This window comes from Rhodovulum sp. ES.010 (genome assembly GCF_900142935.1).
Classification (GTDB): Bacteria; Pseudomonadota; Alphaproteobacteria; order Rhodobacterales; family Rhodobacteraceae; genus Rhodovulum.
On the sequence record NZ_FSRS01000001.1, the window covers coordinates 174,315 to 285,857 of the forward strand.

A 111,543-nucleotide genomic window follows, 5' to 3' on the forward strand; every position below is an offset into this window, starting at 1 on the left:
CGGCCTGGTCGAGCGGGAAGTCGCGGCCGCGGGCATGGATGGCGATCGCGAAGTTCGAGGGCAAGAGGATGAACCGCCCGAAGCGCCGGCGCAGGTCGGCGGCCGCGTCCTCGTGGATCGCGTTGAGCGGCGGGCGCCAGAGATCGATCCGCGGGGAGCCGGTAACGCGGAACTTGGCGGCGCTTGCCGGGAACCCCCCGGCAAGGATTTCGCGCTGTTGCTCGCCCCAGACGTAGTAGGCCTCGGTCATCGCGAGGGTGCGGTCGTCGAGACGGGTGGCCAGAAACCGGCCGGGCCGCGTGTAGACCGACTGCGATTCCTCGTCGCTCACGACAAGCACATGACCCAGGCGGTGAAGGCGTTCCAGTTTGGGCGTCTTGACGTGGTCGATGCTCTTTTCGAAGACGATGGCACGGGGCAGGCGATGGGCGCGCCGGCGCAGCGCGTTCTGACGGCCCAGCAGCACCTCGAACCCGCGCTCGGCGGCGCAGCAGGCCAGAAACAGCCGCGCGTCCAGTTCGCGGGGCTTCGTCTCGATATAGACATGCAGCCAGCCGCGTCCCCGGCCGGCGCAGGCTGAGGTCATTCTCCGTTCTCCCGGGCCGTGATACCGCCTGCGACCTAGCCCATCGGAATTCGCAGGACTAGCGGAATCGCACGGCCGCGGCGCGCCGCCCGCGCGCCTTGCGACCGATCGCCTCGCGCAGCGGTGCCGACACCGGCCTGTCACGTTCGAGGTGCAGGCTCCTGCCGTCGGGGACCATGGAGGAGGTATGGCGGGGCAGACGGGCTGGGGCAAGCGGGGGCGCGCGGTGGCTCTGATGGCGGCGGTGGCGCTGTCCGGCCCGGCGCCCGCCGCGCCCCTTCCAAAGGGCGAGGGGCTTGCGACCGTCCGCCGGGAATGCACCCGCTGCCACTCGCTGAGGAACATCCGCGACAGCGACGGCTTCACCCGCGAGGAATGGCGCGACTTCGTCTTGCAGATGACCGACCTTGAACGGCGCCCGGCCGATCTGGAGGCTGTGGTCGATTACCTCGCCGAGCATTTCCCACCCTTTGAATGACCGGCGGCGCACTGCGACGTTCTGTGCATCAGGGTGAAATGGAACTGTCACAATTCCATTGAACGCATTGGTTACGGTCATGAACGTGCGCCCCGAACGGGGCGGCGCGCGGCGCCGCGATGGCGCTGCATCTCAAGGCAATGAACAACCCAGAGGTTTCCCCTATGACCCGCAAGACACTGCTTCTGGCGAGCACCGCGCTCCTCGCGGCGCCCGCCTTTGCCGACGACGTGGAGTTCGCCCCGGTACCCTTCCCGAATACCGACGAGTTGAAGCGTGCCGTGCTGGCCTCCGAAAGCGTCACCATCGGCGGCGAGACCCACGAGATCGGCTATCGCGTGATCGCGCGCGGCGGGGACAAGATCGGCGACACCAACTTCGCGCTGATGGTCGACGAAAACGGCGACCCGATCCGGGCCGAGGACGGCTCGGAATACGTTTCGGTCTCGGCCGACTTCTCGTCGCTTCTGACCGTCGGCGACAAGATCTTCAACGTTACCCATTTCGAATCGCGTCCCGGCGGCATGTACCTGACCGAACTGCAGCAGGACGCCGAGACGGGCGAGTTGTCCCCGGTGTGGACAAAGCCCATCGACTTCTCCGACTGGGGCGGCCTCTGGGTGCCGTGTGCCGGTTCGGTGACCCCGTGGGGCACCCATCTGGGCTCGGAGGAATACGAACCGAACGCGCGCGAGGTCCACGAGGCCGAGGCGCTGGAAGATATCGACGACTACTTCTACCCGATGGCGCGCTATTTCGGCGTGCAGCCCTCGGAGATGTCGCTCGACGAGTTCCGCGAGGCGTTCAACCCCTACGCCTACGGCTACCCGACCGAGGTCGCGGTGTCGGAGGACGGCGAGGCCAGCGTCACCAAGCACTACGCGATGGGCCGCATGGCGATCGAACTGGCCTACGTGATGCCCGACGAGAAAACCGCCTACATCTCGGATGACGGCACCAATGTCGGCCTGTTCATGTTCGTCGCCGACGAGCCCAGCAATCTCCAGGCCGGCACGCTCTACGCCACCAAGCTGACCCAGACCTCGGGCGAGGGTGCTGGTGAGTTCGACATGGAGTGGGTCAGCCTCGGCCACGCCACCAGCGACCAGATCAAGGATGTGATCGACCAGAAGCCCGCGTTTGCGGACATCTTCGAGACCGGCGAGGCGGGCGAGAACGGCACCTGCGGCGAAGGCTTCACCTCGATCAACACGACCAACGGCCATGAGTGCCTGGCGGTGAAGGACGGCATGGACGTCGCCGCCTCGCGGCTGGAAACCCGCCGCTACGCCGCGATGATGGGTGCCACCACCGAGTTGCGCAAGGAAGAGGGCATCACCTTCGACCGCGAGAGCGGCAACCTCTTCGTCGCCATGTCGGAAATCGGCAAGGGCATGGGCGCCAGCACGAAGCAGGACGTCGGCGGCCCCGACCACATCCAGCTTGCCGACAATCCCTGCGGCGCGGTCTACGCCCTGCCGGTCGGCGGAAATGCAGAGATCGGCTCGGGCTACGTTGCCCATTCGATGGCGGCCCTCGTCGCCGGAACGCCGACGGAATATGCCGAGGACAGCGAATTCGCGGGCAACACCTGCGACGTGGACGGCATCGCCAACCCCGACAACATCACCTTCATGACGGGCCACAATACGCTGATCATCGGCGAGGATACCGGCTCGGGCCACCAGAACGACGCGATCTGGGCCTATGACATGGACGAGGGGGCGCTGACGCGCATCCAGACCACGCCCTACGGGTCCGAGACGACCTCGCCCTACTGGTATCCGAACATCAACGGCTGGGGCTATTTGATGAGCGTGATCCAGCATCCCTACGGCGAGTCCGATCAGGACAAGCTGGCCGACCCGGCCGACGCGATGGCCTATGTCGGCTATGTCGGGCCGTTCCCGGCCAAGTGAGGTCCGGCAAAAGAGACACATCGGGGGGGGCGCCGCCGGCGCCCCCCCCCTGGCCATCCGACACGAGGGGAAGACCACCCATGCGCCGCATCACGACCGCCCTTGCCCTGACCCTGGCCGCGGCGCCCGCCGCCGCGTTCGACCTGAAGGACAAGACGCTGACGAATCCGACCGCCTACATCCCGTCGCAATGCTACACCGCGACGATCGATGCCGAGGGCGAGGCGCATAACCCCTGCTCGACCTGCCATGTGCGCTCGCGCGCGCCGAACTACATCATCGGCGATGCCGGTCTGCAACTGGAATACGCGTTCCCGAAACCGGCGCTGACGAACCCCTGGAGCAACCTCTTCGTCGATCGGACCGAGGCGATTGCCGCCGTGCCGGACGCCGAGATCGACGCCTACGTGGCGCAAGGCAACTATTTCGATCCCGACGGCACGATCACGCTGGCCCGCGTGCTGAACGACCTGCCGCCCGAATGGGACGAGGACGGCGACGGGGAATGGGCGGGCTATGTGCCCGACTGCCATTTCAACTTCGATGCCGAGGGGTTCGATCATGCCCCCGACGGCACGCCGACCGGCTGGCGCGCCTTTGCCTATGTGCCGCTGCCGGGGGGCTTCTGGCCCACCAACGGCTCCACCGACGACGTTCTGATCCGGCTGGCCGACCCGTTCCGAACCACCGAGGACGGCACCTATGATCGCGAGATCTACAAGGTCAACCTAGCCATCACCGAGGCGCTGATCTTGCGCGCCGACGTGACGATCGACCCGGCCGACGAAACCCGCCTGGGCGTCGATCTCGACAAGGACGGCACGCTCGGCACCGCCGAGAGGGTCGCCTACGACTGGGCGCCGCTCGAGGGCCGGATCATGTCCTGGGTGGGTGCGGCGAAGGGCGAGGGGTTGGCCGCGGGGCTGTTCCCCCTGGGCACAGAGTTTTTGCACACGGTGCGCTATATCGACGTGTCCTCCGGCGAGGTCGCTATGGCGCCGCGCATCAAGGAGGTGCGCTACGGCGTCAAGACGCTGTGGCAGAGCTATGCGGATCTCGAGGTTGGCGGGCTGCTCGAAGCCAAGGAGCGCGCCGATTTCCCCGACCGGATCGCGATGTTCGAGGGCTCGCTCGAAGAGGGTATCTATAACGGTATGGGCTGGCGCTATCAGGCCTTCATCGAGGATGCCGAGGGCGACCTGCGCCCGCAGAGCTTTGAGGAAACGGTGTTCTGCATGGGCTGCCATGGCGGGGTTGGGGTGACGGATGACGCCGCCTTCGCCTTTCCGCGCAAGTTGCCCGCCGACAGCGCCCATGCCCGAGGCTGGTATCACTGGACGCAGAAGTCGCTGGCGGGCACGCCGGAGCCGTTCCGGGCCGATGGGCGCCGCGAACTCCTGACCTATCTGGAGGAGAACGGGGCGGGAGACGAGTTCCGCAACAATTCCGAGGTGATCCAGCGCTTTCTCGATGCGCGCGGCGAGGTGCGTCCCGAGGCCGCCGCGGCGCTCAAGGACGACATCTCGGTGCTGCTCTTCCCGTCGGCAGAGCGCGCCCGGACGCTGAACAAGGCCTATCGCGAGATCGTCCGCGAGCAGAGCTATATCAAGGGGCGCGATGCGGTGGCGGCGCCGGCGCAGAACGTGCATCGCGAAGTGGAGCCGAACCAGCCCACCGGGGTCGAGCAACCGACGCCCGCGTCGCTCTGGTAGCGGGCGCAGGCGTCGGCGAAATCATGCCGCATGGGGCGTTAACCCATGGGCAGGGTGATTGCGTCATCTTGTCCGTAAGGAAACTTGCGGATACGTCCCCAAGCAATGACCGAGGATCGCCAGAACGGCCCCGGCGCGGTCACCGCCGAGCAACGCGCCGACGAAATCGCCCGCGCCTTCGACCGGTTCGCGCCCGACAGCCAGCCCGCGTTCTGGCGCGGCCCGGTTGTGGTCACGCTCGGGCTTGCGCTGGCGCTGACGGGCGGCGCCTTTATCGGGCGTGATCTTCTGACACGCCCCGCGGCGCCCAGCACGCAAGTGATGCAGGCCCCGACCGCAGCGCCGCAGCCGCCCGCGGACGCGGCCCCCCGAAACGCAGCTGCCGCCGAGGCGCCGGTCGCCCGGCCGCCGGTCGCGGCACGCCCGGTGCGCGCCGTCGCGCCCCGGCCGGCCGCCCCGGTGGTGGCCGATGCACCCGCGCCTGCGGCGCCCTCCGCGATCCGCCCGCGTCCCCGGCCGGACAGGGCGCCTGTCGCGCTGGCCGCGGCCGCGATGCCGGCCAAGTTGCGCCCGCATCCGCGGCCCGCCGCCATGCCCGCCACCCGCCTTGCCACCTTTCCCGCAAGCCTGGCTGCGACCGGGCCCGTCGAATCCTGCCCTGTGCGCCTGGCCGCCGGGATGCCGCGCCGCCCGGCCGGCGCCGCGTCAGGCAGCGCGCTCGCGGCCCGCATGTCCGGGCTGGGCGGCAGCGACCGCGACCGCCTGATCGCGCGCGAACTGCTCGCCGGCAACATGCCGGACTTCCTGCGCCGACTCACTCCGGTCACGATCGCCGGGCCGTTGCCGAACGGCCGCCGCGCCGAGGTGACGATCTGCGTCACCCCGGACTACCTCGCGCTCGGGTCCGACGGCGATTTCCTGCGCGTCCCGATGGGCTTGCCCGCCGCGGCCCGGATCGCCGACCGGTTCGGCTTCCTGCTGCCGACGACGCGGATGGTCGACGCGATCTATGCCGAGGCGCCGCGGCGGCTGGCGCCCCGGCCGATGACGCCGGGCGCCCAGATGACCTCGACTCGCTATTTCTGGCAGCACAACCGCACCGTCGAGGGCCAGACCGGCGGGCGCGCCGGGCTGCTGACGGCGGGGCAGAAGAAGGACCTGGTGCTGACCAACCGGCTGCGGCGGGCTCCGGGCCGCGTGGCGATCTACGGGTGGCACCGGCCGAATGGCGAGCCGATCCAGCCGCTCTCGACGGTGCACGGTGCGGCCTATGCCGATTACAGCCACGGGGTGCGGCTGGTGAGCCGGACGGCCTTCGTGAACGGGCGCGCGGTGCCGTTGGAGGATCTTCTGGCCGACCGGGCCTATGGAGAACTGATCAGCGGCGAGGGGCCGATCGACGCGCCGGTCCGGCTCCTGGCCTCGCTCTACCGCTAGCGGCCGCGCGCCGGGATCCCTGCAAGCATTCCACCAGGGATTTCGCCCCGAAAACCCTGTCGCGCCAAGACGCTAGCGCAGGCTCTTGCAGCAGCGGAATCCCAGGTGGTAATTGGCGTGGCTCGCCTGGCTCATCACCCGGTCGCCGTGCCAGTAGGGCGCGCGCCAGCGGCACCAGTCGGGATGCGCGCGGTAGCTGTCCCAGATGAACCACGATCCCTTCATCTCGGTCACGCCCAGCGTCCGGCTGCCGCGGCTGGCCATCTGGTCGGGCGCGAGCGGCAGGTTCATGTGTTCTGCCGCGTTGCCGTTCACGTCCAGCACGCCGAGCGGGCTTTCGCAGTCGGGAAAGCTGCCGGCGGGATAGGTGTTCGATCCGCAATTCCGCCAGCCGCCGCCCGCGCAGCTCGCGCTCTTGGCGCTGGCCTGGGCGCAGACGCCCGCGCGGAAGCCGGGGCCATAGCTCCAGCGCTTGCCCCCTGCATATTGCGCGTTATGCGCCGCGCGCATGCGTTTCACCGCCGCCGAGGCCGAGACCCCGCGGGCGAGGTCGAACCGATAGTCGGCCGGGCCGAGCGTTCCCTGGCAAGCGCCCTCCCATTCATGGGCGTCGCAGAGCCGCTTGCCCTCGGCCGCGCAGATCTCGGCCGCTTCCTTCGCTTTCACCCAGACGACGGGGTAAGCGCAGGGGATATTGGGATACTCGAACCGGTCGATGCAGGCGGTCGCGTCCTCGGGCCGCTGGGTTGCCGGGTCGTAGAGCGGCGCCATGTACTTCGCCCCGCAGATCCGCTCGAAGCGGGGATTGGCGTAATAGGCCAGCGCATCGCCGCCCGCGCGTGCGTGGCAGGCCGCGCGGCTCATCGCGTGACGGGTGATTGCCGGGTTACCCTGTCCGATGAAGCCCGAGCGCGCGAAGATTGCCTTGACGCGGTCCAACCGCGCGCCGGTGACGCCCCGCACCGTGCCGAGTTCGCGGAACAGCGCGGCGTTGGTCTCGGCCATGCTTTGTGCGGCGCCGGGCTGGCCGGCGCCGGCCAGCAGGACCGCCAGAACAACAAGGGTGCGCGTCATTCGCGGGTCTCCTTGCGCAGAAGGTAGAAGAAATCCCGGTTGTCTGCGGCGCCGATGAAGCGAGGCACCCGGCGGCCGTCGCGGCTGGGCGGGTCGATCTGGGCCATACCGGCGACAAGGTGCCGTGTGTCGATGCGGCCTTCCCCATCGGGGGTGTAGACCGCCACATAGGTGTGCTCGATCGCGTTCATGTCGAGCAGCATCGCGTAGTCGCAGCCATAGGCCTGGAACACGCGGGCCATGGCCGAGGGCGTCGCGGTCGAAAACCAGGCATAGACGAGGAACGGCCCGTTCGGCCCGGGCCGGAGACAGGCCCCGGCCCTGAGCGTGCGCAGCTCCGCCTCGGCCGAGCCGGACCAGTTGCCTTCCAGCCAGTTGGCGACCAGCGGGCCCGGCACGCCCTTGCCGGTGGCGGAGTCGGGGGCGACCAGAGGCACGCCGTTTTGCCGGGCAAAGCGGATGCGCGGCAGCAGCCGGTCGTCCTCGCGCGCCCATGTCTTCATGCCCACCGTGCCGTCGGTCAGCACGTAAAAGGTGGCGAGGTCCGGCTGGAGCCGGCTCAGCACCGTGCCGTGGACGACGAAGCCGTAATGGTATCCGTGGTTCTCGAGTGCCCGCGGTCCGAACCTGAAGGCGCCGTGGCTGCGCTTGAAGCCGCCGGTGAAGGTGGCGGCGGCGCGCCGTGCGGCGCTGGGCGGCAGCAGCCCGGTGGGCGCCAGGGGCGCGGGCGCGCCGATGCCGTCGGGGCCGGGCAGGCCGGGCGTGCGGTCGCGGGGGCGGGGCGACCAGTCGAGCCGCGGATGCTCGGTCCCGGTCTCGTAGCCGATCTCGAAAAGCGAGAGGTCGAAGCCGACCAGGTAGACATCCGCGCGTGATTCGATTCCGTCGAGAGTCCGCGGACCGTCCTTTGCGCGCAGGATCGCCGGGTCGATCATCCCGGGGTGCAGCGCCGATGCATAGACGCCCGGCGCGCCCTCGACGGCATACCAGGCGCCCATTTCCATTCGCTCGGGGTTGGCGCCGACCAGGTCGAAAGTCATCGTTGTATACATCACCGGGTCGTCGCGCAGTCGGGCGCGGCCCAGCCCTTCCGCCGCGCGACCGGCCTCCGCGGTGCCGAGGATCTCGCCGCTCGCGAGATAGCGGTCCTTGTAGAGAGTGTTCTTGACGAACCCGACCAGACTTTCACCGAAGGCCACGTTGTCGCGCAGGAATTCGGCGGTGCGTTCCAGGCTGGTGCGCGTGCCTGCCACGCGGTTGCGCAGGTACAGCCGCCCGCCGCAGAGTTCCGCAAAGGGCAGGCCGGTCGCGCGGGCCGTCGCGAGCTGCGGCGTCGCGCCGGCCCAGGGGCGGCAATGCTGGGTCGACTGCGCCCCGGTCAGCGCAATGGCGGGGTCCGGCCCGTCCGTGAGCGCGATGCCCTGCGTTCGCGGCGCGGGGTTTTCCAGGTGATAGGCCTCGGGTTCGGCGCCGGGCCAGGACACGTCCAGAAGGAACCAGCCATTCGCGGCTGGGTTCAGCGCGGTGAGTTTCAGCCGCGTGCCGTCGGCCGCGGTCGCGGTCTGCTCGGCGCGAAAGACCTGCAGGTCGACGACCCGCTTCGGACGGGGGGCGAGGGCGAGGGCGTTGCGCCGGGCCAGTTCCACCGCACTGGGCCGCTCGGGGGAGGCGCCGGGCGCCACCCCGTTCTCCGCAGGTGCCATGCCAGGCCAAAGCGCGACGCACAGCGCGGCCAGAAGGCGCCAATGCGGTCCGATGCGGTCGCAGGCGGTCATCGCTACCAGAACATGCCTTCCCCAAACGCCCGGCACCGCGCAATCGGGCCGGTCCGCTGGGTCGAAGCCTACCGATGGCCAACCCGTTCGGGCAAGTCCGGGATTCCCTCAGAACCCGTAATAGTCGCGGAACCATGCCACGAAACGGGCCACGCCGTCGCGGAAGCCGGTTTCGGGCCGGTAGCCGGTCAATCGCATCAGCAGGCCGGCATCGGCCCAGGTGGCCGGGACGTCGCCGGGCTGCATCTCCATCAGGTTGCGGATCGCGGGGCGGCCGAGCTCGGCCTCCAGCGCGTCGATGAAATCGGTCAGCTTCACGCTTTCGGAATTGCCGATATTGACGACGCGGAATGGCGCCACGGGGCTGAGGCTGTCGCCCTCGGGGACGATGCCGTCCGCGGGTCGCTCGGGCACCGCGTCCATCAGCAGACGGATTCCGCGCACGAGGTCGCTGACATAGGTGAAGTCGCGCCACATCTCGCCGTGATTGTAGACGTCGATCGGTTCGCCCCTGGCGATCTTCAGCGCGAACTTGATCGGCGCCATGTCGGGCCGGCCCCAGGGGCCGTAGACCGTGAAGAAGCGGAACATCGTGCTGGGCAGGTCGTGCAGGTGGGCATAGGCGTGGCCCATCGCCTCGGCCGCCTTCTTGGTGGCGGCGTAGATCGTCAGCGGCGTGTCGGCCTTCTGCGTTTCGGCGAACGGCATCTCGGTATTCGCGCCATAGACCGATGAGGTGGAGGCGATCAGCAGGTGGCGCACGCGGTGCCGCCGGGCGGCTTCCATCACGTTGAAGGTGCCGATGAGGTTCGCGTCGATATAGGCACGCGGGTTTTCCAGCGAGTAACGTACCCCCGCCTGGGCGGCGAGATGGACGATCATGTCCGGGGCGAACTCGTCGACGGCCGCCGCAAGCGCCGCGTCGTCCTCCAGCATCGCCTCGGTCGCGGCAAAGCCTTGCTTTTGCAGCAGCCGTTCGTTGCGGCGCCGCTTGAGGGTGATGTCATAATAGTCGGTGAACCCGTCGAAGCCATGTACCTGATGGCCTTCGTCGAGAAGTAGGTCGGCCAGATGGTAGCCGATGAAGCCGGCGGTGCCGGTGATGAAAATGCGCATGATGGGGCCTGCCTCGGGGCGTCGTGATCGCGCCCCTTATAGGGCAGGCCCCGCCGCGTCGGCCAGACCTCGCGCGACAATGGTGGCGGCGGCTACCGGGTCAGCGGATGCGGAAGTCCTCCAGCTTGGCGCCTTTCTTCAGCGCCTCGTCAAGCCAGTTCGGACGCCGGCCGCGCCCGCTCCACGTTTCCGCCGCATTGTCCGGATTGCGATACTTTGGGCTGGATTTCGCACGTCGCGACTTTTTCCCGACGATTTCATCCAGTGAAAAACCGTACTCCTTGGCCTTTTCCTCGAGCGCCGCGCGGGCCTTGGCCTTCTCGCGTTCGTGATACGAGCTAATGGCTGCCTCCACGTCCTTTCGCAGTTGTTTCAGTTCGTCCAGAGACAGTTTGTCGAGGTCTTTCGCCATGTTTTGCTCCTGCGGCTTCGGCTCGATAGGGAATTCATCTCATTACACAAGTACGCTTGTTGGACAAATGGTCATACATGCCACTTTAGACAGGTCTTTCACGGAAGCGAAGGGAATTCAAACCAGATTTGGCTTGCTCGGGCGTGGTCCATGTCCGAAAGTCGGCGAAAGACTGCCGCAAATCATTAACGGTTGCCGGTCGCCTCGGCATCTGCACCGGACGTTCAACTTTTTCGGTGGGTGAAACGGCGTTCATAGACGTTGATCGTAGTCGCCGACGGACGGCTCGGTGCGGATTACCCGGTCGAGATCGGCGAAAATGGCGCGCAGTTCAGCGTCGCTTTCCGGGCTTTCGCAGACCACCACCAGGTTCGGCGTATTCGACGACGCGCGCACAAGCCCCCAGGCGCCGTTTTCGAGCATTACCCGCGCGCCGTTGACGGTGACGATGTCCGCGATCTTCCGGCCTGCCAGCGTGCCGCCGGATGCACGCAATTCCTCCAACTTCTCGACCAGTCGCTCCAGTACGTGGTATTTCTGTGTGTCGGAGCAATGCGGCGACATCGTCGGGCTGGACCAGGTGCGGGGCAGGGCCTCGCGAAGCTGGGACAGCGAGCGGTCGGGATTGCGGTCCATCAGCTTGCAGATTTCGACCGCCACCCGCATCCCGCAATCGTAGCCGCGGCCCACCGGCCCGGCGAGGAAGTAATGCCCCGATTTCTCGAACCCGGCCAGCGCCCCGGTGGCGTGGACCCGGCGCTTCATGTGGCTGTGGCCGGTTTTCCAGTATTCGGTGGTCGCGCCGGCGGCCTGCAATTCGGGGTCGCTCTGGTAGAGCCCGGTCGATTTCACGTCGACGACGAATTTCGCCTGCGGGTAGAGTTTCGCGTAGTCGCGGGCGAGGATCACGCCCATCTTGTCGGCGAAGATTTCTTCGCCGGTATCGTCCACCACGCCGCAGCGGTCGCCGTCGCCGTCGAAGCCCAAGGCGAGGTCGGCGCCGCTTTCCCGCACCGCGCGCGCCATGTCATGCAGCATTTCCATGGCTTCGGGGTTGGGGTTGTAGTTCGGGAAGGTGTAATCGAGCTCGCAATGGAGCGGCACCACCTCGACGCCGATGCGGTCGAGGATCTCGGGGGCGAAGTCCGAGGCCGTGCCGTTACCGGTGGCGCAGACCACCTTGAGCTTGCGGGTCATCCGGAATTCCCCGACGAGGTCGTGGATATACGCCGCGCGCAGGCCGTCGGTGCGCTCCCAGGCCCCGCCCGGATGCGCCTCGCCCTCGCCGTTCAGCACGATGTCGCGCAATTCGGCCATTTCCTCGGGGCCATGGGTCAGCGGCCGCTCGAACCCCATCTTGACCCCGGTCCAGCCGTTTGGGTTGTGGCTCGCCGTGACCATGGCCACGGCCGGCACGTCGAGATGGAACTGGCTGAAATAGGCCATCGGCGACAGCGCGGTGCCGATGTCGCGGACGGTGATACCCGCCTGGATCAGCCCCAGGATCAGCGCCTGCTTGATCGCCAGCGAATAGTCGCGGTAATCGTTGCCGACCGCGATCTCCGGGCGGATGCCGCGGCGTTGCATCTGCGTGCCGAGCCCGAGCCCCAGCGCGGTCATGCCGGGCAGGTTGATGTCCTGTGGATAGCGCCAGCGCGCGTCGTATTCTCGGAACCCCGTGGGCGCGATCATCGGCTCGCGCAGGAAGTCCCAGGAATTGGGCGTCACGTGGTCGATCGGTCGGATCATCGGGCGGCTCCCTTCGCGCTTTGGCGGGCTGCGGCTTGTCTTAGAGCATGATCGCGCGCCTGCACAGAGGCGCCGGCTCATGGCCTCCGGCCCCGGGTGCGGCAGCCCGCCCGGGGCCCCGTTGCTGCGCACTCGGCTCAGGCCGCCCGGGCCGGTTCCGCCACCGGCTGCGCCTCGCGCGCATAGCGGGCAGGCATGCCCAGCACGGCGTATCGGCGGCCGTCCTCCTCGTTCCGGTAGCTCTCGCCCATCTGGCGCACGTCGTAGCCGATCTGCCGAAGCCCCCGCATCAGTGCGAGCGAGGACAGGCAGATCATCTGCGTGGCGCCGCGGGATCGGGCGATGCCCACAAGGCCGTCGACGATCAGGCGGAGGCACCCGGCGCGGTCCGCGGCGGTTTCGAGACTGTCGTCGATCACCAGTCGCGTGCATTCCCACACCCCGGGGCTTGCGATGTCCTCGGGCATGATCCGCGGGGGAATATGCGGCAGCTTGCCCTGGTAGGCATCGCGCAGCATGTAGGTGTGCGGTCCCCAGGTCGAGGTGGTCGGCATGCACCGGGCGCCGCCGACCATGCGGCCCTCGCGGATCACCACCGAGTAATGCGCCTGGGGCGTGTCGTACTGGTCCATCTCGACGGTGCCGTCATGGGGCACGTCCCAGCCCAGTTGATCGACGAACACGCGCTTTCTTAGGGCGAGGAAATCGTAGAAGGCGGTGCCGTGTTGGTGAAGGTCGGAAAAGGTGAAGGTCAGGGTTTGCATGGGGGGTCCTCCTGGTCTGTCCCGGCGCAAATGTGCGGGAAGGAGGGGCGTACTCCCAACCTTTAAGTTGAGCGATCCGATGCAGGCACATCTTTTGAGCAAGTGCCTGTTGCAGAGAGATGCACGAAAACAACCTTAGGGTGAATGGGTGCTTTTGCGAACGCCTAAAGCGGTACGCTTCTTGAAGTTTCTCTAAGAGAATCAGCGGTCAGAGAACGCCGTGGCTGCGGGCGATCGATGCCGCCTGCGAAGGGGTCTGCGCGCCGAGTTTGCGCTTGGCATTGGCCAGCCGTGCCTTGACCGCGCTCATCGAAATGTCGAGTTCGGCGGAGATTTCCTTCAGACGCATGCCATTGGCCTGCATCCGCAGGGCTTCGGTCTCGGCGCGGGTCAGCTTGCGCGGCGGGGCGCCCGCCTTGTGGAGCTGGGTCAGGATGGCGAGGAGTTCGTGCATCTCGAAGGATTTGAAAGGCCGGTCGCCGCGCGCGAAATTGCCGTAGCTGCGGCGCCCCTGTTCGTCGGGGCAGACGACGCTGGCCACCGCGCCGTAGCGCATCCCGTAACGCCGCGCATCGGCCAGCACGTTGCGGGGGTCGTCGTGCCCCAGCCGATCCCAACCCGTGACGCCGGTATGCCCGTAGACCCATTTCATGATCGGGTCGTGGACCACCAGACCGTTGACCGTGTAGTATTCCACCCAGCTTTCGGGCAGGCGGTTGAGTTCCTCTGCCGGATAAGAGAAGCCGACGCGCAGACCGACATAACAACCGGCGGGTGCAAGTTCGCTCAGTCGATCTGCATATCTCTTCATGAGGTTCATGGCGCGACCCGGCTGCTTACGGTCGTTTCAAATCAATCGGGAACGATGTATTCAGTCTTAGTAACAGGTGGCGGCACAGAAAGCCACTCAACTTTTGCGCGAATGGTGGGGTAAGTGATGGATCGGGCAACGAAGGTCGCGGAATTGTTATCCACGCTGGACGGTCGTTGCGATACGGGCTTTGCGCTGGCGATCCACATTCGTTACACGCGCCCGCTTCTCTTGTACCAGAGCTATTCCCGCGAGTGGAGCGATTTGTACAGCGAACGCGGGCTCATGCTGCTCGACCCGGTCGTACGCTGGGGCCTTGCACATAACGGCGTGCTGTTCTGGGACGATCCCGAACTCGAAGACCCGGCGGGCATCGTGGCACTGGCGCGTGCGCACGGGCTGACCAACGGCGTCACGCTGTCGGTCGGCCCGCCTGGATCGCGGACGATTTCCGGCCATACCCGCTCGCAGGGGCCGTATATGCCCGACGAAATCGAAGAGTTGCGCTGCCTTGTAGAGACCGTGCACGAGGTGACCGAGGGTCTGGACGCGCTCGATACCCCCGAGATGGACGCCTTGCGGGCGCTGGAGTTCTGCCGGACCTGAGGCTGGCCCGGACGGCATGCGCGGCCGTTACATGGCTGTCACCGGCACGCCTTACGCTGCGCGTGCAAAGATGTCCGGGCGCGGTTATGCTGCAAGTGCAAACGGGGCGTGCGTGGCGCGCGGGGTCTTTGCGATGAAGAACTTACCAGGGGAAGGGCATGTTTTCGCTCGAGGGACAGACCGCGTTGATCGTCGGGATCGCCAATGACAAGTCCATCGCCTGGGGCTGTGCCCGGGCGCTTGCCGGCCAGGGGGCGAGGCTTGCCGTGACCTATCTGAACGAGAAGGCAGAGCCCCATGTCCGCCCGCTCGCCGAAGAGCTCGGCGCCGAGATCGTGCGGCCGCTCGACGTGCGCGACGAAGCCCAGATGGACGCGCTGTTCGAGGAGATCGACACGCGATGGGGCCGGCTCGACACGCTTCTGCACTCCATCGCCTTCTGCCCGCGCGACGACCTGCACGGCCGGGTGGTGGACTGTTCGGCCGAGGGGTTCGGGCTGGCGATGGACATATCGGTGCATTCCTTTCTTCGAATGATTCGCCGCGCCGAACCGCTGATGCCCGAGGGCGGCACGTGCATGACCGTATCTTTCGCCGGCGCGACCCGCGTGGTCGAGCACTACAACGTCATGGGGCCGGTCAAGGCCGCGCTCGAATCGACGGTGCGCTACGTCGCTGCGGAACTCGGGGCGAAGGGCATCTCGGTCCACGCGCTGAGCCCCGGACCGCTGGCCACCCGCGCCGCCTCGGGCATCGCCGAATTCGACGAATTGCTGGACGAGGCCGCCACGCGTGCCCCAACCCACCACCTGGCCACCATCGCGGATGTCGGCGCCTACTGCGCCTTCCTGGCCAGCCGCGAGGCGTCGAACGTCACCGGCGGCGTCCATCCCATCGATGGCGGCTATTCGATCATCGGCTGAAGGAGCATTCCATGACCCAGCACGCCCACCGCACCACCAGCGACGACGCCGCGGAGGTGCTGAGCGCCTTTCTCGGCGGTACGGGCGCGCTGACCCAGGACCGGGTCGCGCAGGCCGGCCTGCAAGCGGCCGCGGCCTTCGAGAACGCCGACCTGCTGCGCGAGGTGGCGATGCGCCACGGCAACCGCATCTACGACAGCCACACCGACCGCGCCCGCACCCTGGTCGACGAGGTGATGCGCCTGGTCGAGATGGCGCGCGCGACGGGGGCCGATATGGGGCCCGCGCGGCTTGCGACCCAGTATGCCGAATATCTTCGCGACGCGGCCGAACGCTGGGTGTTGACCATGGACGTTCTGCGCGAGCGCGGCGACATCTTCCGGGCGCACGAGCAAGCGGGTTGCCCGCCGGTGCTGATCTACGACTACGAGGTGATCGTGGATGGCGCGGACCTCGACCACCCGTGCAACTATCAGCTGCTGCGCATCCTGCCGCCGGAGGGGGGCGAGGTGCGCGCCGACAAGCGCCCCTACATCATCATCGACCCGCGCGCGGGCCATGGTGGCGGGATCGGCGGGTTCAAGCCCGACAGTCAGGTCGGCGTGGCGCTCAAGAACGGCCACCCGGTCTACTTCGTCGCTTTCAAGCGCGACCCCGAACCGGGCCAGACGCTGGCCGACGTCACCCGCGCCGAGGCCGAATTCGTGCGCGAGGTGACCCGCCGTCACCCGGACGCCTCCAAGCCCGTGATCACCGGCAATTGCCAGGGCGGCTGGGCGACGCTGCTGCTGGCTGCCACCAATCCCGACCTGACCGGTCCGATCGTGCTGAACGGCGCGCCGGTCGCCACCTGGTCGGGCGAGGTGGGCAAGCACCCGATGCGCTACAATGGCGGGGTTCTGGGCGGGACTTGGCAGCCGATGCTGTGGTCCGACCTCGGCGGCGGCCGGTTCGACGGGGCGAACCTGGTGATGAATTTCGAGATGCTGAACCCCGGCCGCACCTGGTTCCGCAAGTATTACGGGATGTTCGCCACGGTCGATTCCGACAAGGCGATCCAGCGCTTCCTCGAATTCGAACGCTGGTGGGGCGGATACTTCACGCTCAACGAGCCGGAAATTCGCTGGATCGTGGAACAGCTCTTCGTCGGCAACCGGCTGACCAAGAACACCGCGATGCTGGAGCCCGGCCGGCTGGTGGACATCAAGCAGATCCGCGCGCCGATCATCGTGTTTGCCAGCCACGGCGACAACATCACCCCACCACAGCAGGCGCTGAACTGGATCCTAGATGCCTACGCGAACGTGGACGAAATCCGCATCCGCGGCCAGCGCATCGTTTACATGGTGCACGAGGAGGTGGGGCATCTGGGCATCTTCGTCTCGTCCAAGATCGCCAAGAAGGAGCACACCGAGGTCTCCTCGACCCTGAAGACGATCGAGGCGCTGGCCCCCGGGCTTTACGAGATGAAGATCGACGCAACCGAAGGGCGCGGCCAGGACAAGCAGTTCCTCGTCTCTTTCGCGGAGCGCACGTTCGAGGATCTCGGCAAGCTTTCGGGCGACCGGAAGGAAGAGGATGCCTTCGCCGCCGTCAGCCGCGCCAGCCGGATGCAGTCCGAGGCCTATGACACGATGATCCGGCCGGCCGTGCGTGCCGCGGTCAGCCCCCGGATCGCCGAGGCGACGCGCCGGTTCCATCCGCTGCGCGCCCAGCGCGCGGCGATGTCCTCGCTGAACCCGTGGCTCGCGCCGGTAACCGCCGCGGCCGAGCGCGTGCGCGCCGAGCGCAACAAGGCCGCCCCCGACAACCCGTTTCTCTACATGGAGAAATTCGCGGCCGACCTGACCGAGCAGTGGATCGACCTGGCCCGCGACATGCGCGATGCGTGCTACGAGATGACCTTCTTCGCGATGTGGAACAACCCTTGGGCGCGGGCCTTCGGCGCGCCTGAATCGGTGCGGCGCACGCGCAAGACGGTGGAAGAGTTGCGGGCGCTGCCGATGGTTCAGTCGGTGCTCTCCTACATGGACCAGGGCGGCTTCGTCGAGGCGGTGATCCGGATGCTGGTGCTGCTGGCCGAAAACCGCGGGTCGGTGCGCCGCGACCGGCTGGAGCGTTCGGCGCGCGTGCTGAACTGCGACGAACCCTTCGCCTCTCTGCCGATGGACTCGCGCGCGCGGATCATCCACGAACAGACGCTGATGGCGACCTACGATCCCGAGGGGGCGATCGCCACGCTGCCGCAGCTGCTGAAGGACCGGCAGGAGCGGGACCTGGCCTGCGCGGTGGTGCAATACGTGCCCGGCCCGATCGACGAGATGGCGCCGCACACGCTGGACATGCTGCAGCGCTTCCGCGAGGTGCTGGAGCTGCCGCCGCTGACCGAGGACGTGGTGGACGACCCGCTGGCCCGGGACGATGCCGGTGAGCCCGAGGCGACGGCGGAGGCGGTGGAAGAACCCGGCGCTGAGGAAAGCGTCGACGAGGCGGCGCCTAAGCCGCGCCGCCGCAGGACCCCCAGGAAGGAGACGGCCGCCGAATGAGGATCGAGGAGAACCGCACCTTCGACGAGATCGCCGTCGGCGACACGGCGCAGATCGTGCGCATCTGCACCGAGGACGATTTCTACGTCTTCGCGAGCGCCAGCGGCAACCACAACCCGATGCATCTCGCCCGCCATGACGGCGACGGTGACGGCGCGGAAGAGGCCGTGGCGCCGGCGCTCTGGGTCGGCGCGCTGATCTCGGCGGTGATCGGGAACATCCTGCCGGGGGCGGGCACGCTCTATCGCGCGCAGAGCCTGACCTTCAAGGACCGCGCCCATGCCGGCGACGAGCTGGTGGCCAGCGTGACGGTGACCGAAAAGCGCCCGCCTGACGGTATCGTGATGGAGACGACGGTGACCCGCAAATCGGACGGCGCGGTGATCCTGATCGGCGAGGCGCAGGTGCAGGCGCCGGCCCGGAAGATGGTCTTCGACGATCTCGAGATCCCCGGCCTTTTGGTCGAGCGTCACCGCCATTTCGACGCGCTGATCGCGCGGGCCGAGCCGCTGCCGCCGCTGCCCACGGCGGTGGTGTGCCCCGAAGAGCCGATGTCGCTGGGCGGCGCGCTGCTGGGCGCCCGGCACACGATCATCACGCCGATCCTCGTGGGCGACCCCGCAAGGATTCGCGCCGCCGCGGCCGAAATCGGCGCGCCGCTCGACGGGGTCGAGATCGTCGAAGCGGCGGATCACGCGACGGCCGCCCATGTCGCGGTCGATCTCGTCGCCGAGGGCCGCGCCGCGGCGCTGATGAAGGGGCATCTGCACACCGACGACCTGCTGCGTGCCGCGCTCCGCAAGGAAGACGGCCTGCGCGCCGGGCGCCGCTTCACCCATGTCTTCGTGATGGACGTGCCCGGCATGGCGCATCCGCTGCTGGTCACGGACGCGGCGATCAACATCGCGCCCGACCTGCGCACCAAGATGGACATCTGCCAGAACGCCATCGACCTCGCCCGCTCGATCGGGATCGAGGAACCCAAGGTCGGCGTCCTCTCGGCGGTCGAGACGGTGAATCCCGACATTCCCTCGTCGCTCGATGCGGCGCTTCTGTCCAAGATGGCCGAGCGCGGCCAGATCACGGGCGGTGTTGTCGACGGCCCCCTTGCGATGGACAATGCCGTCGATATCGGCGCGGCCCGGACCAAGGGGATCAAATCCAAGGTGGCAGGTCGGGCCGAGGTGCTGGTGGTGCCCGATATCGACGCGGGGAACATGCTGGCCAAGCAGCTGGCCTATATCTCCCATGCCGAGGGGGCGGGCGTAGTGATGGGGGCGAAGGTTCCGATCATCCTGAATTCGCGCTCCGACGACGACATGGCGCGGCTGGCCTCCTGCGCGGTCGCGGCATTGCACAACGCGCGCCTGACCGGGCAGAGCCCGGCCAAGCGCGCCGCGGAGTAGCGCCGCATGCCCCACGCGCTGACGCTGAACGCCGGGTCGTCCTCGCTGAAGTTCGGTTATTTCCAGTTGCGGGACGACGGCGCCGACCCCGAGGCCCGGATCGTCGGCCTCGTCGAGCGGATCGGCGCCGGGGAACGCGCCCATATCCGCGCCAGGGGGCCGGACGGCACGGTGCTGGTCGATGAGGAGTTCGGCCGCAACCACGTCCCCGACCATGCCGCCGCGCTGGGCGAGGTCGTCGCGTTCCTGCGTGCGCAGCGGCCCGACGCCCGGTTCGCCGCAGTCGGCCACCGCGTCGTGCATGGCGGCCCCGACTTCGACGCTCCGGTCGAACTAACCGACGAGGTGATGCAACGGCTCGCCGAGTTCCAGCCGCTGGCACCCTTGCACCAGCCCCACAACCTCTCGGGAGTGCGCGCGGCATTCGACCTGTTCCCCGACGCGGTGCAGGTCGCCTGTTTCGATACCGCCTTTCACCGCCACCACCCCTGGGTCAACGACACCTTCGCGATCCCGCGCAAGTATTACGACCAGGGCGTGCGGCGCTACGGCTTTCACGGGCTCAGCTACGACTATATCGCGGGGAAGCTGGCCGAGATCGCGCCGCATCTGCACATGGGCCGGACCATCGTGGCCCATCTCGGCAACGGTGCCTCGATGTGCGGGCTGATGGGCGGGCGCTCGGTCGCCTCGTCGATGGGTTTCACCGCGCTCGACGGGCTGCCGATGGGCACCCGCTGCGGCCAGCTCGACCCCGGCGTTTTGCTATACATGCTGCAGACCGAGGGGATGAGCGCGGCCGAGATCCAGGACCTGCTCTACAAGGAGTCCGGGTTGCTGGGCCTTTCGGAACTCTCGAACGACATGCGCACGCTCGAGGCCGCCGCGAAGGACAACGAACGCGCACGCGAGGCCATCGCCTATTTCGTGTTCCGCATCCGACGCGAACTCGGTGCGCTGGCCGCTGCGCTGGGCGGCCTCAGCACCCTGATCTTCACCGGCGGCATCGGCGAGAACTCGGCCCATATCCGCGAGAAGGTCTGCGCCGGGATGGACTGGATCGGCATGGAACTCGACGAAGGTCGCAACCAGCGCGGCGAACAGCTCATCTCGACCGATTTCAGCCGCGTGCGGATCCTCGTCATCCCCACCAACGAGGAACTCGTCATCGCCCGCGCGGCGCGCGACATGGTGGCCGAACGAAAGGACGCGGCGGAATGAAACGCGCGATCAAGCCCGAAGAGGCGGCCGAGATGATCCCCGAAGGGTCGGTGCTGCTGGTCGGCGGCTTCATGGGGGTGGGCTCGCCCCACCGTCTGATCGATGCCATCGCGGCGCGCGGGGTGGGCGGGCTGACCGTGGTCTGCAACGACACCTGCCGCCCGGGCGAGGGCGTGGGCAAGCTGATCGACGCAGGGCTCGTGGCGAAATGCGTCGTGAGCCATATCGGGCTGAACCCGGTCGCCCAGAAGAGGATGATGGACGGCGAGATGGAGATCGAGCTGGTGCCCCAGGGCACGCTGGTCGAACGCATCCGCGCGGCCGGCGTGGGCTTGGGCGGCGTGCTGACCCATACGGGCATCGGCACCACGGTCGAGGAGAGCAAGCAGGTGCTCGAAATCGAGGGCCGCAAATACCTGCTGGAACTGCCGATTCGCGGCGATTTCGCGCTGCTCGCGGCGCGGCAGGCCGATTACGTGGGCAATCTCGAATACACGCTGACCGCGCATAATTTCAATCCGATCATGGCGATGGGGGCCGAGACGGTGATCGCGGAACCCCACCACATCATGCCCGTGGGTGTGATTTCGCCCGATGCCGTCAAGACACCGGGCGTGCTGGTCGACCACATCCTTGAAAGGGCCGCGTGATGGACGCGAAAGAGATCATCGCCCGCCGCGTGGCGCAGGAGGTCCGGGAGGGCATGCTTGTCAATCTCGGGATCGGCCTGCCCTCGATGGTGGCGAATTACGTGCCCGACGATCTTCACGTGTTCTTCCAGGCGGAAAACGGCGTCATCGGTCTTGGTGCGCGCCCGCCCGAGGGGATGGAGGATCGTGACCTGACGGACGCGGGCGGCGGGTTCGTGACTGCGGTGCCGGGCGCCGCGTCCATAGACAGCGCGATGAGCTTCGGCCTGATCCGAGGCGGGCATCTCGACATGACGGTGCTGGGGGGCCTTCAGGTCGACGAAAAGGGGCATCTGGCGAACTGGATGGTGCCGGGCAAGATGGTTCCCGGCATGGGCGGCGCGATGGACCTTGTGGCCGGGGCCAAGCGCGTGATCGTCGCCATGGTGCACGCCGCCAAGGGCGCGCCGAAGATCGTGCCGGAATGCGACCTGCCGCTGACCGCCGACCGCCGCGTCAGCCTGATCGTGACCGAGATGGCGGTTATCGAACCTACCGAGGACGGACTCGTGCTGCGCGAGACGGGCCCCGGCGTCAGCGTCGACGACGTGCTGGCCGCCACCGCGGCGAGCCTACGCATCGAGGGCGACGTTCCCGAGATGCAGCTCTCCTGACCGCCGGGCCAGGCCGCGTAACCGCCTGTCCACAGGGCTGCCTTGACAAGGATCAACGCGGGCGCGTTCGGGCCGCCCCTACGCTCGGTCCCTGCAGCGACCGGACGGAGGAGGAGGAATCCATGGCCGGCCACGTGAGATGGTTCGAGCAGTTGCGCCGGGGCGACGTGGCGACCGTTGGCGGCAAGAACGCTTCGCTTGGCGAGATGGTGGCCGAACTGGCCGGCCGCGGCATCCGGGTGCCGGGCGGTTTCGCCACAACCGCCGACGCCTACCGCGCCTATCTTCGCCACAACGATCTGGACGCGCGCATCGCCGAGACGCTAGCGGCGCTCGCGGCGCACCGGATCGAGTTGCACGAGGCGGGCACCACGATCCGGCGGATGATCCACGAGGGGCATTGGCCGGACGACATCCTCGAGGAAGTCAAAAGCGCTTATGCCGCGCTGTCCGACCGCGCCGGGGTTGAGGACGTACCGGTGGCGGTGCGCAGCTCCGCCACCGCCGAGGACCTGCCCGATGCCAGCTTCGCCGGCCAGCAGGAGACCTATCTGAACGTCCGCGGGCCAGAGGCGCTCCTGGCCGCCTGCCGGCGCTGCTTCGCCTCGCTCTTCACCGACCGGGCGATCAGCTACCGCCAGGCCAAGGGCTTCGACCACGCTCAGGTGGCGCTTTCGGTGGGCGTGCAGCGCATGGTGCGCGCCGATACCGGGGGGCGGGGGTTATGTTCTCGCTCGACACCGAGACGGGCTATCCCGACATCGTGCTGCTCAACGCCGCCTGGGGGCTGGGCGAGAACGTGGTGCAGGGCGCGGTGACGCCCGACGAATACCAGGTCTACAAGCCCTTCCTCGACCGGCAGGATCTGACCCCGATCCTGGAAAAGGGGCTGGGCGCCAAGGAAAAGAAGATGATCTACGGCCGCGATGGCCAGGCCACGCGCAACGTGCCGACGTCCAAGGCCGAGCGCGGGGCCTTCGTGCTGTCGGATGCCGAGATCCTCGACCTCGCCCGCATGGCCGCGATCATCGAGACGCATTACGGCTGTCCGATGGACATGGAGTGGGCGCGCGACGGCGACACGGGCGAGCTTTTCATAGTGCAGGCGCGCCCCGAAACCGTGCAGTCCCGCGCCGACGCGGCGGGCTTCCGCAGCTACACGATCCATAACAAGGGCAAGACGCTGCTGACCGGGCTCTCGGTCGGGGCCGCGGTTGCCTCGGGCCATGTCTGCGTGATCGAAAGCGCCAAGGATATCGATCGTTTCGTCGACGGCGCGATCCTGGTGACCTCGATCACCGATCCCGACTGGGTGCCGATCATGAAGCGCGCGGCGGCCATCGTCACCGATCACGGCGGGCGCACCAGCCATGCCGCCATCGTGAGTCGCGAGCTTGGCCTGCCGGCCATCGTCGGCACCGGCAATGCCACCCACATCCTGCATGACGAGCAGGAGGTGACGGTGTCCTGCGCCGATGGCGAGACCGGGTATGTCTACGACGGCATCGCCGCCTATTCCGTCAAGGATATTGCGCTCTCGGACGTGCCCGAGACCAAGACCCGGGTGATGCTGAACATGGCGAACCCGGCCGCCGCGGTGCGCTGGTGGCGGCTGCCCTCGGCCGGCGTCGGGCTCGCCCGGATGGAATTCGTGGTCAACAACGCGATCAAGGCGCATCCGATGGCGCTGATCCATCCCGAAACGCTGGACGACGAGACCCGAGAGAAGATCGACGCCCTGACCGCCGGCTATGCCGACAAGCGCGAGTTCTTCATCGAGAAGCTGGCGATGGGCCTGTCGCGGATCGCCGCGCCGGTCTATCCCGAGCCGGTCATCGTGCGGATGAGCGATTTCAAGACCAACGAATATGCCGAGCTTCTGGGTGGGCAGGGCTTCGAGCCCAAGGAAGAGAACCCGATGATCGGCTTCCGCGGCGCTTCGCGCTACTACTCGGATGCCTACGCGCCCGGCTTCGCGCTGGAATGCCAGGCGATCCGGCGCCTGCGCGACGCGATGGGCTTCGACAATGTCATCGTCATGATCCCGTTCTGCCGCACGCCGGAGGAGGCCAACCGCGTGCTCGATGTGATGGCCGCGAACGGGCTGGAGCGCGGCGAGAGTGGCCTTCAGGTCTACGTGATGTGCGAGGTGCCCTCGAACGTGATCCTCGCCGAGGAGTTCGCCAAGAGGTTCGACGGCTTCTCGATCGGGTCGAACGACCTCACCCAACTCACCCTGGGCGTGGACCGGGATTCCGGCGAACTGGCCGAGCTTTTCGACGAGCGCAACGAAGCGGTCCAGTGGATGATCAAGTCGGTGATCGAGCGGGCGCATGCGGCGGGTTGCAAGGTCGGCTTCTGCGGGCAGGCGCCGTCCAACGACCCCGAGTTCGCGCGCCTTCTGGTCGGCTACGGCATCGACACGATCTCGGTCACGCCCGACAGCTTTCTCGCGGTCAAGCGCAACGTGGCGGAGGCCGAGCGATGACCTGACCCCTTGAAGCCATGGGAGGAGGAGACATGGCGTTCGAGACGATTCCGAAACCCGATGACGTCCGCGCCGGCGCCGCGCTGACCGAGGAGATCCGCGCGCGCTTCACCTGGGACGATGCGCGGGCGATGCTGGACGGGCTGCCCGGCGGCAAGCTCAACATCGCGCATGAGGCGCTGGACCGTCACGTCGCCGCCGGCCACGGGCAGGACCCCGCGATGACATGGCTCGGCAAGGACGGCGCACGGCGCGAATTGACCTACGAGGATCTTCGGGCCGAGACCGCGCGCTTTGCCAATGTGCTCCACGCCCACGGGCTGGGCGTCGGTGACCGGCTTTACGGCCTGATGGGCCGCAAGGCGGAGCTTTACATCGCCGCGCTCGGCACGCTGAAGGCGGGGCTGACCTTCTCGCCGCTCTTCTCCGCATTCGGGCCGCAACCGATCCGCACGAGAATGGAGATCGGCGCGGCCAACGCACTGGTCACTACCGCCTCGATCTACCGGCGCAAGATCGCCGGATTGCGGCAGGACATCCCCTCGCTGAAACTCGTCCTCATCGTCGGCGAGGACGCGCCCGAGGGCTGCGTCGCGCTGGGCCCCGCGATGGCCGCGGCCTCCTCCGATTTCGCCCCGGTGCCGATGGACCCCGAGGATACCGCGCTGATCCACTTCACCTCCGGCACGACCGGCAAGCCCAAGGGCGCGGTCCATGTCCACGGCGCGGTCGCCTATCACGCGATGACCGGCAGATACGCGCTCCAGATGGCGCCGGGGCGGCGCTACTGGTGCACCGCCGATCCGGGCTGGGTGACCGGCACCTCCTACGGGATCATCGCGCCGCTGGTGAACCGGGTGCACATGCTGGTCGACGAGGCGGAGTTCGACCTCGACCGCTGGTACGGCCAGCTTCAGCGCGAGCGGATCGAGATCTGGTACACCGCGCCCACCGCGATCCGGATGATGATGCGGGCGGGCGATGATGCCGCCGCGCCTTACGATTTCTCGGCGCTGCGCTTCCTCGCCAGCGTGGGCGAGCCGTTGAACCCCGAGGCGGTGGTCTGGGGCAACCGGGTCTTCGGGCGGCCGTTCCACGACAACTGGTGGCAGACCGAGACCGGCGGCATCGTCATCGCCAACACCCAGGCCATGGACATCAAGCCCGGCTCGATGGGCAAGCCGCTGCCGGGGCAGGTGGCGGGGATCGTCGCGCGCGACGGCGATGGCGTTCAGGAGTGCAAGGAGGGCGAGATCGGCGAACTGGCCCTGCGCCCCGGCTGGCCCTCGATGATGCGCGCCTATCTGCACGAGGAGACCCGCTACAAGAAGGCCTTCGTCGGCGGCTGGTACCTGACCGGCGATCTCGCGATGCGGGACGCGGACGGCTATTTCTGGTTCGTGGGCCGCGCCGACGACCTGATCAAGACCTCGGGCCACCTGATCGGCCCCTTCGAGGTGGAAAGCGCGCTGATCGAGCACGAGGCGGTGGCCGAGGCCGGCGTGATCGGCCTGCCCGACGAGACCGCCGGAGAGGTGGTGCGCGCCTATGTCTGCCTCAACCCCGGCTTCGAACCCTCCGAGGACCTCGAAAAATCCATCCGCGGCCACGCGCGCAAGCGACTCGGCGCCGCCGTCGCGCCCCGCGAGGTGGTGTTCCGCAAGTCCCTGCCCAAGACGCGGTCCGGCAAGATCATGCGTCGCCTGTTGAAGGCGCGCGAGCTGGGCCTGCCCGAGGGGGACATTTCCACGCTGGAGAGCGACGAGTCATGACCGGCGACAAACCCCATCTCACCCGCGCGCATGTCCTTGAGCTCTTGCGCCACATGATCCGCATCCGCCAGTTCGAGGACCGCTGCGCCGAAGCCTACACGCAGGAAAAGATCCGCGGATTCCTTCATCTCTACGACGGCGAGGAGGCCATCGCGGCGGGCGTGATCCCGGTGCTGGCGCCCGGCGACCGCATCGTCGCCACCTATCGCGAACACGGCCACGCGCTGGCCCGCGGCGTGCCGATGAACGCGGTGATGGCCGAGATGTTCGGCAAGGCCTCCGGCAGTTCCGGCGGGCGGGGCGGGTCGATGCACATCTTCGACGCCGCGCACAATTTCTATGGCGGGAACGCCATCGTGGGCGGCGGGTTGCCGCTGGCCGTGGGCCTCGCGCTGGCCGACCAGATGCAGGGCGCGCCGCATGTCACCGCCTGCTTCTTCGGCGAGGGCGCGATCGCCGAGGGCGAGTTCCACGAAGCGATGAACCTTGCCCAACTCTGGGGGCTGCCCGTCCTCTTCGTCTGCGAGAACAACGGCTATGCCATGGGTTCGGCGCTGGCGCGCACCGAGGCGCAGACCGAATTGACCCGGAAGGCCGAAAGCTACGGGATGGAGGCGCAGACGGTCGACGGCATGGACGTCGTCGCGGTCGAGGCCGCCGCGCGGCTGGCTTTGGCGCGTATCCGCGAGACCGGGAAGCCGGTGTTCCTGGAGGCGAAAACCTACCGCTTCCGGGCGCATTCGATGTTCGACGCCCAGCTCTACCGCGACAAGGCGGAGGTCGAGGACTGGCGCCAGAAGGGTCCCATCGTGAAATTCCGGACCTGGCTGTTGCAGAACGGCCTGATCCACGAGGCGGACGTGACGGGCATCGAGCAGCAGGTCGCGGCCGAGATCGACGCGGCCCTTTCCTTTGCCGAGCGAAGCGAACTGGAGCCGGTCGAGAGCCTGACCCGGCACGTCATGGCCGAGGACCGCCCGCCGCCTCCGCCCGCGCCCGAACCCTCGGGCGAGACCGTGACCATGACCTATCGCGAAGCGGTCAAGCAGGGCATCCGCGACGCGCTGCAGCGCGACGAGAGGGTGTTCCTGATGGGCGAGGACGTCGGCGCCTATGGCGGCTGCTACGCCGTTTCCAAGGGGCTGATGGCCGAATTCGGCGAGGACCGCATCCGCGACACGCCGCTTTCGGAATCGGGGTTCACCGGCGCGGGCATCGGGGCTGCGGCCGCCGGGATGCGCCCGATCGTCGAGGTGATGACGGTGAACTTCTCGCTGCTCGCGCTCGACCAGATCCTGAACACCGCCGCCACGCTGAGGCACATGTCGGGCGGGCAGTTCGGCTGCCCCGTCGTGATCCGCATGGCGACCGGGGCGGGCAAGCAGCTCGCCGCTCAGCATTCCCATTCGCTGGAAGGCTGGTTCGCCCATATCCCCGGCCTGCGCGTGCTGGCCCCGGCCACGCTGGAGGATGCCCGCGGCATGCTGTGGACCGCGATCGAGGATCCCGACCCGGTGCTGATCTTCGAGAACGTCATGCTCTACAACCGCGAGGGCGAGATCGACGCCGCTTCCGGCCCGGTCGAGATCGACCGCGCGGCGATCCGGCGGCCCGGCAGGGATGTCACACTCATCACCTATGGCGGTTCGCTCTGGAAGGTCATGGACGCAGCCGAGGCACTGGTGGACCAGGGAATCGAGGCCGAGGTGATCGACCTGCGGTCCCTGCGCCCGCTGAACGAGGACACCCTTGCGGAGAGCGTGAACCGCACGCGCCGGGCTGTCGTCGTGGATGAGGGCTGGCGCAGCGGGTCGCTTGCGGCCGAGATCATCGCCCGGATCAACGAGCGCTGCTTCTGGTCGCTGGATGCGCCGCTGGCGCGTGTCTGCGCCGAGGAGGTGCCGATCCCCTATCCGAAGCACCTGGAAGAGGCGGCGATCCCGCAGGTCGCCGGCATCGTTGCGGCGGCGAAGGCCACGCTGGGGAAGGGCTGAGGCGATGGGCGTCTTCACCATGCCCTCGCTCGGCGCCGACATGGAGGCCGGCACGCTTACCGAATGGCTGGTCGCACCTGGCGACACCGTGAAGCGGGGCGATATCGTCGCCGTGGTCGAGACCCAGAAGGGCGCCATCGAGATCGAGATCTTCGAAAGCGGCACGGTGGAGCGGTTGGAGGCCGAGATCGGCCAGAAGCTGCCCGTGGGTGCCCCGCTCGCGCTGATCCGCGGCGAAGGGGAACCGGCCGCCGAGCCGCCGCCAGCGCCCGCCCCGACCGCAGCAGAGCCGCAAGCGGCCCCGCCCGCCCCGGATGCGGCGACGGCGGCCTCGCCGGCCCGCCCCGCGACACCCGCGCCGTTGCCTCCCGCCGGTATCGCCGCCTCGCCGGCCGCCAGGGCGCTCGCCGCCGAACGCGGCATCGACCTTGCCGGCCTGACCGGAACCGGGCCGGGCGGGGCCATCGTCCTGGCCGATGTCGACGCCGCGGCGGCGCCGGACGCGGCGCAGGTTCCGGTGGAACCGGAAAGCGCCTCCGATCCCCGCGCCGAGATGCGCAAGGCGATCGCCGCGGCGATGGCCAAGTCCAAGCGCGAGATCCCGCATTACTACCTGTTCCATCGCATTGACCTCCAGGCCGCCACCGACTGGCTGGCCGAGACCAATGCCGCCCGCCCGCCGGAGCGCCGCCTGCTGATGGGCGCGCTGCTCGCCAAGGCGACGGCGCGTGCCGCCCATGGCGCGAAAGCCGTCAACGGGCATTACGGGCCCGAGGGTTTCCGCCCGGCCGACAGCGTGCATCTGGGCATGGCCGTCGTCCTGCGCGGCGGCGGGCTGATCGCGCCGGCGATCCGCGATGCGCAGACGCTCACCCTTGACGAGATGATGGCGGCGATGCGCGACGTGGTGGCCCGGGCGCGCGCCGGGCGGCTCCGGAGTTCCGAGCTGACCGACGGCACGCTGACGCTGTCGAGCCTGGGCGAGAAGGGCGTCGAGGCGATGGCCGGCATCATCTACCCGCCCCAGGTCGCGCTGGTCGGCTTCGGCACGCCCGCCGCCGCGCCGGCCGCCCGCGGCGGCCAGGTGGCGCTGCGCGAGACCGTCACCGCCTCGCTCGCCGCCGATCACCGCGCAAGCGACGGGCGCGTCGGCGCGAAGTTCCTCGCCGAGATCGACCAGCGCCTGCAACACCCGGAGGAGCTATGACCGAATACGAACTCCGCGCCGCCTACCTGGCCGCGCTCACCGATGTCGCGCCCGATCTGTCGGCTGACGAGATCGGCCCCGACGACCACCTGCAGGACGACCTCGAACTCGATTCGATGGACGTGCTGAACCTGGTGGCCGCGCTGCACAAGGCGACGGGCGTCGACATCCCCGAAGCCGACTATCCGCAGATCGCGACCCTGCGCCTCGCCGTCCCCTATCTCGCGGGGCGGCTCGCGGCCTGAGCCCGGGGCTGGACCCGCGTCCCGGTTTCGGCGAAAGCTTGGGCCATGCTGATTCAGGTCGTCCTCGGCACGGTCTTGATCATCCTCACGATCCTGATCGCAGCGGGTGGATTCTGGATCGCCGAGACGGTGATCACGCGAGCCAATCCCTGGCTCCTGCGCCGCTCCCACGCGCCGCGCCTCGTCATGGTGCTGATCGGCTCCGTGTTCGTGGTGCTGTCGGCGATGACGGCCTCCGTTTGGCTCTGGGCCTTCGCGTTCGTCCATCTTGGCGTGTTCGACACGCTGGAACCTGCAACGTATTTCTCCCTGGTGGCCTTTACCACGCTTGGCTTCGGGGACATCCTCCTGCCGGAGCAATGGCGTATCCTCGGCGGAATGACCGCGGCGAACGGCTTGCTGAACATCGGTCTCTATACCGCGCTCCTCGTCGAGTCGCTGCGCCGGGTCCGGTCAGAACAGGTGCGCGGCAGGGTGGACGAGCGCTGAGCGCATGCGTCCTGCAAGAATGCGGGACCTTGGCGCATAACGTCTGGCACTGCGCGCGGTCGAGCCGTGCCGCTTCCGGAGTGTGCCTTCCGTTATGTCATCTTTCCGGCGGCCCTTGCGGCCGCCGCGCGCCCCGACAGGTCCGCGCCACGCCCAAAGCCGGACAAGCGGGGCGCTGCCTCGCGCGGGACTGGGGCGGGAGCGCCTCCTATCCAAGCCGCACGACCGGCCCCCCGGCCGCCTCGGCATCGGCCGGGTCATGGGTGACGAGCAGAACCGGCAGTCCGCGCTCCGCAGCCCGGTCGAAGACCAGGCCCTGGATCTGGGCGCGCAGCGCGGCGTCGAGTCTCGAGAACGGTTCGTCGAGCAGCAGCGCCCGCGGTTCGCCAAGAAGCATCCGCATCAGCGCGACGCGCGCCTTCTGCCCGCCCGACAGAGTTGCCGGGTCGCGCCCGGCAAACCCGTCCAGCCCGATCTCGGCCAGTGTCGCCTCGACCCTGGCGCGCCGGGCGGCACGGCCGCGCAGGCTGCGGGGCAGGGCGAAGGCCAGGTTGCCGCCGACGCTGAGATGCGGGAACAGCAACTCTTCCTGGTAGAGAATGCCGATGTGCCGCGCCTCGGGCGGCAGCTTCGTGACGTCGCGCCCGTCCAGAAGGACCCGGCCGGAAAGTGTGAACCCTGGCGGCAGCGTGCCCATGATGCCCGCCAGCAGCGTCGACTTGCCGACCCCCGACGGGCCCATGACGCTGAGCACCTCTCCGGGCGCCACTGTCGCGTCCATCGCGACGAGCGCTTGGCCGTGGCGCGCGATGCGCAGCCCGTCCAGGACCAGCCCCCGTCTCATGTGGCGCGCATCTTTCGGCGGTTCGCCCAGGCGATCCGGGGTGCCGCCAGCGCCAGTGCGAAGCCGAGCACCACCACCCCGGTCTGGGCGAGGGCGGTCGCCCCGATCACCCGGCGGTCGCCCCCCGAGGCGAGCGCCACGGCCTCGGTCGTCAGTGTCTGCACCCGCCCGCCGCCGATCAGAAGCGTCGGAAGGTATTGCCCCACCGACACAGCGAACCCGACCGCCGCGGCGGTCAGGGTGGGGGCCAGAAGCATCGGCAGTCGCACCGTAGCAAAGACGCGCCAAGGCCCCGCCCCCAGCGCCGCGGCCACGGTTGCGTGGCGCGTGTCCCAGGCGCGCCAGGGGGCAGCGAGTGCGAGGAAGACATATGGAAGCACAAAGACCAGGTGACCGAAGATCACCGCGCCCATGCCCGTCTCGGCTCCTGCCATGAGCGCGAAGGTCTGCAGCCCGGGCAGGAACGCGACCTGCGGCACGAGAAGCGGGAGGTACAACAGCCAGAGGCTACGCCCTCCGGGCACGACGCCGAAGCGGTACTCGGCCTCCAGGCAGGCGAGCGTGAGGACCAGCGCCAGGGCCGTGGCTGCCGCCGCGATCAGGATCGTGTCGCGGGTGGGATCGACGAGTGCCGGGCCGTCCCGGGCCCACGTCGCGACGGAGACTGCGTCGGGAAGAGCGCCCGGAAAGGCCCAGAACCCGGCCACCGACCAGAGCGCGAGAACCCCCAACCCGGCGATCACCGCCAGCGCCGCGAGCGTGGCAAGCCCGAGGCCCAGCCCCCGTAGCGCGGCCTCGCCGTGGCGCCGCGCACCGGCCTCCGCCCAGCCCCGGCCGGCCCGCGCCGCAGCGATCTCTGCTATGTGCCAGAGCCCCAGAGCACCAAGCACCAGCGCCAGTTGCAGCACGGCCCCCGCCGCGGCCTGGAACCGGAGTGCAAGGTCCGGGTCGGCCATCCAGCGCACCACCTGCACCGCCAGCGGCGGCGGTGTGGCGGGGGCGAGGATGATCGCCACGTCCACCACCGACATCGAATACGCAAGGACCGCGTAGACCGGCAACCGAATCTGCGAATAGACCGCCGGAAACACCGCCTTCAGCCAGCCCGTCACCCGCCCGTAGCCAAGCGCGCGGGCGATGGTCACGCGGCGGGCCGGCTGCGCTTGCGGCAACGCGGCCAGCGTCATCAGAAGCAGGAAGGGCGTCTCCTTGGCGACGAGGCCGGCCACCATCGTCGCGCCCCAGGGGTCCTGCAGGATCAACAGATCCGGCGGGCGCTCCCAGCCCGTCGCCCAAGGTGACAGCGCCCGCGCGATCCAGCCCGACGGCGCGATCAGGAAGGCGAGCCCGAAGGCCGCCGCGGCATGCGGCACCGACAACAGCGGCGACAGCGCGCGCTCCAGCACCGCCATCGCCCGCGTTCCCTGCCAGCCCGCGACGAACAGGATCACTACAGCGAGCGAGAGAGCGGTGGCCCCAAGGCCGGTGCCCAGCGACAGTGCCACCGCGCCGGGCAGCCCCGGCCAGGCCGCGAGTGCCGCAAAGGGAGCGAGGCTCACCGAGGTCCCGCCCAGCGCGGGCAGGAGCCCGACCGCAGGCAAGACCGTTCCCAGCAGGCCCGCCACGATCGGACCTAGCATGGCGACAACCGTGATCAGCGGCGCGGCGCGCAACGGGCGCATCGGCTCACTCGGTCACGCCGAACCGTTCGGTCCAGTCCGCCTCGATCCGCGTCATCCAGGACGGGTGCGGCTCGGGGAGGGCCGGGCCCAGCGCGTCCGGCGGCAGCGTCGCGATGCCGAGGTTCAGCGCGTCGAACCGAGCCCGGTCCGCCGCGCTCAGCTTGTTCATCGCCAGCACCGTGCCATAGCCCAGAACGTCGGGGTCCTGCGCGCGCGCCTGCGCCTCCGGGGACAGCAGGAAGTTGGCCAGCACCATCGCGCCGGCCTTGGCCGTGGCGTTGTAGGGGATCGCCACGAAGCTGGCATTGCCGATCGTGCCGCCCTCCGGCACGTAGGTGCGCACCGTATCGGGCAATTGACCGTTGGCGATGGCCGTCGAGGCTTCGCCCGGCGAGAAGGAAATCGCAAGGTCGATCTCGCCGTCGGCCATCATCTGCAACTGGCGCGGGCCGCTTGGCGGATAGGCGCGTCCCTCCCGCCAAAGATGTGGCGTGAGCCCCTCCAGGAACGCCCAGAGCGGTGCGGTGACGTCGGTATAGTCCACTTCTCCCGCGGGCCGCTGCAACAGCGCCGGCTCCTCTGCCAGCCCGTAAAGCGCCTGTTTCAGAAAGGTGAGGCCCAGGAAATCCGGCGGTTGCGGATAGGTGAACCGGCCGGGATTGGCCTCGGCCCAGGCCAGCAGGGCGGGCATGGTCCGCGGCGGCGCGGGCAGCCGCGCCGTGTCGTGGTAGAAGACCACTTGCGCCATCGCCCATGGGCTCTCCAGGCCGTCGGTGGGTACCGTGAAGTCGTTGGTGACCGCGGGCTTTCCCTCGATATCGACATAGCGCCAGTTGGGCAGGTCTTCCGCCCAGGGGCCGAACAGAAGGGCGTTCTCCTTCAGCGCCGAGAAGTTGGGTCCGTTGACCCAGACCAGGTCGATGGCGCTGCCCGTGTCCTTGCCGGCGGTCTTCTCGGCTAGCACCCGGCTGACGGCGTCGGCGGTATCGGCCAGCTTCACATGCTCCACCCGGACGCCGAAGCGGTCTTCCACCACTTCGCCGGCCCAGCGGATGAACGCGTTGGTGGCCGTCGCCCCGCCCCAGGCGTTCCAGTAGACGGTCTGGCCCCGTGCCTCGGCCAGAACCGCGTCCCAGTCGGCGGGATCGGGGTCGGCGCGACCCGGCGTCGAAAGGACCACGGCGACCAGCGCGGCCAGTCCGAGAAGGCGATGCAGCATGACGGCTCTCCGGCAATGACTCCTACCGCCTTATGCCAAGACCGGGCGCCCGGACGAAATAGCGCGCGCACAAGAATCCGTGCACGCGGTCGTCTTCTTGGCAGAAATACTCCCGCCGGAGGCGCGCGCGGGCCTTGGCCCGCGCGCCCCGCCCAACGCCGGACAAGCGCGGCATCCGCCGCGCGCCGGCCGGGGGCGGGAGGGCTCGAAACGCGAAAGCCCCGCCGGGGCGGGGCCTTCATCCGTCATCTGTCCGTCAGGTCACGCCGCGAGCCGCGGCTGGGACTTTTTTTCCTCGACGAGCACCGCATGCAGGGCGCGAATCGCGTCGTCCATCTGGCTGCGGGGCACCACGAACTGCGCGTCGACATCGCGGGTCGTCTGCTGCACCGCGACAAGTTCGATATCGGCCGCCTCCAGCGCGGCCAGCCCGCGCGACAGCACCTTCAGGCCCGACAGCTCGCGCCCTATCGCTGCAACCACTGCGAGGTTGCGCGCCTTGAGGGTGGCGTTCGGGAACCGCTCTTCCAGGTCGCGTTCCACGCGCCGTACCGATTTCAGCGGCGCGTTGACATAGTGCGTGATCGTGTTGGCGTTCGAGGTCTTAGCAACGATCCACACCTTGTGGCGCGTCAACACATCGAGGATGCCGCTGTCATACCCCTTCACGCCGACCATGTCCTGCTCGAACAGTTCCAGCGCGTAGACGCCGAGCCCGGTCACCATCTCGACCCGCGGCTCTTCGGCCACGGCCTCGTCGATCAGGGTGCCCGGATCGTGCGGTTCGAAGGCGTTGGTCACGCGCAGCGGGATGCCGGCCTGGCGCAGCATCTTCGCGGCCTTGGGATGCACCGCCTCCATTCCCATGTTCGAGAGCTGGTCGGCCACGTCATAGTTGGTGTGGCCAAGCTTCACCACGTTTTCTTCCCCGACGATCTTGGGGTCGGCGGAGGAGAGGTGAAATTCCTTGTGGATTATGGCTTCGGCGGCACCGGTCAGCACCGCGATCTTGGAAAACGTGACCTCGGAATAGCCGCGGTCGAACTCCTGCATCAGGCCCTCGGCGCATTGCGCGTAGCCGGTGACGATGGGCATCTCGCGCGTCAGGTCGACGTCGCGCAGCCCCTCGACGATCCGGTCCTCGAGGCTGTGGTCGCCCTCGTCGCGCCAGCCCGACAGGTCGATGAAGCGCGCGTCGACCCCGCGGCGGCGCAGCAGTGTCGCGGTCACGAAGGCCGAATGCGCTTCGCCGAGGCCCGAGAGCAGTTCGCGGATCACCGTCATGTGGCTGGCCAGGCGGAAATGGCCGTAGGAGCAGAGCCGCTGCAGATCGATCAGGCAAGAGCGCGCGCCTTCGATCCGCTCGCGCACGAAATCGTCCGCGGCGGCGCGGTCGCCGGGGTGGTCGAGGATCGCCCCATGCGCCTCGCGCATCGCCTCGGCCACGCGGTTCAGCGCGTCCGACCATCCCTGGTCGTTGTCCGCGTTGCAAAACAGCGCATAGACGCCCGGTTCGTCGGTCTTCTTGTGTTCGAGCAGCAGGTTGGTGATGCCGGCGAAGGCCGACACGACGAAGATGCGGTTGTAGAGATCGGCCCCCTCGCGGTCGTCGATGAAGAGCGTGTCGCACAGCTCGTGGACACGGCTCATGGAGGTGCCGCCGATCTTCTCGACGGTATGTCTGGGATGGGTCACTGTATCTCGCGCCGCCCGGGTTGGCCCCGGGGGCGTCCTCGTTCTGGAATGGTCAGCCGGAAAGCTCGTCTGCCGAGGCGTAGGAGCCGTCTTCGCGGTGAACCTCGGTGCCTGTCACCGGCGGGTTGAAGCAGCACGCCATCACCAGGTCTTCGTCGGCGCGGATCGTGTGCTTGTCATGCTGGTCGAGCGCATACATCACGCCGGGCCGGATATTGAAGGTCTCGCCGCTGGCAAGATCGGTGATCTGACCGCGCCCCGAGATGCAGTAGACGCTCTCGAAGTGGTTCTTGTAGTGGAACGTGTGCTCGCTGCCGGCATAGAGCGTGGTGATGTGGAACGAAAACCCCATCCCGTCATCTGCCAGTAACATCCGCACGGAGGTCCACTGGGCGTCCGAGATCGCGCGGCTCGTGTCCTTGAGCTTGTGAAAGTCGCGTACAATCATTGGTTCACTCCGCCGCCACGTTAAAAGGGAGCAGCGTCTCCACAGACTGGTCGAGTATGTCGAGCCCGGCGCGGAACTCCTCCATCGGGATGGTCAGCGGCGCCAGAACCTTGACCACCTCGTCATGGGCGCCCGAGGTCTCGATGATCAGACCGCGGCGAAAGCATTCCGCGCAGATCCGGTCGGCCAGTTCGCCGCTGCCCACATCGACGCCGCGCATCATTCCGCGCCCCTTGATCCGGGCGCCTTCGATCCGGGCGGCGATGTTGTGCAGCCGTTCTTCGAGGACCTGCGACTTGAGCGCGATCTGGTTGCGCAGCGTGTCATCCGACCAGAATTTCTCCAGCGCGACCTTCGCGGTCACGAAGGCATGGGTGTTTCCGCGGAACGTGCCGTTGTGCTCGGCCGGTTTCCAGATGTCATGCTCGGGGCGCACAAGCGTGCAGGCAAAGGGCAGCCCGAAGCCCGACAGCGATTTCGCCAGCGTCACCATGTCCGGCTCGACGCCCATATGGTCGAAGCTGAAGAAGCTGCCGGTCCGGCCCATGCCAGCCTGGATGTCGTCCACGATGAGCAGCGCGCCGTGCTGTTTCGCCAGCCGGGCGATTCCCTGCACCCATTCGCAGGACGCGGCATTGAGCCCGCCTTCGCCCTGCACGAGTTCAACGATGAAGGCCGCGGGCGGCTCGATCCCGGACGAGGGGTTCGACAGCAGCGTGTCGGCCAGTTCCAGCGTGTCGACGTCGTCGCCCATGCTGTTCTCGTAGGGCAGGTGGGTCACGTCGGGCAGCGACACGCCGCCACCGCCCGCGCGCTTGCCGCGGTTGCCGGTCAGCGCCAGGGCCCCCAGCGTCATGCCGTGGAAGCCGTTGGTGAAGGCGACGACATTCTTGCGGCCCGTCACCTTGCGGGCGAGCTTGATCGCCGCCTCGACGGCGTTGGTGCCCGTCGGACCGGTCATCATCACACGGTGATCCATGCCGCGAGGCTTGAGGATCAGGTGCTCGAACGTCTCCAGGAACGCCGCCTTCTCCTCGGTATGCATGTCGAGCGCGTGCGCGATGCCGTCGCGCTGGATGTGGTCCAGCAGCGCCGCTTTCATGTCCGGGTCGTTATGCCCATAGTTCAGCGACGAGCATCCGGCAAGGAAGTCGATATAGGTGTTGCCGTCGGCATCCGTCAGCGTCGCACCCTGTGCCTTGGAAAAGCTCACGGGGAAGCTGCGGCAGTAGGAGCGCACCTCGGATTCGCGGCGGGAATAGATATTTGTTTCGGCTGTCTCGACAGTCGACATGGGGGATCCTTTTGATCTCTCTCTCGTGAAACGGGCGGGCTGCGTCGGTCGCGCGGCGCGTCACGCCGCCTTCTGCAGCGCCTCGGCAAGCCGGATGGTGACCATGTGCTCGGTCGCATGGCGGCCTTGGAAGTGATCGTCGCGGGTGTAGTGCGGTTCGTCGACCAGCGTCGCGCCCAGCCGGCGCGCGAACCCGCGGAAGAGGCCCCAAGAGGCCCGATTGTCGGGCGTGATAGTCGTCTGCAGGCGCATCACGCCATCACATGCCTCACGCTCCAGTAGTTCCAGGAGCATCTTGCGGCCAAGGCCCCGGCCCCGGGCCTTGTCGGACACGGCAACCTGCCAGACGAAGAGCGTGTCCGGGTCCGACGGCACGCGATAAGCCGAAATCCAGCCGACCACTTGCCCCTCAATCTCGGACAGGATGCAGGTGTCGCGAAAATGGTCGCACTGCAACAGGTTGCAATACATCGAGTTCTCGTCGAGCGGCTTACAATCGCGGATCAGTGACCACACTGCCGCGCCGTCCTCGTCGGTCGGTACGCGGAAAGAGATGGGGGCGTCCTTGGCAAGCGGCTTCGTGTCGATGCTCTCGGTCATCTGCTCCTGTCCTCCGTTCGTTCGCAGTGAGATATATGCTTAGCCACATGAAATTTCAACAGGCTAAGTTTTTTGGCGGGGACGCCTTGCAAACGCCGAAGTTTAAGGCAAAAAAATGTTAACAAGGCTGTTCGGAGCGGGTCTGGCGCGGTACGAATCGGCGAGTGCGGCGCTTAGGCCATCAAATCTTCGCCCTCTTGCGCAGCGGGGGCGATTGGTGGAAACGCAGCGCAGCTAGGGTGAAGGAGAGGCCGTGAAACGTTCGGATATCAGTCTGATCGCCCTGCGCCGCATCCTGCGCGCGACCGAGCTTTACGGGCGCGAACTAGCCAGGGCGGCGGGGCTGACGCCGGTGCAGATCCGGGTGCTGCAGATCGTGGCCGAAACGGGCATGAGCACGCCCAAGACCATCGCCGCGCGGATGGGCGTGGCGCAGGCCACGATGACGACGCTTATCGACCGGCTGGTCGCCAAGGGGCTCGTCGAGCGCCGGAGGTCCGAAACCGACCGGCGCCAGATGAACATCTTCATCACGCCCGCGGGCCGCGAAGTGATCGAGCGCGCGCCCGACCCGCTGCACGACCGCTATGTCGAGGCCTTCGATCGTCTGCCGGACTGGGAGCAGGCGATGCTTGTTGCCGCGCTGGAGCGCGTCGCGGCACTGCTGCACGCCGGTCACCTCGATGCGGCCCCGGTTCTGGACCTCGGCGACATCCGGAAGAACCCGCCCGCGAGTTGACGCCCGACCGTGGCTCGGCATTAACCGAGGGCGGTCCGATAATGCGCTATCCCTTGCAGGGGTCCGGGCGCGGCACTAAGACTCGCCAAGTCCCAAGGGCAGTCCCATCGCCCGAACTTCATGAGGCAGGCACATGACCGATCCGATCGAGCACTACATGAACAACCTCGTGCCCATGGTGGTCGAGCAGACCTCGCGCGGCGAGCGGGCCTACGACATCTTCTCGCGCCTTCTGAAAGAGCGGATCATCTTCATCACCGGGCCGGTGCATGACGGCATGTCGAGCCTGATCGTGGCCCAGCTGCTGCACCTGGAGGCCGAGAACCCGTCCAAGGACATCTCGATGTACATCAACAGCCCCGGAGGCGTGGTGACCTCGGGGCTGTCGATCTACGACACGATGCAGTACATCAAGCCCAAGGTCTCGACGCTCGTGGTCGGGCAGGCGGCCTCGATGGGCTCGTTGCTGCTTGCCGCGGGCGCGCCGGGCATGCGCTTCTCGCTGCCGAATTCGCGGATCATGGTCCACCAGCCCTCGGGCGGCTACCAGGGGCAGGCGACCGACATCATGATTCACGCGCAGGAAACGCAGAAGCTTAAAGACCGCCTTAACCAGATCTACGTCAAGCATACTGGCCAAGACCTGCAGACGGTGGTTGACGCGCTGGAGCGCGATAACTTCATGGATGCCGAGGCCGCCAAGGAGTGGGGCCTAATCGACGAGATCGTCGAAAGCCGCGCGGCGGTGGACGGCGCCTAGGACCGGGGCGCCTCCTCACGCGGAACGGCGTCGGGGAATTTGGCGTTGTGCCTTGAAGGGGACTGGCCTACGCTGGCCCCCGGGCATGGGGCATCCGGGCACGCGGCTCGGAAGGGCAGAGAACGGACGACCGCAGAGGACGGAAATGGCGACGACTTCAGGCAGCGACTCCAAGAACACGCTCTATTGCTCGTTCTGCGGCAAGAGCCAGCACGAAGTGCGCAAGTTGATCGCCGGGCCGACGGTGTTCATCTGCGACGAATGCGTTGAACTCTGCATGGATATCATCCGGGAGGAGACCAAGTCCTCCGGGCTGAAATCCTCCGACGGCGTCCCCTCGCCGAAGGATATCTGTGAGGTGCTGGACGATTACGTGATCGGCCAGGCCCATGCCAAGCGCGTGCTCTCGGTGGCGGTGCACAACCACTACAAGCGGCTAAACCACGCCGGGAAGTCCGAGATCGAGTTGGCGAAGTCGAACATCCTGCTGATCGGCCCCACAGGCTGTGGCAAGACGCTGCTGGCCCAGACCTTGGCCCGTATCCTCGACGTGCCCTTCACCATGGCCGACGCCACGACGCTGACCGAGGCGGGCTATGTGGGCGAGGATGTCGAGAACATCATCCTCAAGCTCCTGCAGGCGTCGGAATACAATGTCGAGCGCGCGCAGCGCGGCATTGTCTATATCGACGAGGTCGACAAGATCACGCGCAAGTCCGACAACCCCTCTATCACCCGCGACGTGTCGGGTGAGGGCGTGCAGCAGGCGCTGTTGAAAATCATGGAGGGCACCGTCGCCTCGGTACCGCCCCAAGGCGGGCGCAAGCACCCGCAGCAGGAATTCCTGCAGGTGGATACCACGAACATCCTGTTCATCTGCGGTGGCGCCTTCGCCGGGCTGGAGAAGATCATCGCCCAGCGCGGCAAGGGCTCGGCGATCGGCTTCGGCGCCGATGTCAAGGCTGACGATACCCGCGGCGTGGGCGAGATGTTCCGCGAACTGGAGCCCGAGGACCTTCTGAAGTTCGGGCTGATCCCCGAGTTCGTCGGCCGCCTCCCCGTGATCGCGACGTTGCAAGACCTTGATGAGGACGCGTTGGTTTCCATCCTGACCGAGCCCAAGAACGCGTTGGTCAAGCAGTACCAGCGACTGTTCGACCTCGAGGATGTCAAGCTCACCTTCACCGACGATGCGCTCATGGCGATCGCGAAGCGTGCCATTGCCCGGAAGACCGGGGCGCGGGGGCTGCGCTCGATCATGGAAGACATCCTGCTGGATACCATGTTCGACCTGCCGGGAATGGAAGGCGTCGAGGAGGTCGTGGTCAACGAAGAGGCGGTGTCGGTCGACGCGGCGCCTCTCATGATCTATGCCGACCAGAAGAAGGAAGGCGCGACGGCGGGCTGAGCCCAAGCCATGCCGCCCTGTGCGTCCCGAAAACGGTCATCACACGATGACCGCCACCTTTCTCCTCCAGATTCAACTCGCTCGGCGCCTAGGGGGCGCCGGGCTCTTTCACCCCGAGTGGACCGCGTCGACCGTGAGGCCCGCCGTCTCTGGGCTACCGGGTGTGCGTGGTCCGTGGTCGCGTGCGGGCCCCTCTCGATGTCAGGGCCGACACAGGCGGCCAGCAGTTCTATCACGCAGCCCATGCGATTGGGGGGCGGCGCTTGCGCGCTCCGGACGCCGGTGAGGGCGCCTCGAACGTGACGGTCGGCGACCACAAGTGACGGTTCCTCGGCGCGGCAACTCGCTGCTTGACGACTTAGGTCTAAGGTGTCCTGCAAGGGGCGGAGACGGCTGCCGGACGACAGCTTGTCACCCGTCCGCGATCGGATCGTTTGAACTCGTGCCCCATTTCGGCGGGACGAGTAATCCTACGATCCGTGTTCATCCCTCATTCGGGGCGATGCACGCCGATGCATGGCCCCGTCTGCGCATCTTGCCCTCAGAAGTCCTGCCAGTCGGCCTGTCCTTGCGCGGCGCGTTTCTGGGCGGGAAAGCTCAGACCGGCCTTCTCCGGCGCGGCGTCGGCGGCGCTGTTCTGGACGAGACGCAGCGGCGCCATCGCGCCCGGGGACTGCGCCGCCTGGGTCTTCAGCCGGAATCGTGCGACGAGGCCCTGGAGGGTTTCGGCCTCGTGGCGGAGGGTGGCCGAGGCGGCGGTGGCCTCTTCGACCATGGCGGCGTTCTGCTGGGTGACCTGGTCGAGCTGGGTGACGCCCACGTTGATCTCGCCCAGGCCCACCGACTGCTCCTGGGCGCCGGTCGCGATCTCGGAGACGAGGTCGGCGATGTTGCCCACGCGCCCGACGATGTCCGACAGCGCCTCGCCCGCGCGGTTGACCAGCGCGACGCCGGATTCCACCTGACCCGAACTCGCCGAGATCAGCTCCTTGATCTCGCGCGCCGCTTCCGACGAGCGCTGCGCCAGCGCGCGCACCTCCGAGGCGACCACGGCGAAGCCGCGGCCCGCCTCGCCCGCCCGCGCCGCCTCGACGCCCGCGTTGAGCGCCAGGAGGTTGGTCTGGAACGCGATGTCGTCGATCACGCCGATGATCTGGCTGATCTCGTCGGAGGAGCGCTTGATCTCGCCCATCGCGTCGACGGCGTCGGAGACGACGCGGCCCGAGGCCTCGGCATCGCCGCGGGCGGACCGCACGACGCCCTCGACCTCGGCCGCGCCCTCGGCCGCCGAGCGCACCGAGCCGGTGAGTTCGTCCAGCGCGGCGGCGGTTTCCTCCAGCGTCGCGGCCTGGGTCTCGGTCCGGTGCGAGAGATCGTCCGACGCCCCGGCAATCTCCTCCGCCCGGCCGCGGATCTCGGTCGCGTTCTCCACGACCGCGGCCAGCATCTCGTTCAGCGTCGACATCGTCGCGTTGAAATCGTGACGCAGCTGTTCGTACTCGGCGGCGAAGGCCGTCTCGATCGGCTGGGTCAGGTCGCCCGCAGCGAGCGCCGTGAGGCCCTTGCCCAGACGTTGCACCGCGTCGGCCTGGTCCGCCCGCGCGCGTTCCAGGGCGGCATCGGCGGCCTGGGCGTGTTGCAGCCGGTCGCGCAACGCGTCGAGGCTTCGCGCGATGACCCCGACCTCGTCGTGGCTCTCGGTCATCGGAATGGCCGCGTCGTAGTCGCCCCGCGAGACCTGGGTCATGGCGTCGCTCACGGCGTGGAGCGGCAGGCCGATCATCCGGCGCAGAAGGAAGGTGGCGAGACCGAGAAGAGCGAGGAAGGCGAGACCGGTCAGGGCCATAGCGGGCGCTGCCTTGATAAGCATCTCGGCGTAAAGGCCCGCTGGCGTCCAGACCGCGCCGACCGCGCCGGTGACCTGCCCGTCGCGGTAAATCACCGGAATGGCGAGGATCATGTCGTGGTGGTTGACCGCGATCTCGCCGGTGTCGCGCGCGTCTTGGGCAAGCCGGGCCATCTCGGCGCGCGTCGCGGCGTCCGTGGCTCCGATATCGGCGAGCTGCGTGCCGGAGGCATCCCAGGCCCCAATCGCGACGAAGTGTTCAGCGGCCTTATCGGCATGGTTCTCGAGTTCGAGCATCACAGAGTCGACCTTGCCGAACTTGATGTGGCCGCCGATGCTTCCTGCCGTGGCGTCGGTATTCGCGATCATGAGATCGACCAGGTGCTGATGCACGATCCCGTAGGCGCTGCGTTGCGCCGAAAAGAGCACCATCGCGGCCACGGCGATGGTGGTGAGCGCGACCAAGGCCGCGGCCTTGGCGAAGATGGAGGTCTGCAGGCCGCTGCGGCCGCTTGATGCCCTGGTCGCTGTCATTTTACTGCTCCTGTCGCGGTCGGTTCAGAGGAAGGCGTCACCGTCGACCGCGACGGTCATGGCGCCGATCGGGGCGCCGCTGGCCGGGTCGGTGATCGTGAACGAGATCTGCGCCTGGTAGGTCTGGGTCGACTCGTCGAACTCGATGTCGCCGAAATGCACGCCGTCGGGGCCGACCGCGTAGGTCATCGAGTGCTTTTCCTCGTCACCCTGCCAGTAATCGGAGGTCACGGCCGAGGTGGCGACGTTCAGGCCACGCGCGTCCATCAGGATGATCTCGGTCACCTGGCCGCCCATCGCGTCCATCTGGCCGCGCAGGAAGTCGGCGACCGGGCCGGTGATCACCGGGTCGATCAGCGAGGTATCGGCGCTGCCGACCTGGGCGCGCCAGGTCGTGTCGAGCTCGTCGATGCGGGCCTGGTCGTAGCCGGCGGTTTCGGCGTTCTGGGCGGTGACGGCCTTGACGATCACGGGATCGGCGGCCCAGCTGCGCACGTTGGCGTCAAGGAAGTCCGACATCTGGGTGTCGAAGTCGCCAGCCGCTGCCGGCGTGGCCAGCAGGGCGACGAGCGGGGTCAGGGTCCGGAAGGTACGGATCATGGTGGTCCTTTCGCTGCAGTCGGTGCCGGTTGGGTGACACCTGACCTAAGGCGTAGGCCGAATCGCCCTACCGAATCCTTAACTGCGCCGAAGACCGCATTCCGTCGCATGGCGAGGAGGAGCCCGTGGCGCCTATCGCGTCAGAGCCGTTCCGGCCCAGACCAGTCCGATGAGCACCGGCTGGTGAACGAGGTACAGCGCGAGGCTGTGCCGTCCCGGCCATGCGAGCGTGCGCGACAGTCGGTTGGGCCGGTCGACCGGGCGGAGCCGGGCCCAGAGGCCGGCCGCGGAGCCCAGACGCGCCAGCGCCAGTCCCGCGAGGAAGGGGGCGAGCCAGGGGAAAACCGGTTCGAAATCGACGCTGGGCCGAGGCGTCGCGGTCAGCCCCGTCCAGTCGAGCCAGGGCCGGTCGGGGCCGAGCGGGCGGGGCAGGGCGATCACGGCGGCGGCCGCGATGAGCGTTAGAAACGCGGGCAGGCGCAGGAAGGCGAGGCCGATGACGCAGGACACCGCGATGGCGTGCAGGATGCCGAAATAGACGAACCGTTCGGGAAAGACCGCGAAGGTACCGAGCGTTACCAGCCCCGCCGCGCCGCCCACCATCGCCAGCCGCCGGGCGAAGGCGCGCCAGCGCAGGCGCCGTCCGTGGGCCAGATGCAGGCTGACGCCGGCGAGGAACAGGAAGCTGCCCGCGACGAGGATGGAAAAGGTGCGCCAACCGCCCGAGACGACCGTGCCCGGCGCCAGGTGGCCGAACATTTCGAGGTCATAGGCGAAGTGAAACACGCCCATGCCGAGGAGCGCCGCCGCGCGGGCGTGATCGATGGCCGGGATGCGCCCGATCAATCTGGCTGGAACCCGGCGATAAGCCGGCGCAGCCCCAACAGCGCGCCGGCACAGATCGCGGCCAGCGTCACCGGCGCGGAATAGGCCAGGGTCGAGAAGGCGGTCGCTCCCTGGCCGACCGAACAGCCCAGCGCGACCACGCCGCCGATGCCCATCAGCGCCGCCCCCACGACCTGGCGTCCGAGTTCCCGCGGGTCCTCACAGGCCTCCCAGCGGAAGCTGCCCTTGCGCCAGGACCCGATCCAGGCGCCCGCGAGCACCCCCAGCACCGAGCCGACCGAGAAGGACAGACCGCCGGCGGACGAGGTCATCAGCCACATCAGCGTGCGGCCCAGCGGCGCGGTGAAGGTGTGCCCCTCGACATCGACGGCGCCGAAACTGGCGTGGTTCAGCCAGGTCATCCCCCAGAGCGCGCCCGAGATCGCGAGTCCCACGGCGACACCCCAGCCAATCCGGCGGGGCTCGTCCCGCAGCGGGGGGTGCGACAGGCCCCAGGCGAGGAACCCCGCCGCGATGGCCAGCGCCACGATGAGGGTGGGAATGCCCAGGTAGGCCTCGGTCAGGTGCGGAAAGCTCTGCATGCCCGAGGCGGGCAATTGCGGAAAGGCCCAGTCGCGCAAGGGCGCGAGCGGTCCCGAGAGCGTCACGAAGCCGAAGATCGAAATGACGACGACCACCACCAGCGAGCGCAGATCGCCGCCGCCAAAGCGCGACAGCGCGCCAAAGCCGCAATTCCCCGCCAGCGCCATGCCATAGCCGAAGACCGCGCCGCCGAGCACGCTGGCCAGCGGGTTCCAGGCGATCGCGTGATAGGGGGTCTTGCCGAGATCGATCCGGCCCATTGCGGCCAGCAGGTAGGTGGATGCGATCCCGGTGCCGAGGATCACCCCCCACATGCGCAGCCGGCGCTGGTCGGCGCCGTAGACTGCGCTCTCGATGGCGCCGAGGGTGCAGAACTCGCCAAGCCGCGCGGCAAGGCCCAGCACGCCCCCGGTCACGAAGCCGATCAGCGCCGCCCAGGCGCCCACGGAAATGAACTCCATCGGTCCTCCCCGGCCCGGCCCGCGATCCGCGCGGCCCGGTGCTTTATTTCGCGTCGTGTCCGCCTGCCATTTGCGGCGGCGGATTCTGTGCATTGCAGAACAGGTCGTGCATCAGCTCCAGCATACGGCGCGCCCGCTCGTCCGCCAGAGAATAGTAGATCGCCTTGCCCTCGCGCCGATAGTTGACCAGCCCCTCGAGCCGGAGCCGTGCAAGCTGCTGGCTGACCGCGGCCTGGCGCGAGGACAGCAGCGTCTCGAGCTCTGTGACCGACTTTTCGCCCGTCGAGAGATGGCACAGGATCATCAGCCGCCCCTCGTGGGACAGCGCCTTGAGAAAGCTCGAGGCCGTCTCGGCATGTTCCATCATATCGTCGGCTTCGATCCCGCCCGCTTCGGGGCGTGCGGGGCCGGTGCCGTCGGTATGGGTCGAGTCCGCTACCATCCGATGCGCAGGGTGTCAGAACCCCATCTGCTCCTCGATCGCGGCGATGCCCTCGCGGGCGCACTCGTCGTCGAGATCGGGCCCGGGCGCGCCGGAGACGCCGATCGCGCCGACGATCGAGCCGGCATGTTCGATTGTCACACCGCCGCCCAGCGCCAGCGCCTGGTCCAGGTCGCGGATCCCGGCGAACATCGTGTCGGGCGCGGTCAGCTCGCCCAGATCCATCGTCGCGGTGCGAAAGCTCGCCGCGGTCCACGCCTTGCGCCGGGCGGTCTCCTCGACATGGGCGCCGGCATAGCGGTCTCGCACGAAGGCCTGCATCGTGCCGAAGCGGTCGGTAACCGCCACGCCGACCTGGTAACCCTCGGACCGGCAGTACTCCATCGCGGCCACGGCGGCCTGAAGCGCCACCTCGGGCTTCAACGCCTTGAACTCCACGAACGCATCCTGGGCCGCCGCGCCGCCCGCGGGCAGCGTCAAGACCGCCACGAAAGCCAGTGTCCTCATCATCCCTCGGCTCCTCCCTTCGTCTTGTTTCCATTCTCCGCCCATTCGGGCTGTTCCCTCAGAAGTGCCTCGATCAGCCCCCAGAAGAAATCCTCCCCCGGATAGCCCTCCAGCCGCGCAATCTCTACCCCGTCGCGCAACAGCACGAAGGTCGGCGTGAAGTGCGGCTTGCTGTCGAGGACGATGTCCTCGGGGATCGGTTTCATCAGGTCGACGCGGCGTAGCGGCGCGACCTCTCCAGCCTTCGTCTTGGGGTAGATCGGCCCGATCTCGTTGTGCCACATGGTGCAGTAGGCACATCCGATTTCCTCGAACATCGCGAGAACGAGTTCCGCCCGCGCCACACCGGCGGAGGCCGTTGCGAGAAGCCCCGCTGAAAGCAATGCGGCAAATACTCGTTTCATTCGAGGCATTCCCGTTACATAGAAAAATCGTAATTTGTTTTCGCATCCACGGCAAGGGAGGGCCTAGATGCTGGAAATTTCCTATGGCGGCGCCGCCATTGCGGGCATCCTGTCGTTTCTCTCGCCCTGCATCCTGCCCATCGTGCCCTTCTACCTCTGCTACATGGCCGGCATCTCGATGACCGAGCTGCGCGGCGAGGACCACATTCCCGCCGGCGCAGTGCGCAGGCTTGTGATTTCCGCGGTATTCTTCGCACTGGGGGTGACCTCGATCTTCGTGTTGCTTGGCATGGGGGCGACGGCGCTGGGCCAGGGCTTCCGTGTCTGGAAGGACGAGCTGTCCTATGTCGCGGCCGCGATCCTGTTCCTGTTCGGGCTGCACTTCCTCGGCATCCTGCGAATCCCCTTCCTCTACCGCGAGGCGCGAATCGAATCCAAGGCCGAGCCCACGACGATTCTCGGCGCCTACCTTATGGGGCTGGCCTTCGGCTTCGGCTGGACGCCCTGCGTCGGGCCGGCGCTCGCGGCGATCCTGATGGTGGCCAGCGGAATGGGCGACGTCACCAAGGGGGGGCTGCTGCTTCTGGTCTACGGGTTGGCCATGACTTTCCCCTTCGTGATCGCGGCCGCCTTCGCAAAGCCGTTCCTGGCCTGGATGCAGCGTAACCGGAAATACCTGGGCCATGTGGAGAAGGCGATGGGCGCGATGCTGATCCTGTTCGCGGTTCTGATCGCCACCAACTCCATCGCCTACATCGCGCAGTTCATGATCGACAACGTGCCTTGGTTCTCGAGAATCGGCTAGGCTTTGAAACCAAAGGGAGGACGGAAATGAGACGGACCATGCTTCTTGCGGCCGGTTTCGTGGCGCTGGCGGCCCCGGTTCTGGCCGGCCCGCCGCTGGGCGATGACGGGCTGCACAAGCCCGACTGGCTGCGCGACACCTTCAAGGACGTGGGCGAGGACATTGCCGAGGCAAATGCCGAGGGCAAGCGCATGCTCATCCTCTGGGAGCAGCGGGGCTGCATCTACTGCACCAAGATGCATGAGGAAGTGTTTCCAACCCCCGAGATCGGGGCGCTGATCGAGGAGAACTACTTCGTCGTGCAGATGAATCTTTTCGGCGATGTGGAGGTGACCGATCTCGACGGCACCGCCCTGCCCGAAAAGGAGATGGCGCGCCGCTGGGGCGTGTTCTTCACGCCGACGATGATGTTCATGCCGGAAGAGGCGCCCGAGGGCGGCACCGCGGCGGAGGCGGCCGTCGCGACGATGCCCGGCGCCTTCGAAAAAGGCACGACGACCGCGCTCTTCGAATGGGTTCTGAAGAAGGGCTACGAGGGCGACGAGCACTTCCAGAAATACGTCGCGCGGAAGCTCGCCGAAGAGAGTAACTGATATCGGAAATACATAATTAAGTGACCTAAGCTGCGGATAACGTGGAATCATTCTCGTATGCAAGAAACTGTATTCGTTGTTGCATGCGATGGCACACCTCCGCTACAGTTCACATCAGGGAGAAGACACGGGAGGATTCTTGACGATGAAGAAGGTTGCACTTTGCGCCCTCTGCCTGGCCGCGGGCCTGACGATGGCCCAAGCGGCCGAGGTGGCCCCCGGAGAGGTGGAGCGTGACGAATACGGGTTCGTGCCCAAGCCGCTGACCGAGACGCCGGGCGATCCGGCGGAGGGGCGCAAGGTCGTCGGCGGCAAGAGCCTCGGCAACTGTGTCTCGTGCCACGCGATCGGCGAGATGGCGCGGGACGTGCCGTTCCACGGCGAGGTCGGACCCGAACTCGACGGCGTGGCCGGTCGCTACCCCGAAGCGATGATCCGCGGCATCGTGACGAACTCCAAGAACGTGTTCGAGGGCACGGTGATGCCAGCCTACTACAAGGTCGATGGCTTTGTCCGGCCGGGCGAAGGCTTCTCCGGCAAGCCGGTCGAGGGTGAGGTCGAGCCGCTTCTGACCGCCCAGCAGGTCGAGGACGTGGTCGCCTACCTGATGACTCTGAAGGACTGAGCGCCCCCCGCGCGGGGCTGATCTCGAAAGGAGAGAGACATGGAATTCACCAGACGAGGAGCGATCGCGATCAGCGCGGGCTTCGCCGCGATGATGATGCTGCCGCCGCGCGCCGCAAAGGCCGCCCCGGATGATCGCATCGCCGAGTTCACCGGCGGCGCGTCGGTGGGCGAGGGGGGCATTACGCTGACCACGCCCGAGATCGCCGAGAACGGCAACACCGTCCCGATCGAGGTCGATGCCCCCGGCGCCGAGCAGATCCTGGTGCTGGCCTCGGGCAACCCGACGCCGGACGTGGTCACCTTCAAGTTCGGTCCGCTCGCCGGTGCTCAGCGCGCCTCGACCCGGATCCGGCTGGCCGGCACCCAGGACGTGGTCGCCATCGCCAAGATGGGCGACGGCAGCTTCGTGCAGGCGTCGAATACCGTGAAAGTCACCATCGGCGGCTGCGGCGGCTGAGCGAACAGGAGGACAAGGACATGGCAGAAGGTGTCAAGCCCCGCGTGAAGGCCCCGAAATCGGCGGCGGCGGGCGAATCCGTGGTCATCAAGACCTTGATCAGCCACAAGATGGAAAGCGGCCAGCGCAAGGACAGCGATGGCAACACCATCCCGCGTTCGATCATCAACCGCTTCACCGTCGACTTCAACGGCCAGAACGTGATCGACGTGGCGATGGCGCCCGCGATCTCGACCAACCCGTATTTCGAGTTCGAGGCGATCATCCCGGAAGCCGGTGACATGAAGTTCACCTGGTACGACGACGACGGCTCGATCTACGAGGAGAGCAAGTCGATCGCCATCGGCTGATCCGGTTCAGACGTTTCGAGGGAGGGAAGCGCATGACAACGAGAACGCCGATCAAGGCGATGACCGCGGCGGCCGCGGCGCTGGCATTGACTGCCGGGGCCGCCGCCGCCGACCCGAATGCCGACCTGGTGGTGAACGGGGACATCCGCATGGTCACGCGGACCGACGCGCCCGAGCACATGGAGTATATCGATGAGATCCGCTCGGGCTGGACGTTCCGCACCAAGGAAACCCAGGCCCTGCAGGCCGACGACTTCGACAACCCGGGGATGATCTTCGTGGACGAGGCGCGCGAGGTCTGGGACACCGCCGAGGGCAGTGAGGGCAAGTCCTGTGCGGACTGCCACGCCACGCCCGGCGAAAGCATGACGGGCGTGCGCGCGGTCTATCCGAAATGGGTGGAAAGCGCCGGCGAGGTCCGGACCATAGAGATGATGGTGAACGACTGCCGCGAAAACCGGATGGGTGCCGAGCCCTGGAAATACGATGGCGGCGACATGCGCAACATGACCGCCCTGATCGCCTCGGTATCGCGCGGGATGCCGGTGAGTGTTGCCATCGACGGCCCGGCCCAGGAAACCTGGGAGAAGGGCAAGGAGATATACTATACCCGGTTCGGCCAACTCGAACTCTCCTGCGCGTCCTGTCACGAGGAGAACTACGACAACTACATCCGGGCCGACCATCTGAGCCAGGGACACATCAACGGCTTTCCGACCTACCGGCTCAAGAACGCCCGGCTGAACTCGGTCCATGGACGGTTCAAGGGCTGTATCCGCGATACCCGGGCGCACACGTTCAACCCTGGCTCGCCGGAGTTCGTGGCGCTGGAGCTTTACGTCGCCTCGCGCGGCAACGGCCTGTCGGTCGAAGGACCATCGGTCCGCAACTGACCTGAAGCACCCCGCGCCGGGGCGACCGGGCGCGGGGTTTCTTCGCTTTTAAATATTCAGTTTCTCGCATGTGAGACACGATCCAGAAGGGGCGCTGACACGATGATTTCGCGGAGAGATTTCCTGCAAGCGGCGGTGGCGGCCTCGGCGGTCTATGGCGCCTCTGGCGTCGGCAACTGGGCCAGGCTCGCCGCGCAGCAGGCGCTGAGTCAGGACCAGCTTCTGGAATTCGACAGCTTCGGCAACGTGACCCTGATCCATGTCACCGATATCCACGCCCAGCTCAAGCCGGTCTGGTTCCGCGAGCCGGAGATCAATCTCGGCGTGGGCGCCGTCACCGGCAAGCCGCCGCATGTGTCCGGCGAGGACTTCCTCAAGATGTTCGACATCCAGCCGGGCACGCCGCACGCCTATGCGCTGACCTATCTCGACTTCGTGTCGCTGGCGCGCGAATACGGACGCATGGGCGGGCTCGACCGCGTGGCGACCGTCATCAACGCGATCCGCGCCGACCGCCCCGAGGCGCTGCTGCTGGACGGCGGCGACACCTGGCACGGCTCCTACACCTCGCTCAAGACCGCCGGGCAGGACATGGTCAACGCGATGAACTCGCTGAAGCCCGACGCGATGACCAGCCACTGGGAGTTCACCTTCGGCATCGACCGCGTGAACGAGATCGTCGAGACGCTGCCCTTCCCCTTCCTCGGAGCCAACATCTTCGACGCCACCTGGGACGAGCCCGCCTACGAGCCCTACAAGATGTTCGAGCGCGGCGGCGCACAGATCGCGGTGATCGGCCAGGCCTTCCCCTACCTGCCCATCGCCAACCCGTCCTGGATGTTCCCCGACCTCAGCTTTGGCGTGCGCGAGGAGCGGATGGCCGAGGTGGTACAGGAGGTGCGCGACGCCGGCGCCGACCTGGTGGTGGTGCTGAGCCACAACGGCTTCGACGTCGACCGCAAGATGGCCGGCCAGGTGCCCGGCATCGACGTGATACTGACCGGCCACACCCATGACGCGCTGCCCGAGCCGGTGCTGGTGGGCGACACGCTGCTGATCGCGAGCGGGTCCAATGGCAAGTTCGTCACCCGGCTCGATCTCGACGTGCAGAACGGCCAGCTTCTGGGCTTCCGCCACAAGCTGATCCCGATCTTCTCGGACGTAATCGACCCCGACCCCGACATGGCGGCCCTGGTCGAGCGGGAGCGGGCCCCCTACGCGGCGGAGATGGAAGAGGTGCTGGGCACCACCGACAGTCTGCTCTACCGCCGCGGCAACTTCAACGGCACCTGGGACGACCTGATCTGCAACGCGCTGATCGAGGAGCGCGAGGCCGATATCGCGCTATCGCCCGGCTTCCGCTGGGGGCCCAGCCTCATTCCGGGGGCTCCGATCACCCGCGAGGATCTCTTCAACGCCACCTCGATGAGCTATCCCAACGCCTATCGCTCCGAGATGACCGGCGAAATGCTGCACATCATCCTCGAGGATGTCGCGGACAACCTGTTCAACCCCGACCCCTATTACCAGCAGGGCGGCGACATGGTGCGCGTCGGCGGCATGGGCTACCACATCGACGTGACCAAGCCGCAAGGCGAACGCATCACCAACATGACGCTCCTGAAGACGGGCGAGCTGATCGACCCGGCCAAGGCCTATGTCGTCTCGGGCTGGGCCAGCGTCAACGAGGGCACCGAGGGGCCGCCGATCTGGGACGTGGTCGAGGCGTATATCAAGCGCAAGGGCACCGTCAGCATCGATCCGAACAAGTCGGTCAAGGTGACGGGCGCCTGAGCCCCCCGGAGGAGAGCATGAGCGATATTTCCAGACGAGACGAGGAGGAGGGTGCAAGGATGACGGACCAGTCGCGTGGCGGGACCACCCGTCGTGGCTTCATCAAGGCCGGCCTCGCCACGGGCGGCGCCATTGCCGCGGGCGGCGCGGCCAACGCGGCGCAGGAGCCCGACCCGCTGATTACCGAGATCCAGCCCTGGGCGCAGGGCCTGGGCGACGGCGTCGACGCGGTGCCCTACGGGTTGCCCATCGAGTACGAGTCCGACGTGATCCGGCGCAACGTGGAATGGCTGACCGCCGACACGATCTCGTCTATCAACTTCACGCCGATCCACGCGCTCGACGGCACGATCACGCCGCAGGGCTGCGCCTTCGAGCGGCACCATTCGGGCGCGATCGAGCTGCGCAAGGAAGATTACCGCCTGATGATCAACGGGCTGGTGGATACGCCGCTCGTGTTCACCTATGCCGATCTCGAACGCTTCCCGCGCGAGAACCACGTCTATTTCTGCGAGTGCGCGGCGAATACCGGCATGGAATGGGCGGGCGCGCAACTCAACGGCGCGCAGTTCACCCACGGCATGATCCACAACATGGAGTATACCGGCGTGCCGCTGCGTACGCTCCTGGAAGAGGCGGGCGTCAAGCCCGAGGGCAAGTGGATCTTCATCGAGGGCGCGGATGCCTCGTCGAATGGCCGGTCGATCCCGCTTGAAAAGGCGCTGGACGACGTGCTGGTGGCGTTCAAGGCCAATGGCGAGGCGCTGCGCAAGGAACACGGCTATCCCGTCCGCCTCGTGGTGCCGGGCTGGGAGGGCAATCTCTGGGTCAAGTGGTTGCGACGGGTGGAGGTCACGACCCAAGCGATCCAGAGCCGCGAAGAGACCTCGAAATACACCGACACGCTGGCCGACGGCACCTCGCGCAAATGGACCTGGGTGATGGACGCGAAATCGGTCATCACCTCGCCCAGCCCGCAATCGCCGATCGCCCACGGCCCCGGACCGCTGGTCATTACCGGGCTCGCCTGGTCAGGCCGCGGCGCGATCGAGCGGGTGGACGTCTCGATCGACGGCGGCAAGTCATGGCAGACTGCGCGCCTAGCCCAGCCCGGCCAGCCGATGGCGCTCACCCGGTTCTATCTCGACATAGAGTGGGACGGCTCGGAGATGCTGCTGCAATCCCGCACGATGGACTCTGAAGGCTACGTGCAGCCGACCAAGGACGAATTGCGCGAGGTGCGCGGGCTGAACTCGATCTATCACAACAACGGCATTCAGACCTGGTGGGTCCGGGAGACCGGGGAGGCCGAAAATGTCGAAATCTCGTAAGCTTCTGATCGCCACGGCGCTGACCGCGACGCTCTCCGCCGGTCCCGCCCTGGCCGAGCGGTTCGGCCTCGGCCGGCCCGCGTTGCCCGAGGAAATCGCCGCCTGGGACCTCGACGTGGCCCCTGACGGCTCGGGCCTGCCCGAAGGCTCGGGCACGGTGGCCGAGGGCGAAGAACTCTTCTCGATGAACTGCGCGGTCTGCCACGGCGAATTCGCGGAAGGCGTCGACAACTGGCCGCAGCTCGCCGGCGGAGAAGGCACCCTTGCCGACGCCGATCCGGTCAAGACCGTAGGCTCGTACTGGCCCTATCTCTCAACCGTTTGGGATTACGTGCACCGCTCGATGCCCTTCGGCGGCGCCCAGACTCTCACCGCCGACGAGGTCTATGCGATCACCGCCTACATCCTCTACTCGAACTTCCTGGTGGATGACGATTTCGAGCTCTCGAACGAGAACTTCCTCGAGGTCGAAATGCCGAATGCAGACGGGTTCATCGTCGACGACCGCGATGAGGTCGAATTGCCGAAATTCGTCCGCGAGCCCTGCATGGGGAACTGCAAGGTCGAGGTCGAGATCACCATGCGCGCGGCCGTACTGGATGTGACGCCCGAGCAGGAGACCGAGGAGGCCGCCCGCGAGCGCGAGGAACTGTCCCGCGCCGCCGCAGAACAGGAGAAGGCGCCGATCAAGATGCCCGATCCCAAGCTCGTGGCCGCCGGTGAAAAGGTGTTCCGCGAATGCAAGGCGTGTCACCAGGTGGGCGAGAACGCACAGCACCGGGTGGGGCCGGTTCTCAACGGCGTCGTTGGCCGCGAGGTCGCCCAGGCCGACGGCTTCAAGTATTCGCCCGGCCTGTTGTCCGCCGCCGAGGAGGGGATGATCTGGGATCATGCCACGCTGGACGCCTATCTCGAAAGCCCGCGAGCGGTGATTCCGCGGGGCCGCATGTCCTTCCAGGGGTTGCGCTCCGAAGAGGATCGCGAGGCGGTCATCGCCTATCTGCGCACCTTCAACTGACGCAGGGGGCACTTCCGGCACGGATGAGCGCCCCCGGCCAGCGGGGGCGCGCTTCGCGTCAGGCCCTGTCCGGCCGGGTCACGAGGCCCGCGGCAGCGTCGTCGCGCCGCCAAGTTGAAACCGTCCCACGAGCACGCCGAGACGGTCGGTATTCTCCCTCAGCGTGACCGCCGCGCCGAGCGTTTCCTCGACCATCGCGGCGTTCTGCTGGGTCATCCGGTCCATGTCGCCGACCGCGACGTTGATCTGGTCGACGCCGCTCGCCTCTTCCTGGGCCGAAGCCGCGATCTCCCTGAGCAGATGGTCTATTTCGGCGACCTTCTGGGTGGCCTGGCCCAGCACCGTGCTGACCTCGGCAATCACTTTCTCGCCATTGCGGATATGTTCGCTGGTCGACGTGATCAGGCTGCGGATCGACTTGGCCTCGGCGGCCGAGCGATGGGCCAGCGCACGCACTTCCGACGCGACGACGGCAAAGCCCTTGCCCGCGTCGCCGGCCCGTGCCGCCTCGACCGTGGCGTTGAGCGCCAGAAGGTTGGTCTGCACCGCGATTTCGTCGATCACCGTGAGAATGCTCGCCATCTCCTCCGAACTTGTCGAGATCTCGCCCATCGCCTTCTCGGCGGTTTCCATCACCTCGCCGGAGCGCGTGACCATGCGGCTGGCGTCCGAGGCGGCCGCGGTCGCCTCGCGCGCGCCCTCGGACGTGCCCTTGACGGTCTCGGTGATCTCGCTCAGCGAAGCGGCGGTTTCTTCGAGCGACGCGGCCTGGTTCTCGGTCCGGCGCGAAAGGTCCTCGACGGAGGAGGCGATACTGCGCGTGCCGGAGCGGACCTCGCCCAATGTGGCTTCGATCTCGTGTAGCGCCCAGCGCAGCAGTTCGGCCGCCTCGTTGTAGTGTTCGCTTGCGCGGGCGATCTTCTCGGGGGCCTCGTCGCCGATGCGGTGGCTCAGATCGCCGGAGGCCAGGGCGGTCATCGCCGTGCCCAGCACTTCCATCGCGCGCGCGTCCGTGTCGGCCTCGGTGGCGAAGAAGTGGTGCATGGCCACCGCCACGTCGGCGAAGATCGAGTCCAGCAGACTCTGGAACAGGTCGGCGCGGACGGATTCGCGCTTGCCGCGTGTGGCCGCGCTCAGCGCCTTGACGAGGCCGCCGGCATACAGGCCGTAGGCCTCGAGATATTTCACGAAGCTGACCTGCTGCGCGATGTTCCGGGCGAGCGCGCTCTGGTCGCGGTAATAGGTGTCGGAGAAATCGCCGGTCGCGATCTGACGGAACTTGGTCCGCTCGCCGTCGAGCACTGTCTTGGGCAATTCCGTCATCGTCGGATCGACGACGGAGTAGGCCCTGAACAGCACGTCGGGGAGGTCGCCCGAGATCAGCCTGTGAACCTCCTGCCCGCGGGTCTTGCGTGCATCGCTCCACGGCGTGATCTGCTTTTCGGTCGTCATCGGTGTCCTCCTGTAGGTCGCAGGGGCGACCAGTTTTCCCCTGCCGTCGCGCATTTAATCGGGCGGCTAACACGGTGGGGATGAGGATTCCGTAAAGGCGGCCCATGCGCGCGGCGACGATCTTCGGACGCTCGCCAGGCCGGGCGGGCCGATGCGGCCGTTCGCTCGGGGTGGAGGCGCGCTCTGAAAGTCATTGAAACAGTGACTTTCTCCGTCCCGGAAGGTGCGACGAACGGCGGGGGCGCAGGATTCTCTTGATTGGTCCGGGCGTCCATTGCAGAGTTTGAATATGAGGGAGGTATTGGTTCTCGGCCTCGCGCTCGCCTTGGGAGGGGCGGGGCAGGCGCAGGCCCAAGGGTCCGCTGCGCCCATCGGCGATGCCGAGCGCGGCGCCGAGATCTGGGTCTTTTGCAGCGGTTGTCATGAGATCGGCCGCGACGCCGAACTCGGCATCGGCCCGCCGCTGACCGGCATCTTCGGGCGGCGGGCGGCTTCGGTCGAGGATTTTCCCTATTCGAAATCGATGCGGCGGATGGGCAATGACGGGCTGGTCTGGACGCTCAGGACTCTGGACGCCTATATCGCGCATCCCACGGCGCTGGTCTCGGGCACGCGGATGAGCTTCGACGGGCTCGAGGACCCGCAGGAACGGGCCGACCTGCTCGCCTTCCTGCGCGATTTCTCTGACCGGCCTGCGAACATTCCCGAGGCGCCGCCGACGGCGCGCGCCGCGCAGCCCGAACTGTCGGAAGAAACGCTCGCCATCGTCGGCGACAGGGCCTATGGCGAATATCTCTCCAGCGAGTGCACGACCTGCCACCAGCGCGACGGCTCGGACCAGGGCATCCCCTCGATCACGCTCTGGCCAGAAGAGAAATTCGTACTGGCCATGCATGCTTACAAGCAGAAGCTCAGGCCGCACCCGGTGATGCAGATGATGGCGAACCGGCTTACCGACGAAGAGATTGCCGCGCTCGCCGCCTATTTCGGGTCGCTGACCAACTAGCGCGAGCGGCGACACGGCACCACGAGAACGCGCGAACGACTTTTTTGGGAGGATGAACCACATGGCACTGAACAGACGGACTTTCCTCGGCACGGCCGCGGCCGCCAGCGCGGCGCTGTCCGCGCCCAGGGTGCTCGGCCAGGCGAAACCCCGCGTGGTGGTCGTCGGCGGCGGCGCCGGCGGGGCCACCGCGGCGCGCTACATCGCCAAGGACAGCCAGGGCGCGATTGACGTCACCCTGATCGAGCCCACGCGCACCTATTACACCTGCTTCTTCTCCAACCTCTATATCGGCGGCTTCCGCGACTTCGCCTCGATCGGGCACAGCTATGGTACGCTCGCCGCCGACTACGGCGTGAACGTCGTGCATGACTGGGTGACCGGCATCGACCGCGACGCGATGACGGTGACCACCGCGAACGGCGCCAGCCTGCCCTACGACAGGCTGATCGTCTCGCCGGGCATCGATTTCGTCGAGGGATCGGTCCCGGGCTGGAGCGTCGCGGCGCAGAACAAGATGCCCCATTCCTGGAAGGCCGGCAGCCAGACCCAGCTCCTCAAGGCGCAGATCGAGGCGATGCCCGAGGGCGGCACCTTCTGCATGGTCGCGCCCCCCAACCCCTATCGCTGCCCGCCTGGGCCCTACGAGCGGATTTCGATGGTGGCCCACCAGCTCAAGGCCAACAACCCCAACGCGAAGATCCTCCTGGTCGATCCCAAGCCGAAATTCTCCAAGCAGGCGCTGTTCGAAGAGGGCTGGCAGAAACATTATTCCGGCATGATCGAACGCATCGGCCCCGATTTCGGCGGCGCCAACACCTCGGTCGATCCCGACACCATGGAGGTCGATATCGACGGCACCGTCGAGACGGTGGATGTCTGCAACGTGATCCCCGCGCAGAAGGCCGGCCATATCGCCGAGGCCGCCGGGCTGACCGACGACAGCGGCTTCTGCCCGATCGACCCCGCGACCATGCAGAGCCGGGCGGATGCGAACGTCCACGTCCTCGGCGACGCCACCATCGCCGGCGACATGCCGAAATCGGCCTTCTCGGCCAACAGCCAGGCCAAGGTCGCGGCGATGCAGGTGCGCGCCGCGCTCACCGGCTCCAACGCGTTTCCGGCGAAATACTCCAACACCTGCTGGTCGCTGATCGATACCGATGACGGGGTCAAGGTCGGCGCCTCCTACCAGGCCACCGAGGAGAAGATCGCCAAGGTCGACGGGTTCGTCAGCGCGACCGGCGAAGACGCGGCCCTGCGCAAGGCGACCTACGAGGAAAGCCTCGGCTGGTATGCTGGGATCACGTCCGACATGTTCGGCTGATCGCGCCGCCCGCCGACGGGTCGCACGGCCCCGCCCGCTCGGGCGGGGCCTTCGTCTTATGGGCGAGTGCTGCAGCCGCGAAGGGATGCCGCGCCGCGGCTCGGCGACTTCTTGCCGCAGAATCGTCGCGCCCCCATGTCAAGGCGCGGTTCAAGGCGGCTATTGTGGTAATGTCGTCGGGCCGGAATTGGCCGGCGATGCCGGATCGGGGCTGCAACACACCGCTCCGGCAGGGGCCTGGTTCGGGAGGAGCCAGCACCATGTGCACCACTGAAGACCACACGTCACGGGCGATGTGCCGGACGGCGTCCGGCGCACGCAAGCTGATCCGGGGCAAGCTTGGCCCGGCGCCCGGCGCCACGCTGCAAGCCATGTCGGGCTACGGGCTCAGCGAATCTGATCTCGCGCGCTATTTCGGGGTCACGCCGTCCTCGATCCGGCGGCTCAAGCGGAGTCTCAACGTCTCCGCGCCCTGCGGCGAATAGCGGTCGCCGGGCTTACGCCTTCGTCGGACTGAAATCGCCATAGGCGCCGCTGGCGAAGACCAGCGGCGGCCCTTCGCGGCGGGCCACCGCCTCGACCCGGCCGACGACGATGGCATGGTCGCCCGCTTCGTGCACGGCGACGCGGGCGCAAACAAACCGCGCGATCCAGCCCTCGTCGATAAGCGGCGGGCCGCTCTTCGCCCATTCCATCGCCAACCCTTCGAACGCGCCGCCCGAGCGGGCGAACCTGTGCGCGAACGCCGCTTCGCCAGCACCCAGCACATGCACCGCGAACCGGTCGGCCTCGGTCATCGCCGGGAAGCGTCGAGACGCGCGGGCGGGCGACCACAGGATCAGCGGCGGGTCGAGCGAGACCGAGGCGAAACTGTTGGCCGTCATGCCCACCGGCCCGTCCGGGGCCGTCACCGTGACGACCGTCACCCCCGTTGCAAAGCATCCCAAGGCGTCGCGATAGGCGCGCTGGGTGTCGGGGCCGGGGGTGAATCGCTCCATCGGATGCGCGTCCTCTCGCTCGTTTCGGGGCGCGAGCATGCGTCAGATGCCCGGCGGCGGCAACCGTCGCGGGGTGTCATGAAAGCTTCAGCAAACTGAAACATTCGCGTCGTGGCTCCCGGGTAGAGCGCGGTCAGGGCGAGATGGGGGTCGAATGCTGCTGAGCGTGGACAACGTGACGAAGGTCTTTGGCCGCAACGTGGCCGTGGACCGTGTCAGCTTCGAGGCGGCGCGGCCCGCCTTCATAGGCATCATCGGCCGGTCCGGTGCGGGAAAATCGACGTTTCTGCGGATGGTGAACCGGCTCACCGACGCGACCGAGGGCGCGATCCGGTTCGACGGGCGCAACGTGCTGCACCTCAAGGGGAAGGCCAGGCGGGCCTGGCAATCCGACTGCGCGATGATCTTCCAGCAGTTCAACCTGGTGCCGCGGATGGACGTGGTCTCGAACGTGCTGCACGGCACGCTGAACCGCCACTCGGCGCTCGCCAGCTTCTTCAACCTCTATCCCACCGAGGACGTCCACCGTGCCATCGACATCCTCGACCGGCTGGGCATCGCCGAACAGGCCGCCAAGCGTGCCGAGGCGCTCTCGGGCGGCCAGCAGCAGCGCGTCGCCATCGCGCGTGCGCTGATGCAGGACCCGCGCATCATCCTCGCCGACGAGCCCATCGCCAGCCTCGACCCGATGAACGCGCAGGTGGTGATGGATGCACTGCGCCGCATCCACGAGGAGGACGGGCGCATGGTGATCGCCAACCTCCACACGCTGGATACCGCGCGGCGCTATTGCGACCGGGTGATCGGCATGCGCGAAGGCCGCGTCGTTTTCGACGGCACGCCCGAGCAACTGACCACCGGGGTCGCCCGCGACATCTACGGTGCGGATGCCTCGTTTTCAGAGGCGTCCACCTCCACCTCTCTAGAAACGCTCGACACGACCGCGCGGGTAATGATGGAAGAGAGCGAAGTTCTCTAATTTCAAGCCTTTCCCCGCCTTCCCGGTGTCCGGGGGGCATCCTCTAGACTGGAGTGTGCGACGATGAAGAAACTGCTTGCTGCCCTCGTGGCGACCACCGCCCTGGCCGCGCCGGCCGTGGCCGAGGAAATCACCGAGTTCCGCATCGGTATCCTCGGCGGCGACAACGTCCAGAGCCGGCTGAACAACTATGAATGCCTGGCCGAGTACACGACCGAGGCGCTGGGCGTCGAGACGAAGCTGTTCACGCCGGCTGACTATAATGGCGTGATCCAGGGCCTCTTGGGCGGCGCGCTCGACATGGCCTGGCTCGGCGCCTCGGGCTATGCCGCGACCTATCTCAAGGACCCCGAGGCGGTCGAGCCCGTCGCGGTCAAGACCAACCTCGACGGCTCCTACTCCTACCATTCCATCGGCTTCGCCCGGAAGGACAGCGGCGTTACCGAGATCGCCGACCTGGAAGGCAAGGTCTTCGGCTTCGGCGACCCGAACTCGACCAGCGGCTACCTGATCCCCTCGGTCGAGATCCCGGCCCAATACGACGTGACGATGGAGCCCGGCGCGTTCTTCGGCGACGTGGTGTTCACCGGCGGCCACGAACAGACCATCGTCGCGGTCTATAACGGCGATATCGACGCGGGCGTGACCTGGGCCGACGGCTTGGGCAACTGGGAGGACGGCTACAACTCGGGCGCGCTCCGCCGCGCCGTCGACAACGGCCTCGTCGACATGAACGAGATGGTCCGGATCTGGAAGTCGAAGCCGATCCCCGAGGGCCCCGTGGTGCTGCGCAGGGCGCTGCCCGACGATGTTAAGCAAAAGATGAGCGACCTGATCACCGGCCTTTACGACCGCGACCAGGACTGCGCCTACAACGTGGCCTTCGGCGATACCGCCGGCTTCACCCCGATCGCTCACGAGGCCTACGAGACGATCATCGAGGTCCGCCGCCAGAAGAACGCCAACTGATCCCGGCTCATCTTCACGCCTGACAATGCCGGACCCCGCTCCCGGCGGGGTCCCGTGTCCTCCAAGGTCCCTCCATGGCAGAAATATCCCTTACCTCCGGCGGCGTGACCGCGACGCGCGCGCACTACATGGCGCTGACGCGGCGGCGGCGGCTTTACAGCGGCATCACGCTGCTCATTTTCGTGCTGCTGCTGGGCTCGGGATTTTGGATCGCCAACGACCGTAACGCGGGCGGCTTCCTCGACGGGTTCAGGCAGATCCTCGACTTCCCCGCCGACGTGGTCTCGGAGGCCTGGGAAAAGCGCGCCGACATGCCTAGGCTTCTGTTGCGCTATTTCCCCGCGCTGGTCGAGACGCTGAACATCGCCGCGGTGTCGACGCTTCTGGGCTTTTTTGGCGGCATGGTGCTGTCGCTGCTCTCCAGCCGCGGGCTGGCGCGCTGGCCGCGTGCGATCCCGCTCTTCCGCCGCATAATGGACGTGTTGCGTGCCTTGCCCGAGATCGTGGTGGCGCTGGTGCTGATCTACATGCTGGGCGGCGGCCCGGTGCCCGCGATGATCGCCATCGCGATCCATTCCTCCGGCGCGCTCGGCAAGCTCTATTCCGAGGTGAACGAGAACGCCGATCTTAAACCCGTCGATGGGCTGGCCTCGGTCGGCGCGACCTGGCGGCAGAAGATGGCGCTGGGCGTGATTCCGCAGGTGGCGCCCAACTACCTCAGCTACGCGCTCCTGCGGTTCGAGATCAACATCCGCGCCTCGGCGATCCTGGGCTTCGTCGGCGCTGGCGGCATCGGCTACGAACTTCGCAACTCGATGACCTGGGGCCAGGGCCGCTTCGACGAGGCAGCCGCGATCTTCCTGTTGCTGTTCACGACAATCGTCGTGGTCGACCAGATCAGCTCGCATTTCAGGAACCGTCTGACCGAGGGCAGGGAGGCCTCCGTATGACCATGACCGCCGAAGCCCTAGGCGCCCGCAAACATGCCGCCGACCGGCTGATCCGGGGCAAGCGCCTCGTGGCCTTTGGGGGTCCGGCCGCGGTGCTGGTCTACCTCGTCTACATCTTTTTCAGCTTCGACATCCCCGGTCTGGCCGACCGGGCGCGGCCCGACAACGCGGCCACGCTGGTCCGCGATACCTACAGCTACAAGACGCATGTGACGCGCAACAACCGCTCGGGCGAAATCACCGTGGCCGCCGAGGGCGAACGCGCCGGGACCTGGCCCGAGGGCGAGACGCCCGGCTGGGTCAGCCTCGGCCCCGACCGCGTCGAGATCGACCTGCCCCACGGCCACGCGGTGGCCTTCCTGCCCGGCAACGCCGCCATCTACCGCCATCCCGAGTTCGGCGAGATCCGGGTCTGGTACGAGGACGGCGTGCGCATCGCCCCCCCGGCCCAGAGCCTGCCCGACTGGGTCAGCTATTCCGGCACCCGCGTCGATATCCGCACCGAGGCCGGCCGGCTGACCCTGACCCGCGCCCGGACCGAGACCTTCCGCTACTTCTTCGGGTGGGAGCTGTTCTGGTTCACCCTCGACAGCCCCTATCACGGCCACTCGGTCCTCGAGATCCTGTTCGGCCCGCAGATCGATCCCGCGCGCGCCAATGTCATCGGCGCGTGGGAGGATTTCTGGGGCAACAGCCTCTGGCACCACGCCAAGGTCGCCTGGGCCATCGCCGAGACCATCCTGATGGCCTTCCTCGGCACAATGGGCGCGGCGCTGGTGGCGCTGCCGCTGGCCTTCCTCGCGGCGAAGAACTTCACGCCGCTTGGGGTCATCCGCCAACTCGTCCGCCGCGCCTTCGATTTCGTGCGGGGCGTGGACGCGCTTATCTTCACGATCCTGCTCAGCCGCGCCTTCGGGCCCGGCCCGCTGACCGGATCGCTGGCGATTCTGCTCACCGACTCCGGGTCCTTCGGCAAGCTGTTCTCCGAGGCGTTGGAAAACGTCGACGGACGCCAGATCGAGGGCGTCGCCTCCACCGGCGCGGGCGCGGTCCAGCGCTACCGCTTCGGGGTGATCCCGCAGATCACGCCGGTGCTGATCAGCCAAGTGCTCTATTTCCTCGAGTCGAACACCCGCAGCGCCACGATCATCGGTGCGATCACGGGGGGCGGGATCGGCCTGATGCTGACCCAGGCGATCATCACCCAGAAGGACTGGGAGGAGGTCACCTATTACATCCTGCTGATCGTGCTGATGGTAATCTTCATGGACTGGCTGTCGGGCGTGCTCCGGCGTCGGCTGATCAAGGGCGGGGAGGGTGGCCATTGACTGATGGTCTTGCCCGTCCTGCGGACGTAAGAGAACACGCATGCCCCGCCTGAGTGCCGCGACCCCGTTCCTGCATCCCGACTGCACGGTGACGAACTGCACGTTCGGCCGCTTCGTCGAGATCGGGCAGGGCTCCCGCCTGCTGAACGCCGAGATCGGCGACTATTCATATTGCGACCGCTACGCCGATATCGCCAACACGAGCGTCGGCAAGTTCGCCAATATCGCCAGCTTTGCCCGGATCGGCCCGACCGACCATCCGATGGACAAGGCCAGCCTCCACCACTTCCTCTATCGGTCGGCCGATTACTGGAACGACGCCGAGGACGACCCGGATTTCTTCGCCCATAGGGCCATCCGCAGGGCGCGGATCGGGCACGACACCTGGATCGGGCACGGCGCCATCGTGCGGCCCGAGGTGACGGTAGGGGATGGGGCTGTGGTGGCGGCCGGCGCGGTCGTTACGCGCGATGTCGCACCCTACACTGTGGTCGCCGGTGTTCCGGCGGTGCCGCTGCGCGACCGCTATGCCCCCGGGATCTCCGAACGCATGCAGCGGCTTGCCTGGTGGGACTGGGACCATGCCCGTCTGCGACGCGCCCTGCCTGACTTTCGCGCGCTCGGGGCGGCAGCCTTCCTCGACAAATACGGTGGCTAGGCCGCGTGGGCCTGATGCGGGACAAGTGAGCAGAAATATGGGGCGGCCCGACCGGACCGCCCCGCAGATATTGTCAAACTGTCGTGTGAAATGTCCGATCGCCCTAGAGCGCAACCATCGTAACCGATGTCCCCACCGGCCTTTAATAAAACTTAATATACACGAATCAGGTGACGTGGGGGCAACTTTTTTGTGACGCGGCCGTAAACAGTGCGTTCGCGGGAGAGGGGGAGCGCCTATTCCGCGGCCATGTCGAGACCATGAATCCGGTTCGCGAGGCGATGTGCGGCTTCGCCTGCGAGATAGGTCAAACGGCCGCCGGAAATCGTCATCTCGACCGCCCGCGTGGTCTCGTTGACCACGCAGATATCGGCGCGCCGGCCGAAATCGAGTCGCCCGCGGTCAGGCAGGCGCAGGATCTCGGCCGGTTTCTCCGAGATCATCGCCCATGCCTCCGGCAGGGTCCGCAGACCGGCGTCGACCAGCCGCCAAGCGGCGTGGGCCAGGGCCGGATAGTAGTAATCCGAAACCAGCCCGTCAGACAGCCCCTGTGCGATCAGGTCCGCGGCGCAGGCATTGCCCGATTGCGATCCGCCGCGCACCACGTTCGGCGCGCCCAGCAGGACGGGGTCGTTCATCGCCTTAGCCGCGGCGGCGGCGCGGCGCGTGATCGGGAACTCGGCGATCCGCGCGCCGATCATCGAGAACCGCTCGCGGGTCTCGCCGTCCGGGTCGTCGTGGCTGCCATAGAGCACGCCCATCTCGTCGAAGGCGTCGGCCAACCGGCACAGGTGGCGCGGAACGTCCGGGGCGCGGGCCGCCGCGGCCTCGACCAGCGCCTTGTAGGACTCGGGGTCGCGGCCCGCGCTCATCGCCCATTGATGGAAACCCATCGGGTCCTCGCGGACCATCTCGGCGGCGTCGTCGAGATGGTTGTTGAACACGACATAGCCGATGCGGTGCCGCCGGATGGCCTCCAGCAGCCGGGCGCCGGTGTCGACCATATGCGTCTCGCAGCGGATCTGGATGCGCAGGTCGGTCAGCATCCGCGGCCGGTAGGCGTCGAGCGCGTTCATCAGCGCCTCGGCGTGGCCGGGGCCGCGACGCCCGCCTTCCCAGGACCAACTCTGCGCAAGCCAGGCGGTCGTCACGCCGTTCGCCGCGGCCTCGCGATCGGTCGCCGCCAGGCCCATGTCGAGGGCGAAAGGCGCCGCCGGGCGGGGCGCGACGTGACGTTCGAACGCGTCGCCATGCAGGTCGACGATGCCCGGCAGGATCAGATAGCCCGACAGGTCCACCTCCGGCAGGGGGCCCTTGGTGATCCGGCCGTCGGCGATCGCCAGGGACCGGCGCTGAAGTTCGCCGTCGCGCAGGATCGTCCCGCCGGTAAAGCGCAGGGGATGCAGAATCTGGGGCATTGCACTGCTCGCGTCCTCTCCTCGGGCTCTGTGGATAACCCGCCTCTGTATCGCGGGTATGACACGCGCGGGCGGCGTCGCGACGCAGGGATCAGTCCGGCGTGACAACCAGGCTCACGCGGTCGCCCGCAAACCAGGTGTGGCCATATTCTACGGGCTTGCCGTCGGCATCGACATTGATCGCGACGGTGCGCAGAATCGGCGCGTCGTCGCCGATGGCGAGTTGCGCGGCCTGGGTGGGCGTTGCGCGTTTCGCGGTGATGCGGGTCGAGGCGCGGGTATAGTCGGCCACGCCCCCCCGCGCCAGCGCCGCGGTGACCGAGCCGGTCTCGACGAGGTCCGACACCAGGCCGGGAAAGCGGTCGGCCGGGAACACCGATCGAAACAGCGCGAGCGGCGCGCCATCGCCGAGCGAGATGCCCTCGTATACGTGGACAGGCGCCGTCGCGGGCAGCGCGAGGGCTTCGGCCTCGCGCGCATCGGCCTGTCGCGTCCTGGTCAGAAGTATTTTCTTGTCAGGTGTCTGTCCTGCGGCCTTGAGGTTCTGGTGGAACCGCACGCGCCGCCCGAGCGGGTAGTCGGTTGGTCGTGCCGTGACGAATACGCCCGCGCCGCGGCGCGGGTGGACAAGCCCGTCATCTGACAGCGCGGCGAGCGCGCGGCGCACCGTGTGCCGGTTTACCCCGAAGCGGCGGGCGAGGTCCGCCTCGGTGGGCAGGCGCGCGCCCGGCGGATAGTGTCCCGCGCCGATTTCGTCCCTCAGCGTCGCCGTGATGGCCGTCCAGAGCGCGTTGCGTCCCATGTCACCAAATCTTCATCTCCCCCGGCTTGCGCGACACGGCCCCGGGGCGTATCAAGTTGTCTAGTTGTACAAATAACTAGACAAATCGGCAAGCTGTCTAATGGGCGATCTCAATAACCGACCGGGCTGGATGGGGCTTCTGGCGAAGGCGCCGGCGGAGACGCTGGGCGAGTTGTGGAAAAGTCTGGGACCGGAGCCCGGATTCGTCTGGCTGCGGCCGCCCGAGACCGGGGGCGTCATGGTGCGCGGCCGGATGGGCGGCACCGGCGCGCCTTTCAACCTTGGCGAGATGACCGTGACGCGCTGCGCACTGCGGCTCGAGGGCGGCGAGGCGGTCGGTCATGCCTATGTCCAGGGTCGCGACAAGGACAAGGCGCGCCGCGCTGCCCTGGCCGATGCGCTGATGCAGACCGACCGTGCGGACGACGTGCGCACCCGGCTGCTGGAGCCGCTAGCCGCCGGATTGGCCGAGGCGCGCAGGGCACGCGCAGGGCGGGCTGCGGCCACGAAGGTCGAGTTCTTCACAATGCTGCGCGGGGAGGATTGAGCGATGGAAATGTCGACGCTGACCGGCGGCTTCGCCGATACGCCGCGCGAGGCGGCAGTCGCGTTCCGGACCGCGATGGCCGCGATGGCGCGGCCCGGTCGTATTCACGATATCGCTGGTGCAACCCCGCCCGCGCCGCTGTCGCCCGCCGCCGGCACGCTGCTGCGGGCGCTGGCGGACCCGATGACGCCGGTGCACCTGGCCGGCCGGACCGACACCCGCGCGGTCCGCGACTGGCTGACCTTTCACACGGGCGCGCCGCCGGCCGCCCGTGCGGAGGCCGCCTTTGCGGTAGGTTCTTGGGCGGAGCTCCTGCCGCTCGATGCCTACCGTATCGGCGTGCCCGACTATCCCGACCGCTCGGCGACGCTGATCGTCGAGATGGAGGGGCTCGCCAGTGAGGGCGCGCGGCTGACCGGGCCGGGCATCGAGACCGAGCATCGGCTGTCTTTGCCGGACATCGAGGCCTTTCGCGCCAACCGTGCGCGTTTCCCGCTTGGGTTAGATTTCTTTTTCACCGCAGGCACGCGGATGGCCGCGTTGCCGCGCAGCACGCATGTGGAGGCCGGCTGATGTATGTCGCGGTGAAAGGTGGCGAACGGGCGATCGACAACGCCCATGACTGGCTTGCAGAGGAGCGGCGGGGAGATGCCTCCGTCGACGAGTTGAGTGTGGCACAAATCCGCGAGCAGCTTTCGCTGGCGGTCAACCGGGTGATGGCAGAAGGCTCGCTTTACGACCCCGATCTCGCCGCGCTGGCAATCAAGCAGGCGCGCGGCGACCTGATCGAGGCGATCTTCCTGATCCGCGCCTATCGCACGACGCTGCCCCGGCTCGGCGTCTCGGCGCCGGTGGGCACGGGCGCCATGGGCTGCGATCGCCGCATCTCGGCCACCTTCAAGGACGCGCCCGGCGGGCAGGTGCTGGGGCCGACCTTCGACTACACGCACCGCCTGCTGGACTTCAAGCTTGCCGCCGAGGGGGCGGTGCCCGAAGCGCCGCGTGCCGAACCAAGCGATGCGCCGATGCCGCGGATCACCGATTTCCTGGGCCGCGACGGGTTGATCCAAGACGAGCCTGCCACCGATGACACCCCCCCCGACCTGACCCGCGAACCGTTGGAATTCCCCGCCAACCGGGCGCTTCGCCTGCAGTCGCTCACCCGTGGCGATGAGGGCTTCGTTTTGGGAATGGCCTATTCCACCCAGCGCGGCTATGGCCGCAACCACCCCTTCGTGGGCGAGTTGCGCGTGGGCACCGTCGCGGTCGAGATGGAAATCCCCGAACTCGGGCTGACGGTCGATATCGGCGAGGTGCAACTGACCGAGTGCGAGACGGTCAACCAGTTTACCGGGTCAAAGACCGAACCGCCGCAGTTCACGCGCGGCTATGGGCTCACCTTCGGCCATTCCGAGCGCAAGGCGATCTCGATGGCGCTGGTGGACCGGGCGCTGAGATGGGAGGAACTGGGCGAGGACGACACGGGCGCGCCCGCGCAGGACGCGGAATTCGTGCTGGCCCATGCCGACAACATCCAGGCCTCGGGCTTTCTGGAGCATATAAAGCTGCCGCACTACGTCGATTTCCAGTCCGAACTGGAACTAGTGCGCAGGTTGCGGGCCGAGGCGCAGGCCACGGAGCGAGACGGCCAGGAGGCGGCGGAATGACCCTAGTCGCCGCCATGGCCGAGGCCGCAGCCGGACCAGTAATCCGGCCCGCCCTCAGTGTCGATGAACCAGCCGCCCGGCCCGCAGACCCGGTCCGGCGTAACCAGGATCAGCACGTAGCGCAGCAGGAAGGGCATCAGAAGGAACAGCGCCACGAGCCCCCACCAGCTGCCGACGAGCGTCTGCCAGAGCTCGCCCATCGCTCAGTCGCGCGCGGCAGTATCGATCAGCCAGCCTCCAGGGCCGGCGATCCGGTCGGGCAGGGCGAGGATCATCGCCTCGCGCAGCACGGCCACGGCCACGAGGCTGAAAGCGATCTGGTCAAAGGTGATGGTCGAGATCCAGTCGAACACGGGCCGTCTCCGTCTTTCGTCATCCCCGAGGTCTCGCTGGTAAATGAGGCGTTAACGTGACCGAAACCGCTCAATACAATTTCGCTTATCTCGACGAGCAGACAAAGCGGATGATCCGCCGGGCATTGTTGAAGGCGCTGGCCATTCCCGGCTACCAGGTGCCCTTCGCCAGCCGTGAAATGCCGATGCCCTATGGCTGGGGCACCGGCGGCGTGCAGGTATCGGCCGCGGTGCTGACGCCGGCCGATACCTTGAAAGTGATCGACCAGGGCGCGGACGATACGACGAACGCGGTCTCGATCCGCAAGTTCTTCGAAAAGACCGCCGGGGTGGCGACCACGACGCATACCGCGGAGGCCACGGTGATCCAGACCCGCCACCGAATTCCGGAAGCGCCGCTGACCGAGGAGCAGATCCTCGTTTACCAGGTGCCGATCCCCGAACCCCTGCGCTTTCTCGAACCGCGCGAGACCGAGACGCGCAAGATGCACGCGCTGGAGGAATACGGCCTGATGCATGTAAAGCTCTACGAGGACATCGCGCGGCATGGCGCGATCGCCACCGCCTATGCCTACCCTGTCCGGGTCGAGGGGCGTTACGTGATGGATCCCAGCCCGATCCCGAAATTCGACAATCCCAAGCTGTCGGGCTGTCCCGCGATCCAGCTGTTCGGCGCAGGTCGCGAGCAGCGCATCTACGCCGTGCCGCCCTATACGGAGGTCGTCAGCCTCGATTTCGAGGACCACCCGTTCGAACCGAGCAAGGCCGACCACGCCTGCGCGCTCTGCGGGGCGACGGACAGCTATCTCGACGAGGTCATTGTGGATGACGATGGCGGCCGCATGTTCGTCTGTTCCGACACGGATCATTGCGGCACACGCCGCGAGACGCAGGACGCCGCGTTCGCATCGGAGGGGCGCGCATGATCCCGCAAACGTCTGCCGAAAAGCTGTTCGGGAACGTGTTTGAGAACGCCGCGTCCACGGAGGTGCCGCTCCTCGCCGTGCGGGACCTGTCGAAAGCCTATGGCGGTCGGGTCGGCTGCGCCGATGTCGGCTTCGATCTCTTTCCGGGGGAAGTGCTGGGCATCGTCGGCGAAAGCGGGTCGGGCAAGTCGACCCTGCTGAACTGTCTTGCCGGCCATCTTGCGCCGGATACGGGCGAGGTGGTGTTCGACACCCGCGCACATGGCCCCCGCGACGTGCTGAGGATGACCGAACCCGAGCGGCGCCTGCTGGCGCGCACCGACTGGGCCTTCGTCCACCAGAACCCGCGCGACGGGCTGCGGATGGCGGTCAGCGCCGGCGGCAATGTGGGCGAACGGCTGATGGCGGTGGGCGCGCGGCACTATGGGCGCATTCGCGACAGCGCGCTCGACTGGCTGGGCCGGGTCGAGATCGCAGCCGATCGCGTCGATGACCGGCCCTCGGCGTTCTCGGGGGGCATGCAGCAGCGCCTCCAGATTGCGCGGAACCTGGTCACCGGACCTCGGCTCGTGTTCATGGACGAGCCCACCGGCGGGCTCGATGTCAGCGTGCAGGCACGCCTTTTGGACCTGGTGCGGGGCCTCGTGCGCGAGATGGGGCTGTCGGCGATCATCGTCACCCATGACCTCGCTGTCGTGCGACTTCTGGCCGACCGGTTGATGGTGATGAAGGGGGGGGACGTGGTCGAGAGCGGGCTGACCGATCAGGTGCTCGACGACCCCCAGCATGCCTACACGCAGCTCCTGGTCAGTTCGGTGCTGCAGGTCTGACGCGATGCGCGGCTGCGGCGGAGCGATGAGTATTTGGGCCAAGAAGAAGGACAGGGGATGATTCAAGTCGAGGGGCTGTCCAAGCGGTTTGCCCTGCACAACCAGGGCGGCGCGGTGATCGAGGTGCTGTCGGGGGCGCATCTGACGGTGGCGCCGGGCGAATGCGTGGCGCTGACCGGGGCCTCGGGCGCGGGGAAGTCAACGCTGATGCGGATGATCTACGGCAATTATCTGGCGGCGGAGGGACGAATCGCGGTGGGCGGCGTCGATGTCGCCTGCGCCACGCCGCGCGAGATCATCCGCCTCCGGCGCGAGACGCTGGGCTATGTCAGCCAGTTCCTGCGGGTGGTGCCGCGCGTGCCTACGCTCGATGTGGTGGCCGAGCCGCTGCTGGCCGTTGGTCGGCCGGCGACGACGGCACGGGACCGGGCGCGGGTGTTGCTGGCTCGGCTCAACATCCCCGAAACGCTCTGGACGCTCAGCCCCACGACCTTTTCGGGCGGCGAGCAACAGCGGGTCAACATCGCCCGCGGCTTCGCCCATGACTACCCGGCGCTGCTTCTGGACGAGCCCACCGCGAGCCTCGATCCCGTCAACCGCGAGGTTGTGCTTGGCCTCATCGAGACGGCCAAGGCGCGCGGGGCGGCGATCCTGGGCATCTTCCACGACGCGGAGGCGCGGACGCGCGTCTGCGACCGCGAGGTGGACGTCTCGGCCTTTACCCCGGGGCTGGCGTGATGGGGCCGGGGCGGCTTTTCGCCGTGGTGGGGCCATCGGGCGTGGGCAAGGACACGCTGATGGCGGCCGCCCAGGACCGCCGGCCCGCCCTGCACGTTGTGCGCCGGGTCGTCACCCGGGCGCCGGAGGCGGGCGGCGAGCCGTGCGAGCCCGTGACCGAGGCGGAGTTTGCCCGACGTCTGGCTGATGGCGCATTCGCACTCCATTGGCGTGCGCACGGCCTGTCCTATGGCATTCCGGCTGCGATCGACGTCTGGCTGGCCGAGGGGCGCGATGTGCTGTTCAACGGCTCGCGCGCGGTGCTGGCCGAGGCGATGGCGCGGTATCCCGACCTGCGCGTGCTGCATGTGACGGCGTGCGTCGGGACGCTGGCAGAGCGGCTCGCCGCGCGCGGCCGGGAAAGCGCGGCGCAGATCGCGGCCCGGCTCGCACGCGCGGAATATGCGCTGCCCGCCGGCCTTTCGGTGACGGAGATTCCGAATGACGGACCTCTGGATGCGGCGGTGGACGCGCTGCTCGCCGCGCTTCAGCCCGAGAGGGTGTAGCGATGCAGGTTGTGAAACCGGCCGTCCTCGGCCTCGCCGAACAGGCACAGGCTTGCGATCCGGTGCGGCCGGTCGATCATCGGGGCCAGTATCGGGGCGAGAACCGCGCGCGTGGCCTCGGCGTCGGACTCCGACAGCGGCCCGGTCAGCGTCATGTGGAACCGGAACTCCTCCATCACGTACGGATAGCCCCAGCGCTGCAACAGCTTGCGCTGCCGGGCGCTAAGCCGGTCCGGGTCGCGTCGGGCGATCTCTTCGTCGGCGGGGGCCGCGCGAAACCCGTCCAGCGCCTCGACCACGCTGCCGGCGAGTGCGTTCAGGGCCGGCGCGTCACCGCGCGGCGTCAGCGCCAGAAACCCGCCGAGCCGCGACAGTACGAACCCGTCGAGCAGCACCGGCCGAAGCTGGGCGGCCAGCGCCGCGGCCGACCGGTGCAGAAGCGTGATATCGCTGCCCTCGATCAGCCGGAAGGGCGGCTTGAGCGTGCCGTGGAACCCGTATTTGCGGGGCGTTTCGGTCAGGTCGGAGAGGCGCCGCGGCAAGCCCTGCAGCCGCAGATGCGCCCGCGTCGTGCCCGCCTCCGCGTCCCAGCCCAGCCAGGCCGCGCCGAAATCGGCCAGCGGCCCCGGTTCCGGCGCGTAGTAGATCGCGTAACGCTTGTAGCCTTCCATGCGGTGCTCCAGAACGGGTTAACGACTGCGGCCCCGATCACTCCTGCCCCAATCCGCGCGCCTCATCAAGGAGCGAGCCATGTCTGAAACAGTGCTAGCCAATGCCACCCTGGTCCTGCCGGACGAGAACGTTCGGGGCGCCGTCCGGCTGGAGGGCGGCCGGATCGCCGCGGTCGATCATGGCGGCGGGGTGCCTGCGGGCGCGATCGACTGCGCGGGCGACATGGTGATGCCGGGGCTGATCGAGCTGCACACCGACAACCTGGAACGCCACATCCAGCCGCGGCCCGTCGTCGACTGGCCGCATGCCTCGGCGATCATCGCCCATGACGCCGAACTTGCGGGCGTCGGCATCACCACCGTCTTCGACGCGCTGCGGGTGGGCTCCATACCCACCGGCAAGGCGCGCTATCAGGCCTATGCACGGCAACTGGCCAGCGAATTGCTGGACCTCCGGGCCAAGGCGGCGCTCCGGATCAGCCACTACCTGCATCTCAGGGCCGAGATTTGTTCCGAGACGCTGACCGAGGAGATGGCGGATTTCGGCCCCGAGGACCGGGTGGGCATCGTCAGCCTGATGGACCACACGCCCGGCCAGCGGCAGTTCCGCGACGTCTCCAAGCTCAAGGCCTACGTGATGGGCAAGAACAACTTCTCCGAGGCGGACTTCATCGAGCATGTCGCTAACCTGCGCGAGCTGCGCGACCGCAACGGCCCGGCGCATGAGCACGCGGCGGTGGCCGAGGCGCAGCGCTATGGTGCGATCCTGGCCAGTCACGACGACACTACGGCCGAACATGTGGCGGTTTCCGCCGGGCACGGGGTCGGGCTGGCCGAGTTTCCCACCACGGTGGAGGCCGCGGAGGCCTGCCACGCCCATGGCATCGCGGTGATGATGGGGGCGCCGAACCTGATCCGGGGCGGCTCGCATTCCGGCAACGTTGCCGCAAGCGCGCTTGCCGAACGCGATCTGCTCGACATCGTCTCGTCCGATTACGTGCCGGGCGCGCTTTTGATGGCGGGCGTCATGCTGGGCGATCTGTGGGACGACATGGCCCGCGGCATCGCCACCGTGACCCGCGCTCCGGCCGAGGCCGCGCATCTGCCCGACCGCGGCCGGCTGGAGCCGGGCGCGCGGGCCGACGTGATCAGGGTGGTCCGGATCGACGGCGCGCCGGTGGTGCGCGGCACCTGGGTGCAGGGGCGGCGCGTCGCCTGACGGGCTGGAATCGCTGCAGGATTCCCGGCGGGGCCTTTGACGCCGCGTTGCGGCGCGCCTATCTTTGCTCGGGACGCGCCGCGCCAACGATCATGGACCTGACCATGCCCATAAGTTCCGCCCGCAAGGCTCCGCCCGCGCCCGTGGAGGCGACGCTCAAGGCCCAGGCCGAGGGGCTGGGCCTGATGGCGTGGCTGGGCGCGGTGTTCCTTGACCACGCGGCGCGCGCCGCCACGGAAATGGCGAGCTTCGCCCGCGATGAGGCCCGCCGCGATCTGGAGGCCCTGGGCCGCTTGGTCACCTGCCGTGACCCCGAGGCAGCGGCCCGCCTTCAGCGCACCCACCTTGTCACGAAGCTGGCGGCCAGCAGCGACGAGGCGGGCAAGCTCGCCCGGATGACGGCAGAGACCTGCGAGGTGACCCGCAAGCGGATGTCCGACTGGCGGGGATGAGACCGCCCCGCACCGCCGCTGCGGGCGGACACGCAAGAGACGAGGCGGCCCGCACCGTCTGTCTCACCGGGGCGCCCGTTTTCACAACGGCGAGCGCCCAGGACGCCTCCGTTGCAACGGTCCGGCCGGGACTTACGGCGTGAGATAGGGCATGGGGTCGACGCTCTTGAACCCATTGCGGATTTCGAAATGCAGGAAGGCGGGCGAGCCCGCGCGTACCTTGGCCACGGACTGGCCGCGACGGACCCTGTCGCCCTTCTCGACGGCGATCCCGTCGATATTCGCATAGACCGACAAGAGGTTGTCGTCGTGGCGCACGACGAGGATCGGCACCTGGTCGGTATCGCGGGTGATCGCGGCGACCGTGCCGTCGGCGGCCGCCCGCACCGGGCTTCCGGCGCGCGCGGCGATGTCGATCCCGTCGTTCTTGCCCTTCTGGTAGCCGCGGATAATGCTGCCCCGCGCAGGCATGGCGAACCGCGCCTGCGCGGTCTGCTCGCGTTCCATGCGGGGCGAGGCGGGTTTCTCGGCCGGGGCGGGCGCCGCGTCCTGCCGTGGCAGGGGCTTCGTGGCGCTGGGCGGCGTCGGCGCGGGCGAGCCGTCGCCGGGGCGGGGTGTCCGGGGTGCGGGGGCGGCCGTCGCCTCGCGCGCGGGAACCGGGATCATCAGGTACTGGCCTTCGCGCACCGACAGATCCGCGCCAAGCCCGTTCCAGTCCGCCAGCGCCCGTGGCGTCACGTTGTAGAGCCGGGCGATGGAATAGGCGGTTTCTCCACGCGCGACCTTGTGGCGGATCGGTTCGGTCCCCGACCGGGCTGCGGAGGAGGCGCGTTCCCGGGGCGCGGCCCGCTCGATGGCGTCTCCGGCCAGTGTCTCGATGTCGATCTGGCCCTCGGAGCGGATCATCCCGTCGGAGGGCGCCGCCGCGGCGACCCGCCGGGGCAGGGCGATCACCTCGCCGTCGCGCAGACGCGCATCTTGCGGAATTCCATTGTAACGCGCGAGTTCCGCCGCCGGCAGGCCGACGCGGGCGGCGACATCGCCGACGCTGTCGCCCCGGCGCGCCACCGCGACCTGGTAGGTGGGGTAGGAGATCACGCCGCGGGCGTCCGGTTCGGGGCGCGGGGCGGTCTCGACCCGGACGGGCGCGCTCCGGGCTTCGCCCCCGAGGTTGCGGAAGTCGTAGTCCCAGCCGCTCTCGCAGCCCGCGAGCAGCGCGACGCCCAGCCCCAGGCAAAGGGCACGGGCGGGTCGGTGGGTGCTGGCCATCGCTCGATCCTCACTGTTGCGGGGCCCGTTCGCGCGGGCCCTCGGTTCCGGCCTCAATCGTTGCCGAGCCCCTCGACCAGCGGCACGAAGCGCACCTGCCGAAGCTCGTCGTAATCGAACCCGCCCTCGTGCCGTGTCACCTTGATCAGCCGCTGCACGGTGTCCGACTGCCCCACGGGCACGATCATGATACCGCCAACGCGCAGTTGCGCCAATAGGGGGCCGGGTGGGTCCTCGGCGGCCGCGGTCACGAGGATACGGTCGAACGGCGCCTGTTCGGGCAACCCGTGCGAGCCGTCGCAGGCGATCACGGTGACGTTGGTGATCCCAAGCGACTCCAGCCGACCCTGGGCGTCGGCCACCAGCCGGCGATGGCGTTCCACGGTATAGACCCGCCGCGCGAGCTTCGACAGGACCGCCGCCTGATAACCGGAGCCGGTGCCCACCTCCAGAACCTTGTCGCGGGGCTGCGCGTCCAGCGCCTGGGTCATGATCGCCACCACCGAGGGCTGGCTGATCGTCTGGCCGCAGGCGATGGGCAGCGGCATGTCCTCATAGGCGCGGGGGGCGAAATGCCCCTTGACGAAGGCGCCCCGGTCGACCTTTTCCATCGCCTCGAGCACGCGCTTGTCCGTCACCCCCTGCGAGCGGAGGGCGAAGAGGAACTGCATCTTGCGCTCGGCGGCGGCGTCGTCGGTCATTCCAGCCTGGCCTTGAGGTCGTCCAGCGCGTCATGGGCGGTCAGGTCGGCGCGCATCGGGGTCACCGCGATATGGCCGTCGAGGTTCAGCGCCGCGTCCGAGCCCGGCGCGGTCGGCAGGCGCTGCGGGCCGCCCTTGATCCACAGAAACTTGCGCCCCGAGGGCGAATGGTGCGGCTCGACGCCGAAGGACGCGTCGCGGCGGTAGCCCTGCGGCCCGACCTTGAGGCCCTTGACGCGGTCGGCCGGCAGGGGCGGGAAGTTGACGTTGTAGAACAGCCGGTAGTCTGCGCTGTCCCACGGTGCGTTCTCGACCAGGGCGCGGACGGTGGCGGCGCCATGGTGGCGCGCGGCCTCGAACTGCATCGCCGCGTCGAAATTCAGCGGTCCCAGGTATTGCGACAGAGCGATCGCCGGCAGGCCCTGCAGCGCCGCCTCCATCGCGCCGCCGATCGTGCCGGAGTAAAGAACGTTCTCGGCGGCGTTGTTGCCCCGGTTCACGCCCGAGAGGACGAGGTCGGGCCGCGCGTCCTGCATCACGTCGTAGAGCCCGGCCAGCACGCAGTCGGCCGGCGAGCCCTCGGCGGCATAGCGGCGGGCGCCGAGTTCGGCGATCATCATAGGGTGCGTGTAGGAGATCTTGTGAGCGACCCCCGATTGCTCGAAGGCGGGCGCGACCACCCAGACCTCGCCGTCGGGGCCGGCGATTTCGGTCGCGATCTCTTCCAGCACCTCCAGCCCCGGTGCATTGATCCCGTCATCGTTGGTGATGAGAATGCGCATCGTCCGCCTGCTTGCCCTCTCCCGCACTTCCTATGGGAGGCACAGGGGCAGGGCAACCCGGTTCGCACGGCGTTCGGCAGGCATGCTCGAACACGGGCTCTAGCGGAGGCCGGGCGCGGGGCGGCGGTGTAGCTAAGGAAGCAATGAACCCACGAGCTCCGGATTGTCGCGGAATCGTGTCGGTTGCATCCGTCATTCGCACGCAAAAAGGCGGGTTTGACTTCCGCTCTGCACGCGCGGGTTGATCGGCAAGAATCCGGTTCCGCATGCACGGCGCAGCATAACCAAACGACACTCATGGTTAAAATTCCTTTGACTTTGCGCCGATCCTGGCTGACAAAAGATGTGGATAACTTTGTGGGATCAGGCATTTCAGATCCGCCAGATGGTGACGTTCATTATGCGCGTTTACAACATGCTGAAATCCGGAGCGGTTCTCGTGGGGCTCGCGAGCGGGTCGGCGGCACTTGCCGCGGGGATCAACTCGATCGGCAGTCTGCTGGGTGGCGACGCGTGGGAGCGTGCAGCGCGTGGTGTGGAGTCATTGCCCCGGTCCGCCGGCGCCTACGTGGCGCAAGGTGGCCAGGTCGGCCAAGCGGATTTCGGTCTGTTCGCGCCCGGGCAGGGGGCCTCGGACCATGCTGGCGGCGGGTTTGGGGGCGGCATCGTTCCGCGCACGATCCTTGAGGGGTCGGGCAAGTTCGATTTCGATTTCGGCGCGGGCGGGCAACGCATGGCGCCCATGCGCCCCTTCCAGCTTGGTGCCGCTTCTTCGGGCGGGGCGGGCGCAAACCTCACCGCAGCCGAGTCTGCCCGGAGCGTCTTCACGCCCCGTAGCGGCGCCATGGGCACGAGTCCGGGCATGCGGCAGCTCGCGTCCGGAACGGTCCCGGGGCCGCTCGCCGAGGCCGCACCGTTGTCCTTTGCCGACACGGAAGCTGGCGCGGTCAGCGATCCGCTCGATGTGGAGAGCATCGCGCCCGTGCCGCTGCCGGCCGGCGCATTGCTGATGCTCAGCGCTCTCTTCGGTCTTGGCGCCGTGCGAAGCTTGCGCGCCTGACGTTATCGCCAGTCCTGTTTTCGACGCCCGCGGATGGTCCTGCGGGCGTTTCGCTTTCGCGGGTCAGGCGAGACCCATTTCGCGCAGCATCCGGGCAGCCTCGTCCGCGGGTTGGGCAAGGGTGCCGGTGTCCTCGCCCGGATAGAAGCGGTGACGGTGTGCGGTCGCCATCGGCTGCGGCAAGAACCGGTGCACATGCACGTCCTGCAAGCGCGCCTGTTCCGCCGACCACGCGTCGAAGAGCGCGCGCTGCGCGGCCTTGCACGCCCCATAGGCGGCAAGAAACGGGCCGGTGGCTGCGTCGTCGTCCACGAGGATGGCGGTGCCACCGCCGTCGGGCACGCGCAGAAGCGGGCCGAGAAAGCCGATCAGCACGGCCGTCGCCTCGATATTGGCGGCAACGGCCTTGTGCCAGAACGGCAGATCGATCTGCTCGGCCGGGCTCATCGGCGGGGTCTGGATCGCGGCATGGACCCAGAGGTCGACCAGGCCCCAGCGGTCGAATATGCCGCGGCAAAGCGTGCGCATCGCATCGGTGTCGGCGATGTCCATGGGCGCCAGCGTGGCCTGCCCCCCGGCGGCCTGGATGCGGTCGTCGAGCTCCTCGAGCCCGCCGGTGGTGCGCCCCACCGCGACGACGTGATAGCCGGCCGCGGCCAGCGCTTCGGCCGCCGCCGCGCCGAAGCCGCGCGAGGCACCCGTGACAAGTGCGATTTTCTGATCGGTCATGGCCGGTCTTTGGAATACCTGAGCGGTGGGGTCAAGATACCCTGGGCCTCCGATGGACGCGGGCGCCAGCGACACGCGCGCGCAGCGGGTCTACTCGGCCGCCTTCACCTGAAAGCCCTTCTCGATCATGTCGCTGGGCGCCACCGGGTAGTCGCCCGAGAAGCAGGCGTCGCAGTATTGCGGGCACTTGGCGTCGCGGCCCTGTGACTCGCCCACGGCGCGGTAGAGGCCGTCGAGCGAGATGAAGCGCAAGCTGTCCACCTGCAGGTGCTGGCGCATCTCCTCCTCGGACATGTGGGAGGCCAACAGCTTTTCGCGTTCGGGCGTGTCGACGCCGTAGAAGCAGGGCCAGGCGGTGGGCGGGCTCGCGATGCGGAAATGCACCTCGCGCGCGCCGGCATCGAGGATCATCTCCTTGATCTTCTGGCTGGTGGTGCCGCGGACCACCGAGTCGTCGACCAGGATCACCCGCTTGCCCTCGATCAGCGCGCGGTTGACGTTCAGCTTGAGGCGGACCCCCATGTTGCGGATCTGCTCGGTCGGTTCGATGAACGTGCGGCCCATATACTGGTTGCGGATGATCCCCATGCCGTAGGGAATGCCGGATTCGTGGGCATAGCCAATCGCCGCGGGCGTGCCGGAATCGGGCACCGGGCAGACGAGATCGGCCTCCACCGGCGCCTCGCGGGCCAGTTCCACCCCGATCTGGCGGCGCGTTTCGTAGACCGAGCGCCCGCCGAGGATCGAGTCGGGGCGCGAGAAGTAGACATGCTCGAAGATGCAGAAACGCGGATTCGCACGCTCGAAGGGCTGGAAACTTTCCACTCCCTTTTCGGGCGAGATCACGACCATCTCGCCCGGTTCCACGTCACGCACGAACTCGGCGCCGATGATATCCAGCGCGCAGGTCTCGGAACTCAGCACCCAGCCCTCGCCGAGGCGGCCAAGCACCAGCGGGCGCACGCCCAGCGGATCGCGCACGCCGATCAGTTTCGTGCGCGTCATGGCGACCACAGAGAACGCACCCTCGACGCGCCTCAGCGCGTCCTTCATCCGTTCGGGGATGGTTTTCTGGAAGGACCGCGCCATCAGATGGATGATGCATTCGCTGTCGCTGGAACTCTGAAAGATCGAGCCGCGGTCGATCAACTCGCGCCGCAGCTGCTCGGCATTCACGATGTTGCCGTTATGCGCGATCGCCGCGCCGCCCATCGAGAACTCGCCGAAGAAAGGCTGCACGTCGCGGATCGCGGTATGGCCCTTGGACCCGGTGGTGGAGTAACGCACATGGCCGATCGCCAGCGTTCCGGGCAGCGTCTCCATCAGGCTGGCCTTGGTGAAGTTGTCGCGCACATAGCCGAAGCGGCGGGCCGAGTTGAAGCCGGTTTCGGGTTCGTAACTCACGATACCGCCCGCCTCCTGACCACGGTGTTGCAGGGCGTGCAGGCCAAGGGCCACGAAATTGGCGGCGTCGGCCAGGCCGATCACGCCGTAGACGCCGCATTCCTCGCGCAGTTTGTCGTCATCGAAGGGATGGGCAGGGGGCAGATCGCCTTGCGGCGTATCATGCGGGGACGTCGGGCGCATGGGCAGCGGGGCTCCGAATCCATATGGCGGGAACTGGCCTCTCTCTACGCTCTCGGGCGCGCGGTGTCACGAAAGGATCACATAAAGGCCGCGTCATGCGTTGCTGCGCGGTTTTCGGCCAGGCGACGCGCCACGCGGTTGGCAAGGATCGGGCGCACCGGCATGGCCGGCCCGGGGGCGGCGGTGGGGGCGTCGCCATAGGCCGCCATCATGCGCAGCGCCTCGGGGCCGGGCAGCAGGCTTTCAACCGGCGCGCCTTCGGCCCGGACCAGGGCGTGCCGGGGCAGCAGCAGGTGGTAATAATCGACGCCGAAGGGCGGGCAGGTCTGCGCCACGCCCGGCAGCGCCGCCTGGGTATGGGCGGCGGCCAACGCCTCGGGGTGACCGGTCAGCCGCACGAGGTCGCCGCCGCTCAGCAACACCCGATGCTGGCGCGACAGGTTGAGCGTCCGGTACGGCAGATCGGGCCCCAGCGTGCCTGGCCCAAAGCTGAACGGGCGCAGCTTGGGATTCTGCCGCAGGTCGCGTGCCGTGACCGTGCGTCGACCGATCCAGACGATGGGCTGCGGCCCCGTATCCAGCGTGAGCACCGGTTGGCCTGCGCGCAACCATTCGACCGGGCGGGGGCCGTCCGGGGTGTCGATCCGCGTGCCGCGGGCGAAACAGATCACGCCCGTAGTCGAGAAGGCCGAATAGTAATTGTAGTTCGGCGAGGACACCGAGGTCACGGTGTAGGTCGTGTTCAGTTCGGGGGGAGGATCCTTGAAGATGTAGTAATAGCTGTTCGACGCGGCGATATAGACCCGTTGCATTACATGTATATTGCTGCCGTCCCACAGCTCGTACTGCTGGCGGGGCTGGATCTGGCCTGACGTTTCGGTCTGGCCGGACTCGTCATAGACCACCGCGGTCTGGTTCCAGTCCTCGTCGTCGCGGTCGTCTGTGCCGTCGACCAGATAGATATCGTTGTCGGTGATCTCGATCTGGTGGTTCGCTGCGAAGGTAAACGTGATCGTTTGCCCGGTCCATGGCGAGCCGCCCGGGAAGAACAAGTCATCGTCATCGTAGCCTGCAAAGACGTATGTTGCCATGATCCGCCCCGTTCGGGGCCGGAATGAAGGATAGCCGTTTACATTCGGTGAATCGGCATCCGCTTCATTGGCCAAGGGGGGCGTCGACGGCGGGCTGGCCGCAGGCGCCCATAAGCTGCTCATACTGCGTGGTCAGCCAGCCCAGTGCCTTGTCCGGGTCGGTCTCTGCCAGCCGGTCGGTGAGCGAGGCGAAGACCTCGGCCGACCGGGAGTTGTCCACCGCCGGATAGTCCTCGTTGGTGACCACCATCTGGTAGACGAAGAACGCCACCGCCACCAGCAGGACGCCGCGCGCCACCCCGAAGAGAAACCCCAGCCCCTGGTCGAGCCCGCCTAGCACCGAGCCCTGGATCATCGAGGACAGGAGTGGCGTGAACAGCGAGACCGCGACCAGCGCGACGATGAAAACGAGCGCGAAGGCCGAGAGCATCGCCAGTTCGCACGATCCCGCGATGATCCCGCCGAGCACAGGTATCTCGTGCATCAACGGCTCGGCCTGGGGGGCGAAGATGAAAGCGACAACGGCGGCCACGACCCAGCCCGCGATGGCCATGACCTCGCGCACGAGGCCCCGCGAATAGGCGAGGATCGCCGATAGCAGGATGACGACGGCGACCACCCCGTCGATCACGGTAAAGCCTTCCATGGCTGTCCCTCCTCGGCCTCAACCCGCGCCGAACATGTCTCCGACGAAGGCCGTCAGGTCGGGCATCCGCCGAACCGTCAGCCCCGTGGGCGCGCCCAGTTTGCTGCGCGCCGGCGCGATGGCTGTGGAAAAACCAAGTTTCTGCGCCTCTTTCAACCGGTTTTCCGTCTGGCCCACGGGCCTGAGCGCGCCCGATAGCGATATTTCTCCGAAGATGACGCAATCGGGCGACAATGACGTATCCTCCCGCGCGCTCAGCAGCGCCGCGGCGACGGCCAGATCGGCGGCAGGTTCGGTGACCTTCAGCCCGCCTGCGACATTCAGGAACACGTCATAGCCCGCGAAGGGGATGGCGCAGCGCGACTCCAGCACCGCGAGCGTGGTCGACAGCCGCCCGGCGTCGAGCCCCACCACCGTGCGCCGGGGCGTGCCCAGGGGGGAGGGCGCGACGAGGGCCTGGATCTCGGTCAGCACGGGCCGCGTGCCCTCGATGCCGGCAAAGACCGCGGTTCCCGGCGCGGGCTCGCCCCGGTCCGAAAGGAACAGCGCCGAGGGGTTGTCGACCTGGGCGAGGCCCGCACCGGTCATCTCGAACACGCCGATCTCGTCGGCGGGGCCGAAGCGGTTCTTGACGGCCCGCAGGATGCGGAACTGGTGACCGCGCTCGCCCTCGAAATAAAGCACCGTGTCGACCATGTGCTCGACCACGCGGGGGCCGGCGATCTGGCCCTCCTTGGTGACATGGCCGACGAGCATCACCGCGCTGCCCCTGCGTTTCGCGAAAGCGGTCAGTTCATGGGCGGCAGCGCGGACCTGGCTGACCGAGCCGGGCGCGCTGTCGACCTGGTCGGCCCACATCGTCTGTATCGAATCGATGACCGCGAGGTCGGGCTTTTCGGCATCGAGCGTTGTAAGGATGTCGCGCAGGTTGGTTTCCGTCGCCAGGTGCACCGGCGCATCCGCTAGGCCCAGGCGTCGTGCGCGCATGCGCACCTGGGCGCCGGCTTCCTCACCTGATATATATATGCATTTCAAACCCTTGCGGGCGAAACTTGCCGCGGCCTGCAGCAGCAGGGTGGACTTGCCGATGCCGGGATCGCCGCCCACCAGCACAGCCGACGCGGGCACCAGCCCGCCGCCCAACACCCGGTCGAGCTCGGCCATGCCCGAGGCGGCGCGCGGCGGCTCTGGCTCGGCGGATGCGAGATCGGAAAGCGGGACCGCGTGGCCACGTGCGGCGCCCAGCGATTTCGCGGCCGGCGCGGCGGAGAGCGGCGTTTCTTCCTCGATCGTGTTCCACGCCCCGCAGGCGTCGCAGCGACCCGCCCATTTCTTGTGGGCGGCGCCGCATGCGGTGCAGGTGAAGACGGGGACGGCTTTGACCATGGCCTTTCCTGCCCCAGGCAAGCGCAACGGGCAAGGGGACTCCCACCCCCGGGCCGGCGCCGGGCATGCGCCCGCCGTGTTCGGGGGTGGGCGTGGCGCGGCCCGTGCCGGGCCGCGCGGGGGGCGCTGCCCCCGTCGCCCTGTCGGGCGACTCCCCCGGAGTATTGCCGCCAAGAAGAAGCGGTCAGGCGCCGGGCAGGTGTCGCCTGGTGAGGAGCGAGAGGGTGAGGGAGCCGAGCACGCAGGCGGTGCAGAGGTAGAGGCCCCAGGCGGTTTCCACGCGGGCCAATCCAACGCCCTTCACGATGACGATGTAAAGAGCGATCAGGAAGATGTCGGCCATGGCGAGCTTGCCCATCAGGTGGATCGCCGGAAGCAGGCGCGGAGGGGCATGGCCGAACTGGAGGAGGGCGAGGCCGACGGTTTTCAGGTAGGGGGCGACTAGGGCGAAGACCGTGACCGCGAGGGCCAAGAGGATGTCGGTTTGCCAGAGCGCGGCGAGGCCGGAGAGCACGGATATCTCCGAGAGTCCGAAGACGGGCAGGAGGCCGGCGCGCATCAGCGGGGCGAACCAGGCCAGCGGGAAAAGGATCAGAAGGGCGAGATTGCCGAGTTTCAGAAGCTGCATCGTGGAAAGACCATGCCAGTCTTTGGTGGGAATGCCTTGTGGCGGCGCGTTGTTCGTGCCTGTCACGCTAGATCGTTCCGGGACCGCTGTCTGCGCTGGCTTCTTCTTGGTTCAAGTACTTCCTTGGGGCGGGGCGGCAGCCCACACCGGCGGGTCGCCTTGGCCGTGCCAAGGCGAAACCCGGGGCGACCAACGCCGGTCGACCGTCGGTCGTCTAGCGCACCGCCTCGATCGGACCCTCCGCGCGGCCGTGGATGAATTGCTGCAAGTAGGGGTCGGGGGCGACGTCCATGTCCTTGACCGGTCCGGTCCACTGAATCACGCCGTCATGGAGCATGGCCACATCGTCGGCGATCGCGCGCACGCTGGCCATGTCGTGGGTGATGGTCATGGCGGTGGCGCCCATCTCGACCACGATCTCGCGGATCAACTCGTTGATGACGCCGGCCATGATCGGGTCGAGGCCGGTCGTGGGTTCGTCGAAGAAGATGATCTCCGGTTCCGCGGCGATGGCGCGGGCCAGCCCGACGCGTTTCTGCATGCCACCGGAGAGTTCGGCGGGGAAGAGGTCGGCCACCTCCGCCTTCAGGCCGACGCGGCGCAGCTTTTCCACCGCGATCTCGCGGGCCTCGGCCTTGGGCCGCTTCTCCGCGCCCCTCAGCAGGCGGAACGCCACGTTCTGCCAGACGGTGAGCGAGTCGAAGAGCGCGCCGCCCTGAAACAGCATCCCGAAGCGCGCGAGGAAAGCGTCCCGGTCGACGCGGGTGACGTCCTGCCCGTCGATCAGAATCTGGCCGGCGTCGGGCTTCACAAGCCCGAGAATGCATTTCAGCAGAACCGATTTGCCGGTGCCCGAGCCGCCGATGATCACCATGCTCTCGCCCCTGGGCACGGTCAGGTCGATGCCCCTGAGCACCCGGTTCGCGCCGAACGCCTTGTGGATGCCCGACAGCGCGATCATGCCGAGAAGAACAGTTCGGTCAGCAGGTAGTTCGCCGCGAGGATCAGAACGGACGCGGTGACCACCGCCTGTTTCGTGGCGCGGCCCACGCCCTGCGCCCCGCGCCCCGAATTCATCCCGAAATAGCAGCCCACCAGCGCGATCAAGAAGCCGAAGACCGCGCCCTTTATGAGGCCCGAGGTCACGTCCCAGAGTTCGAGGTAATCGGCGGTGTTCTTGAGGTAGGCGCCGGCGTTCAGTTCCAGCCGGCCGGTGCCTACCACGTAGCCGCCGAAGATGCCGATGGAATCGCCCACCGCCACCAGCACCGGCACCGCCAGCGTCGCGGCCAGCACGCGGGGCACGGTGAGATAGCGCATCGGGTCGGTCGAGAGTGTCACCAGCGCGTCGATCTGTTCGGTCACCTTCATCGTGCCGATTTCGGCGGCGATGGAACTGGCCACGCGGGCCGCAACCATCAACCCGCCCAGCACGGGGCCGAGTTCGCGGGTCATTCCGATGGCGACAATCGAGGGGACCACCTGCTCGGCGTTGAAGCGCGAGCCGCCCTCGTAGATCTGCAAGGCGAGCGCGCCGCCGGTGAAGAAGGCGGTGAGACCCACCACCGGGAGCGAGTTGTAGCCGATCACCCAAAGCGCATGGCCGAACTCCCGCAGGTAGAAGGGCGGGCGGACCAGCGCGGCGAGGGTGGAGACGAGGAAGAGCCCCAGGCGCCCCAGAGCGGCCAAACCGGCGAGCGTCGAGCGCCCGATGGCGGCCACGGGCGCGAGGATCATGACCCCGCTCCGCCGGTATAGCGGCGTGCGTAGCGTGCCCCGAGGTTCGTAAGCACCTCGTAGCCGATGGTCTGGGCCGCGTCTGCCACCTCGTCGACGCCCTGGTCTGGGCCGAGAAGGTCGAGCGCGTCGGGGGTGCGGGGCAGGTCGGTGATGTCGGCGGTGATGAGGTCCATCGAGACCCGGCCGAGAATCGGGCAGGGATGGCCGTCGAACCAGAGCGTGCCGCGGTTCGTCAGGTAGCGCAGGATGCCGTCGGCGTAGCCGGCGGCGACGGTGGCGACGGTGCGGCGCTCTTCGGCGGTCCAGGTGCAGCCGTAGCCGATGGATTCGCCCGGCTCCACCTCGCGGCTCTGGATCACCGGCAGCGACAGCGCGACGACGGGGGCGGGGTCCGTGAAGGGGCGGCCGCCATAGAGGCCGACGCCGGGGCGGGTGACCTCGAAATGGTAGTCGGGACCGAGAAGGATGCCGCCCGTCGCCGCGAGCGAGCGGGGCACGCCGGTGCCCTCGGTCATCTCGCGGAAGCATGTCAGTTGCTTTTCGTTGAAGCCGGTCGTGTCCTCGTCGGAACAGGCCAGGTGGCTCATGATCAGCCGCGGTCCGGCCTTGAGCGCGATATCACGAACGGCGGCCCATTCGGCGGGTTCCATCCCCAGCCGGTTCATGCCGGTATCGAGCTGAATGCCGAAGGGGTGGCCGGGCAGTGCCTCCATGTGGCGGGTGAGCTGTTCCACCGAGTTCAGCATCGGAACGAGGTCGAGATCGCCGATCATGTCGGCATCGCCCGGCATGTGGCCGGAGAACACGCAGATTTCTGGGCCGCGGCCCAGGGCGGCGCGTATCGTGGCGCCTTCCTCCGCGATGGCGACGAAGAAGCGCCGCGCGCCGGCCTTTACCAGCGTGCGCGCGACGCGGGCGGCGCCGAGGCCATAGCCGTCGGCCTTGACGACGGCGCCGGTCTCCACGCCCTGCGCGGAGGCGCGGTCAAGCTCGGTCCAGTTGCGCGCGAGCGCGTCGAGATCGATCGTCAGGGAACCCGTTGCCATGCGCGCTGTTTTGACAGGTGCGGACGGCGGGTCAAGGGCGGAATTCGCGTTTTACGGGAGCGGGCGGTGCGGCCCGTCCGGCCGGGCCCTGTCCTCGCCGTCCTGCACCAGAGGGTCGGGGCAGCCCCCGCGGCGGCTGTCCGCATCGGTCGCGGCCGCCCTCATCCATGTGGCCGGCTTCGCCGAAGATTCGGTCTCGCGGGGTTGCCGATTGCGGCGGACACCAGGCCGCTGCAACCGGTCGGACCGAAATGGTCCCGGCACAAAGCCGGATGACGAGCGGCGCCCCGTCGGCATCCAAACCGCCCTGGGATATTCGAGCACCGGACTCCAAAGGTCGCTTCCCCGCGGCGAGCGGGCCGCGATCTCGGCGGTCCGCAAAGGCGCGGGGACTCCTTCACTGGGATCACTCCGTGCCCACGGCGAACGGAGACAGCTTGCGTTTCAGACGTCTTCGTCCGAGCCGATGCCGTGCTGCCAGGGCTTCACCAGGTTGCCGAAGCGGGTGAAGCGGCCTTCGAAGCTCAGTTCTACCGTGCCGATGGGGCCATGGCGCTGCTTGCCGATGATCACCTCGGCCTTGCCGTGGACGGAGGCCATCTCCTCCTGCCATTTCGCCACCGCTTCGAGGTCGTGATCGCCGGGCTTCTCACGCTCCTTGTAGTATTCCTCGCGGAACACGAACATCACCACGTCCGCGTCCTGCTCGATGGAGCCCGACTCGCGCAGGTCCGAAAGCTGCGGGCGCTTGTCGTCGCGGGCCTCCACCTGGCGGGAGAGCTGGGACAGGGCCACCACGGGAATATCCAGCTCCTTGGCGATCGCCTTCAGCCCTTGCGTGATTTCGGAGACCTCGTTGACCCGGCTGTCCTTGGCCGAGGCGGGCCGGACGAGTTGCAGGTAGTCGATGAAGAGCGCATCCAGACCGTGGGTGCGCTTGAGGCGCCGGGCGCGCGCGGCAAGCTGGCTGATCGGCAGGGCGGGCGTGTCGTCGATGTAGAGCGGGCAGGCCTCGAGCTGCTTGGCCGCCTCGACGAAGCGGCGGAACTCTCCTTCCGTCATGTCGCCGCGGCGGATCTGCTCAGAGGGCACCTCGGAGGCTTCCGAGAGAATCCGGGCCGCCAGTTGCTCGGCACTCATCTCCAGGCTGAAGAAGCCCACGACCCCACCGTCGACCGCGCCCTCGGTGCCGTCCGGCGTCAGGCCCCGGCGGTAGGCCTTGGCGATGTTGAAGGCGATGTTGGTGGCCAGCGACGTCTTCCCCATCGAGGGGCGCCCGGCCAGGATCAACAGGTCCGAGCGGTGCAGCCCCCCCAGCTTGCGGTCGAGATCGATCAGCCCGGTCGAGACGCCCGAAAGCTGGCCGTCGCGCTCGTAGGCTGCGTTCGCGACCTTCACCGCGTCGGTCACCGCCTTCAGGAACGACTGAAACCCGGTTTCGGCCTGGCCCTGTTCGCCCAGCTTGTAAAGCGCCTGCTCGGCCTCGACGATCTGGGCGCGCGGTTCGGACGCGATGTCGACCTTCGCGGCCTTGTCCGAGATGTCGCGGCCCAGCCGGATCAACTCGCGCCGGATCGCGAAGTCGTAGATCATCTGCGCGTAGTCGCGCGCCGCGAAGGTCGAGATCGCGGCGCCAGCGAGCCGCGCCAGGTAGGCCGGGCCGCCAAGTTCTTTCAGACCCTCGTCGTCCTCGAAGAAGGCCTTGAGCGTGACCGGCGAGGCCAGCGCGTTCTTTTGGATGCGCGCGGCGGCGGTCTCGAATATCCGGGCGTGGACCGGCTCGTAGAAATGCTGCGACTGCAGGATCGAGGCGACGCGGTCATAGACGTCGTTGTTGGTGAGGATCGCGCCGAGGAGTTGCTGCTCCGCCTCGATGTTATGGGGCAGGGTGCCGTCCTCGTCTTCGCCGCCATGCGCGCCCGGTTGGAACGTCCTGAGTTCGTTCATGAGAGATGCCCCGCCTCGCTGAGCGCCCGATCTACGCCAAGGCTGCGGGCCGCTTCAATCGGGATATCCTGTGAGTCACCTGTGGACAGTTTCACGGCCCTTCCACTCCCTCATTTTGGGGGCAACTGCCCACTTTCGTCAAGATTTGGTCTTGCGCGCGGCGCGCTGTGTCCCGAATCGCACGGCCAAGCGAAAACGCACCGTGAAGGGCGCCGCCGTTTTGCGGCACACGCCATGCGCGAACCTGTTTGATGGGCCGCAATGCAAAGCCGTTGGCGCCGGGAAATAACCCTGCGGCATCAAGGCGCCGGGGTCTTGCCCCCCATACGCGCGTCCTGCCACGGGCGCGGGGCGTTCAGGAACGCCTCCACCTCGTCCAGCGTTGCCGATTCGAATGCCTGCTGTCGACGGGCCTCGGCCAGCACGTCCCACCAGGTGCACAGGTGGTGCAACTCCACGCCGTGCTCGGCCAGCATGGTCTCGGTCTCGGGAAAGATCCCGTAATAGAAGATCACCGCTGTATGACCGCAAATTGCCCCGGTCTCGCGGATCGCTTCGATGAAGGACAGCTTCGATCCGCCATCGGTGGTGAGATCCTCGACGAGCAGCACGCGGTCGCCTTCGCCCATGATCCCCTCGATCCGGGCATTGCGGCCGTAGCCCTTGGGTTTCTTGCGGACATAGGTCATCGGCAGGGCCAGCCGTTCGGCCACCAGCGCGGCAAAGGGGATGCCGGCGGTCTCGCCACCCGCGACATTGGTGAACGCCTCGAACCCCGCCTCGCGCAAAACCGTGACGGCCAGAAAGTCCATCAGCGTCGCCCGGATTCGCGGGAACGAGATCAACCGGCGGCAGTCGATATAGGTGGGCGAGGGCCGGCCGGAAGCCAGCGTGAAGGGGTCTTCCGCGTTGAAATGGACCGCCCTGGCCTCCAGCAGCATGCGCGCGGAGAGCCGCGCGATCTCGTCACGGTCGGGGTAGGCGGCGGCGATCATCGGCGGAACCTCTCGGTCTGTGGTCGGGGCTTCAAGGGCATGCCCGGCCGATCTCTTCGACGGAAGGCGCGGCTCATTCGTCGACTGCCCAGTGCAGCGGGAAGCCGGGATCGAAGACCGTGACCGGCCCTGCGCCGGTCTCGATCGTCTCCGGGTAGGCCACCGGTAAGCCCTTGGTCAGGGTGATCGTCTCTTCGTTGGGCGGCAGGCTGTAGAACGCCGGCCCGTTCAGCGACGCGAACGCCTCCAGCCGGTCGAGCGCGCCTTCGCGCTCGAACACTTCGGCCAGGCAGGACAGCGTATTGGTGGACGAGAAGATGCCGGCGCAGCCGCAGGCCGATTCCTTGGCCGGATCGGTATGGGGCGCGCTGTCGGTGCCGAGGAAGAAGCGCGCGTCGCCGCCTGTCGCCGCGCCGACCAGTGCGTCCCGGTGGCGGGCGCGTTTCGCGACCGGCAGGCAGTAATAGTGCGGCTTGATCCCGCCGACGAGAAGGTGGTTGCGGGTGATGATCAGGTGATGCGTCGTGATCGTCGCGCCGAGGCCGCCGTCGCTGTCGCGCACGTATTGCACGCCGTCTGCGGTGGTCAGGTGCTCCATCACCACGCGCAGCCCCGGGGTCGCCCGGCGGATCGGGTCGAGCACGCGGTCGATGAACACCGCCTCGCGGTCGAAGATGTCGATCTCGGGATCGACCACCTCGCCGTGGACGCATAGCGGGCAGCCGATCTCGGCCATCCGCTCCAGCACGCCGCGCACCTTGTCGAAATCGGTCACGCCCGAGGCCGAGTTCGTCGTCGCCCCCGCGGGGTAGAGCTTGACCGCGGTAATTAGGCCGCTCGCATGGGCGGCGGCGACATCGGCAGGGTCCGTCTCCTCGGTCAGGTAGAGGGTCATCAGCGGCGTGAAATCCGCCCCCGCGGGCAGGGCGGCAAGAATTCGCTCGCGATAGGCGGCCGCGTCTTGCGATGTGACCACCGGGGGGATCAGGTTGGGCATCACGATCGCCCGGGCGAAATGGCGTGTGGTTTCGGGCAGGACGCCGGCGAGCATGGCGCCGTCGCGCAGGTGCAGGTGCCAGTCGTCGGGGCGACGGATCGTCAGGCTGTTCATCATGGCCAAGCGCGATACACAATCGGCCGGGGGCTTTCCAGAGGAGAAGAGAGATGACGGGCGACGAGGTGGAGCGGTTTTCCTGGCAGGCCGGGCCAGATGCCCCGCGCGAAGAACTGCTGCTCGATGCGGACGGCCTGGCGCTCGAGGGGCGGTGGCGCCTGGACTGGGACGCGGTGACCGGGTTGATCTACCGGGCCGACCGCTGGACAGAGACGCTGGACATCGCAGCCGACGGCAAGTTGCACAGGCTGACCTTCGAGGGGGCGGCGACCGATCGCGAAGGGCCACGGGCGATGCGCGCCGTTGTCGCGCGGCTGGCCGAGCGGCGTCCCGAGATCTCCGTCGAGATGCGCCGCGGCGGTTGGGCGCGCTGGATCGGCTTCGGGCTGGGCCTTGTCTGTCTCCTCGGCGGCCTCGCGCTCTGGGCGCGCGCCGCCGTCGCGGGCGACGCGATCAGCGGTGCCGTCGGGTTCATGGTGCTGATCCTGGTGGGCGTCGCGCTGGCCTCGACCAATCGACCCGGCCGTGCCGGCCGACCGATCCCGCCAGAGATCTTCCGCGCCTATCTGGACGGGCGGGCGCCCGGCGCCCACGGCACGAAGGCCTGAAAATTCCGTGAAGCTTTGCAGGTCCGGCTGACCGCCCGGCGCAAGGCGGGACTTCCGAGCCGGCATTGGTAAGGTAAGGTGATCTGCCCTATCTTTGCAACCATGGGAGGAAACAACTGTGACATGACAGGAGTTTCCACGAAATGGCAGTTGCACAGACAAACGTGACGGGCCGCACGGGCTCGCTCTTTTCCGGCCTCATGGCGCTGATGGTAAGGATGGTCGAAAACCATCCGCTGGCGCGGCAGGTCGATGAACTCAACAGCTACAGCGACGAGGACCTCGCCGCAAAGGGCCTGACCCGGCAGGACGCGCTGCGCCACATCTTCCGCGACCGTTACTACATCTGAGCCGCGCTCGGCGCGTCGTATGGCGGCAGGGCGGCTGCCGGCATCCGCTGCGTCGGCGCCGCTCCTCGCATGGCCTCGCGGCGGATCGTGACCCGCGACTCGAACTCCGCGAGGCGACGGGCGAATTGCGGATGGTTGCGGCGCCTGAGCACGTGCCGGCACAGCCGCGCGCCGAGGGCCGGGCGGTCGTTCGCCTCGATGCGATCCATCAATGCCCGCAGGTAGGGGCCGTAGCCGCGTCGCGCGCGGAACAGCCGGTGAAACACCTCGGCCGTCAGCGCGCCCTCGCCGGCGGCGTCGATCAACTCGGGCAGCACGCCCATCGCCATGAGATGGAAATCCAGGCCCTGCCCGCAATGGGGGGTGCGCAGGCGGGTCACGTTCGACCCGTGGAACAGCGCCGCATGCATCGCGTCTTCCCGGCACGCGGGGTCGTAGACGACCATCACCTGCTCGGCCGCCTCGACCATGTGCGGTGCGAATCCATAGCGCGAGGCGAAATCGCGCCGCCGCGCCGCCGCGAAACGCCCATCCCAGCTCGCAAGACACGGGTCCAGCGTGGCCTGGGGCGACAGGGCAAGCACCGCCGCACCCGGCGCCGCCACCGAGAAGGCTGCGGCCGCGTAGCCGCACATGCCGGCGCCGTAGAACACCACGCGGTCGAAGCGGTCGAAATAGCCCGCGTCGATCAGCCGGTCGAAATAGGCATAGACTGCCGGGTCGCGGAACCACGTCTCGGACCGTGCAACGAGGGTGAGCCGCGACCAGCCGGCCGGCTCGGCGAGCGTCGCGGCCAGCGGTTGGCCGTCCAGCCCGGCATTGTGGATGTCGCACGCCCGTTCGAAGCTGACCAGAAGGACCCGGCCGGCCTCGGCCCGGATCGCCGCGTGATCTTCGCCAAGCGGCTCGACGATCGCCCGCGAATCCGGTGCCAGGAAGACCGCGTGCCAGTTGTATCCGCAAAGGTCGTGCCCGACTCGATCCTTCATCTCGCGCCTCTTTCCGACAGGCGAATACTAGCCATATCTGGGCGCTCGGGGAAGCGGGAATACCAGATTTATTGTCCACAGGCTGGGGATGACTCGCGTCGCGTTCCCGCTCAGCTGCGCGCGGCGGTCGCCGTGAGCGCGCCCATCCCGACGAGCGCGCCGCCACCCGCCCGGCTCATCCAGCGCAGGACAGCGGGGCGGCGGATCCGCGCCCGCAACCGGTCGGCCAGCAGTGCATAGGCCAGCGCGTTCAGCGCCGCGAGCCCGACTAAGGTGGCGATCAACACCGCGAATTGCGGGGCGAGTGCCGCCTCTGACTGCAGGAATTGCGGCACGAAGGCGATGAAGAACGCGATGGATTTCGGGTTGAGCGCGGTGACCGCTGCGGCGTGTGCGAAGACGGCACGGGCCGGCCGCGGCTCTGGCGCGAGCTCGCCGGCCAGCACCGGGCGCGACCGCATCAGTTTTACCCCCAGCCAGACCAGATAGGCCGCGCCGATCCATTTCAGCACGGCAAAGAGCGTCGCAGAGGCCAGCACCAGCGCGCCGAGCCCCGCCAGCGAGGCGCTCATCGCGATGAGGTCGCCCAGCGCCACACCCAGCGCCATGGCCACCGCGACCCGCCGCCCCTGGCTCAGCGCGTAGGACAGCACGCTGAGGATCGTGGGTCCCGGAATGACGAGCAGAACCGCGGAGGCGGCAGCGAAGGCAAGCCAGAGATCGAGGGGCATGGGGCGACTCCGACAACACCGCGCCGCGTGAGCCACGCCGCGCCGCGGCGCGCAAGTGGGCAGCGCGCAACCGGACGGCCTGGGGTCACGATCGCGTGCGCCGAGCTCCCGTGTTGCCCCGCCGCGGGAACGAAGCGGCGTCCCGACCGTCTGGATGGGAAAGGAGGACACTCATGCCGCAGACATCCACGCTGTCGATCACCGCCCTTATGGCCGCCCTCGCCGCCGCTCCGGCCGCCGCGCAGTCGGGCCAAACCCACCGATGGGGCGACAAGAACGTGCCCCAGTTCGAGCCGGCCTTTCCGCAGCAGACCCGCGCGCCCCTGGAAGCGACGGATGTCGCGGTTGCCAACGAGACGCTTGCCGCGGGCCTGGAGCATCCCTGGGCCGTTGCCGCTCTGCCCGACGGGCAGGGCTGCCTGGTGGCCGAGCGCCCCGGCCGGTTGCGCCATATCGCCCCGGACGGCACGGTTTCGGACCCCATCGCGGGCGTGCCGGAGGTCGAGAACCGCCCGGCCGAGGGGATGGACACGGCCCAGGGCGGCCTGCTCGACGTCAAGCTCGGCCCCGATTTCGCCGAGACGCGGCATGTCTACCTGACCTATGCCAAGCCCTTGGCGGACGGGTCCGCCACCGCCGCCGCGCGCGGCGTGCTAAGCGAGGACATGACCGAGCTTACGCAGGTGGAAGACATCTGGGTGCAGACACCCCCGTCGCCCGCGCGGATGCATTACGGCAGCCGAATCGTCTTCGACGGCGATGGCCACGCCTTCATCACCACTGGCGAGCACTTCACGAACGAGGAACGCCAGAAGGCGCAGGATCTGGAGACCACCTACGGCAAGGTGGTGCGCGTCAATCTCGACGGGTCGATCCCCGACGACAATCCGTTCGTCGGTCGGGAGGGCGCCGAGGACTCGATCTGGTCCTATGGCCATCGCAACATCCAGGGCGCGGTGATGCATGACGGGCGGCTCTATGTCATCGAACACGGCCCCGCGGGTGGCGATGAGGTCAACGTGGTCGAGCCGGGCGCCAATTACGGCTGGCCGGTGGTCAGTTACGGCAAGCGCTACGACGGGGACATGATCGGCAGCGGTGATCCCCGTCAGGACGGCATGAAGGAGCCGCTCTACTACTGGGATCCGGTGATCGCGCCCGGCGACGCGGTAATCTACGAAGGCGATGCCTTCCCGGACTGGCAGGGCGACATGCTGGTGGCGGGGCTCGTGTCGAAGAGCGTTGTGCGGGTGGACCTGGATGACGGCCGCGTGCGGGCCGAGGAACGGGTTCTCGGCGGCCATGGCCGGCTGCGCGACATCGAGGTGCTTTCGGATGGCAGCCTGCTGTTGCTCACCGACAAGCAGAACGGAGAGATCGTCCACGTCACGCCCTCGGACGACGGGGCGTGACGTCTGCGCGGGGCCGCCAAGCGGCCCCGCCGGTCGTCAGAAGAACGCCTGCAGCCCGGTCTGCGCCCGCCCGAGGATGAGCGCATGGATGTCATGCGTGCCCTCGTAGGTGTTCACTGTCTCCAGGTTGACCATGTGGCGGATCACCGGGAAGCTGTCCGAAATCCCGTTGCCGCCATGCATGTCGCGGGCGGCCCGTGCGATCTCCAGCGCCTTGCCGCAATTGTTTCGCTTGATCAGCGAAATCATCTCCGGCGCCGCGCGGCCCTCGTCCATCAAGCGGCCCACCTGCAGGCAGGCCATCAGCCCCAGCGAAATCTCGGTCTGCATGTCAGCGAGCTTCTTCTGGAAAAGCTGGGTGCCCGCGATCGGTTTGCCGAACTGGTGCCGGTCCAGCCCGTAGGCGCGCGCCGCGTGCCAGCAGGCCTCGGCCGCGCCCATCACCCCCCAGGCAATGCCGTAGCGCGCCCTGTTGAGGCAGCCGAACGGCCCCTTCAGCCCCTCGACACCCGGCAGCAGGGCATCTTCGCCGACCTCGACGCCGTCCATCACGATCTCGCCGGTGGGTGAGGCGCGCAAGGACAGCTTCCCCTCGATCTTCGGCGCGGACAGGCCGTTCAAACCCGTTTCCAGCAAGAAGCCCCGGATCTTGCCGCCATGCGCCTCGGATTTCGCCCAGACCACGAAGACATCCGCCATCGGGCTGTTCGAAATCCAGGTCTTGGTGCCGGTCAACCGGTAGCCGTCCTGCGTTTTCTCGGCTCGCGTCTTCATCCCCGCCGGATCGCTGCCCGCATCGGGTTCGGTCAGGCCGAAACACCCGATCAGCGTGCCCTTCGCCAACCCCGGCAGGTATTTCTGCCGCTGCTCTTCCGTGCCGTAGGCAAGGATCGGGTACATCACCAGCGAGGACTGCACGCTCATCATCGAGCGATAGCCCGAATCCACCCGCTCGATCTCCCGCGCCACGAGCCCGTAGGTGACGTAAGACGCCCCGAGCCCGCCGTATTCCTCGGGCACCGTCACGCCCAGAAGCCCGGCCTCGCCCATCTCGGCGAAGAGCTCGGGCTCCACGCGCTCCGCGCGATAGGCCTCCGTCACCCGCCGCGCCAGCCGGTCGTCTGCGAAGGCGCGGGCCGCGTCGCGCAGCATCCGCTCGTCCTCGTCCAGGCGATCCTCGAGCCGCAGCGCATCCTCCCAGTCGAAACGGGAAAGGTCGGGGGCGTCTTTCGGCTTGAGGGGGGCGGTGCTGTCCATCTCGGTCTCCTCCATGCACGTCTTGCCCGTGCCATATCGCGCGCGGGCGCCCAGGGCAATCTCGGCGCGCCCGCCCGCTTGACCGCCGGCGCGCCCCATGCAGTTCTAGGGACAGGGAGGACATGCGCATGGGCGAGACAATCGGCTCGATCGACGAGGTGCAATCGCTGCTGGCCGGGCAGGACTATGTCTGCGGCCGGGCGCTGGCGACGGTTGCCTTCCTGTCGCTCAGACTCGGCAAGCCGCTGTTTCTCGAGGGCGAGCCCGGCACCGGCAAGACCGAGATCGCCAAGGCGCTCGCCACGGCCCTCGGCCGCCGCCTGATCCGCCTGCAATGCTACGAGGGGCTGGACGCAGGCTCCGCGGTCTACGAGTGGAACTTCGCCGAACAGATGATCGCGATCCGCACTGCCGAGGCGGTCGGCTTCGAAGGCGCCGGGGCCGACCGCACCGCGCTGAAGGACGAGCTCTTCTCCAGCGAATACCTGATCGAACGTCCGCTGCTGCAGGCGATGCGCCCGCAGGTCGAGGGCCCGCCCGTGCTGCTGATCGACGAGCTCGACCGCACCGATGAGCCCTTCGAGGCGTTCCTCTTGGAGGCGCTCAGCGATTTCCAGGTCACGATCCCCGAACTCGGCACCATCAAGGCCGACCATCCCCCCATCGTCATCATCACCTCGAACCGCACCCGCGAGGTGCATGACGCGCTCAAGCGCCGCTGTCTCTACCACTGGGTCGACTATCCCAGCTTCGAGCGCGAACTCGAAATCCTCCACGCCCGCGCGCCCGAGGCAGCCGAGACGCTCAGCCGCGAGATCGTGGCCTTCGTCCAGAAGCTCCGCACCGAGGACCTGTTCAAGAAACCCGGCGTCGCGGAAACCATCGACTGGGCGAAATGCCTGCTCGCGCTCGACGTGATCGACCTCTCCCCGCAAGTCATCGCCGACACGATCGGCGCGCTTCTGAAATACCAGGACGACATCCAGAAAATCGAGGGCTCCGAGGCGAAACGCCTGCTCGACGACGTCCGCGCCGCGCTTGCGCCAGCCTGACCCTTCTTCTGGCCGAAAAGATCCTCGGGGGGCCGGGGGGCAGACAGCCCCCGGCCTCTCGCCCAAAACCCGAGGCCGCGATGGCAGACTTACCAGACCTCGACATCCCCGAAGACGGCAAGCTCAGCCACAACATCCTGCATTTCGCGCGTGCGCTGCGCACGGCCGGCCTCCCCGTGGGGCCCGGCCGGGTGATCGACGCCATCCGCGCGGTCGAGGCCGCGGGCTTTTCCGAGCGGGCCGATTTCTATCACACGCTCGCCGCCTGCTTTATCTCGCGCCCCGAGCACCGCCAGGTCTACGACCAGGTGTTCCGTCTCTACTGGCGCGACCCGCGGTTCCTGGAACACATGATGAGCCTGATGCTGCCCTCGCTGCGCGGCGTCGCCGAGGAGCGCGAGGCGAAGGCCGCCGAAAAACGCGCCGCCGAGGCCCTGCTCGACGGGGTCGACCGGGACGTGCCGGATCTGCCCGACCCCGAGGACGCGGGCGAGGAGATCGAGATTGACGCCTCCCAGACCCAGTCGGGGCGCGAACGGCTCAAGACCCTCGATTTCGAGCAGATGAGCACCGCCGAGGTGGCCGAGGCGAAACGCATGCTTGCGCGCCTCAGCCTGCCGGTGAAGCCGCTGAACTCGCGCCGCACCCGCGCCGACGCCCGTGGCCGGATGCCAGACTGGCGCGGCACGATGCGCACCGCGCTGCGCCAGGGCGGCGAAATCCGCGCCTTCCGGCAGAAGGCGCGCCGCACCCGATGGCCGAACCTCGTGGTGCTCTGCGACATCTCGGGGTCGATGTCACAGTACTCGCGCATGGTCCTTCACTTCCTGCACGCGGTCGCCAACGAGAAGGGCGCGGGCTGGGCGAAGGTGCACGCCTTCACCTTCGGCACTCAGCTGACCAACATTACCCGGCACCTGGCCACCCGCGACGTCGATGCCGCCCTTGCCGCGGCCGGGGCCGAGGCGCAGGACTGGGAGGGCGGCACCCGAATCGCGAGCGCGCTGCACGCCTTCAACCGCGACTGGTCGCGCCGGGTGCTGGGGCAGGGTGCGGTGGTTCTGTTGATCACCGACGGGCTCGACCGCGACGAGGCGGACAGCTTGTCGCAGGAGATGGAGCGCCTGCACCTGTCTGCCCGCCGCGTCATCTGGATCAACCCGCTGCTGCGCTGGGACGGCTTCGCCCCGAAAGCCAAGGGAATACGGGCCATGCTGCCCCATGTGGACTGCTTCCGCGCGGGCCATTCGATCGCGTCGCTCGAGGCGCTTGCCCAGGCGATTTCCGACGCCGGGGAGCCCGGCGAGCGCGACCGGATGCTGCGGAACCTGCGACAAACCTGACCGGTTTGATCTGGATCAATGCCGCACCGCGTCAAAAGCTACATTCGGCATGTGTCGTTTGCGGCGACGGTCGTAAGTTCCCGACGAGCGTCGAGAAACCGCATTCGCCCCCCGCGCCTGTTCCCGGCCCGGGGGTTCGGTCGCCAAGGGCTCTCCCTCCCGAGGTGACGCATTACAGAAACGCCGTGGGCCCTCCCTCCCACGGCGTTTTTCTGTGCCTGACGCAGCCGCGGCATTTCCGGCGCGCCCGCGGATTCCGCTTGATCGCGGCACCGCTGGGCTGCCACACTTTCATTCGAAATAACGAATATTATGTGGGGGACATCTCATGGTCTTGAACTGGAAGATCGGCGGGCCGCTGCTCGGGCTCGTCTTTTTCCTCGCCGTGCTGCTGGTCAAGCCGATCGGCGTGTCGACGCAGTTCGTCGTGGCGGACGGCATCCTCTGGGACCGGCAGGTGCCGGACATGATCGTCGAGGCGGGCGATGGCGGCTGGACCTCGCCCAACGCCTATCTCGACCGTTATGCCGACAACATCGCCAACCCGGTGAACTATTCCTTCATCTTCGTGCTCGCGATGATGGGCGGGGCGCTGATCTCGTCCATCGTCTTCGGCAAGATCCGGTTCTGGGAACGCTTCAACCCCGCGCTCTGGAGCGCCAACCTCTCGGGCGGCTGGATCGGCCGCTGGATCGTTGCCTTCGTCGGCGGGGCGCTCGTGCTTTACGGCGCGCGGCTCGCGGGGGGCTGCACCTCGGGGCACATGATGTCGGGGATGATGCAGACTGCCGTCTCGGGCTATCTCTTCGCCTTCGGCGCGTTCCTTACGGCCTTTCCCACCGCCCGCATCTTGCTGAAGAAGGAGGCCTGAGATGCAGGAGATCATTCTCGCCATCGTGATCGGCGGCCTTTTTGGGATCATGCTGGAACGCATCGGCGCGACCGATCCGAACTGGATCGGCCGGATGCTGAACCTCACGAACATGCACCTGATGAAGACGATCCTCGTGGCCATCGGCACCGCCTCGATCCTGATGTTCGGCGGCCAGATGCTGGGCCTGGTCGAGGTCGGCAACATGTCGGTGAAGGCGATCAACGTGGGCGTGCTGCTCGGCGGCGCGATCCTCGGGATCGGCTGGGCCATCGCGGGCTTTTGCCCGGGCACCGGGGTCTGCGCGGCGGCGACCGGCCGGATCGACGCCCTGTTCTTCGTGGCGGGCGGCCTCCTCGGGGCCGCGGCCTATGCGCTGACCTACCCGTTCTGGGTGGATATCGGCTTTCTCGCGGGCGACAAGTGGACGGTGGGCGCGATCCCCGACGCCGACTATCCGGCGGCGCTGCAGAACCTGCCCGTCACCGGCGATGTGATCGGGATCGGGATCGGCGTCTTCTTCATCCTCGTGGCGATCCTGCTGCCGCGGCGGTTGGTCGGCCCGAAGGGCCCGCCTGCAGGCGCTCCGGTGGCCGAGCCGTCCGAATAGGACGGCCGCCCCCCCCACGCATCGCGACGCCGCGGGTCCATGGCCCGCGGCGTTTCGTTTCGTACTGGCGAAGCCGCGCCTCTGCCCCCATTATCCCCGCGAGGGAGGAGGGACGCCATGCTGACAGGCGATTTCGAGGCGATACCGGAGACTGCGCTCGACTGGCACCGCGCGGGCGCGGGAGCGGTGCTGGCGACGGTGATCGAGACCTGGGGCAGCGCGCCGCGCCCCGTCGGCAGCCAACTCGCGATCTCGGGCGAGGGCGGCATGGCGGGCTCGGTCTCGGGCGGCTGCGTCGAGGGCGCTGTGATCGCGGAGGCGCTGGAGGCGCTGGAGGACGGCACCCCCCGCATCCTTGAGTTCGGCGTGAGCGACGACGACGCCTTCGCCGTGGGGCTGGCCTGTGGCGGCCGCATCCGCGTGCTGGTGGAACCGGTCGGCGCGGCGCTGCCGGAGGACCTGCTGGCCGATCTTGTCGCCGCCCGGGCCGCGCGCCGCGCGGTCGCCCATGTCGTGGATACCGAGACCTGGGACCGGCGGCTGGCCGGCCCCGGCGATCCGATGCTGGGCGACCGGATCGCCGATCGGATGCGCGCCGACAAGTCGGGCTTCGAGGGGGCGGCGTTCCTGGGCATCCACAACCCGCCCCTGCGCATGGCGATCGTGGGCGCCGTCCATATCGCGCAGCCTTTGGTGCAGATGGCCCGCCTTGCGGGTTTCGCGCCGGTGCTGATCGACCCGCGCCCCGCCTTCGGCGCGGCCGAGCGGTTCCCGGGAGAGACCATCCTGGACGACTGGCCCGACGCTGCGCTGGCCGCCCACGGGCGCGATGCGCGCACGGCGGTGGTGACGCTCACGCATGACCCCAAGCTCGACGATCCCGCGATCGTCGCCGCGCTGGACTCGGAGGTGTTCTATCTCGGCTGCCTCGGCTCGACCCGGACCCATGCCAAGCGCCTGGAGCGGCTGCGCGAGGCCGGTATCCCGGACGACCGCATCGCCCGCATCCACGCGCCCGTGGGGCTCGATATCGGCGCGCGGAGCCCGGCGGAGATTGCCGTCTCGATCCTGGCCGAGATCATCGAGAGACTGAGGCAGGGCTGATGCGGTTCGGACCGGTCCCGCCCGTCGAGTCCGAGGGCGCCGTTCTGGCGCATTCGCTGCGCCTCGGCGGACGGATGCTGAAGAAGGGGGAGGTTCTGGGCCGCGACGAGGTCGCGGCGCTCACGGCGGCCGGTGTCACAGAGGTGACCGTCGCGCGAATGGAGCCCGGAGACGTCGCCGAGGATGCCGCCGCCGCGCGGCTCGCCTCCGCGCTGGTGCCCGATCCGGGCGCGGCGGGGCTGCGGATCGGCAAGGCGGCGCGCGGGCGGGTGAACCTCCATGCGGGCTGTCCCGGCGTCGTCGGGCTGGACGTTGACGCGATTCACGCGCTGAACCGCGTCGACCCCGGCGTGACGCTTGCCACGCTGGCGCCCTTCACCCGCGTCACGCCGGGGCTGCTGGTGGGGACCGTCAAGATCATCCCCTACGCGGTGCCGGGCGCGGCGCTCGAAACCGCCTGTGCGCGCGCGCCCGGTGCGGTCCTGGTCCACCCGGTGGTGCGGCGCAGGGCCGGCCTGATCCTGTCGGAGGTGCCGGGCCAGAAGCCGGGCCTCACCGACAAGGGCCGTGCCGCCGTCGAGGCGCGACTGAGGGCGCTGGGCATGACCCTGGACGCGGTCGCGACCGTGCCGCACGCGGTCGCCCCGATGGCCGAGGCGCTGGCGCGCCTTCCGGGCGAGGTTGCGCTGATCCTGACCGGCTCGGCCACTTCGGACGTCTACGATACCGGTCCCAAGGCGGTGCGAACCGCCGGCGGCAGCGTCGCGCGCTTCGGCATGCCGGTCGATCCGGGCAACCTCCTGTTCCTCGGCACGCAGGGCGGGCGGCCCGTGATCGGACTGCCGGGTTGCGCGCGGGCGCCCGCGCTGAACGGCGCGGACTGGGTGCTGGAACGGGTGGTCTGCGGGCTGCACGTGGGCGCGGACGAGATCGCCGCGATGGGGGTTGGCGGGCTCTTGAAGGAGATTCCGTCGCGGCCCCAGCCGCGCGAGGGCTGAGCGCCGCGAAGCCGCTCTGCCGGCGGCCCGCGCAGGCCGCGGCAGCCTAGACCAAAGCATGTGTAAATCAACGGTTCTCAAAGCCCGGTCCCCATGCTTTAGTATCGTCGAAAACCAGGGAGGAGATTGATGACCAAGGTCGCGATGACCGTGAACGGCAAGGCCGTGTCGGGGGACGTTGAAGGGCGCACACTGCTGTCGCAATTCCTGCGCGACGGGCTGGGGCTGACCGGCACCCATATCGGCTGCGATACCAGCCAGTGCGGCGCCTGCGTGGTGCATGTGGACGGGGTGGACGTGAAGTCCTGCACCATGTTCGCGCTGGAATGTGAGGGCGCCGAGGTCAAGACCATCGAAGGCATGGCGAACCCCGACGGCTCGCTTTCCACCATCCAGCAAGCGTTCCAGGACCATCACGGGCTTCAGTGCGGCTTCTGCACGCCGGGCATGGTGATGACGGCGGCCGCGCTGCTGGAGAAGAACCCGACGCCCTCCGAGGCCGAGATCCGGGATTATCTCGAAGGCAATATCTGCCGCTGCACCGGCTACCACAACATCGTCAAGGCGATCATGGCGGCCTCTGGCCAGGACGTGACCGCCATCGCCGCAGAGTAGGGCGGTTTCGGGCGGGCAGGGAGCGCCCGCCGTATCTCAGGGAGGATCAGACATGCCGAAAGATCACGGCATCGGCGCCAGTTCCAAGCGGCGCGAGGACGTGCGGTTCCTGACCGGTCGGGGCCGCTATACCGACGACATCAACCTGCCGGGCCAAGCCTATGCGCATTTCGTGCGCAGCCAGGTCGCCCATGGCAGGCTGAACGGGGTGGACACCTCGGCCGCCGAGGCGATGCCCGGCGTGATCCGCATCTTCACCGGCGCCGATTTCGAGGGCGTGGGCGGCTTGCCCTGCGGCTGGCAGGTGACCGACCGGCACGGCAACCCGATGCAGGAACCCGGCCACCCGGTGCTGGCCAGCGGCAAGGTGCGCCATGTCGGCGACCCGGTCGCGCTGGTCGTCGCCGAGACCGCCGAGCAGGCCCGCGACGCGGCCGAGGCGATCGAGCCCGATATCGAGGAACTGGAGCCGGCGCTGGACATGAAGGCCGCGCTGGCGGACGGTGCGCCGAAGGTGCATGACGACCTGAGCTCGAACCTCTGCTACGACTGGGGCTTCGTCGAGGAGAACCGCGAGGCGGTGAACAAGGCCTTCGACGAGGCGCATCACGTCACCACGCTGGAACTGGTCAACCAGCGCCTGATCCCCAACGCGATGGAGCCGCGCGTGGCGATCGGCGACTACAATTTCGCGACCGACGACTCCACGCTCTACACCACCAGCCAGAACCCCCACGTGATCCGCCTGCTGATGGGGGCCTTCGTCCTCGGCATCCCGGAACACAAGCTGCGCGTGGTGGCCCCCGACGTGGGCGGCGGCTTCGGGTCCAAGATCTTCCACTATGCCGAAGAGGCCGCCTGCACCTTCGCCGCCAAGCAGCTTCGGCGCCCGGTGAAATGGACCTGCTCGCGGTCGGAAGCCTTCATCACCGATGCCCAGGGCCGCGACCACGTCACGAAGATCGAGCTCGCGCTGGACGCCGAGGGGCATTTCCAGGCGCTGCGCACCGAGACCTACGCCAATATGGGCGCCTATCTCTCGACCTTCGCGCCCTCGGTGCCGACCTGGCTGCACGGCACGCTGATGGCCGGCAACTACAAGACGCCGCTCATCTACGTGAACGTGAAGGCGGTGTTCACCAACACCGTGCCGGTCGACGCCTATCGCGGCGCGGGCCGGCCCGAGGCGACCTATCAACTGGAACGCGTGATCGACAAGGCGGCGCGCGAGATGGGGATCGATCCGGTCGAGATCCGGCGCAAGAACTTCATCACCGAGTTCCCCTACGCCACGCCCGTCGCGGTGGAATACGACACCGGCGATTACAACGCGACGCTCGACAAGCTGTTGGAGATCATCAACATGAACGGCTTCCAGCAGCGTCTGGAAGAGTCGAAATCGCGCGGCAAGCTGCGCGGCTGCGGCATCAACTGCTATATCGAGGCCTGCGGGATCGCGCCCTCGCACCTCGTCGGCCAGCTGGGCGCCCGCGCGGGGCTCTATGAATCCGCCACCGTGCGGGTCAACGCGACCGGCGGTCTTGTGGTGATGACCGGCAGCCACAGCCACGGGCAGGGGCATGAGACCTCGTTTGCCCAGGTCGTGGCCGACATGATCGGGATCGACGAGAACATGGTCGAGATCGTGCATGGCGACACCGCCAACACGCCGATGGGCATGGGCACCTACGGCTCGCGCTCGCTCGCGGTGGGGGGCAGCGCGATGGTCCGCGCGACCGAGAAGATCATCGCCAAGGCCAAGAAGATCGCCGCCCACCTGATGGAGGCGAGCCCCGAGGACATCGAGCTCACGGACGGCCAGTTCACCGTCGCGGGCACCGACAAGTCGGTCGCCTGGGGGGATGTGACGCTGGCGGCTTACGTTCCGCACAACTACCCGCTTGAGGAGTTGGAGCCGGGGCTGGAGGAAACCGCCTTTTACGACCCGAACAACTTCACCTATCCCGCAGGGGCCTATGCCTGCGAGGTCGAGGTCGATCCCGATACCGGCAAGGTCACGATCGAGCGCTTCGCCGCGTCCGACGATTTCGGCAATGTCGTCAACCCGATGATCGTCGACGGGCAGGTCCATGGCGGGCTGGCCCAGGGGATCGGTCAGGCGCTGCTGGAAAGCGCGGCCTATGACGAGTACGGCCAGCTCCTGTCGGGCAGCTACATGGATTACGCGATGCCGCGCGCGGCCGACGTACCGTTCTACGCGGTCGACCATTCCTGCCAGACGCCCTGCACGCACAACCCGCTGGGCGTGAAGGGCTGCGGCGAGGCCGGCGCAATCGGGTCGCCGCCCTCGGTGGTCAATGCCGTGGTGGACGCGCTGCAGCGCGCCGGCCACACCCATGTCACCCATATCGACATGCCGCTGACGCCGTCCCGCGTCTGGGCCGCCATGCAGGGCTGAGGAGGACAACAGATGTACGCATTCGATTTCGAACGGCCCAAGACGCTCGACGAGGCGGTGGCCGCCCTGGCGGCGGAAGAGGCGCAGGCGCTGGGTGGCGGGCAGACGCTGATCCCGACCCTGAAGCAGCGGCTGGCCGCGCCGTCGAAGCTGGTCAGCCTGACCGCGATCCCCGAGCTTAAGGGGGTCTGCGTGGCCGATGACGGCGCGGTGTGCATCGGGGGGGCGACGCCGCACAGGGTGGTGGCCGAAGAGGCGGCCGCGCCTTACCCCACGCTGGCCGCGATGGCGTCGAATATCGGCGACCCGGCGGTGAACAATCGCGGCACGATCGGCGGCTCGCTGGCCAACAACGACCCCTCGGCCTGCTACCCCTCCGCCGCATTGGCGTCCGGCGCTACGATCCGCACCAACATGCGCGACATCGCGGCCGACGACTATTTCCAGGGCATGTTCGCGACCGCGCTGGAGGAGGGCGAGATCATCACCGAGCTGCGCTTCCCGGTGCCCGAGAAGGCCGCCTACATGAAGTTCGAGCAGCCGGCGTCGCATTTCGCCCTGGTCGGGGTGTTCGTCGCGAAGTCCGCCGACGGCGTGCGGGTGGCGGTGACGGGCGCCTCGGAGGAGGGCGTGTTCCGCTGGGCCGAGGCCGAGGCCGCGCTCTCCTCGGATTTCAGCGCCGACGCGGTGTCGGGTCTGTCCGTCGATCCCGAACCGATGATCGATGACCTGCACGGCACGCCCGACTACCGGGCGCACCTGGTCAGGGTGCTGACCGCGCGCGCCGTGACCGCCGCCGGCTGACCCCGGCGATCACCGAAATGCAGCCCCCGCCGACCGTCCGGCGGGGGCATCGTTTGTCGCGGTTTTTCGCGCGGGCGAAGGGGCTGGCCCCATCGGGCAGCGAGCGACAGGAAATCCCGGCCTGACAGTCGCGCCCTGTCCGACGGCCCGGCCGACCCGCGGAGGTTGTGACCGGTCAAGGCCGGCGCGTCACACCCTTGTGCCCTCCCCGGCGGAGGTGCGCCTCTGCCGGGGAGGGCGGGTCCGTTCGGTTGGAAAAAGCTACTTGGTCAGCGGCCCGATCATCATGATCATCTGGCGGCCTTCCATTTTCGGCATGTTCTCGACCTTGCCGATCTCCTTGACGTCCTCGGCCACCCGTTCGAGCAGCTCGCGCCCGAGGTTCTGGTGCGCCATCTCGCGGCCGCGGAAACGCAGCGTCACCTTCACCTTGTCGCCCTTCTCGAGGAACTTGACGACATTGCGCATCTTGACGTCGTAGTCGTGGTTGTCGGTGTTCGGGCGGAATTTCACTTCCTTGACCTCGATCACCTTCTGTTTCTTGCGGGCCTCGGATTCGCGTTTCTGCTGTTCATACTTGAACTTGCCGAAATCCATGATCTTGCAGACCGGCGGCGTTGCGTTGGGCGAGATCTCGACCAGATCGAGCCCCGCTTGCGCGGCCAGTTCGAGGCCCCGAGAGGGCGGAACCACCCCGACATTCTCGCCATCGGCCCCGATCAGGCGGATCTCGGGGACACGGATGCGGTCGTTGACGCGGGGGCCGGTGTCGCGCGTGGGAGGCGCGTTGTGAGGTCTGCGGGCTATGGTGATGTTCCTTTTTCTGCTGCGTTCAAACGTCCTTCAAACTACTCTTGCGGACGGCTCGCATCAAGGCGGTTCTCCGGACGTTTAGGCAGAGAGGTGCCGCTGCGGCGACGGGGCGGTTTCCCTCTGCCGCCGATCATGCCAAAAGCGGGCAGGGACGGTGCGCGCGATCCCGGGAATAAAGGACATTGCGATGCAGAAAGCGCTGATCACGATCATCATTCTCGCCGCCATTGGGGTGGGCGGATATGTCTGGTATCTCGGCAACATGGCCGGAGACGAGGCGGCGCCCGAAGCGGTCGCCGAGCCGGCCGAGGAAGCCGTCGAAGAGACCGTTGACGCTGCGGATGCAGCCGCCGAAGCCACCGAGGAAGCGGTCGAGGAAGTCGTCGAAGAGACACCGGCCGCGGCTGAGGACGCGACCGATGAGGCGGCCGAGGCCGCGGAGGCGACGGAAGAGACCGCCGAGGACGCCGCCGAGGCCACCGAGGAGGCTGCGGAAGACGCCGCGGCGACCACCGAGGAGGCGGCCGAGGAAACCGCCGAGACCACGGAAGAGATGGCTGAGGACGCGGTCGAGGCCACGGACGAGGCGGCGGAAGAGGCCGCGGCGGCCACCGAAGAAGCGGTCGAGGAAACCGTCGAAGCGACCCAAGAGGCCACCGAAGAGGTCGTCGACACCACCGAGGAGGTGACGGAAGAGGCCGCAGAGGCGACCGAGGCAGCGGCCGAGGAAACCGGAGAGGCCATGGAGCGGGCCGGGGATGCGGTCGCCGACGCGCTGACCGTTGAGGGCTTCGATGCCGATTCCGTGATTCAGATGATCGAGGACTCCGCCCTCGGTGACGGCCAGAAGGAGGCGCTGAAATCGGTGGTGGAGACCGCGCGCAACAGCCCCGAGATCTTGGAAGAGGCGCTGGACCAGGTGCGCTCGGCTCTCGACATGTGATGACCCGCGCCCCGGGCGCTCGCGCCCGTTGCGCCCAGGGTCTGGAACGAAGAACGCCCCGCAAGCTATTGGCCTGCGGGGCGTTTCGCATTTCGGCGGGAGGAGTTTACCCGACGAAGGCCTTTTCCACGACGTATTCGGCCGGTTCGGAATTGGCGCCCTCGCGCAGGCCCCAGCCCTCGAGGATCGCCATCACGTCCTTGTTGAAATCGAGCGATCCGCAGACCATCGCGCGGTCGGTCGCCGGGTCCATGCGGTCCACGCCCAGGCCCAGGTCGGCGAACACCTTGCCCGAGGCGAGGTTGTCGGTCACCCGGCCCATCGTCTTGAACTCTTCGCGGGTGGTCGCCGGGTAGTATTTCAGCTTGTCGCCGACGAATTCGCCGATCAGCGGGTCCTCTGGCAGGCTTTCGATCAGTTGCCGGCCGAATTCCAGTTCCGCCACCTCGCGGCAGGTATGCATCATGATGACCTCGTCATACTGCTCGTATGTCTCGGGGTCGCGCATCAGGCTGGCGAAGGGGGCGATGCCCGTGCCCGTCGCAAGGAACCACAGCCGCTTGCCGGGCAGGAGCGCGTCGAGCACCAGCGTGCCCACGGGCTTCGGCCGCAGGATGATCTCGTCGCCGGGCTGGATGTGCTGCAGCCGCGAGGTCAGCGGGCCGTCCTGCACCTTGATCGAGTAGAAATCGAGCCCGTCGTCCCAGGACGGAGAGGCGATGGAATAGGCGCGCATGATCGGCTTGCCGTCGTCGCCCGGCAGCCCGATCATCACGAATTCGCCCGAGCGGAAGCGCAAGCTTTGCGGCCGTTCGGTGCGGAAGTAGAACAGCCGGTCGGTGTAGTGGCGCACCTCGGTCACGGTCTGCGCGTCGGGCAGAGTCTTCTTGGCGGCGGCGGCGGTTTCGGTCACGGCAGTCTGCTGATTCATGTCTGTGGCATCGCCGGGGCGGCGTGCGCCCCGCTCCTTTCCTTCTAGGTGTCCTCGTCCCGCGGGGAAACCCCCCTTGGGCCATGCGGGGCCGGTCTTGGTCGGGCATGACCCGTCCCGCCGGGTATTCCCGAGCCGGGCCGGCGCGACCATGACTCAGATCAAGATCGCATGCCGCACCCGCCGCGCTGCGCCAAGCCCCTTCCGCGGGATTTCCGCCGCCCGTTTGCAAGCTTTACGGGGCACGAATGTGCCGATGGCACGCAACCTGTAGCCGGCTTGCAACAGCGCGTTGCGAAACGGAAAATGGCCTGTGTTTCCCCACCACATTGTGACCGAAAGGGCAGTTTCCTTATCGCTGGCTGTATATGCAACTTGAATGAATTTAGATTCGGCAAAGCGTGTTTTATCGGTCCGGGGCTGGCTGCGCCGTTTGCCCGACGGGTTTCGGCAAGAGTTCCTGCAGGGCGCGCGGCTGCGGCGTTTCCAATCGGGCGAGATCGTGTTTCACGTCGCCGACCCCGCAACCGAGTTCGTCGGCCTCGCCGACGGCCTGCTCGAGGACCATATCGACCCGGGCACGGGGACGCCGAGGCTGTCGTTCATCGGGCATCCGGGCTGGTGGATTGGCGGCGTCGGCCTTGCAGATGGATCGTGGCGGCGCGCCACGGTCGTGGCGCGAACGCCAGCGGTGGTGCTCGGCGTGCCGCGCGGGCATGTCGAGGCGATGGCGCGCGCGGACGGCTCCGTCTGGAAGCATCTCGCGGGCAATATCTCGGCGCATTACGACCGCCTGTCGATGCTGCTGCTGGCCAGCACCCATCCCGATCCGGTAATGCGGATTCTGCTGACGCTGAGCCGCCTTCACCGTTTCAACGACGGCGCCGTGCACTTCCCGGTGACGCAGTCGGAACTGGCCGAGATGGCCAGCCTGTCGCGCAACACCGCGAACCGCGCGCTGCGCCGGCTCGTCTCCGGCGGGGTCGTCGAGGCCGGCTATGGCTGGCTCAGGATCGCCGATCCCGGCGCGCTCGATCACGCGTTGGCGGGGATCAGTGGGCCGCATGCCCAGACGGTGCGGCGCGCGGTCGAGGTCGGCTAACCCGACAGGCCGCGCTCAATGCGCTGCCCGCGGCGGATCGGCGCGGGGGCGGCGGGGCCTTGCAGGGTTTTGCTTGAGACCGGCGCCGTCATCGGAGATAGTCGGGCGCCGCATCCCTGTGCGATGCGGCCTGAAGAACTCCAACGGACGATCTGGGAGGATACCGATGAGATTCCTGACTGCCGCCGCCGCGGCCGCGGCGCTGTCGCTGACCGCCGGCGCCGCGAGCGCCGCCTGCGACGATGGCGAGACCGTCATCAAGTTCAGCCACGTCACCAACACCGACAAGCACCCCAAGGGCATCGCCGCCTCGCTGTTGATGGAGCGGGTGAACGAGGAGATGGACGGCAAGGCCTGCATGGAGGTCTACCCCAACTCCACGCTCTATAACGACGACCAGGTGCTCGAGGCGATGCTGAACGGCGACGTTCATCTCGCCGCGCCGTCGCTGTCGAAATTCGAGAAATACACCAAGGTCTTCCGCATCTTCGACCTGCCGTTCATGTTCAAGAACATCGAGGCGGTCGATGCGTTCCAGGCCTCGGAAATCGGCCAGTCGATGAAGGAATCGATGATGCGCCGCGGCCTTCTGGGCCTGCAGTTCTGGCATAACGGGATGAAGCAGTTCTCGGCCAACAGGCCGCTGCTGGACCCCTCGGATGCCGAGGGGCTGAAGTTCCGCGTCCAGACCTCAGACGTGCTGGTCGCGCAGATGGAGGCACTGGGCGCCAGCCCGCAGCCGATGGCCTTCTCCGAGGTCTACGGCGCGCTGCAGACCGGCGTCGTCGACGGGCAGGAGAACACCTGGTCGAACATCTACGGCCAGAAGTTCTTCGAGGTGCAGGACGGCATCACCGAAACCAACCACGGCATCATCGACTACCTCGTGGTGACGTCCGTGGAATGGTGGGACGGGCTTGACGCCGAGGTGCGCGACCAGCTCGCCACGATCCTGCAGGAAGTGACCGAGACCCGGAACGCCGAATCCTACAACGTCAACCAGCAGGCCAAGCAGGCGATCATCGACGCGGGGTCGGAAGTGCGCCAGCTCAATCCCGAACAGCGCCAGGCCTGGGTCGACACCATGAAGCCGGTCTGGGAGCAGTTCGAGGGCGATGTGGGCGCCGAGAATATCGAGGCCGCGCAAGCGATCAACGCCGGGCTCTGAGCCCAGGTGGACCGACTGTGGGCGGCGGCCGGGCGCCGCCGTCCGCGCAGGGGGA

Annotated in this window: 110 protein-coding genes and 1 pseudogene (1 of these 111 cut by a window edge); 62 read left to right on the forward strand and 49 right to left on the reverse strand. The window is 67.8% G+C overall.

Annotated features, from left to right (window positions below; genetic code table 11):
* Positions 1–586, reverse strand: the 5' end (the start) of a protein-coding gene (locus tag BUR28_RS00915; RefSeq protein WP_074218396.1) for a surface carbohydrate biosynthesis protein. Its footprint begins 782 nt before the window's first position; only the first 586 of its 1,368 coding nucleotides appear in the window; the start codon lies at positions 584–586; its stop codon lies beyond the left edge, outside the window.
* Positions 587–773: 187 nt separating this feature from the next.
* On the opposite strand from BUR28_RS00915, the gene BUR28_RS19770 reads away from it, so the two are divergent.
* From BUR28_RS19770 to BUR28_RS00935, 4 genes are all read left to right on the forward strand, one after another.
* Positions 774–1,064 (forward strand): hypothetical protein, encoded by a 291-nt coding sequence (locus BUR28_RS19770; protein WP_074218397.1) that lies wholly within the window; start codon positions 774–776, stop codon positions 1,062–1,064.
* A gap of 164 nt (positions 1,065–1,228) precedes the next feature.
* Positions 1,229–2,983 (forward strand): PhoX family protein, encoded by a 1,755-nt coding sequence (locus tag BUR28_RS00925; RefSeq protein WP_074218398.1) that lies wholly within the window; start codon positions 1,229–1,231, stop codon positions 2,981–2,983.
* Positions 2,984–3,063: 80 nt separating this feature from the next.
* The gene (locus BUR28_RS00930) at positions 3,064–4,695 is read left to right on the forward strand and encodes a hypothetical protein (protein WP_217693499.1); all 1,632 of its coding nucleotides are present in this window, start codon (positions 3,064–3,066) and stop codon (positions 4,693–4,695) included.
* Positions 4,696–4,800: 105 nt separating this feature from the next.
* Positions 4,801–6,132: a hypothetical protein gene (locus BUR28_RS00935; protein ID WP_074218399.1), complete on the forward strand. Its 1,332-nt coding sequence runs from the start codon at positions 4,801–4,803 to the stop codon at positions 6,130–6,132.
* Between the two features lie 72 nt (positions 6,133–6,204).
* On the opposite strand, the gene BUR28_RS00940 is transcribed toward BUR28_RS00935, so the two are convergent.
* The 7 genes from BUR28_RS00940 to BUR28_RS00970 form a co-directional block, all read right to left on the reverse strand.
* Positions 6,205–7,206 carry an SUMF1/EgtB/PvdO family nonheme iron enzyme gene (locus BUR28_RS00940; RefSeq protein ID WP_074218400.1) on the reverse strand — a complete coding sequence of 334 codons (1,002 nt, stop codon included), beginning with the start codon at positions 7,204–7,206 and terminating at the stop codon, positions 6,205–6,207.
* Complete coding sequence (locus BUR28_RS00945) at positions 7,203–8,981, reverse strand: hypothetical protein (RefSeq protein ID WP_074218401.1); 1,779 nt, start codon at positions 8,979–8,981, stop codon at positions 7,203–7,205. Before BUR28_RS00945 ends, BUR28_RS00940 begins: the two co-directional genes overlap by 4 nt.
* A gap of 108 nt (positions 8,982–9,089) precedes the next feature.
* Positions 9,090–10,100, reverse strand: coding sequence for an NAD-dependent epimerase/dehydratase family protein (locus BUR28_RS00950; protein ID WP_074218402.1), 1,011 nt, complete (start codon positions 10,098–10,100; stop codon positions 9,090–9,092).
* Between the two features lie 97 nt (positions 10,101–10,197).
* Positions 10,198–10,509: an H-NS histone family protein gene (locus BUR28_RS00955; protein ID WP_074218403.1), complete on the reverse strand. Its 312-nt coding sequence runs from the start codon at positions 10,507–10,509 to the stop codon at positions 10,198–10,200.
* 252 nt (positions 10,510–10,761) lie between these two features.
* Positions 10,762–12,258: a phosphomannomutase/phosphoglucomutase gene (locus BUR28_RS00960; protein WP_074218404.1), complete on the reverse strand. Its 1,497-nt coding sequence runs from the start codon at positions 12,256–12,258 to the stop codon at positions 10,762–10,764.
* A 137-nt stretch (positions 12,259–12,395) separates the two neighbouring features.
* Entirely contained in the window at positions 12,396–13,022 is a 627-nt protein-coding gene (locus BUR28_RS00965) for an acyl-homoserine-lactone synthase (protein ID WP_074218405.1), read from the reverse strand.
* Between the two features lie 208 nt (positions 13,023–13,230).
* Positions 13,231–13,842: a helix-turn-helix transcriptional regulator gene (locus BUR28_RS00970; RefSeq protein WP_074218406.1), complete on the reverse strand. Its 612-nt coding sequence runs from the start codon at positions 13,840–13,842 to the stop codon at positions 13,231–13,233.
* A 117-nt stretch (positions 13,843–13,959) separates the two neighbouring features.
* On the opposite strand from BUR28_RS00970, the gene BUR28_RS00975 reads away from it, so the two are divergent.
* The 13 genes and pseudogenes from BUR28_RS00975 (at position 13,960) to BUR28_RS01035 (ending at position 30,033) form a co-directional block, all read left to right on the forward strand.
* Complete coding sequence (locus tag BUR28_RS00975) at positions 13,960–14,439, forward strand: autoinducer binding domain-containing protein (protein ID WP_074218407.1); 480 nt, start codon at positions 13,960–13,962, stop codon at positions 14,437–14,439.
* A 158-nt stretch (positions 14,440–14,597) separates the two neighbouring features.
* Positions 14,598–15,362 carry an enoyl-ACP reductase FabI gene (gene fabI / locus BUR28_RS00980; RefSeq protein ID WP_074218408.1) on the forward strand — a complete coding sequence of 255 codons (765 nt, stop codon included), beginning with the start codon at positions 14,598–14,600 and terminating at the stop codon, positions 15,360–15,362.
* 11 nt (positions 15,363–15,373) lie between these two features.
* Complete coding sequence (locus BUR28_RS00985; protein ID WP_074218409.1) at positions 15,374–17,908, forward strand: DUF3141 domain-containing protein; 2,535 nt, start codon at positions 15,374–15,376, stop codon at positions 17,906–17,908.
* The gene (locus BUR28_RS00990; protein ID WP_074218410.1) at positions 17,905–19,314 is read left to right on the forward strand and encodes a bifunctional enoyl-CoA hydratase/phosphate acetyltransferase; all 1,410 of its coding nucleotides are present in this window, start codon (positions 17,905–17,907) and stop codon (positions 19,312–19,314) included. Before BUR28_RS00985 ends, BUR28_RS00990 begins: the two co-directional genes overlap by 4 nt.
* 6 nt (positions 19,315–19,320) lie before the next feature.
* Entirely contained in the window at positions 19,321–20,535 is a 1,215-nt protein-coding gene (locus BUR28_RS00995; RefSeq protein WP_074218411.1) for an acetate/propionate family kinase, read from the forward strand.
* The gene (locus BUR28_RS01000) at positions 20,532–21,185 is read left to right on the forward strand and encodes a CoA transferase subunit A (RefSeq protein ID WP_074218412.1); all 654 of its coding nucleotides are present in this window, start codon (positions 20,532–20,534) and stop codon (positions 21,183–21,185) included. The genes BUR28_RS00995 and BUR28_RS01000 overlap by 4 nt, the downstream gene beginning before the upstream one ends.
* Positions 21,185–21,838 carry a 3-oxoacid CoA-transferase subunit B gene (locus BUR28_RS01005; RefSeq protein WP_074218413.1) on the forward strand — a complete coding sequence of 218 codons (654 nt, stop codon included), beginning with the start codon at positions 21,185–21,187 and terminating at the stop codon, positions 21,836–21,838. The genes BUR28_RS01000 and BUR28_RS01005 overlap by 1 nt, the downstream gene beginning before the upstream one ends.
* Before the next feature lie 206 nt (positions 21,839–22,044).
* Positions 22,045–24,326 (forward strand): annotated as a pseudogene (ppsA, locus tag BUR28_RS01010) (phosphoenolpyruvate synthase).
* A gap of 32 nt (positions 24,327–24,358) precedes the next feature.
* Complete coding sequence (gene acsA / locus BUR28_RS01015) at positions 24,359–26,098, forward strand: acetate--CoA ligase (RefSeq protein ID WP_074218414.1); 1,740 nt, start codon at positions 24,359–24,361, stop codon at positions 26,096–26,098.
* A complete protein-coding gene (gene pdhA / locus BUR28_RS01020; protein ID WP_074218415.1) occupies positions 26,095–28,092 on the forward strand; it encodes a pyruvate dehydrogenase (acetyl-transferring) E1 component subunit alpha in 1,998 nt (665 codons plus the stop codon). The genes acsA and pdhA overlap by 4 nt, the downstream gene beginning before the upstream one ends.
* A 4-nt stretch (positions 28,093–28,096) precedes the next feature.
* Positions 28,097–29,299, forward strand: coding sequence for a dihydrolipoamide acetyltransferase family protein (locus BUR28_RS01025; RefSeq protein WP_074218416.1), 1,203 nt, complete (start codon positions 28,097–28,099; stop codon positions 29,297–29,299).
* Positions 29,296–29,544: an acyl carrier protein gene (locus BUR28_RS01030; protein ID WP_074218417.1), complete on the forward strand. Its 249-nt coding sequence runs from the start codon at positions 29,296–29,298 to the stop codon at positions 29,542–29,544. The genes BUR28_RS01025 and BUR28_RS01030 overlap by 4 nt, the downstream gene beginning before the upstream one ends.
* 45 nt (positions 29,545–29,589) lie before the next feature.
* A complete protein-coding gene (locus tag BUR28_RS01035; protein WP_074218418.1) occupies positions 29,590–30,033 on the forward strand; it encodes an ion channel in 444 nt (147 codons plus the stop codon).
* A gap of 208 nt (positions 30,034–30,241) precedes the next feature.
* Here the strand turns inward: BUR28_RS01035 and BUR28_RS01040 are convergent, their stop codons facing one another.
* The 7 genes from BUR28_RS01040 to ectA form a co-directional block, all read right to left on the reverse strand.
* Positions 30,242–30,877 carry an ATP-binding cassette domain-containing protein gene (locus BUR28_RS01040; protein ID WP_074218419.1) on the reverse strand — a complete coding sequence of 212 codons (636 nt, stop codon included), beginning with the start codon at positions 30,875–30,877 and terminating at the stop codon, positions 30,242–30,244.
* Positions 30,874–32,559: an ABC transporter permease gene (locus tag BUR28_RS01045; protein WP_074218420.1), complete on the reverse strand. Its 1,686-nt coding sequence runs from the start codon at positions 32,557–32,559 to the stop codon at positions 30,874–30,876. Before BUR28_RS01045 ends, BUR28_RS01040 begins: the two co-directional genes overlap by 4 nt.
* Positions 32,560–32,563: 4 nt before the next feature.
* Complete coding sequence (locus BUR28_RS01050) at positions 32,564–33,778, reverse strand: ABC transporter substrate-binding protein (RefSeq protein WP_074218421.1); 1,215 nt, start codon at positions 33,776–33,778, stop codon at positions 32,564–32,566.
* A gap of 261 nt (positions 33,779–34,039) precedes the next feature.
* Positions 34,040–35,473 carry an aspartate kinase gene (locus BUR28_RS01055; protein WP_074218422.1) on the reverse strand — a complete coding sequence of 478 codons (1,434 nt, stop codon included), beginning with the start codon at positions 35,471–35,473 and terminating at the stop codon, positions 34,040–34,042.
* 52 nt (positions 35,474–35,525) lie between these two features.
* Positions 35,526–35,921, reverse strand: coding sequence for an ectoine synthase (locus tag BUR28_RS01060; RefSeq protein WP_074218423.1), 396 nt, complete (start codon positions 35,919–35,921; stop codon positions 35,526–35,528).
* Between the two features lie 4 nt (positions 35,922–35,925).
* Entirely contained in the window at positions 35,926–37,215 is a 1,290-nt protein-coding gene (ectB, locus tag BUR28_RS01065; RefSeq protein WP_074218424.1) for a diaminobutyrate--2-oxoglutarate transaminase, read from the reverse strand.
* Positions 37,216–37,275: 60 nt separating this feature from the next.
* Positions 37,276–37,815, reverse strand: coding sequence for a diaminobutyrate acetyltransferase (gene ectA, locus BUR28_RS01070; RefSeq protein WP_074218425.1), 540 nt, complete (start codon positions 37,813–37,815; stop codon positions 37,276–37,278).
* A 253-nt stretch (positions 37,816–38,068) separates the two neighbouring features.
* Here ectA and BUR28_RS01075 point away from each other — a divergent pair, with 253 nt between their 5' ends.
* The 3 genes from BUR28_RS01075 to clpX all read left to right on the forward strand — a co-directional run bounded on the left by BUR28_RS01075 (position 38,069) and on the right by clpX (position 40,722).
* Entirely contained in the window at positions 38,069–38,554 is a 486-nt protein-coding gene (locus BUR28_RS01075; RefSeq protein ID WP_074218426.1) for a MarR family winged helix-turn-helix transcriptional regulator, read from the forward strand.
* 133 nt (positions 38,555–38,687) lie between these two features.
* Entirely contained in the window at positions 38,688–39,314 is a 627-nt protein-coding gene (locus BUR28_RS01080) for an ATP-dependent Clp protease proteolytic subunit (RefSeq protein ID WP_074218427.1), read from the forward strand.
* A gap of 145 nt (positions 39,315–39,459) precedes the next feature.
* Entirely contained in the window at positions 39,460–40,722 is a 1,263-nt protein-coding gene (clpX, locus tag BUR28_RS01085) for an ATP-dependent Clp protease ATP-binding subunit ClpX (RefSeq protein WP_074218428.1), read from the forward strand.
* Between the two features lie 541 nt (positions 40,723–41,263).
* On the opposite strand, the gene BUR28_RS01090 is transcribed toward clpX, so the two are convergent.
* The 7 genes from BUR28_RS01090 to BUR28_RS01120 all read right to left on the reverse strand — a co-directional run bounded on the left by BUR28_RS01090 (position 41,264) and on the right by BUR28_RS01120 (position 46,944).
* Positions 41,264–43,102, reverse strand: coding sequence for a methyl-accepting chemotaxis protein (locus BUR28_RS01090; RefSeq protein WP_074218429.1), 1,839 nt, complete (start codon positions 43,100–43,102; stop codon positions 41,264–41,266).
* Between the two features lie 24 nt (positions 43,103–43,126).
* Positions 43,127–43,702, reverse strand: a complete 576-nt coding sequence (locus tag BUR28_RS01095) for a hypothetical protein (RefSeq protein WP_074218430.1) — start codon at positions 43,700–43,702, stop codon at positions 43,127–43,129.
* A gap of 132 nt (positions 43,703–43,834) precedes the next feature.
* Entirely contained in the window at positions 43,835–44,548 is a 714-nt protein-coding gene (locus tag BUR28_RS01100) for a heparan-alpha-glucosaminide N-acetyltransferase (protein WP_254813669.1), read from the reverse strand.
* The gene (locus BUR28_RS01105; protein WP_074218432.1) at positions 44,545–45,591 is read right to left on the reverse strand and encodes a YeeE/YedE family protein; all 1,047 of its coding nucleotides are present in this window, start codon (positions 45,589–45,591) and stop codon (positions 44,545–44,547) included. The genes BUR28_RS01100 and BUR28_RS01105 overlap by 4 nt, the downstream gene beginning before the upstream one ends.
* 43 nt (positions 45,592–45,634) lie before the next feature.
* A complete protein-coding gene (locus BUR28_RS01110; RefSeq protein ID WP_074221462.1) occupies positions 45,635–45,958 on the reverse strand; it encodes an ArsR/SmtB family transcription factor in 324 nt (107 codons plus the stop codon).
* Positions 45,959–46,048: 90 nt separating this feature from the next.
* Positions 46,049–46,543, reverse strand: a complete 495-nt coding sequence (locus tag BUR28_RS01115; RefSeq protein ID WP_074218433.1) for a GlcG/HbpS family heme-binding protein — start codon at positions 46,541–46,543, stop codon at positions 46,049–46,051.
* The gene (locus tag BUR28_RS01120; protein WP_074218434.1) at positions 46,540–46,944 is read right to left on the reverse strand and encodes a hypothetical protein; all 405 of its coding nucleotides are present in this window, start codon (positions 46,942–46,944) and stop codon (positions 46,540–46,542) included. The genes BUR28_RS01115 and BUR28_RS01120 overlap by 4 nt, the downstream gene beginning before the upstream one ends.
* A gap of 67 nt (positions 46,945–47,011) precedes the next feature.
* Between BUR28_RS01120 and BUR28_RS01125 the strand changes: the two genes are divergently transcribed.
* The 9 genes from BUR28_RS01125 (at position 47,012) to BUR28_RS01165 (ending at position 54,812) form a co-directional block, all read left to right on the forward strand.
* On the forward strand, positions 47,012–47,749 hold the full coding sequence (locus tag BUR28_RS01125) for a cytochrome c biogenesis CcdA family protein (protein WP_074218435.1): 738 nt from the start codon (positions 47,012–47,014) through the stop codon (positions 47,747–47,749).
* A gap of 26 nt (positions 47,750–47,775) precedes the next feature.
* Complete coding sequence (locus tag BUR28_RS01130) at positions 47,776–48,342, forward strand: thioredoxin family protein (protein WP_074218436.1); 567 nt, start codon at positions 47,776–47,778, stop codon at positions 48,340–48,342.
* A 145-nt stretch (positions 48,343–48,487) separates the two neighbouring features.
* Positions 48,488–48,967 (forward strand): sulfur oxidation c-type cytochrome SoxX, encoded by a 480-nt coding sequence (soxX, locus tag BUR28_RS01135; RefSeq protein ID WP_074218437.1) that lies wholly within the window; start codon positions 48,488–48,490, stop codon positions 48,965–48,967.
* Positions 48,968–49,006: 39 nt separating this feature from the next.
* Positions 49,007–49,426, forward strand: a complete 420-nt coding sequence (gene soxY, locus BUR28_RS01140; protein WP_074218438.1) for a thiosulfate oxidation carrier protein SoxY — start codon at positions 49,007–49,009, stop codon at positions 49,424–49,426.
* Positions 49,427–49,446: 20 nt separating this feature from the next.
* Positions 49,447–49,776, forward strand: coding sequence for a thiosulfate oxidation carrier complex protein SoxZ (soxZ, locus tag BUR28_RS01145; protein ID WP_074218439.1), 330 nt, complete (start codon positions 49,447–49,449; stop codon positions 49,774–49,776).
* Positions 49,777–49,808: 32 nt separating this feature from the next.
* The gene (soxA, locus tag BUR28_RS01150; RefSeq protein WP_074218440.1) at positions 49,809–50,669 is read left to right on the forward strand and encodes a sulfur oxidation c-type cytochrome SoxA; all 861 of its coding nucleotides are present in this window, start codon (positions 49,809–49,811) and stop codon (positions 50,667–50,669) included.
* A 102-nt stretch (positions 50,670–50,771) separates the two neighbouring features.
* Positions 50,772–52,463: a thiosulfohydrolase SoxB gene (gene soxB, locus BUR28_RS01155; protein WP_074218441.1), complete on the forward strand. Its 1,692-nt coding sequence runs from the start codon at positions 50,772–50,774 to the stop codon at positions 52,461–52,463.
* A gap of 59 nt (positions 52,464–52,522) precedes the next feature.
* Entirely contained in the window at positions 52,523–53,794 is a 1,272-nt protein-coding gene (soxC, locus tag BUR28_RS01160; protein ID WP_074218442.1) for a sulfite dehydrogenase, read from the forward strand.
* Complete coding sequence (locus BUR28_RS01165; RefSeq protein ID WP_074218443.1) at positions 53,778–54,812, forward strand: c-type cytochrome; 1,035 nt, start codon at positions 53,778–53,780, stop codon at positions 54,810–54,812. Before soxC ends, BUR28_RS01165 begins: the two co-directional genes overlap by 17 nt.
* Before the next feature lie 78 nt (positions 54,813–54,890).
* Here the strand turns inward: BUR28_RS01165 and BUR28_RS01170 are convergent, their stop codons facing one another.
* The gene (locus tag BUR28_RS01170; RefSeq protein ID WP_074218444.1) at positions 54,891–56,264 is read right to left on the reverse strand and encodes a methyl-accepting chemotaxis protein; all 1,374 of its coding nucleotides are present in this window, start codon (positions 56,262–56,264) and stop codon (positions 54,891–54,893) included.
* A gap of 289 nt (positions 56,265–56,553) precedes the next feature.
* Here BUR28_RS01170 and BUR28_RS01175 point away from each other — a divergent pair, with 289 nt between their 5' ends.
* The 3 genes from BUR28_RS01175 (at position 56,554) to BUR28_RS01185 (ending at position 59,082) form a co-directional block, all read left to right on the forward strand.
* The gene (locus tag BUR28_RS01175; protein ID WP_074218445.1) at positions 56,554–57,270 is read left to right on the forward strand and encodes a c-type cytochrome; all 717 of its coding nucleotides are present in this window, start codon (positions 56,554–56,556) and stop codon (positions 57,268–57,270) included.
* 61 nt (positions 57,271–57,331) lie between these two features.
* On the forward strand, positions 57,332–58,597 hold the full coding sequence (locus BUR28_RS01180) for an NAD(P)/FAD-dependent oxidoreductase (RefSeq protein ID WP_074218446.1): 1,266 nt from the start codon (positions 57,332–57,334) through the stop codon (positions 58,595–58,597).
* 260 nt (positions 58,598–58,857) lie between these two features.
* A complete protein-coding gene (locus BUR28_RS01185) occupies positions 58,858–59,082 on the forward strand; it encodes a hypothetical protein (RefSeq protein ID WP_139307457.1) in 225 nt (74 codons plus the stop codon).
* A 12-nt stretch (positions 59,083–59,094) separates the two neighbouring features.
* Here the strand turns inward: BUR28_RS01185 and BUR28_RS01190 are convergent, their stop codons facing one another.
* Positions 59,095–59,595, reverse strand: coding sequence for a flavin reductase family protein (locus tag BUR28_RS01190; protein WP_074218448.1), 501 nt, complete (start codon positions 59,593–59,595; stop codon positions 59,095–59,097).
* Positions 59,596–59,749: 154 nt separating this feature from the next.
* On the opposite strand from BUR28_RS01190, the gene phnC reads away from it, so the two are divergent.
* The 5 genes from phnC to BUR28_RS01215 all read left to right on the forward strand — a co-directional run bounded on the left by phnC (position 59,750) and on the right by BUR28_RS01215 (position 64,479).
* A complete protein-coding gene (phnC, locus tag BUR28_RS01195) occupies positions 59,750–60,574 on the forward strand; it encodes a phosphonate ABC transporter ATP-binding protein (RefSeq protein WP_371441578.1) in 825 nt (274 codons plus the stop codon).
* Positions 60,575–60,637: 63 nt separating this feature from the next.
* Positions 60,638–61,543, forward strand: a complete 906-nt coding sequence (gene phnD, locus BUR28_RS01200; RefSeq protein ID WP_074218449.1) for a phosphonate ABC transporter substrate-binding protein — start codon at positions 60,638–60,640, stop codon at positions 61,541–61,543.
* A gap of 74 nt (positions 61,544–61,617) precedes the next feature.
* Complete coding sequence (phnE, locus tag BUR28_RS01205; RefSeq protein WP_074218450.1) at positions 61,618–62,493, forward strand: phosphonate ABC transporter, permease protein PhnE; 876 nt, start codon at positions 61,618–61,620, stop codon at positions 62,491–62,493.
* The gene (gene phnE, locus BUR28_RS01210; protein WP_139307458.1) at positions 62,490–63,821 is read left to right on the forward strand and encodes a phosphonate ABC transporter, permease protein PhnE; all 1,332 of its coding nucleotides are present in this window, start codon (positions 62,490–62,492) and stop codon (positions 63,819–63,821) included. The genes phnE (BUR28_RS01205) and phnE (BUR28_RS01210) overlap by 4 nt, the downstream gene beginning before the upstream one ends.
* Positions 63,822–63,861: 40 nt before the next feature.
* Positions 63,862–64,479, forward strand: coding sequence for a DapH/DapD/GlmU-related protein (locus BUR28_RS01215; protein ID WP_074218451.1), 618 nt, complete (start codon positions 63,862–63,864; stop codon positions 64,477–64,479).
* A 236-nt stretch (positions 64,480–64,715) separates the two neighbouring features.
* Here BUR28_RS01215 and BUR28_RS01220 read toward each other — a convergent pair whose 3' ends face one another.
* Together BUR28_RS01220 and phnF are read right to left on the reverse strand one after the other, a co-directional pair.
* Positions 64,716–65,897: an alpha-D-ribose 1-methylphosphonate 5-triphosphate diphosphatase gene (locus BUR28_RS01220; protein WP_074218452.1), complete on the reverse strand. Its 1,182-nt coding sequence runs from the start codon at positions 65,895–65,897 to the stop codon at positions 64,716–64,718.
* Between the two features lie 91 nt (positions 65,898–65,988).
* Positions 65,989–66,699: a phosphonate metabolism transcriptional regulator PhnF gene (gene phnF / locus BUR28_RS01225; protein ID WP_074218453.1), complete on the reverse strand. Its 711-nt coding sequence runs from the start codon at positions 66,697–66,699 to the stop codon at positions 65,989–65,991.
* A 100-nt stretch (positions 66,700–66,799) separates the two neighbouring features.
* On the opposite strand from phnF, the gene phnG reads away from it, so the two are divergent.
* The 3 genes from phnG to BUR28_RS01240 are packed head-to-tail and all read left to right on the forward strand — an operon-like array spanning position 66,800 to position 68,913.
* Entirely contained in the window at positions 66,800–67,246 is a 447-nt protein-coding gene (phnG, locus tag BUR28_RS01230) for a phosphonate C-P lyase system protein PhnG (RefSeq protein ID WP_074218454.1), read from the forward strand.
* Between the two features lie 3 nt (positions 67,247–67,249).
* Positions 67,250–67,819, forward strand: a complete 570-nt coding sequence (gene phnH, locus BUR28_RS01235; protein ID WP_074218455.1) for a phosphonate C-P lyase system protein PhnH — start codon at positions 67,250–67,252, stop codon at positions 67,817–67,819.
* Complete coding sequence (locus tag BUR28_RS01240; RefSeq protein ID WP_074218456.1) at positions 67,819–68,913, forward strand: carbon-phosphorus lyase complex subunit; 1,095 nt, start codon at positions 67,819–67,821, stop codon at positions 68,911–68,913. The genes phnH and BUR28_RS01240 overlap by 1 nt, the downstream gene beginning before the upstream one ends.
* 2 nt (positions 68,914–68,915) lie before the next feature.
* Here the strand turns inward: BUR28_RS01240 and BUR28_RS01245 are convergent, their stop codons facing one another.
* Together BUR28_RS01245 and BUR28_RS19775 are read right to left on the reverse strand one after the other, a co-directional pair.
* A complete protein-coding gene (locus BUR28_RS01245; protein WP_074218457.1) occupies positions 68,916–69,113 on the reverse strand; it encodes a hypothetical protein in 198 nt (65 codons plus the stop codon).
* 3 nt (positions 69,114–69,116) lie between these two features.
* Positions 69,117–69,266: a hypothetical protein gene (locus tag BUR28_RS19775; RefSeq protein ID WP_175566867.1), complete on the reverse strand. Its 150-nt coding sequence runs from the start codon at positions 69,264–69,266 to the stop codon at positions 69,117–69,119.
* Positions 69,267–69,322: 56 nt separating this feature from the next.
* On the opposite strand from BUR28_RS19775, the gene BUR28_RS01250 reads away from it, so the two are divergent.
* From BUR28_RS01250 to phnN, 4 genes are read left to right on the forward strand one after another with little or no spacing between them, the layout of a single operon-like run.
* Positions 69,323–70,192: an alpha-D-ribose 1-methylphosphonate 5-phosphate C-P-lyase PhnJ gene (locus BUR28_RS01250; protein WP_074218458.1), complete on the forward strand. Its 870-nt coding sequence runs from the start codon at positions 69,323–69,325 to the stop codon at positions 70,190–70,192.
* On the forward strand, positions 70,189–71,022 hold the full coding sequence (gene phnK / locus BUR28_RS01255) for a phosphonate C-P lyase system protein PhnK (protein ID WP_083626329.1): 834 nt from the start codon (positions 70,189–70,191) through the stop codon (positions 71,020–71,022). The genes BUR28_RS01250 and phnK overlap by 4 nt, the downstream gene beginning before the upstream one ends.
* A 57-nt stretch (positions 71,023–71,079) precedes the next feature.
* The gene (phnL, locus tag BUR28_RS01260; protein ID WP_074218459.1) at positions 71,080–71,760 is read left to right on the forward strand and encodes a phosphonate C-P lyase system protein PhnL; all 681 of its coding nucleotides are present in this window, start codon (positions 71,080–71,082) and stop codon (positions 71,758–71,760) included.
* A gap of 41 nt (positions 71,761–71,801) precedes the next feature.
* Complete coding sequence (gene phnN, locus BUR28_RS01265; RefSeq protein ID WP_371441579.1) at positions 71,802–72,305, forward strand: phosphonate metabolism protein/1,5-bisphosphokinase (PRPP-forming) PhnN; 504 nt, start codon at positions 71,802–71,804, stop codon at positions 72,303–72,305.
* On the opposite strand, the gene BUR28_RS01270 is transcribed toward phnN, so the two are convergent.
* A complete protein-coding gene (locus BUR28_RS01270) occupies positions 72,287–72,976 on the reverse strand; it encodes a DUF1045 domain-containing protein (RefSeq protein ID WP_074218461.1) in 690 nt (229 codons plus the stop codon). The two genes, phnN and BUR28_RS01270, sit on opposite strands and share 19 nt — an antisense overlap.
* Before the next feature lie 79 nt (positions 72,977–73,055).
* Between BUR28_RS01270 and BUR28_RS01275 the strand changes: the two genes are divergently transcribed.
* Both BUR28_RS01275 and BUR28_RS01280 read left to right on the forward strand, forming a co-directional pair.
* Positions 73,056–74,195 (forward strand): alpha-D-ribose 1-methylphosphonate 5-triphosphate diphosphatase, encoded by a 1,140-nt coding sequence (locus tag BUR28_RS01275; RefSeq protein WP_074218462.1) that lies wholly within the window; start codon positions 73,056–73,058, stop codon positions 74,193–74,195.
* A 104-nt stretch (positions 74,196–74,299) separates the two neighbouring features.
* Positions 74,300–74,647 carry a phasin family protein gene (locus tag BUR28_RS01280; protein ID WP_175566868.1) on the forward strand — a complete coding sequence of 116 codons (348 nt, stop codon included), beginning with the start codon at positions 74,300–74,302 and terminating at the stop codon, positions 74,645–74,647.
* A 132-nt stretch (positions 74,648–74,779) separates the two neighbouring features.
* Here the strand turns inward: BUR28_RS01280 and BUR28_RS01285 are convergent, their stop codons facing one another.
* From BUR28_RS01285 to surE, 3 genes are read right to left on the reverse strand one after another with little or no spacing between them, the layout of a single operon-like run.
* A complete protein-coding gene (locus BUR28_RS01285) occupies positions 74,780–75,916 on the reverse strand; it encodes a M23 family metallopeptidase (RefSeq protein WP_074218464.1) in 1,137 nt (378 codons plus the stop codon).
* A 53-nt stretch (positions 75,917–75,969) separates the two neighbouring features.
* The gene (locus tag BUR28_RS01290) at positions 75,970–76,617 is read right to left on the reverse strand and encodes a protein-L-isoaspartate(D-aspartate) O-methyltransferase (RefSeq protein WP_074218465.1); all 648 of its coding nucleotides are present in this window, start codon (positions 76,615–76,617) and stop codon (positions 75,970–75,972) included.
* Positions 76,614–77,399: a 5'/3'-nucleotidase SurE gene (gene surE, locus BUR28_RS01295; protein WP_074218466.1), complete on the reverse strand. Its 786-nt coding sequence runs from the start codon at positions 77,397–77,399 to the stop codon at positions 76,614–76,616. The genes BUR28_RS01290 and surE overlap by 4 nt, the downstream gene beginning before the upstream one ends.
* A 385-nt stretch (positions 77,400–77,784) precedes the next feature.
* Between surE and BUR28_RS01300 the strand changes: the two genes are divergently transcribed.
* A complete protein-coding gene (locus tag BUR28_RS01300; protein WP_139307460.1) occupies positions 77,785–78,459 on the forward strand; it encodes a hypothetical protein in 675 nt (224 codons plus the stop codon).
* A gap of 63 nt (positions 78,460–78,522) precedes the next feature.
* Here the strand turns inward: BUR28_RS01300 and BUR28_RS01305 are convergent, their stop codons facing one another.
* The 12 genes from BUR28_RS01305 to pyrC all read right to left on the reverse strand — a co-directional run bounded on the left by BUR28_RS01305 (position 78,523) and on the right by pyrC (position 91,368).
* Positions 78,523–79,188, reverse strand: coding sequence for an SDR family NAD(P)-dependent oxidoreductase (locus BUR28_RS01305; RefSeq protein ID WP_074218468.1), 666 nt, complete (start codon positions 79,186–79,188; stop codon positions 78,523–78,525).
* 90 nt (positions 79,189–79,278) lie between these two features.
* Entirely contained in the window at positions 79,279–80,775 is a 1,497-nt protein-coding gene (gene purF, locus BUR28_RS01310) for an amidophosphoribosyltransferase (RefSeq protein WP_139307461.1), read from the reverse strand.
* Between the two features lie 77 nt (positions 80,776–80,852).
* On the reverse strand, positions 80,853–81,866 hold the full coding sequence (locus BUR28_RS01315; protein ID WP_074218469.1) for a Hint domain-containing protein: 1,014 nt from the start codon (positions 81,864–81,866) through the stop codon (positions 80,853–80,855).
* A 64-nt stretch (positions 81,867–81,930) separates the two neighbouring features.
* Positions 81,931–82,512: a CvpA family protein gene (locus tag BUR28_RS01320; protein ID WP_074218470.1), complete on the reverse strand. Its 582-nt coding sequence runs from the start codon at positions 82,510–82,512 to the stop codon at positions 81,931–81,933.
* Positions 82,513–82,530: 18 nt separating this feature from the next.
* The gene (radA, locus tag BUR28_RS01325) at positions 82,531–83,898 is read right to left on the reverse strand and encodes a DNA repair protein RadA (RefSeq protein ID WP_074218471.1); all 1,368 of its coding nucleotides are present in this window, start codon (positions 83,896–83,898) and stop codon (positions 82,531–82,533) included.
* Between the two features lie 184 nt (positions 83,899–84,082).
* Positions 84,083–84,526, reverse strand: a complete 444-nt coding sequence (locus BUR28_RS01330) for a paraquat-inducible protein A (protein WP_074218472.1) — start codon at positions 84,524–84,526, stop codon at positions 84,083–84,085.
* Between the two features lie 214 nt (positions 84,527–84,740).
* A complete protein-coding gene (locus BUR28_RS01335; protein WP_074218473.1) occupies positions 84,741–85,487 on the reverse strand; it encodes an ABC transporter ATP-binding protein in 747 nt (248 codons plus the stop codon).
* Entirely contained in the window at positions 85,484–86,263 is a 780-nt protein-coding gene (locus tag BUR28_RS01340) for an MlaE family ABC transporter permease (RefSeq protein WP_074218474.1), read from the reverse strand. The genes BUR28_RS01335 and BUR28_RS01340 overlap by 4 nt, the downstream gene beginning before the upstream one ends.
* Entirely contained in the window at positions 86,260–87,312 is a 1,053-nt protein-coding gene (gene alr, locus BUR28_RS01345; RefSeq protein ID WP_074218475.1) for an alanine racemase, read from the reverse strand. Before alr ends, BUR28_RS01340 begins: the two co-directional genes overlap by 4 nt.
* 444 nt (positions 87,313–87,756) lie before the next feature.
* The gene (locus BUR28_RS01350; RefSeq protein ID WP_074218476.1) at positions 87,757–89,259 is read right to left on the reverse strand and encodes a replicative DNA helicase; all 1,503 of its coding nucleotides are present in this window, start codon (positions 89,257–89,259) and stop codon (positions 87,757–87,759) included.
* 299 nt (positions 89,260–89,558) lie between these two features.
* Positions 89,559–90,254, reverse strand: a complete 696-nt coding sequence (locus BUR28_RS01355; RefSeq protein WP_074218477.1) for an orotate phosphoribosyltransferase — start codon at positions 90,252–90,254, stop codon at positions 89,559–89,561.
* 73 nt (positions 90,255–90,327) lie between these two features.
* Positions 90,328–91,368, reverse strand: a complete 1,041-nt coding sequence (pyrC, locus tag BUR28_RS01360) for a dihydroorotase (protein ID WP_175566869.1) — start codon at positions 91,366–91,368, stop codon at positions 90,328–90,330.
* Positions 91,369–91,418: 50 nt separating this feature from the next.
* Between pyrC and BUR28_RS01365 the strand changes: the two genes are divergently transcribed.
* Both BUR28_RS01365 and BUR28_RS01370 read left to right on the forward strand, forming a co-directional pair.
* The gene (locus BUR28_RS01365) at positions 91,419–91,976 is read left to right on the forward strand and encodes a hypothetical protein (protein WP_074218478.1); all 558 of its coding nucleotides are present in this window, start codon (positions 91,419–91,421) and stop codon (positions 91,974–91,976) included.
* Positions 91,977–92,119: 143 nt separating this feature from the next.
* Positions 92,120–92,326: a hypothetical protein gene (locus BUR28_RS01370; RefSeq protein ID WP_074218479.1), complete on the forward strand. Its 207-nt coding sequence runs from the start codon at positions 92,120–92,122 to the stop codon at positions 92,324–92,326.
* Here the strand turns inward: BUR28_RS01370 and BUR28_RS01375 are convergent.
* Positions 92,317–93,315 carry a hypothetical protein gene (locus BUR28_RS01375; RefSeq protein ID WP_074218480.1) on the reverse strand — a complete coding sequence of 333 codons (999 nt, stop codon included), beginning with the start codon at positions 93,313–93,315 and terminating at the stop codon, positions 92,317–92,319. The two genes, BUR28_RS01370 and BUR28_RS01375, sit on opposite strands and share 10 nt — an antisense overlap.
* A gap of 110 nt (positions 93,316–93,425) precedes the next feature.
* The gene (locus BUR28_RS01380) at positions 93,426–94,046 is read right to left on the reverse strand and encodes a LysE family translocator (RefSeq protein ID WP_074218481.1); all 621 of its coding nucleotides are present in this window, start codon (positions 94,044–94,046) and stop codon (positions 93,426–93,428) included.
* 173 nt (positions 94,047–94,219) lie between these two features.
* On the opposite strand from BUR28_RS01380, the gene BUR28_RS01385 reads away from it, so the two are divergent.
* Positions 94,220–95,458, forward strand: a complete 1,239-nt coding sequence (locus tag BUR28_RS01385) for a PQQ-dependent sugar dehydrogenase (protein WP_074218482.1) — start codon at positions 94,220–94,222, stop codon at positions 95,456–95,458.
* Positions 95,459–95,494: 36 nt separating this feature from the next.
* Here BUR28_RS01385 and BUR28_RS01390 read toward each other — a convergent pair whose 3' ends face one another.
* Entirely contained in the window at positions 95,495–96,715 is a 1,221-nt protein-coding gene (locus tag BUR28_RS01390; RefSeq protein ID WP_074221468.1) for an acyl-CoA dehydrogenase, read from the reverse strand.
* 128 nt (positions 96,716–96,843) lie between these two features.
* Between BUR28_RS01390 and BUR28_RS01395 the strand changes: the two genes are divergently transcribed.
* The 9 genes from BUR28_RS01395 to BUR28_RS01435 all read left to right on the forward strand — a co-directional run bounded on the left by BUR28_RS01395 (position 96,844) and on the right by BUR28_RS01435 (position 106,531).
* Positions 96,844–97,767, forward strand: coding sequence for an AAA family ATPase (locus BUR28_RS01395; protein WP_074218483.1), 924 nt, complete (start codon positions 96,844–96,846; stop codon positions 97,765–97,767).
* Positions 97,768–97,847: 80 nt separating this feature from the next.
* Positions 97,848–99,110 (forward strand): vWA domain-containing protein, encoded by a 1,263-nt coding sequence (locus BUR28_RS01400; protein WP_074218484.1) that lies wholly within the window; start codon positions 97,848–97,850, stop codon positions 99,108–99,110.
* Positions 99,111–99,438: 328 nt separating this feature from the next.
* A complete protein-coding gene (locus BUR28_RS01405) occupies positions 99,439–99,981 on the forward strand; it encodes a YeeE/YedE thiosulfate transporter family protein (protein ID WP_074218485.1) in 543 nt (180 codons plus the stop codon).
* Between the two features lies 1 nt (position 99,982).
* On the forward strand, positions 99,983–100,591 hold the full coding sequence (locus tag BUR28_RS01410) for a DUF6691 family protein (protein WP_074218486.1): 609 nt from the start codon (positions 99,983–99,985) through the stop codon (positions 100,589–100,591).
* A gap of 117 nt (positions 100,592–100,708) precedes the next feature.
* Positions 100,709–101,695 (forward strand): XdhC family protein, encoded by a 987-nt coding sequence (locus BUR28_RS01415; protein ID WP_074218487.1) that lies wholly within the window; start codon positions 100,709–100,711, stop codon positions 101,693–101,695.
* Positions 101,695–102,693: a molybdopterin-binding protein gene (locus BUR28_RS01420; protein WP_074218488.1), complete on the forward strand. Its 999-nt coding sequence runs from the start codon at positions 101,695–101,697 to the stop codon at positions 102,691–102,693. The genes BUR28_RS01415 and BUR28_RS01420 overlap by 1 nt, the downstream gene beginning before the upstream one ends.
* A gap of 129 nt (positions 102,694–102,822) precedes the next feature.
* Positions 102,823–103,308, forward strand: a complete 486-nt coding sequence (locus tag BUR28_RS01425) for a (2Fe-2S)-binding protein (RefSeq protein ID WP_074218489.1) — start codon at positions 102,823–102,825, stop codon at positions 103,306–103,308.
* A gap of 52 nt (positions 103,309–103,360) precedes the next feature.
* Positions 103,361–105,727 (forward strand): xanthine dehydrogenase family protein molybdopterin-binding subunit, encoded by a 2,367-nt coding sequence (locus tag BUR28_RS01430; protein WP_074218490.1) that lies wholly within the window; start codon positions 103,361–103,363, stop codon positions 105,725–105,727.
* 12 nt (positions 105,728–105,739) lie between these two features.
* Entirely contained in the window at positions 105,740–106,531 is a 792-nt protein-coding gene (locus tag BUR28_RS01435; RefSeq protein WP_074218491.1) for an FAD binding domain-containing protein, read from the forward strand.
* A gap of 261 nt (positions 106,532–106,792) precedes the next feature.
* On the opposite strand, the gene infC is transcribed toward BUR28_RS01435, so the two are convergent.
* Complete coding sequence (gene infC, locus BUR28_RS01440; RefSeq protein ID WP_074218492.1) at positions 106,793–107,338, reverse strand: translation initiation factor IF-3; 546 nt, start codon at positions 107,336–107,338, stop codon at positions 106,793–106,795.
* A 193-nt stretch (positions 107,339–107,531) separates the two neighbouring features.
* Between infC and BUR28_RS19780 the strand changes: the two genes are divergently transcribed.
* Positions 107,532–108,287, forward strand: a complete 756-nt coding sequence (locus tag BUR28_RS19780) for a hypothetical protein (protein ID WP_074218493.1) — start codon at positions 107,532–107,534, stop codon at positions 108,285–108,287.
* 106 nt (positions 108,288–108,393) lie between these two features.
* On the opposite strand, the gene BUR28_RS01450 is transcribed toward BUR28_RS19780, so the two are convergent.
* On the reverse strand, positions 108,394–109,218 hold the full coding sequence (locus tag BUR28_RS01450) for a ferredoxin--NADP reductase (RefSeq protein WP_074218494.1): 825 nt from the start codon (positions 109,216–109,218) through the stop codon (positions 108,394–108,396).
* A 433-nt stretch (positions 109,219–109,651) separates the two neighbouring features.
* Here BUR28_RS01450 and BUR28_RS01455 point away from each other — a divergent pair, with 433 nt between their 5' ends.
* Positions 109,652–110,320: a Crp/Fnr family transcriptional regulator gene (locus BUR28_RS01455; protein ID WP_074218495.1), complete on the forward strand. Its 669-nt coding sequence runs from the start codon at positions 109,652–109,654 to the stop codon at positions 110,318–110,320.
* Positions 110,321–110,486: 166 nt separating this feature from the next.
* On the forward strand, positions 110,487–111,488 hold the full coding sequence (locus tag BUR28_RS01460) for a DctP family TRAP transporter solute-binding subunit (RefSeq protein WP_074218496.1): 1,002 nt from the start codon (positions 110,487–110,489) through the stop codon (positions 111,486–111,488).
* The last annotated feature ends 55 nt before the right edge of the window (positions 111,489–111,543 follow it).

Bases quoted from the DNA above. Each gene is read 5' to 3' on its own strand.
- phnC (WP_371441578.1), top strand. From the start codon at position 59,750: ATGCTGCTGAGCGTGGACAACGTGACGAAGGTCTTTGGCCGCAACGTG.
- BUR28_RS01045 (WP_074218420.1), bottom strand. From the start codon at position 32,559: ATGCGCCCGTTGCGCGCCGCGCCGCTGATCACGGTTGTCGCCATGCTA.
- BUR28_RS01185 (WP_139307457.1), top strand. From the start codon at position 58,858: ATGTGCACCACTGAAGACCACACGTCACGGGCGATGTGCCGGACGGCG.
- soxY (WP_074218438.1), top strand. From the start codon at position 49,007: ATGGAATTCACCAGACGAGGAGCGATCGCGATCAGCGCGGGCTTCGCC.
- fabI (WP_074218408.1), top strand. From the start codon at position 14,598: ATGTTTTCGCTCGAGGGACAGACCGCGTTGATCGTCGGGATCGCCAAT.
- BUR28_RS01385 (WP_074218482.1), top strand. From the start codon at position 94,220: ATGCCGCAGACATCCACGCTGTCGATCACCGCCCTTATGGCCGCCCTC.
- phnG (WP_074218454.1), top strand. From the start codon at position 66,800: ATGGGCGATCTCAATAACCGACCGGGCTGGATGGGGCTTCTGGCGAAG.
- BUR28_RS01415 (WP_074218487.1), top strand. From the start codon at position 100,709: ATGCTGACAGGCGATTTCGAGGCGATACCGGAGACTGCGCTCGACTGG.
- clpX (WP_074218428.1), top strand. From the start codon at position 39,460: ATGGCGACGACTTCAGGCAGCGACTCCAAGAACACGCTCTATTGCTCG.
- BUR28_RS01275 (WP_074218462.1), top strand. From the start codon at position 73,056: ATGTCTGAAACAGTGCTAGCCAATGCCACCCTGGTCCTGCCGGACGAG.
- radA (WP_074218471.1), bottom strand. From the start codon at position 83,898: ATGGTCAAAGCCGTCCCCGTCTTCACCTGCACCGCATGCGGCGCCGCC.
- BUR28_RS01410 (WP_074218486.1), top strand. From the start codon at position 99,983: ATGCAGGAGATCATTCTCGCCATCGTGATCGGCGGCCTTTTTGGGATC.
- BUR28_RS01000 (WP_074218412.1), top strand. From the start codon at position 20,532: ATGAAACGCGCGATCAAGCCCGAAGAGGCGGCCGAGATGATCCCCGAA.
- BUR28_RS01355 (WP_074218477.1), bottom strand. From the start codon at position 90,254: ATGATCGCCGCCGCCTACCCCGACCGTGACGAGATCGCGCGGCTCTCC.
- BUR28_RS00945 (WP_074218401.1), bottom strand. From the start codon at position 8,981: ATGACCGCCTGCGACCGCATCGGACCGCATTGGCGCCTTCTGGCCGCG.
- acsA (WP_074218414.1), top strand. From the start codon at position 24,359: ATGGCGTTCGAGACGATTCCGAAACCCGATGACGTCCGCGCCGGCGCC.
- BUR28_RS01025 (WP_074218416.1), top strand. From the start codon at position 28,097: ATGGGCGTCTTCACCATGCCCTCGCTCGGCGCCGACATGGAGGCCGGC.
- BUR28_RS01130 (WP_074218436.1), top strand. From the start codon at position 47,776: ATGAGACGGACCATGCTTCTTGCGGCCGGTTTCGTGGCGCTGGCGGCC.
- phnL (WP_074218459.1), top strand. From the start codon at position 71,080: ATGATTCAAGTCGAGGGGCTGTCCAAGCGGTTTGCCCTGCACAACCAG.
- BUR28_RS00990 (WP_074218410.1), top strand. From the start codon at position 17,905: ATGAGGATCGAGGAGAACCGCACCTTCGACGAGATCGCCGTCGGCGAC.
- purF (WP_139307461.1), bottom strand. From the start codon at position 80,775: ATGCGCCCGACGTCCCCGCATGATACGCCGCAAGGCGATCTGCCCCCT.
- BUR28_RS00975 (WP_074218407.1), top strand. From the start codon at position 13,960: ATGGATCGGGCAACGAAGGTCGCGGAATTGTTATCCACGCTGGACGGT.
- BUR28_RS01280 (WP_175566868.1), top strand. From the start codon at position 74,300: ATGCCCATAAGTTCCGCCCGCAAGGCTCCGCCCGCGCCCGTGGAGGCG.
- BUR28_RS01115 (WP_074218433.1), bottom strand. From the start codon at position 46,543: ATGATGAGGACACTGGCTTTCGTGGCGGTCTTGACGCTGCCCGCGGGC.
- pyrC (WP_175566869.1), bottom strand. From the start codon at position 91,368: ATGATGAACAGCCTGACGATCCGTCGCCCCGACGACTGGCACCTGCAC.
- soxC (WP_074218442.1), top strand. From the start codon at position 52,523: ATGACGGACCAGTCGCGTGGCGGGACCACCCGTCGTGGCTTCATCAAG.
- alr (WP_074218475.1), bottom strand. From the start codon at position 87,312: ATGGCAACGGGTTCCCTGACGATCGATCTCGACGCGCTCGCGCGCAAC.
- BUR28_RS01030 (WP_074218417.1), top strand. From the start codon at position 29,296: ATGACCGAATACGAACTCCGCGCCGCCTACCTGGCCGCGCTCACCGAT.
- BUR28_RS01245 (WP_074218457.1), bottom strand. From the start codon at position 69,113: ATGGGCGAGCTCTGGCAGACGCTCGTCGGCAGCTGGTGGGGGCTCGTG.
- BUR28_RS01170 (WP_074218444.1), bottom strand. From the start codon at position 56,264: ATGACGACCGAAAAGCAGATCACGCCGTGGAGCGATGCACGCAAGACC.
- pdhA (WP_074218415.1), top strand. From the start codon at position 26,095: ATGACCGGCGACAAACCCCATCTCACCCGCGCGCATGTCCTTGAGCTC.
- BUR28_RS00965 (WP_074218405.1), bottom strand. From the start codon at position 13,022: ATGCAAACCCTGACCTTCACCTTTTCCGACCTTCACCAACACGGCACC.
- BUR28_RS01430 (WP_074218490.1), top strand. From the start codon at position 103,361: ATGCCGAAAGATCACGGCATCGGCGCCAGTTCCAAGCGGCGCGAGGAC.
- BUR28_RS00940 (WP_074218400.1), bottom strand. From the start codon at position 7,206: ATGACGCGCACCCTTGTTGTTCTGGCGGTCCTGCTGGCCGGCGCCGGC.
- soxZ (WP_074218439.1), top strand. From the start codon at position 49,447: ATGGCAGAAGGTGTCAAGCCCCGCGTGAAGGCCCCGAAATCGGCGGCG.
- phnH (WP_074218455.1), top strand. From the start codon at position 67,250: ATGGAAATGTCGACGCTGACCGGCGGCTTCGCCGATACGCCGCGCGAG.
- BUR28_RS01400 (WP_074218484.1), top strand. From the start codon at position 97,848: ATGGCAGACTTACCAGACCTCGACATCCCCGAAGACGGCAAGCTCAGC.
- BUR28_RS01300 (WP_139307460.1), top strand. From the start codon at position 77,785: ATGGTGACGTTCATTATGCGCGTTTACAACATGCTGAAATCCGGAGCG.
- BUR28_RS01095 (WP_074218430.1), bottom strand. From the start codon at position 43,702: ATGATCCGTACCTTCCGGACCCTGACCCCGCTCGTCGCCCTGCTGGCC.
- BUR28_RS01370 (WP_074218479.1), top strand. From the start codon at position 92,120: ATGGCAGTTGCACAGACAAACGTGACGGGCCGCACGGGCTCGCTCTTT.
- BUR28_RS01330 (WP_074218472.1), bottom strand. From the start codon at position 84,526: ATGCAGCTTCTGAAACTCGGCAATCTCGCCCTTCTGATCCTTTTCCCG.
- BUR28_RS01240 (WP_074218456.1), top strand. From the start codon at position 67,819: ATGTATGTCGCGGTGAAAGGTGGCGAACGGGCGATCGACAACGCCCAT.
- ectA (WP_074218425.1), bottom strand. From the start codon at position 37,815: ATGACCGAGAGCATCGACACGAAGCCGCTTGCCAAGGACGCCCCCATC.
- BUR28_RS01215 (WP_074218451.1), top strand. From the start codon at position 63,862: ATGCCCCGCCTGAGTGCCGCGACCCCGTTCCTGCATCCCGACTGCACG.
- BUR28_RS01420 (WP_074218488.1), top strand. From the start codon at position 101,695: ATGCGGTTCGGACCGGTCCCGCCCGTCGAGTCCGAGGGCGCCGTTCTG.
- BUR28_RS00970 (WP_074218406.1), bottom strand. From the start codon at position 13,842: ATGAACCTCATGAAGAGATATGCAGATCGACTGAGCGAACTTGCACCC.
- BUR28_RS01390 (WP_074221468.1), bottom strand. From the start codon at position 96,715: ATGGACAGCACCGCCCCCCTCAAGCCGAAAGACGCCCCCGACCTTTCC.
- BUR28_RS00985 (WP_074218409.1), top strand. From the start codon at position 15,374: ATGACCCAGCACGCCCACCGCACCACCAGCGACGACGCCGCGGAGGTG.
- BUR28_RS01350 (WP_074218476.1), bottom strand. From the start codon at position 89,259: ATGAACGAACTCAGGACGTTCCAACCGGGCGCGCATGGCGGCGAAGAC.
- BUR28_RS01395 (WP_074218483.1), top strand. From the start codon at position 96,844: ATGGGCGAGACAATCGGCTCGATCGACGAGGTGCAATCGCTGCTGGCC.
- BUR28_RS00955 (WP_074218403.1), bottom strand. From the start codon at position 10,509: ATGGCGAAAGACCTCGACAAACTGTCTCTGGACGAACTGAAACAACTG.
- BUR28_RS01340 (WP_074218474.1), bottom strand. From the start codon at position 86,263: ATGATCCTCGCGCCCGTGGCCGCCATCGGGCGCTCGACGCTCGCCGGT.
- BUR28_RS01450 (WP_074218494.1), bottom strand. From the start codon at position 109,218: ATGAATCAGCAGACTGCCGTGACCGAAACCGCCGCCGCCGCCAAGAAG.
- BUR28_RS01365 (WP_074218478.1), top strand. From the start codon at position 91,419: ATGACGGGCGACGAGGTGGAGCGGTTTTCCTGGCAGGCCGGGCCAGAT.
- BUR28_RS00935 (WP_074218399.1), top strand. From the start codon at position 4,801: ATGACCGAGGATCGCCAGAACGGCCCCGGCGCGGTCACCGCCGAGCAA.
- BUR28_RS01335 (WP_074218473.1), bottom strand. From the start codon at position 85,487: ATGATCGCGCTGTCGGGCATCCACAAGGCGTTCGGCGCGAACCGGGTG.
- BUR28_RS00995 (WP_074218411.1), top strand. From the start codon at position 19,321: ATGCCCCACGCGCTGACGCTGAACGCCGGGTCGTCCTCGCTGAAGTTC.
- BUR28_RS01090 (WP_074218429.1), bottom strand. From the start codon at position 43,102: ATGACAGCGACCAGGGCATCAAGCGGCCGCAGCGGCCTGCAGACCTCC.
- BUR28_RS01375 (WP_074218480.1), bottom strand. From the start codon at position 93,315: ATGAAGGATCGAGTCGGGCACGACCTTTGCGGATACAACTGGCACGCG.
- BUR28_RS01175 (WP_074218445.1), top strand. From the start codon at position 56,554: ATGAGGGAGGTATTGGTTCTCGGCCTCGCGCTCGCCTTGGGAGGGGCG.
- phnF (WP_074218453.1), bottom strand. From the start codon at position 66,699: ATGGGACGCAACGCGCTCTGGACGGCCATCACGGCGACGCTGAGGGAC.
- surE (WP_074218466.1), bottom strand. From the start codon at position 77,399: ATGCGCATTCTCATCACCAACGATGACGGGATCAATGCACCGGGGCTG.
- BUR28_RS00925 (WP_074218398.1), top strand. From the start codon at position 1,229: ATGACCCGCAAGACACTGCTTCTGGCGAGCACCGCGCTCCTCGCGGCG.
- BUR28_RS01405 (WP_074218485.1), top strand. From the start codon at position 99,439: ATGGTCTTGAACTGGAAGATCGGCGGGCCGCTGCTCGGGCTCGTCTTT.
- BUR28_RS01270 (WP_074218461.1), bottom strand. From the start codon at position 72,976: ATGGAAGGCTACAAGCGTTACGCGATCTACTACGCGCCGGAACCGGGG.
- BUR28_RS19770 (WP_074218397.1), top strand. From the start codon at position 774: ATGGCGGGGCAGACGGGCTGGGGCAAGCGGGGGCGCGCGGTGGCTCTG.
- BUR28_RS00960 (WP_074218404.1), bottom strand. From the start codon at position 12,258: ATGATCCGACCGATCGACCACGTGACGCCCAATTCCTGGGACTTCCTG.
- BUR28_RS01435 (WP_074218491.1), top strand. From the start codon at position 105,740: ATGTACGCATTCGATTTCGAACGGCCCAAGACGCTCGACGAGGCGGTG.
- BUR28_RS01315 (WP_074218469.1), bottom strand. From the start codon at position 81,866: ATGGCAACATACGTCTTTGCAGGCTACGATGACGATGACTTGTTCTTC.
- BUR28_RS01305 (WP_074218468.1), bottom strand. From the start codon at position 79,188: ATGACCGATCAGAAAATCGCACTTGTCACGGGTGCCTCGCGCGGCTTC.
- BUR28_RS01105 (WP_074218432.1), bottom strand. From the start codon at position 45,591: ATGGAGTTCATTTCCGTGGGCGCCTGGGCGGCGCTGATCGGCTTCGTG.
- BUR28_RS01180 (WP_074218446.1), top strand. From the start codon at position 57,332: ATGGCACTGAACAGACGGACTTTCCTCGGCACGGCCGCGGCCGCCAGC.
- soxB (WP_074218441.1), top strand. From the start codon at position 50,772: ATGATTTCGCGGAGAGATTTCCTGCAAGCGGCGGTGGCGGCCTCGGCG.
- BUR28_RS01380 (WP_074218481.1), bottom strand. From the start codon at position 94,046: ATGCCCCTCGATCTCTGGCTTGCCTTCGCTGCCGCCTCCGCGGTTCTG.
- BUR28_RS01005 (WP_074218413.1), top strand. From the start codon at position 21,185: ATGGACGCGAAAGAGATCATCGCCCGCCGCGTGGCGCAGGAGGTCCGG.
- BUR28_RS01320 (WP_074218470.1), bottom strand. From the start codon at position 82,512: ATGGAAGGCTTTACCGTGATCGACGGGGTGGTCGCCGTCGTCATCCTG.
- ectB (WP_074218424.1), bottom strand. From the start codon at position 37,215: ATGTCGACTGTCGAGACAGCCGAAACAAATATCTATTCCCGCCGCGAA.
- BUR28_RS01080 (WP_074218427.1), top strand. From the start codon at position 38,688: ATGACCGATCCGATCGAGCACTACATGAACAACCTCGTGCCCATGGTG.
- phnE (WP_074218450.1), top strand. From the start codon at position 61,618: ATGGCAGAAATATCCCTTACCTCCGGCGGCGTGACCGCGACGCGCGCG.
- BUR28_RS01425 (WP_074218489.1), top strand. From the start codon at position 102,823: ATGACCAAGGTCGCGATGACCGTGAACGGCAAGGCCGTGTCGGGGGAC.
- soxX (WP_074218437.1), top strand. From the start codon at position 48,488: ATGAAGAAGGTTGCACTTTGCGCCCTCTGCCTGGCCGCGGGCCTGACG.
- phnK (WP_083626329.1), top strand. From the start codon at position 70,189: ATGATCCCGCAAACGTCTGCCGAAAAGCTGTTCGGGAACGTGTTTGAG.
- phnE (WP_139307458.1), top strand. From the start codon at position 62,490: ATGACCATGACCGCCGAAGCCCTAGGCGCCCGCAAACATGCCGCCGAC.
- BUR28_RS00930 (WP_217693499.1), top strand. From the start codon at position 3,064: ATGCGCCGCATCACGACCGCCCTTGCCCTGACCCTGGCCGCGGCGCCC.
- BUR28_RS01035 (WP_074218418.1), top strand. From the start codon at position 29,590: ATGCTGATTCAGGTCGTCCTCGGCACGGTCTTGATCATCCTCACGATC.
- BUR28_RS01050 (WP_074218421.1), bottom strand. From the start codon at position 33,778: ATGCTGCATCGCCTTCTCGGACTGGCCGCGCTGGTCGCCGTGGTCCTT.
- BUR28_RS01460 (WP_074218496.1), top strand. From the start codon at position 110,487: ATGAGATTCCTGACTGCCGCCGCCGCGGCCGCGGCGCTGTCGCTGACC.
- phnD (WP_074218449.1), top strand. From the start codon at position 60,638: ATGAAGAAACTGCTTGCTGCCCTCGTGGCGACCACCGCCCTGGCCGCG.
- BUR28_RS19780 (WP_074218493.1), top strand. From the start codon at position 107,532: ATGCAGAAAGCGCTGATCACGATCATCATTCTCGCCGCCATTGGGGTG.
- BUR28_RS01125 (WP_074218435.1), top strand. From the start codon at position 47,012: ATGCTGGAAATTTCCTATGGCGGCGCCGCCATTGCGGGCATCCTGTCG.
- BUR28_RS01190 (WP_074218448.1), bottom strand. From the start codon at position 59,595: ATGGAGCGATTCACCCCCGGCCCCGACACCCAGCGCGCCTATCGCGAC.
- BUR28_RS01120 (WP_074218434.1), bottom strand. From the start codon at position 46,944: ATGAAACGAGTATTTGCCGCATTGCTTTCAGCGGGGCTTCTCGCAACG.
- BUR28_RS01220 (WP_074218452.1), bottom strand. From the start codon at position 65,897: ATGCCCCAGATTCTGCATCCCCTGCGCTTTACCGGCGGGACGATCCTG.
- BUR28_RS01165 (WP_074218443.1), top strand. From the start codon at position 53,778: ATGTCGAAATCTCGTAAGCTTCTGATCGCCACGGCGCTGACCGCGACG.
- BUR28_RS01285 (WP_074218464.1), bottom strand. From the start codon at position 75,916: ATGGCCAGCACCCACCGACCCGCCCGTGCCCTTTGCCTGGGGCTGGGC.
- BUR28_RS01290 (WP_074218465.1), bottom strand. From the start codon at position 76,617: ATGACCGACGACGCCGCCGCCGAGCGCAAGATGCAGTTCCTCTTCGCC.
- BUR28_RS01060 (WP_074218423.1), bottom strand. From the start codon at position 35,921: ATGATTGTACGCGACTTTCACAAGCTCAAGGACACGAGCCGCGCGATC.
- BUR28_RS01110 (WP_074221462.1), bottom strand. From the start codon at position 45,958: ATGATGGAACATGCCGAGACGGCCTCGAGCTTTCTCAAGGCGCTGTCC.
- BUR28_RS01040 (WP_074218419.1), bottom strand. From the start codon at position 30,877: ATGAGACGGGGGCTGGTCCTGGACGGGCTGCGCATCGCGCGCCACGGC.
- soxA (WP_074218440.1), top strand. From the start codon at position 49,809: ATGACAACGAGAACGCCGATCAAGGCGATGACCGCGGCGGCCGCGGCG.